This window comes from Pseudomonas guariconensis (genome assembly GCF_900102675.1).
GTDB lineage: Bacteria > Pseudomonadota > Gammaproteobacteria > Pseudomonadales > Pseudomonadaceae > Aquipseudomonas > Aquipseudomonas guariconensis.
Genome location: NZ_FMYX01000002.1, coordinates 1 through 114405, shown reverse-complemented (window position 1 = coordinate 114405; position 114405 = coordinate 1). Strand labels below are relative to the sequence as shown.

Annotated in this window: 98 protein-coding genes and 3 pseudogenes (1 of these 101 only partly in view); 44 read left to right on the top strand and 57 right to left on the bottom strand. The window is 64.0% G+C overall.

Annotated elements, in window-relative coordinates; translation table 11 throughout:
* Positions 1 to 48, top strand: the final stretch of a protein-coding gene (gene dnaB / locus BLS27_RS03430) for a replicative DNA helicase (protein WP_043212012.1). The gene continues 1350 nt to the left of window position 1, outside the view; the window shows 48 of its 1398 coding nt (coding positions 1351-1398); its start codon lies beyond the left edge, outside the window; its stop codon occupies positions 46 to 48.
* Positions 49 to 261: 213 nt separating this feature from the next.
* Entirely contained in the window at positions 262 to 2562 is a 2301-nt protein-coding gene (locus tag BLS27_RS03425; RefSeq protein ID WP_043211952.1) for a YgiQ family radical SAM protein, read from the top strand.
* A gap of 120 nt (positions 2563 to 2682) precedes the next feature.
* Here the strand turns inward: BLS27_RS03425 and BLS27_RS03420 are convergent, their stop codons facing one another.
* On the bottom strand, positions 2683 to 3270 hold the full coding sequence (locus BLS27_RS03420; RefSeq protein ID WP_090343170.1) for an LOG family protein: 588 nt from the start codon (positions 3268 to 3270) through the stop codon (positions 2683 to 2685).
* Between the two features lie 347 nt (positions 3271 to 3617).
* Between BLS27_RS03420 and azu the strand changes: the two genes are divergently transcribed.
* Positions 3618 to 4067, top strand: a complete 450-nt coding sequence (gene azu / locus BLS27_RS03415; RefSeq protein ID WP_043211949.1) for an azurin — start codon at positions 3618 to 3620, stop codon at positions 4065 to 4067.
* A 110-nt stretch (positions 4068 to 4177) separates the two neighbouring features.
* On the opposite strand, the gene nadE is transcribed toward azu, so the two are convergent.
* Together nadE and pncB are read right to left on the bottom strand one after the other, a co-directional pair.
* Entirely contained in the window at positions 4178 to 5005 is an 828-nt protein-coding gene (nadE, locus tag BLS27_RS03410) for an ammonia-dependent NAD(+) synthetase (RefSeq protein WP_043211947.1), read from the bottom strand.
* A gap of 3 nt (positions 5006 to 5008) precedes the next feature.
* Positions 5009 to 6214: a nicotinate phosphoribosyltransferase gene (gene pncB / locus BLS27_RS03405; RefSeq protein WP_043211943.1), complete on the bottom strand. Its 1206-nt coding sequence runs from the start codon at positions 6212 to 6214 to the stop codon at positions 5009 to 5011.
* A 529-nt stretch (positions 6215 to 6743) separates the two neighbouring features.
* Between pncB and BLS27_RS03400 the strand changes: the two genes are divergently transcribed.
* From BLS27_RS03400 to BLS27_RS03375, 6 genes are all read left to right on the top strand, one after another.
* Entirely contained in the window at positions 6744 to 7880 is a 1137-nt protein-coding gene (locus BLS27_RS03400; protein WP_043211941.1) for a branched-chain amino acid ABC transporter substrate-binding protein, read from the top strand.
* A 157-nt stretch (positions 7881 to 8037) separates the two neighbouring features.
* Positions 8038 to 8952 carry an ABC transporter permease subunit gene (locus BLS27_RS03395; protein WP_043211939.1) on the top strand — a complete coding sequence of 305 codons (915 nt, stop codon included), beginning with the start codon at positions 8038 to 8040 and terminating at the stop codon, positions 8950 to 8952.
* A gap of 2 nt (positions 8953 to 8954) precedes the next feature.
* Positions 8955 to 10244, top strand: coding sequence for a high-affinity branched-chain amino acid ABC transporter permease LivM (gene livM / locus BLS27_RS03390; RefSeq protein ID WP_043211937.1), 1290 nt, complete (start codon positions 8955 to 8957; stop codon positions 10242 to 10244).
* Positions 10241 to 11116 carry an ABC transporter ATP-binding protein gene (locus BLS27_RS03385; RefSeq protein ID WP_043211934.1) on the top strand — a complete coding sequence of 292 codons (876 nt, stop codon included), beginning with the start codon at positions 10241 to 10243 and terminating at the stop codon, positions 11114 to 11116. The genes livM and BLS27_RS03385 overlap by 4 nt, the downstream gene beginning before the upstream one ends.
* Entirely contained in the window at positions 11113 to 11829 is a 717-nt protein-coding gene (locus BLS27_RS03380) for an ABC transporter ATP-binding protein (protein WP_043211932.1), read from the top strand. Before BLS27_RS03385 ends, BLS27_RS03380 begins: the two co-directional genes overlap by 4 nt.
* A gap of 600 nt (positions 11830 to 12429) precedes the next feature.
* Entirely contained in the window at positions 12430 to 13197 is a 768-nt protein-coding gene (locus tag BLS27_RS03375; RefSeq protein ID WP_043212011.1) for an SDR family oxidoreductase, read from the top strand.
* A gap of 47 nt (positions 13198 to 13244) precedes the next feature.
* On the opposite strand, the gene BLS27_RS03370 is transcribed toward BLS27_RS03375, so the two are convergent.
* From BLS27_RS03370 to BLS27_RS03355, 4 genes are all read right to left on the bottom strand, one after another.
* Positions 13245 to 13496: a hypothetical protein gene (locus tag BLS27_RS03370; protein WP_043211929.1), complete on the bottom strand. Its 252-nt coding sequence runs from the start codon at positions 13494 to 13496 to the stop codon at positions 13245 to 13247.
* 53 nt (positions 13497 to 13549) lie between these two features.
* Positions 13550 to 14668 carry an AGE family epimerase/isomerase gene (locus BLS27_RS03365; RefSeq protein WP_043211925.1) on the bottom strand — a complete coding sequence of 373 codons (1119 nt, stop codon included), beginning with the start codon at positions 14666 to 14668 and terminating at the stop codon, positions 13550 to 13552.
* A 91-nt stretch (positions 14669 to 14759) separates the two neighbouring features.
* Entirely contained in the window at positions 14760 to 15392 is a 633-nt protein-coding gene (locus tag BLS27_RS03360; RefSeq protein ID WP_043211922.1) for a TetR family transcriptional regulator, read from the bottom strand.
* A gap of 121 nt (positions 15393 to 15513) precedes the next feature.
* On the bottom strand, positions 15514 to 16014 hold the full coding sequence (locus BLS27_RS03355; RefSeq protein WP_090343167.1) for a phage infection protein: 501 nt from the start codon (positions 16012 to 16014) through the stop codon (positions 15514 to 15516).
* A gap of 309 nt (positions 16015 to 16323) precedes the next feature.
* Here BLS27_RS03355 and BLS27_RS03350 point away from each other — a divergent pair, with 309 nt between their 5' ends.
* Entirely contained in the window at positions 16324 to 18390 is a 2067-nt protein-coding gene (locus BLS27_RS03350; RefSeq protein WP_090343166.1) for an AsmA family protein, read from the top strand.
* 135 nt (positions 18391 to 18525) lie between these two features.
* Here BLS27_RS03350 and BLS27_RS03345 read toward each other — a convergent pair whose 3' ends face one another.
* Positions 18526 to 19056, bottom strand: a complete 531-nt coding sequence (locus BLS27_RS03345; protein WP_043207973.1) for a ferritin-like domain-containing protein — start codon at positions 19054 to 19056, stop codon at positions 18526 to 18528.
* A gap of 47 nt (positions 19057 to 19103) precedes the next feature.
* Positions 19104 to 19445 (bottom strand): osmotically-inducible lipoprotein OsmE, encoded by a 342-nt coding sequence (osmE, locus tag BLS27_RS03340; RefSeq protein ID WP_043207971.1) that lies wholly within the window; start codon positions 19443 to 19445, stop codon positions 19104 to 19106.
* 119 nt (positions 19446 to 19564) lie between these two features.
* Between osmE and BLS27_RS03335 the strand changes: the two genes are divergently transcribed.
* Positions 19565 to 20455 (top strand): esterase/lipase family protein, encoded by an 891-nt coding sequence (locus BLS27_RS03335; protein ID WP_090343163.1) that lies wholly within the window; start codon positions 19565 to 19567, stop codon positions 20453 to 20455.
* On the opposite strand, the gene BLS27_RS03330 is transcribed toward BLS27_RS03335, so the two are convergent.
* The gene (locus BLS27_RS03330; RefSeq protein WP_090343161.1) at positions 20436 to 21329 is read right to left on the bottom strand and encodes a DMT family transporter; all 894 of its coding nucleotides are present in this window, start codon (positions 21327 to 21329) and stop codon (positions 20436 to 20438) included. The genes BLS27_RS03335 and BLS27_RS03330 overlap by 20 nt on opposite strands.
* A 207-nt stretch (positions 21330 to 21536) precedes the next feature.
* On the opposite strand from BLS27_RS03330, the gene BLS27_RS03325 reads away from it, so the two are divergent.
* The 3 genes from BLS27_RS03325 (at position 21537) to BLS27_RS03315 (ending at position 23757) form a co-directional block, all read left to right on the top strand.
* Entirely contained in the window at positions 21537 to 22322 is a 786-nt protein-coding gene (locus BLS27_RS03325; RefSeq protein WP_043207965.1) for an AraC family transcriptional regulator, read from the top strand.
* Between the two features lie 74 nt (positions 22323 to 22396).
* Positions 22397 to 22678 (top strand): PsiF family protein, encoded by a 282-nt coding sequence (locus BLS27_RS03320; protein ID WP_043207962.1) that lies wholly within the window; start codon positions 22397 to 22399, stop codon positions 22676 to 22678.
* Positions 22679 to 22749: 71 nt separating this feature from the next.
* Positions 22750 to 23757, top strand: a complete 1008-nt coding sequence (locus tag BLS27_RS03315) for an AI-2E family transporter (protein WP_043207960.1) — start codon at positions 22750 to 22752, stop codon at positions 23755 to 23757.
* A gap of 90 nt (positions 23758 to 23847) precedes the next feature.
* Here the strand turns inward: BLS27_RS03315 and BLS27_RS03310 are convergent, their stop codons facing one another.
* Positions 23848 to 25119, bottom strand: a complete 1272-nt coding sequence (locus tag BLS27_RS03310; protein ID WP_090343158.1) for an Hsp70 family protein — start codon at positions 25117 to 25119, stop codon at positions 23848 to 23850.
* A 164-nt stretch (positions 25120 to 25283) separates the two neighbouring features.
* On the opposite strand from BLS27_RS03310, the gene cbpA reads away from it, so the two are divergent.
* Complete coding sequence (gene cbpA, locus BLS27_RS03305; protein ID WP_043207955.1) at positions 25284 to 26234, top strand: curved DNA-binding protein; 951 nt, start codon at positions 25284 to 25286, stop codon at positions 26232 to 26234.
* Positions 26235 to 26236: 2 nt separating this feature from the next.
* Positions 26237 to 26542 carry a chaperone modulator CbpM gene (locus BLS27_RS03300; RefSeq protein ID WP_043207952.1) on the top strand — a complete coding sequence of 102 codons (306 nt, stop codon included), beginning with the start codon at positions 26237 to 26239 and terminating at the stop codon, positions 26540 to 26542.
* A gap of 86 nt (positions 26543 to 26628) precedes the next feature.
* Here BLS27_RS03300 and BLS27_RS03295 read toward each other — a convergent pair whose 3' ends face one another.
* The 10 genes from BLS27_RS03295 to cbiE all read right to left on the bottom strand — a co-directional run bounded on the left by BLS27_RS03295 (position 26629) and on the right by cbiE (position 36971).
* Positions 26629 to 27147 (bottom strand): GNAT family N-acetyltransferase, encoded by a 519-nt coding sequence (locus BLS27_RS03295; RefSeq protein ID WP_043207949.1) that lies wholly within the window; start codon positions 27145 to 27147, stop codon positions 26629 to 26631.
* 40 nt (positions 27148 to 27187) lie between these two features.
* Entirely contained in the window at positions 27188 to 28603 is a 1416-nt protein-coding gene (cycA, locus tag BLS27_RS03290; protein WP_043207947.1) for a D-serine/D-alanine/glycine transporter, read from the bottom strand.
* Between the two features lie 216 nt (positions 28604 to 28819).
* The gene (locus BLS27_RS03285) at positions 28820 to 30184 is read right to left on the bottom strand and encodes a PepSY-associated TM helix domain-containing protein (protein WP_090343155.1); all 1365 of its coding nucleotides are present in this window, start codon (positions 30182 to 30184) and stop codon (positions 28820 to 28822) included.
* Positions 30185 to 30241: 57 nt separating this feature from the next.
* A complete protein-coding gene (locus tag BLS27_RS03280; RefSeq protein ID WP_090343152.1) occupies positions 30242 to 32293 on the bottom strand; it encodes a TonB-dependent copper receptor in 2052 nt (683 codons plus the stop codon).
* Positions 32294 to 32359: 66 nt separating this feature from the next.
* Positions 32360 to 32791, bottom strand: coding sequence for a DUF2946 domain-containing protein (locus BLS27_RS03275; protein ID WP_090343150.1), 432 nt, complete (start codon positions 32789 to 32791; stop codon positions 32360 to 32362).
* Between the two features lie 19 nt (positions 32792 to 32810).
* Positions 32811 to 33293 (bottom strand): copper chaperone PCu(A)C, encoded by a 483-nt coding sequence (locus BLS27_RS03270; protein ID WP_043207941.1) that lies wholly within the window; start codon positions 33291 to 33293, stop codon positions 32811 to 32813.
* A 46-nt stretch (positions 33294 to 33339) separates the two neighbouring features.
* Positions 33340 to 33729, bottom strand: coding sequence for a DUF2946 domain-containing protein (locus BLS27_RS03265; protein ID WP_090343148.1), 390 nt, complete (start codon positions 33727 to 33729; stop codon positions 33340 to 33342).
* Between the two features lie 227 nt (positions 33730 to 33956).
* On the bottom strand, positions 33957 to 34676 hold the full coding sequence (locus BLS27_RS03260; RefSeq protein WP_043207938.1) for a cobalt-precorrin-6A reductase: 720 nt from the start codon (positions 34674 to 34676) through the stop codon (positions 33957 to 33959).
* A complete protein-coding gene (locus BLS27_RS03255; protein ID WP_090343145.1) occupies positions 34673 to 35767 on the bottom strand; it encodes a cobalt-precorrin-5B (C(1))-methyltransferase in 1095 nt (364 codons plus the stop codon). Before BLS27_RS03255 ends, BLS27_RS03260 begins: the two co-directional genes overlap by 4 nt.
* Complete coding sequence (gene cbiE / locus BLS27_RS03250) at positions 35760 to 36971, bottom strand: precorrin-6y C5,15-methyltransferase (decarboxylating) subunit CbiE (RefSeq protein WP_090343142.1); 1212 nt, start codon at positions 36969 to 36971, stop codon at positions 35760 to 35762. Before cbiE ends, BLS27_RS03255 begins: the two co-directional genes overlap by 8 nt.
* A 240-nt stretch (positions 36972 to 37211) precedes the next feature.
* Here cbiE and cobG point away from each other — a divergent pair, with 240 nt between their 5' ends.
* From cobG to BLS27_RS03220, 6 genes are all read left to right on the top strand, one after another.
* Positions 37212 to 38537 carry a precorrin-3B synthase gene (gene cobG / locus BLS27_RS03245; RefSeq protein WP_244155203.1) on the top strand — a complete coding sequence of 442 codons (1326 nt, stop codon included), beginning with the start codon at positions 37212 to 37214 and terminating at the stop codon, positions 38535 to 38537.
* A complete protein-coding gene (locus BLS27_RS03240) occupies positions 38530 to 39156 on the top strand; it encodes a precorrin-8X methylmutase (RefSeq protein ID WP_043207930.1) in 627 nt (208 codons plus the stop codon). Before cobG ends, BLS27_RS03240 begins: the two co-directional genes overlap by 8 nt.
* Positions 39156 to 39887 (top strand): precorrin-2 C(20)-methyltransferase, encoded by a 732-nt coding sequence (locus tag BLS27_RS03235; protein ID WP_043207927.1) that lies wholly within the window; start codon positions 39156 to 39158, stop codon positions 39885 to 39887. Before BLS27_RS03240 ends, BLS27_RS03235 begins: the two co-directional genes overlap by 1 nt.
* Complete coding sequence (gene cobJ, locus BLS27_RS03230) at positions 39875 to 41596, top strand: precorrin-3B C(17)-methyltransferase (RefSeq protein WP_043207924.1); 1722 nt, start codon at positions 39875 to 39877, stop codon at positions 41594 to 41596. The genes BLS27_RS03235 and cobJ overlap by 13 nt, the downstream gene beginning before the upstream one ends.
* An 82-nt stretch (positions 41597 to 41678) precedes the next feature.
* Positions 41679 to 42365, top strand: a complete 687-nt coding sequence (locus BLS27_RS03225; RefSeq protein ID WP_052352398.1) for a hypothetical protein — start codon at positions 41679 to 41681, stop codon at positions 42363 to 42365.
* An 82-nt stretch (positions 42366 to 42447) separates the two neighbouring features.
* A complete protein-coding gene (locus tag BLS27_RS03220; protein WP_090343140.1) occupies positions 42448 to 43071 on the top strand; it encodes a hypothetical protein in 624 nt (207 codons plus the stop codon).
* Between the two features lie 19 nt (positions 43072 to 43090).
* Here the strand turns inward: BLS27_RS03220 and BLS27_RS03215 are convergent, their stop codons facing one another.
* The 8 genes from BLS27_RS03215 to prmA all read right to left on the bottom strand — a co-directional run bounded on the left by BLS27_RS03215 (position 43091) and on the right by prmA (position 53734).
* Entirely contained in the window at positions 43091 to 43687 is a 597-nt protein-coding gene (locus tag BLS27_RS03215) for a MarC family protein (protein WP_043207917.1), read from the bottom strand.
* Positions 43688 to 43831: 144 nt separating this feature from the next.
* Positions 43832 to 46603, bottom strand: coding sequence for a hybrid sensor histidine kinase/response regulator (locus BLS27_RS03210; RefSeq protein ID WP_043207916.1), 2772 nt, complete (start codon positions 46601 to 46603; stop codon positions 43832 to 43834).
* 132 nt (positions 46604 to 46735) lie between these two features.
* Positions 46736 to 48028 (bottom strand): phosphoribosylamine--glycine ligase, encoded by a 1293-nt coding sequence (gene purD, locus BLS27_RS03205; RefSeq protein WP_090343139.1) that lies wholly within the window; start codon positions 48026 to 48028, stop codon positions 46736 to 46738.
* A gap of 182 nt (positions 48029 to 48210) precedes the next feature.
* On the bottom strand, positions 48211 to 49818 hold the full coding sequence (gene purH / locus BLS27_RS03200; protein WP_090343136.1) for a bifunctional phosphoribosylaminoimidazolecarboxamide formyltransferase/IMP cyclohydrolase: 1608 nt from the start codon (positions 49816 to 49818) through the stop codon (positions 48211 to 48213).
* A 77-nt stretch (positions 49819 to 49895) separates the two neighbouring features.
* On the bottom strand, positions 49896 to 50216 hold the full coding sequence (gene fis, locus BLS27_RS03195; protein WP_008093076.1) for a DNA-binding transcriptional regulator Fis: 321 nt from the start codon (positions 50214 to 50216) through the stop codon (positions 49896 to 49898).
* Positions 50213 to 51226, bottom strand: coding sequence for a tRNA dihydrouridine synthase DusB (gene dusB / locus BLS27_RS03190; protein WP_043207912.1), 1014 nt, complete (start codon positions 51224 to 51226; stop codon positions 50213 to 50215). Before dusB ends, fis begins: the two co-directional genes overlap by 4 nt.
* A 223-nt stretch (positions 51227 to 51449) precedes the next feature.
* Complete coding sequence (locus tag BLS27_RS03185; protein WP_090343133.1) at positions 51450 to 52814, bottom strand: DUF3426 domain-containing protein; 1365 nt, start codon at positions 52812 to 52814, stop codon at positions 51450 to 51452.
* A gap of 41 nt (positions 52815 to 52855) precedes the next feature.
* Entirely contained in the window at positions 52856 to 53734 is an 879-nt protein-coding gene (prmA, locus tag BLS27_RS03180) for a 50S ribosomal protein L11 methyltransferase (RefSeq protein WP_043207910.1), read from the bottom strand.
* A gap of 186 nt (positions 53735 to 53920) precedes the next feature.
* Between prmA and BLS27_RS03175 the strand changes: the two genes are divergently transcribed.
* A complete protein-coding gene (locus BLS27_RS03175) occupies positions 53921 to 57823 on the top strand; it encodes a hypothetical protein (RefSeq protein WP_090343129.1) in 3903 nt (1300 codons plus the stop codon).
* 56 nt (positions 57824 to 57879) lie between these two features.
* Here the strand turns inward: BLS27_RS03175 and accC are convergent, their stop codons facing one another.
* From accC to BLS27_RS03145, 6 genes and pseudogenes are all read right to left on the bottom strand, one after another.
* Positions 57880 to 59235 carry an acetyl-CoA carboxylase biotin carboxylase subunit gene (gene accC, locus BLS27_RS03170; protein WP_043207909.1) on the bottom strand — a complete coding sequence of 452 codons (1356 nt, stop codon included), beginning with the start codon at positions 59233 to 59235 and terminating at the stop codon, positions 57880 to 57882.
* 17 nt (positions 59236 to 59252) lie between these two features.
* Positions 59253 to 59720, bottom strand: a complete 468-nt coding sequence (gene accB, locus BLS27_RS03165; protein WP_043207908.1) for an acetyl-CoA carboxylase biotin carboxyl carrier protein — start codon at positions 59718 to 59720, stop codon at positions 59253 to 59255.
* A gap of 101 nt (positions 59721 to 59821) precedes the next feature.
* Positions 59822 to 60274 (bottom strand): type II 3-dehydroquinate dehydratase, encoded by a 453-nt coding sequence (gene aroQ / locus BLS27_RS03160; protein ID WP_070090423.1) that lies wholly within the window; start codon positions 60272 to 60274, stop codon positions 59822 to 59824.
* Positions 60275 to 60453: 179 nt separating this feature from the next.
* Entirely contained in the window at positions 60454 to 62232 is a 1779-nt protein-coding gene (locus BLS27_RS03155; RefSeq protein ID WP_090343127.1) for a protein-disulfide reductase DsbD, read from the bottom strand.
* 138 nt (positions 62233 to 62370) lie between these two features.
* Positions 62371 to 62886: pseudogene (locus BLS27_RS24145) on the bottom strand (methyl-accepting chemotaxis protein); the annotation flags it as partial.
* Positions 62887 to 64444: 1558 nt separating this feature from the next.
* Positions 64445 to 66082 carry a diguanylate cyclase gene (locus BLS27_RS03145; RefSeq protein WP_090343121.1) on the bottom strand — a complete coding sequence of 546 codons (1638 nt, stop codon included), beginning with the start codon at positions 66080 to 66082 and terminating at the stop codon, positions 64445 to 64447.
* 251 nt (positions 66083 to 66333) lie between these two features.
* Here BLS27_RS03145 and BLS27_RS03140 point away from each other — a divergent pair, with 251 nt between their 5' ends.
* From BLS27_RS03140 to speA, 4 genes are all read left to right on the top strand, one after another.
* The gene (locus BLS27_RS03140; protein ID WP_070572707.1) at positions 66334 to 67401 is read left to right on the top strand and encodes a DUF2333 family protein; all 1068 of its coding nucleotides are present in this window, start codon (positions 66334 to 66336) and stop codon (positions 67399 to 67401) included.
* Between the two features lie 2 nt (positions 67402 to 67403).
* On the top strand, positions 67404 to 67940 hold the full coding sequence (locus BLS27_RS03135) for an NUDIX hydrolase (RefSeq protein ID WP_043207901.1): 537 nt from the start codon (positions 67404 to 67406) through the stop codon (positions 67938 to 67940).
* A 286-nt stretch (positions 67941 to 68226) separates the two neighbouring features.
* Entirely contained in the window at positions 68227 to 68598 is a 372-nt protein-coding gene (locus BLS27_RS03130) for a translation initiation factor Sui1 (RefSeq protein ID WP_043207898.1), read from the top strand.
* Positions 68599 to 68752: 154 nt separating this feature from the next.
* A complete protein-coding gene (gene speA, locus BLS27_RS03125) occupies positions 68753 to 70666 on the top strand; it encodes an arginine decarboxylase (RefSeq protein WP_043207896.1) in 1914 nt (637 codons plus the stop codon).
* Between the two features lie 40 nt (positions 70667 to 70706).
* Here the strand turns inward: speA and bla are convergent, their stop codons facing one another.
* Entirely contained in the window at positions 70707 to 71579 is an 873-nt protein-coding gene (gene bla, locus BLS27_RS03120) for a class A beta-lactamase (protein ID WP_090343118.1), read from the bottom strand.
* A 176-nt stretch (positions 71580 to 71755) separates the two neighbouring features.
* On the bottom strand, positions 71756 to 73093 hold the full coding sequence (locus BLS27_RS03115) for an MATE family efflux transporter (RefSeq protein ID WP_043207892.1): 1338 nt from the start codon (positions 73091 to 73093) through the stop codon (positions 71756 to 71758).
* A 166-nt stretch (positions 73094 to 73259) separates the two neighbouring features.
* Between BLS27_RS03115 and BLS27_RS03110 the strand changes: the two genes are divergently transcribed.
* Positions 73260 to 78161 carry an alpha-2-macroglobulin family protein gene (locus tag BLS27_RS03110; protein WP_090343115.1) on the top strand — a complete coding sequence of 1634 codons (4902 nt, stop codon included), beginning with the start codon at positions 73260 to 73262 and terminating at the stop codon, positions 78159 to 78161.
* A gap of 77 nt (positions 78162 to 78238) precedes the next feature.
* On the opposite strand, the gene BLS27_RS03105 is transcribed toward BLS27_RS03110, so the two are convergent.
* Positions 78239 to 78532 (bottom strand): hypothetical protein, encoded by a 294-nt coding sequence (locus BLS27_RS03105; RefSeq protein ID WP_043207888.1) that lies wholly within the window; start codon positions 78530 to 78532, stop codon positions 78239 to 78241.
* A 77-nt stretch (positions 78533 to 78609) separates the two neighbouring features.
* Here BLS27_RS03105 and pbpC point away from each other — a divergent pair, with 77 nt between their 5' ends.
* Entirely contained in the window at positions 78610 to 80964 is a 2355-nt protein-coding gene (gene pbpC, locus BLS27_RS03100; protein WP_090343112.1) for a peptidoglycan glycosyltransferase PbpC, read from the top strand.
* 112 nt (positions 80965 to 81076) lie between these two features.
* Positions 81077 to 82744 (top strand): ShlB/FhaC/HecB family hemolysin secretion/activation protein, encoded by a 1668-nt coding sequence (locus tag BLS27_RS03095; RefSeq protein ID WP_090343109.1) that lies wholly within the window; start codon positions 81077 to 81079, stop codon positions 82742 to 82744.
* A 92-nt stretch (positions 82745 to 82836) separates the two neighbouring features.
* Here BLS27_RS03095 and BLS27_RS03090 read toward each other — a convergent pair whose 3' ends face one another.
* Both BLS27_RS03090 and BLS27_RS03085 read right to left on the bottom strand, forming a co-directional pair.
* A complete protein-coding gene (locus BLS27_RS03090) occupies positions 82837 to 83244 on the bottom strand; it encodes a response regulator (RefSeq protein ID WP_043207882.1) in 408 nt (135 codons plus the stop codon).
* Between the two features lie 50 nt (positions 83245 to 83294).
* Complete coding sequence (locus BLS27_RS03085) at positions 83295 to 83534, bottom strand: Flp family type IVb pilin (protein ID WP_090343104.1); 240 nt, start codon at positions 83532 to 83534, stop codon at positions 83295 to 83297.
* Positions 83535 to 83831: 297 nt separating this feature from the next.
* On the opposite strand from BLS27_RS03085, the gene cpaB reads away from it, so the two are divergent.
* The 8 genes from cpaB to BLS27_RS03045 are packed head-to-tail and all read left to right on the top strand — an operon-like array spanning position 83832 to position 91208.
* Complete coding sequence (cpaB, locus tag BLS27_RS03080) at positions 83832 to 84767, top strand: Flp pilus assembly protein CpaB (protein ID WP_090343101.1); 936 nt, start codon at positions 83832 to 83834, stop codon at positions 84765 to 84767.
* Positions 84768 to 84785: 18 nt separating this feature from the next.
* Positions 84786 to 86030 carry a type II and III secretion system protein family protein gene (locus tag BLS27_RS03075; protein ID WP_043207876.1) on the top strand — a complete coding sequence of 415 codons (1245 nt, stop codon included), beginning with the start codon at positions 84786 to 84788 and terminating at the stop codon, positions 86028 to 86030.
* A complete protein-coding gene (locus BLS27_RS03070; RefSeq protein WP_043207875.1) occupies positions 86027 to 87220 on the top strand; it encodes a CpaE/TadZ family protein in 1194 nt (397 codons plus the stop codon). The genes BLS27_RS03075 and BLS27_RS03070 overlap by 4 nt, the downstream gene beginning before the upstream one ends.
* Positions 87217 to 88473, top strand: coding sequence for a TadA family conjugal transfer-associated ATPase (locus BLS27_RS03065; RefSeq protein ID WP_043207873.1), 1257 nt, complete (start codon positions 87217 to 87219; stop codon positions 88471 to 88473). The genes BLS27_RS03070 and BLS27_RS03065 overlap by 4 nt, the downstream gene beginning before the upstream one ends.
* On the top strand, positions 88470 to 89351 hold the full coding sequence (locus BLS27_RS03060; protein WP_043207872.1) for a type II secretion system F family protein: 882 nt from the start codon (positions 88470 to 88472) through the stop codon (positions 89349 to 89351). Before BLS27_RS03065 ends, BLS27_RS03060 begins: the two co-directional genes overlap by 4 nt.
* A 2-nt stretch (positions 89352 to 89353) precedes the next feature.
* Positions 89354 to 90241, top strand: coding sequence for a type II secretion system F family protein (locus tag BLS27_RS03055; protein WP_090343098.1), 888 nt, complete (start codon positions 89354 to 89356; stop codon positions 90239 to 90241).
* A gap of 15 nt (positions 90242 to 90256) precedes the next feature.
* Positions 90257 to 90928 (top strand): tetratricopeptide repeat protein, encoded by a 672-nt coding sequence (locus BLS27_RS03050; RefSeq protein WP_090343096.1) that lies wholly within the window; start codon positions 90257 to 90259, stop codon positions 90926 to 90928.
* A 19-nt stretch (positions 90929 to 90947) separates the two neighbouring features.
* Complete coding sequence (locus BLS27_RS03045) at positions 90948 to 91208, top strand: DUF3613 domain-containing protein (protein ID WP_090343093.1); 261 nt, start codon at positions 90948 to 90950, stop codon at positions 91206 to 91208.
* Positions 91209 to 91313: 105 nt separating this feature from the next.
* Here the strand turns inward: BLS27_RS03045 and BLS27_RS03040 are convergent, their stop codons facing one another.
* Together BLS27_RS03040 and BLS27_RS03035 are read right to left on the bottom strand one after the other, a co-directional pair.
* On the bottom strand, positions 91314 to 92090 hold the full coding sequence (locus tag BLS27_RS03040) for a response regulator transcription factor (RefSeq protein WP_090343534.1): 777 nt from the start codon (positions 92088 to 92090) through the stop codon (positions 91314 to 91316).
* Positions 92091 to 92195: 105 nt separating this feature from the next.
* On the bottom strand, positions 92196 to 92666 hold the full coding sequence (locus BLS27_RS03035) for an A24 family peptidase (protein ID WP_070572676.1): 471 nt from the start codon (positions 92664 to 92666) through the stop codon (positions 92196 to 92198).
* Positions 92667 to 92741: 75 nt separating this feature from the next.
* On the opposite strand from BLS27_RS03035, the gene BLS27_RS03030 reads away from it, so the two are divergent.
* Both BLS27_RS03030 and BLS27_RS03025 read left to right on the top strand, forming a co-directional pair.
* Entirely contained in the window at positions 92742 to 93176 is a 435-nt protein-coding gene (locus BLS27_RS03030) for a TadE/TadG family type IV pilus assembly protein (RefSeq protein ID WP_043207861.1), read from the top strand.
* Positions 93173 to 95815: a PAS domain-containing sensor histidine kinase gene (locus BLS27_RS03025; protein WP_043207859.1), complete on the top strand. Its 2643-nt coding sequence runs from the start codon at positions 93173 to 93175 to the stop codon at positions 95813 to 95815. Before BLS27_RS03030 ends, BLS27_RS03025 begins: the two co-directional genes overlap by 4 nt.
* On the opposite strand, the gene BLS27_RS03020 is transcribed toward BLS27_RS03025, so the two are convergent.
* The 7 genes from BLS27_RS03020 to BLS27_RS02990 all read right to left on the bottom strand — a co-directional run bounded on the left by BLS27_RS03020 (position 95800) and on the right by BLS27_RS02990 (position 102507).
* Positions 95800 to 97752 carry a pilus assembly protein TadG-related protein gene (locus BLS27_RS03020; protein ID WP_232092066.1) on the bottom strand — a complete coding sequence of 651 codons (1953 nt, stop codon included), beginning with the start codon at positions 97750 to 97752 and terminating at the stop codon, positions 95800 to 95802. The two genes, BLS27_RS03025 and BLS27_RS03020, sit on opposite strands and share 16 nt — an antisense overlap.
* Positions 97753 to 97926: 174 nt before the next feature.
* Positions 97927 to 98493 (bottom strand): DUF4136 domain-containing protein, encoded by a 567-nt coding sequence (locus BLS27_RS03015; RefSeq protein ID WP_090343091.1) that lies wholly within the window; start codon positions 98491 to 98493, stop codon positions 97927 to 97929.
* 19 nt (positions 98494 to 98512) lie between these two features.
* A complete protein-coding gene (locus BLS27_RS03010) occupies positions 98513 to 99148 on the bottom strand; it encodes a DUF4136 domain-containing protein (RefSeq protein ID WP_043207854.1) in 636 nt (211 codons plus the stop codon).
* Positions 99149 to 99169: 21 nt separating this feature from the next.
* Positions 99170 to 99919: a methyltransferase domain-containing protein gene (locus BLS27_RS03005; protein WP_090343088.1), complete on the bottom strand. Its 750-nt coding sequence runs from the start codon at positions 99917 to 99919 to the stop codon at positions 99170 to 99172.
* Positions 99916 to 100221 carry a MazG-like family protein gene (locus BLS27_RS03000; protein ID WP_090343085.1) on the bottom strand — a complete coding sequence of 102 codons (306 nt, stop codon included), beginning with the start codon at positions 100219 to 100221 and terminating at the stop codon, positions 99916 to 99918. Before BLS27_RS03000 ends, BLS27_RS03005 begins: the two co-directional genes overlap by 4 nt.
* Before the next feature lie 79 nt (positions 100222 to 100300).
* Positions 100301 to 101152: a MaoC family dehydratase gene (locus BLS27_RS02995; RefSeq protein WP_043207846.1), complete on the bottom strand. Its 852-nt coding sequence runs from the start codon at positions 101150 to 101152 to the stop codon at positions 100301 to 100303.
* Between the two features lie 2 nt (positions 101153 to 101154).
* On the bottom strand, positions 101155 to 102507 hold the full coding sequence (locus BLS27_RS02990; protein ID WP_090343083.1) for a 3-oxoacyl-ACP reductase: 1353 nt from the start codon (positions 102505 to 102507) through the stop codon (positions 101155 to 101157).
* Between the two features lie 119 nt (positions 102508 to 102626).
* On the opposite strand from BLS27_RS02990, the gene BLS27_RS02985 reads away from it, so the two are divergent.
* Positions 102627 to 103904 (top strand): acetyl-CoA C-acetyltransferase, encoded by a 1278-nt coding sequence (locus BLS27_RS02985; RefSeq protein WP_043207842.1) that lies wholly within the window; start codon positions 102627 to 102629, stop codon positions 103902 to 103904.
* A 198-nt stretch (positions 103905 to 104102) separates the two neighbouring features.
* Here BLS27_RS02985 and BLS27_RS24140 read toward each other — a convergent pair.
* The 5 genes and pseudogenes from BLS27_RS24140 to BLS27_RS02965 form a co-directional block, all read right to left on the bottom strand.
* Positions 104103 to 104699: pseudogene (locus tag BLS27_RS24140) on the bottom strand (methyl-accepting chemotaxis protein); the annotation flags it as partial.
* A 261-nt stretch (positions 104700 to 104960) separates the two neighbouring features.
* Positions 104961 to 105890, bottom strand: a pseudogene (locus BLS27_RS24135) (cache domain-containing sensor histidine kinase); the annotation flags it as partial.
* Positions 105891 to 106225: 335 nt separating this feature from the next.
* Positions 106226 to 106630, bottom strand: coding sequence for a Cu(I)-responsive transcriptional regulator (gene cueR / locus BLS27_RS02975; protein WP_043207839.1), 405 nt, complete (start codon positions 106628 to 106630; stop codon positions 106226 to 106228).
* On the bottom strand, positions 106627 to 109026 hold the full coding sequence (locus tag BLS27_RS02970; protein WP_090343080.1) for a heavy metal translocating P-type ATPase: 2400 nt from the start codon (positions 109024 to 109026) through the stop codon (positions 106627 to 106629). The genes cueR and BLS27_RS02970 overlap by 4 nt, the downstream gene beginning before the upstream one ends.
* 52 nt (positions 109027 to 109078) lie before the next feature.
* Positions 109079 to 109465, bottom strand: coding sequence for a hypothetical protein (locus BLS27_RS02965; protein ID WP_043207833.1), 387 nt, complete (start codon positions 109463 to 109465; stop codon positions 109079 to 109081).
* 144 nt (positions 109466 to 109609) lie between these two features.
* Between BLS27_RS02965 and BLS27_RS02960 the strand changes: the two genes are divergently transcribed.
* Together BLS27_RS02960 and BLS27_RS02955 are read left to right on the top strand one after the other, a co-directional pair.
* Positions 109610 to 109807, top strand: a complete 198-nt coding sequence (locus BLS27_RS02960) for a heavy-metal-associated domain-containing protein (RefSeq protein WP_070572655.1) — start codon at positions 109610 to 109612, stop codon at positions 109805 to 109807.
* Positions 109808 to 109912: 105 nt separating this feature from the next.
* Entirely contained in the window at positions 109913 to 111094 is a 1182-nt protein-coding gene (locus tag BLS27_RS02955; RefSeq protein WP_043207828.1) for a multidrug effflux MFS transporter, read from the top strand.
* Here the strand turns inward: BLS27_RS02955 and BLS27_RS23950 are convergent.
* Complete coding sequence (locus tag BLS27_RS23950) at positions 111045 to 111242, bottom strand: hypothetical protein (protein WP_080642059.1); 198 nt, start codon at positions 111240 to 111242, stop codon at positions 111045 to 111047. The genes BLS27_RS02955 and BLS27_RS23950 overlap by 50 nt on opposite strands.
* Positions 111243 to 111828: 586 nt before the next feature.
* Here BLS27_RS23950 and BLS27_RS02945 point away from each other — a divergent pair.
* Positions 111829 to 112542 carry an ArsR/SmtB family transcription factor gene (locus BLS27_RS02945; protein WP_043207826.1) on the top strand — a complete coding sequence of 238 codons (714 nt, stop codon included), beginning with the start codon at positions 111829 to 111831 and terminating at the stop codon, positions 112540 to 112542.
* 34 nt (positions 112543 to 112576) lie between these two features.
* On the opposite strand, the gene BLS27_RS02940 is transcribed toward BLS27_RS02945, so the two are convergent.
* Together BLS27_RS02940 and BLS27_RS02935 are read right to left on the bottom strand one after the other, a co-directional pair.
* The gene (locus BLS27_RS02940) at positions 112577 to 113527 is read right to left on the bottom strand and encodes an adenosine deaminase (protein WP_090343078.1); all 951 of its coding nucleotides are present in this window, start codon (positions 113525 to 113527) and stop codon (positions 112577 to 112579) included.
* A 160-nt stretch (positions 113528 to 113687) separates the two neighbouring features.
* Positions 113688 to 114405, bottom strand: a 718-nt coding sequence (locus BLS27_RS02935; RefSeq protein ID WP_139205733.1) for an amidohydrolase family protein, incomplete at its 5' end; no start/stop codon positions are given.

The following is a 114405-nucleotide window of genomic DNA, read 5'->3' as shown; positions in this document are numbered from 1 at the left end:
TTCGAGAACCTCGCTCCGGGCATGTACAACTTCGACGACGACGAATAACCCTTCCAGCGGTACGTCTGTCCCATGTGACGACGGGTTTGCCTGCGAATACAGTGGACTCTGCGCCATCGCATTCGCGGGTGAACCCGCTCCCACAGGGCGGAAGTCTCTTTTTTTGAGCACACGAATCCGACCACTATCGTCGGATTTGATCAAATTTTGTGCTATATTCCGCGCCCGCGATTTCCCTGCACACCAGAACCGGTCACTGACATGCAAGCAGCCAAACCACTCTACGACTATCCCAAGTACTGGGCCGAATGCTTCGGGCCGGCACCGTTCCTGCCCATGAGCAGGGAGGAGATGGATCAGCTCGGCTGGGATTCCTGCGACATCATCATCGTGACCGGAGACGCCTACGTCGACCATCCGTCCTTCGGCATGGCCATCATTGGCCGGCTGCTGGAAGCCCAGGGCTTTCGCGTCGGCATCATTGCACAGCCGAACTGGCAGTCGAAGGACGACTTCATGAAGCTTGGCGAGCCGAATCTGTTCTTCGGCGTCGCGGCAGGCAACATGGACTCGATGATCAACCGCTATACCGCGGACAAGAAGATCCGTTCCGACGATGCCTATACCCCGGGTGGCCTGGCGGGCAAGCGCCCTGACCGCGCAAGCCTGGTGTACAGCCAGCGCTGCAAGGAGGCCTACAAGCATGTGCCGATCGTCCTCGGTGGCATCGAAGCCTCCCTGCGTCGCATCGCCCACTACGACTACTGGCAGGACAAGGTCCGTCATTCGATCCTGATCGATGCCAGTGCCGACATCCTGCTGTACGGCAACGCCGAGCGCGCCATCGTTGAAGTCGCCCAGCGCCTGTCCCAGGGCGAGCGCATCGAAAGCATTACCGATGTACGCGGCACCGCCTTCGTGCGCCGTGACACACCAGAGGGCTGGTACGAGATCGACTCGACCCGCATCGACCGGCCAGGACGTGTCGACAAGATCATCAACCCCTACGTCAACACCCAGGACACCCAGGCCTGCGCCATCGAGCAGGCCAAGGGTGAAGTCGAGGACCCGAACGAAGCCAAGGTTGTGCAGATTCTCGACAGCCCGCGCATGACCCGTGAGAAGTCGGTGATCCGCCTGCCATCGTTCGAGAAGGTGCGCAACGACCCGGTCCTCTACGCCCACGCCAACCGTGTGCTGCACCTGGAGACCAACCCCGGGAACGCCCGCGCTTTGGTGCAGAAGCATGGTGAGGTGGACGTGTGGTTCAACCCACCACCCATCCCGATGAGCACCGAGGAAATGGACTACGTGTTCGGCATGCCTTACGCGCGCGTCCCGCATCCGGCCTATGGCAAGGAGCGCATCCCGGCCTACGAGATGATTCGCTTCTCGGTGAACATCATGCGTGGCTGCTTCGGCGGCTGCACCTTCTGCTCGATCACCGAGCACGAAGGCCGAATCATCCAGAACCGCTCCCACGACTCGATCATCCGCGAAATCGAGGAAATGCGTGACAAGGTGCCAGGCTTCACCGGCGTGGTCTCCGACCTCGGCGGCCCGACCGCCAACATGTACCGCATCGCCTGCAAGAGCCACGAGATCGAGAAGCACTGCCGCAAGCCGTCCTGCGTGTTCCCCGGCATCTGCGAGAACCTCAACACCGACCATAGTTCGCTGATTGAGCTGTACCGCAAGGCGCGTGCCCTCCCGGGGGTGAAGAAGATCCTTATCGCTTCCGGCCTGCGCTACGACCTGGCCGTGGAGTCCCCGGAGTACGTCAAAGAGCTGGTGACCCACCACGTCGGCGGTTACCTGAAGATCGCTCCGGAACACACCGAGCGGGGGCCGCTGGACAAGATGATGAAGCCGGGGATCGGCACCTACGACCGCTTCAAGCGCATGTTCGAGAAGTTCTCGAAGGAAGCGGGCAAAGAGCAATACCTGATCCCGTACTTCATCGCCGCGCACCCAGGCACCACCGACGAGGACATGATGAACCTCGCCCTGTGGCTCAAGAGCAATGGTTTCCGCGCCGACCAGGTGCAGGCGTTCTACCCTTCGCCGATGGCCTCGGCCACGGCCATGTACCACTCGGGCAAGAATCCGCTGCGTAAGGTGACCTACAAGAGCGAAGGGGTGGAGATCGTCAAGAGCGAAGAACAGCGTCGCCTGCACAAGGCCTTCCTGCGCTATCACGATCCGAAGGGCTGGCCAATGCTGCGTGAAGCGCTGCAACGCATGGGGCGCGCTGACCTGATCGGTCCGGGCAAGCACCAGTTGATCCCGCTGCATCAGCCGCAGACCGACAGCTACCAGAGCGCTCGCCGTAAGAACTCGACTCCTGCCGGCAGCCACAAGGTGGGCAAAGACCAGAAGATCCTGACCCAGCACACCGGCCTGCCGCCGCGCGCCAGCGATGGCAGCAAGCCGTGGGACAAACGGGAGAAGGCCAAGGCCGAAGCGTTCGCTCGCAACCAACAAGCGGCCAAAGAGCGCAGGGAAGCGGCCAAGGGCGGCAAAGGCAAGAAGAAGCCTCGTCAGCCAGTCATTCCGCGCTGATCGATAGCCTGGGCACTGGACCCTGTGGAAGCGGGCTTATCCGCGAATGCTGAGGTGTCTACCGACGCATTGGCGGTAAAACCCGTTCCACAGGTCAGATGCGGGGCCCATCGATCGAGATCAATCAGGTTTCTTGTCGACCCACTTGGGTAGCACGGGCGGCACGAATTCCTCCATCGCATTCAGCAGCTCATCCGGCTGCTTGCCAAGCAACAGCATCGCCCGGTGCTGCGGTCTTACGAAGCCTTCTTCGACGATATGGTCGAGGAACCCGCCCAGTTTTTCATAGAACCCGTTCACATCCAGTAAGCCCAATGGCTTGGCTTGGTAGCCCAGCTGGCCCCAGGTCCAGACCTCGAACAGTTCCTCTAGCGTTCCCAGGCCCCCCGGAAGGGCGATGAAGGCATCGCTCAGCTCGGCCATGCGCGCCTTGCGGGCGTGCATGCCGTCGACCACTTCCAGCCGTGGCAGGCCTTTATGGCCGATTTCCGCATCGATGAGGCTTTGTGGCATGACGCCGATCACTTCCCCGCCAGCCGCCATGGCGGCATCGGCCACAGCGCCCATCAGGCCCACGGAGCTCCCGCCGTACACCAGGGTCAGGCCGCGCCGGGCGATGGCCTGGCCCAGAGCTACCGCGGCTTCACGATAAGCGGGGTGGGTGCCGATGCTGGCACCGCAAAAGACACAAACGGAACGTACAGGCATTGCTAATCTCCCATCACATGCGCGCACAGGGTAAGGCGCATGCCTGCCGCTTCCAAGCGCCGATTCACTCGGGGCGGGAGAACTCGCAAACTGCCGCGCCACTGGCGCCACAGGCGTAGGCAGCCAGCAGGCTGCGCATCATGCTGCTCAATGTCATGGTACTTGCTCCTGAATGAGAGGTTGTCCCATCGTCCATTAAGAGGGCATGATGTGCACTTAGATTGGTTGTATACAATCCATTGAACAAATCTACTGGCTGAGGCCTTTCCTCCTTGACCCATATCAGCGGGGAGGCGAGCGGCTTCAGGCAGTCTCGCAATGATTAAACCCTGCCAAGGAGATTCATGATGTTTGCGAAAGCTGTAGCGGTATCCCTGCTGACCCTCGCCAGCGCTTCTGTCTTTGCAGCCGAGTGCTCGGTGACTGTCGAGTCCACCGACCAGATGTCCTACACCACCAAGGAATTCACCGTCGACAAGAGCTGCAAAGAGTTCACCGTCAAGCTGACCCATTCCGGCAGCCTGCCGAAGAACGTCATGGGCCACAACCTGGTGATCAGCAAGACTGCCGACATGCAGGGCATCGCCACCGAAGGCATGAGCAAGGGTCTGGAAAACGACTACCTCAATGCCGCCAATGCCGGGATCATCGCCCATACCAAGATGATCGGTGCGCCAGAGAAGGAAACCGAAGTTAAGTTCGACACCTCCAAGCTCGAAGCCGGTGGTGACTACAGCTTCTTCTGCACCTTCCCAGGCCATATCTCGATGATGAAGGGCAAGGTCATCGTCAAGTAAGCGAAACCTGAGCGTATAACCTGTGGGAGCGGGTTTGCCCGCGAATGCCTCGGTGGTCTGCCACTGCATTCGCGGGTGAGCCCGCTCCCACAGGCGTTTCTAGGGGCTGATCAAGGCGCGAACGGCAGCTCGCGTTTGTGCTGGCTCTTGCGGTAGGTGGCGACGATGATGTCGAACGCCTCCTGGCTGACCGGCTCGCCGTGCAGGAACGCGTCGATCTGCTTGTAGGTCACGCCGTGGGAGGCTTCGTCCGGCTTGCCCGGCGCCAAGTCTTCCAGGTCCGCGGTCGGGACTTTTTCCACCAGTGCTTCCGGCGCGCCGAAACTGCGAGCGATGTCTCGCACTTGGTTCTTCACCAGGCCGCTCAGTGGTGCCAGGTCGCAGGCACCATCACCGAATTTGGTGAAAAAGCCCATCACCGCCTCGGCAGCATGATCTGTTCCGATCACCAGGCCGCCCCGGGCGCCGGCAATGGCGTACTGGGCCACCATGCGCATGCGCGCCTTGACGTTACCCACGACGAAATCCACCAGGGTCGGCGAGCCGCCTTCCAAGGCTTTGGTCTCGGCTGCCAGGGCGCGGACGGCCGGGGCGATATCCACGGTGTGCACTTCATCGGCTTTGATCACATCCAGACACGCCTGGGCGTCGTGTTCGTCGTGCTGTACCTGATAGGGCAGGCGCACGGCGATGAAGCGGTAGCTGTCGTCTCCGGTCTCGGCACGCAACTCATTGATCGCGCGCTGGGCGAGCAGGGCGGCGGTCAGCGAGTCGACCCCGCCGCTGATGCCCAGGACCAGGGTCTTGAGCCGAGCATTGGCCAGGCATCCCTTGATGAAGGTCACGCGCCGGGTGACTTCGGCCTGGAGCGCGGCGGCGTCGGCAAACGGGGGCTGCACCTTGAGCTGCTGCGCAATCTCTCGCTGAACGGCTTGCATGGGTTACTCCTTGCTGGGGACTTTGAATACGTGGCGCAGGTAATTGACGAAATTCTCGTCACGGCACTGTGTCTTGGCGGCCTCGTCGGAGATCTTGGCCACCGGCGAGCCGTTGCAGTCGGTCATTTTAAGCACGATGCTCATCGGCGCTACACCAGGAATGTCACAGGTAAGGTTGGTGCCGATACCGAAGCTGACATTGATGCGACCGCGCAAGGCGCGGAAGATTTCCAGCGAACGGGTCAGATTCAGGCCGTCGGAGAACACCAGCGTCTTGGTCATCGGATCGATGCCCAGTTTACGGTAATGGGCGATGGCCTTCTCCGCCCAGGCTACCGGATCTCCGGAATCATGGCGCAGCCCGTCGAAGAGCTTGGCGAAGTACAGGTCGAAATCGGTCAGGAAGGCATCCATGGTGATGCAGTCGGTCAAGGCGATGCCCAAAAGCCCGCGGTATTCGCGGACCCAGCAGTCCAGCGCGGCGATCTGGCTGTCGATCAGCCGAGGGCCCAGTTGCTGGTGGGCCATGATCCACTCATGGGCCATGGTGCCCAGGGGCCTGACATCCAGCTTCCAGGCCAGGTCCACGTTGCTGGTGCCGACGAAGCGCGCTGGGAAGTCATCACGCAACACCCGTACCACTTCTTCCTGCACTCGACCGGAAAAGCGCCGCCGGGTACCGAAGTCGGCCACTTGCAGTTCGGCCAGCTCCTCGTCGCTGGCATGGGCACGCAGCCAGTCGAACTTACGGTACAACTGATCACGCGCCTCGCTAAGGCGCATGCGTGGGTGCAGATGACGATTGCGCACTTCGCTGATGATGGCCAGCAACGGCACTTCGAACAGGATCACGTGCAGCCATGGGCCACGCAGGCGCAAGAACAGCTGATCGTTCTCGATGCCAATACGCAAGTAACGCAGGTTGAAACGAAACAGCCCAAGAAAACGCAGGAAGTCGGGCTTGAGGAAGCTGATGCGCTCGAGGAAGGCCAGCTGACCTTCGTCCAAGCTAAGGTCGCTGAGGTGTTCGATTTCTTTGCGGATTTCGTCGAGGTACGGGCGCAGGTCCTCGCCGTTGCGACAGCGGAACTCCCATTCCACGTCTGCATCCGGGTAGTTGTGCAGGACAGCCTGCATCATGGTCAGTTTGTAGAAGTCGGTGTCGAGCAGGTTGTGCACGATGCGCTCGGCAAATGCGCTCTCGCTCATTGAGGGGCTCCAAGTGGCGGCGCTCGCGTCACAAAGCAGGCGCGCGGAATCCGCGCCATTGTGCCAGCGTTTGCGCCGTCGTGAGCACATTGGCTTCGGTAACGGCCCGTGCGGTTCGGCCCGGGCAGCCCCTGTCGGAGCGGGCTTGTCCCGCGATTTGGCGCTTTTGTCGCCTGTGATCCGGGCACTTTCCTACACACTGCGCCGCCTCGTAACGGTGCCCCCTGTAGCAGTTGTGCACTTGCAGTGTGCAGTTCGGTGACGTCGCCCTGTTACAGGGCGGTTGCACGTAAACACTTGCCAGGGTTGCAATGATGGCGCCGAGCGGTTGCACAGAATGGCCAGCAGGGTTGCGACTTGTCTAGGTTAGACGGTTGCACGCTCAATAAAGAAAAGGCCGTCGGTCGCCTTTAGTCCGCTCTCTCACTGCGTTTTGCGACGAAGACAAATCTGCTGGCACGGCGCTTGCTCTGAGCTCAGTGCTGAAAGTTGTAGTGCCAACCAAAAAAACTCTAAGGAGCACCACCTCATGTCGCAGACGTTTTACAAGAAAGGTTTCCTGGCTCTCGCCGTAGCTTCGGCACTGGGTGTTTCCTCGTTTGTTCAGGCCGATGTGAAGATCGGCGTCGCAGGCCCGATGACCGGTGCCAACGCAGCGTTTGGCGAGCAGTACATGAAAGGTGCCCAGGCGGCAGCCGACAAGATCAACGCCGCAGGTGGGGTCAACGGCGAGAAGATCATCCTGGTCAAGGGCGATGACGCCTGCGAACCCAAGCAAGCCGTGGCCGTGGCCAACCGTCTGGTCGACCAGGACAAAGTCATCGGCGTGGTCGGTCACTTCTGCTCCTCCAACACCATCCCGGCCTCTGAGGTCTACGACGAAGCTGGCGTGATCGCCATCACCCCAGGCTCGACCAACCCTCAGGTGACCGAGCGAGGGCTCTCGGCCATGTTCCGCATGTGCGGTCGCGACGACCAGCAGGGCATCGTGGCCGGCGACTACATCGTCGATGTACTCAAGGGCAAGAAAGTCGCTGTCCTGCACGACAAGGACACCTACGGTCAGGGCCTGGCCGATGCGACCAAGGCGCAGCTTGAAAAACGTGGCGTGAAACCTGTGCTGTACGAAGGCCTGACCCGAGGCGAGAAAGACTTCAGCGCGGTGGTCACCAAGATTCGTTCCACCGGTGCCGACGTGGTCTACTTCGGTGGTCTGCACCCAGAAGCCGGCCCACTGGTACGCCAACTGCGCGAACAAGGTCTGAAAGATGTGAAGTTCATGTCCGACGACGGCATCGTGACCGACGAACTGGTAGCCACCGCTGGCGGTGCCCAGTACGTCAATGGCGTGTACATGACCTTCGGTGCCGACCCGCGCCTGCTGCCTGACAGCAAGGCGGTGGTGGAGGAGTTCCGCAAGGCCGGTACCGAACCTGAGGGCTACACCCTGTACGCCTACGCTTCCCTCCAGGCCCTGGCTGCCGCGTTCAACGGCGCTAAGTCGAACAAGGGCGAAGACGCTGCCAAGTGGCTCAAGGCCAACCCGGTCCAGACCGTCATGGGCGAGAAGAAGTGGGACAACAAGGGCGACCTGACCGTCTCCGACTACGTGGTCTACCAGTGGGATGCCAACGGCAAGTACCACCAGCTGGAAAAACAAAAATAACAATGGCGACCGGCCCGGATGCGCAGTGCTCCGGGCCGCAGCCCCGCGGTACCTGTCTTTATCCGTAGATCTGCACAGTTCTGCGCTGCGAGGGCCGCTTCAGCGGTGGTCCGCCGTGGTCGGCGCTCGTGCAATCTCAATCAGGTGAGATTGCGTTATGGATGGTATTTTCCTGCAGCAACTGATCAATGGACTGACCCTCGGGTCTGTCTATGGTCTGATCGCCATCGGCTACACAATGGTCTATGGCATCATCGGCATGATCAACTTCGCGCACGGCGAGGTGTATATGATCTCCGCGTACCTCGCGGCGATCAGCCTGGCATTGCTGGCCTACTTCGGTATCGAGTCGTTTCCGCTGCTGATGTTGGGAACCTTGTTGTTCACCATCGTCGTCACGGGCATCTATGGCTTCACCATCGAGCGCATCGCCTACAAGCCCCTGCGTAACTCCACCCGCCTGGCACCGCTGATCAGTGCCATCGGCATCTCGCTGATCCTGCAGAACTACGCGCAGATCAGCCAGGGCGCCCGCCAGCAAGGCGTGCCCACCCTGCTCGAAGGCGCCTGGCGCGTCGAAGTGGGGACCGGCTTCGTGCAACTGACCTACACCAAGATCTTCATCCTGGTGGCGGCCTTCGTCGGCATGGCCCTGCTCACCTATGTGATCAAGTACACCAAGCTCGGCCGCATGTGCCGCGCGACCCAGCAAGACCGCAAGATGGCCTCGATCCTGGGGATCAACACCGACCGGGTGATCTCCTACGTGTTCGTCATCGGTGCGGTGATGGCTGCCCTCGCAGGCGTGCTGATCACCATGAACTACGGCACCTTCGACTTCTATGCCGGCTTCATCATCGGCATCAAGGCGTTCACCGCCGCGGTGCTCGGCGGCATTGGCTCGCTCCCAGGCGCCATGCTTGGCGGGATCATCCTGGGGATCTCCGAGTCGTTGTTCTCCGGCCTGATCAACTCCGACTACAAGGACGTGTTCAGTTTCTCACTGCTGGTGATGATTCTGATCTTCCGTCCCCAAGGCCTGTTGGGTCGCCCGCTCGTGGCTAAGGTGTGAACATGTCTGCTGCCAATACTGTTTCTTCCGGTTTCGATATCAAGCGCAGCCTGCTGGAGACCATCGTCGCTGGCCTGCTCGCCCTGATCGTGTTTGGCCCTGTCGTCGGCGTGGTGCTCGACGGCTACAGCTTCAATGCCGAACCCCGTCGCGTGGCCTGGCTGGTCGGAGGGGTGATGCTGGGGCGCTTCCTGCTCAGCCTGTTTTTGCAGACCGCCTCGGGGCAGCGCATGCTCCAGGGCTTCGAAAGTGGCGGCTCGGGCGTGCACGTGCTGGCGCCTGACTACAAATCACGGCTGCGTTACATCATTCCGGCGCTGATCGTCATCGCCATCGTGTTTCCGGTCTTTGCCAACAAGTATCTGCTCACCGTGGTCATCCTCGGCCTGATCTACGTGCTGCTGGGCTTGGGCCTGAACATCGTGGTAGGTCTGGCGGGCCTGCTCGACTTGGGCTACGTGGCGTTCTACGCCATTGGTGCCTACGGTCTGGCCCTGGGCTACCAGTACCTTGGCCTGGGCTTCTGGAGTGTGCTGCCACTGGCGGCCATCGCCGCAGCACTGGCCGGGTGCATACTTGGATTCCCCGTGTTGCGCATGCATGGCGACTACCTGGCGATCGTGACCTTGGGCTTTGGTGAGATCATCCGCCTGGTGCTGAACAACTGGCTGTCGTTCACCGGTGGCCCCAACGGCATGCCGGCACCGGCGCCGACCTTCATGGGCCTTGAGTTCGGCCGTAGGGCCAAGGATGGCGGAGTGCCCATCCACGAGTTCTTCGGTTTCGAATACAACGCCAACCTTAAGTTCGTGTTCATCTATGCAGTGCTGTTCATCGTGGTGCTGGCCGTCCTGTACATCAAGCACCGTCTGACCCGCATGCCGGTCGGCCGGGCCTGGGAGGCGCTGCGCGAGGACGAGATCGCCTGCCGCTCGATGGGCCTGAACCATGTACTGGTCAAGCTATCGGCGTTTACCCTGGGCGCTTCCACCGCAGGCCTGGCTGGAGTGTTCTTCGCCACCTATCAAGGCTTCGTCAACCCGTCTTCGTTCACCTTCTTCGAATCGGCGTTGATTCTCGCGATCGTGGTGCTCGGCGGCATGGGCTCGACGGTAGGCGTGGTGATTGCCGCGTTCGTGCTGACCGTGGCACCTGAGTTGCTGCGCAGCTTCTCTGAATACCGGGTACTGCTGTTTGGTGTGCTGATGGTGCTGATGATGATCTGGCGACCGCGAGGGCTGATCCGCATCAGCCGTGCCGGTGTGACCCCGCGTAAAGGAGTGGCGCCATGAGCGACGATATCATTCTCTCGGTCGACAACCTGATGATGCAGTTCGGCGGCATCAAAGCGCTCAGCGATGTCAGCCTGAAGGTCCGGCGCAACCAGATCTTCGCCCTGATCGGCCCCAACGGCGCCGGCAAGACCACCGTGTTCAACTGCCTGACCGGCTTCTACAAGGCCAGTGGCGGGCGCATCGAACTGAACGTGCGCGGTGGCCGCACCAATGTGATCCAGTTGCTCGGCGAGCGTTTCCAGGCGGCGGATTTCGTGTCCCCGGCGCGTTTTGCCAATCGCTTGTACTACAAGATGTTCGGCGGTACCCACCTGGTCAACCGCGCAGGCCTGGCCCGGACATTCCAGAACATTCGCCTGTTCAAGGAAATGTCGGTGGTGGAGAACCTGCTGGTGGCCCAGCACATGTGGGTCAACCGCAACCTGCTGGCTGGCGTGCTCAACACCAAGGCCTACCGCAAGGCCGAAAGCGATGCCCTGGACCATGCGTTCTACTGGCTGGAAGTGGTCGATCTGGTCGATTGCGCCAATCGCCTGGCCGGCGAGCTGTCCTACGGACAGCAGCGTCGCCTGGAGATCGCCCGGGCCATGTGCACGCGGCCGAAGATCATCTGCCTGGACGAACCGGCTGCCGGTCTCAACCCCCAGGAAACCGAAGCCCTGAGCCGCATGATCCGCGTGCTCCGCGATGAACACGACATCACCGTGGTGCTCATCGAGCACGACATGGGCATGGTCATGAGCATCTCGGACCATATCGTGGTGCTCGACCACGGCAACGTGATTGCCGAAGGTGCGCCGCAGGACATCCGCAACAACCCGACGGTAATCGCCGCCTACCTGGGTGCCGACGAAGAGGAACTGGTATGAGTGCACCCATTCTCGAGCTCAAGGACCTGGATGTGTTCTACGGGCCCATCCAGGCGCTGAAGAAAGTCAGCATGCACATCAACGAAGGCGAGACGGTCAGCCTGATCGGGGCCAACGGCGCCGGCAAGTCGACCTTGCTGATGTCGATTTTCGGCCAGCCCCGGGCCGCGTCCGGGCAGATCGTCTACCGGGGCACCGACATCACCCGCAAGTCCTCGCACTACATCGCCTCCAACGGCATTGCCCAGTCGCCGGAAGGACGCCGGGTGTTCCCCGACATGACTGTCGAGGAAAACCTGATGATGGGGACCATCCCGATTGGCGACAAGCATGCCGATGAGGACATGCAGCGCATGTACGAACTGTTCCCGCGGCTCAAGGAGCGTCGTAACCAGCGGGCCATGACCATGTCCGGCGGCGAGCAGCAGATGCTCGCCATCGCCCGGGCATTGATGAGCCGTCCCAAGTTGCTGCTGCTTGACGAGCCGTCACTGGGGCTGGCGCCGATCGTGGTCAAGCAGATCTTTTCGACCTTGCGCGAGCTGGCCAAGACAGGGATGACCATCTTCCTGGTGGAGCAGAACGCCAACCATGCGCTGAAGCTCTCCGATAGGGCTTATGTGATGGTCAACGGCCAGATCCGCATGAGCGGTACGGGGCAGGAGCTGCTGGTCAACGAGGAAGTGCGCAACGCCTACCTCGGCGGACACTGACCCAGTAACCGGGCCGCAGCGCGGCCCGGTTGTTCACGCCAATGTGGACAACTTGTCGCATACCCTGCACGAGGGCCCGCAGAATCCCTTCGCAAGTCATTGTTTCCACAGGCTTCGCTTTGTCCACGGATCGTGTGGAACCGCCTGTGGAAAACATGGTGGCAGGTGTCTCTACGCCTTTACCGGCGCGCCTTACAGGCATCTGTATGTTTTTTGACCAGGTCAGGCTTGAGGACGTTTTTACTGCAGCCGCGCAGTCCGCAAACAGCGTGTCGATGTTTGGCGAAGGCTGTGGATAACTCTGTGAAAAAGCCTTGGACAGACCGCTGCAAGCGGCACCGTTGAAAGCGTTGGGCCATCACCGAAAAGCGCTCCACAGACCCGCTGGACAACGTTGCGTTCATTCAGGATGACGAGTTGCCCCCAATCCGTGGGGAAAGCCTTGTGGATAAGGTGCGTATAGGTGCGTTGAGCCTGTCTATTACAAGGGTTTCAAGGTGTTGGCTATTTATTGACCAGCATGGGGTGCGCTTGCTGGAGACGATGCAGCAGACCATGCTGAGCATCTGTCGACGACAACCCACCGTGAAGGAGATGCGCATGACATCCACCGTATTCATCACCGGCGCGACGTCCGGCTTTGGTGAAGCCACCGCCCGCCGTTTCGCTGAGGCAGGTTGGAAGCTGGTGCTCACCGGTCGGCGCAAGGAGCGCTTGGACGCCCTGTGTGCCGAGCTGTCGGCCAAGACCCTAGTGCATGGTCTTGCGGTCGATGTACGTGATCGCCAGGCCATGGAACAGGCGATCGCCAGCCTGCCGCCGACTTTCGACAAGCTGCAGGGCCTGGTCAACAACGCAGGCCTGGCACTGGGCGCGTCACCTGCCCAGGACTGCGACCTGGACGACTGGGAAACCATGGTCGACACCAACATCAAGGGCTTGATGTACACCACCCGGCTGCTGTTGCCGCGCCTGATTGCCCATGGCCGTGGGGCCAGTATCCTCAACGTAGGTTCGGTGGCGGGCAACTATCCCTATCCGGGCAGCCATGTCTATGGCGGCACCAAGGCGTTCGTCGGGCAGTTTTCATTGAGCCTGCGCTGCGATCTTCGCGGCACCGGCGTGCGTGTCAGCAACATCGAGCCAGGACTGTGCGAGAGCGAGTTTTCGCTGGTGCGCTTCGGCGGGGACCAGGCGCGGTACGATGCCACTTACGCGGGCGCCGAAGCGATCCAGCCCCAGGACATTGCAGAAACCATCTTCTGGATGCTTACCCAACCGGCGCACATCAATATCAACAGTCTCGAATTGATGCCGGTGAGCCAGGACTGGGCTGGTTTTTCGGTCCACCGCTCGAGCAAGGACTGAACGGACGCGAACCGGCTTTGGCCGGTTCTCGCAGTGCCGTCGATACTTTATTTGATCAGTGACAAGTAGGTTTTGTTGGGCTCGATGATGTTCAGGGCTTGAAGCACATCGTTGATGGCGTCCTGTCGGCCGAGATCCTCGGCGGTGGCTTTTTGGCTCATCACGCGGCGCAAGCTCAGCAGGTAGCTCAGTTTCCCATGGGCGTGTTCATCGTAGCGTTGATTGCTGCTGTCGATGATCTTCTGGGCCGCCCTGTCGATCTGCGTTTCCACGAATGCTGCAAAATCGTTGTTTTTCATGTCCATTGTTCCTCCGAGATGGAAGAACAATGGTGAGGGGGCATGGCGGTCGATCAGCAGAGGGAAGTGTTGTCCGCACAGGCAGCCTGCAGGCCTTCCAGACACGTCGCCAAATGGTAGGGCGTGGTGGACGGCATGTCGTGCCGGCTGACCTCGCCTTGGCCATCGCGGCATTCATACCAGCCTCCGGCATGCAGGAACCGACCCTCGAGCGCCTGCAACTGCGCCAGTAACTTCGCCGCGCTCCCCGGCCGCAACGCCAGCGCTCGCAGGTATTCCGCCTGCGCCCAAATGCGTTGGGTGGGGTCGATCACCTTACCCGCGACATCCAGCATGGCCAACACTGCCGAATCCTTAACGCCGGACTGTTCGGCATAGATGAATGCACGATCGATGGAGGCATGCAGCGGGGTGCCACGCAGCAGCGGCGAGGTGTCGAGCAGATAGAACCATTCGAACTGATGCCCCGGCTCGAACCAGTTATCCACAGCCCCGTTCGGTTTCTCCAGCATCAAGCCGTGGACGGGATCGACGAAGCGCGCTTGCAGCGCTTCGCACAGCGACAACAAAGCGTGCTCGACAGCGTCGTCCTCGCGCACCGCCAGGGTCTGCAGGAAGGCTTCGGTCAGGTGCATCTGAGGATTTTGCAGGGGACCGCTACCCAGGTCCGACCAGTCTTCGCCCAGGCTGGCCTCATACAGCCCGTCATCCCGGGCGAAGCGCTCGGCGACGATATCCAGGGCGGCGTTGAGCGCGGACTCCACCAGACCCTCGCGCACCTTGCCCCAGTAATGGGCGCATGCGAAGACGATGAAGGCATGGGTATAGAGGTCCTTGCGCCGGTCCAGTGGCCGACCTTCGGCATCGATGCTGTAGAACCAGCCGCCATGTTCGGCATCGTGGAAATGCCGTTGCAGCGAGCGGAACAGCGCCGCCGCCCGCTCGGCCGCGCCCGGTTGCTCGATCCGGCTGCTGAACAGGTACAGCTGCCGGGCACAGGCCATGGCGCGGTAGCGCTGCACGGGCATGGGCCGGTGTTCGCCATCGAGGGCTTCAAAGGGCAGGGCCAGTTCGGCATTCCAGCCCGGACCTTGCCACAGTGGCACGATGCAGTCGGCGAAGTGCTGGTTGAAGCGAGCCAGTTCGGGCAGGGTGGGGCGGGGGTCGGACATGAAGGCGCTCGTCGCAATCGGGCAGTGCGCCATGGTAGCAGAATGGGGTTGCAGGGCGCTCGCGCCGGTACTTTACCGTTGTTGGCAACGATCAGCCTGGATTTCCCAACCCTTGCCAGTGGCGCGCACCCACGAAAATGAAGCGCAGTTGCTGGGTGATCTTTTCCTGCGGGGTGAGGGCCTGTGGATTCGCGGCGTCAGGGCTGTCGATCAGTTCGGGCAACGTGGCGAACACGGTCTTGACCACAAGGTCTGCCATCACTGCCAGTGCGGCGCCGTCCAGATGCTGCCAACGCGGCATGCGCGCCAGGTCGGTGGCGAGGTCTGCGCTGATGCCCTGGCGCAGTTGAGCAATGGCTTGGCGCACGGCCTGGGAGCCACCGTACTGTTCGCGGGCCAGGAACAGGAATTGCGCGCGGTGGGCAGCCACCACGTCCAGGAATATCCGCACCGAAGCGTCGGTGATGCCTCCGAGTTCGAACTCGTTGTGCCGCACGATCCGGATGGTCTGGCGGAACGTCGCATCGACCTCGGCCACCAGGGCCAGGCCCAGGGCGTCCATGTCGGTGAAATGCCGATAGAAACCGGTGGGGACGATACCCGCGGCCTTGGCTACTTCGCGCAGGCTGATGCTGCCGAAACCCCGGCCACTCTCCATGAGCTGGCAGGCGGCATCGAGCAGGGCCTGGCGTGTCTGTAGCTTCTGTTCGGCGCGCGGCAGCATGGGACGTATTCTGTGACTGTACGGCTGGGCACTCTAGATAAAAAAACGAAGCCCGGTCAATGGACCGGGCTTGGAGGGGAGCAGGTATTGCTTGGCGGGTTGTTGTTCTTGGCCATGGTGATCAGCCCATGCGGCCAAGTTCTACCAGGCGATCGGAACCGCCTTCGGCGACGCGGTTGTTACGCTCGATCAGGCGATCGGAGCCACCCTCGGCGACGCGGTTGTTACGCTCGATCAGGCGATCGGAACCACCCTCGGCGACGCGGTTGTTGCGCTCGATCAGGCGATCGGAACCACCCTCGGCGACGCGGTTGTTGCGTTCGATCAGGCGATCGGAGCCGCCTTCGGCGACGCGGTTGTTACGCTCGATCAGGCGATCGGAGCCACCCTCGGCGACGCGGTTGTTACGCTCGATCAGGCGATCGGAGCCACCCTCGGCGACGCGGTTGTTGCGCTCGATCAGGCGATCGGAACCGCCTTCTGCCAGGGTATTGAGTGGCTGGCTGACGGTGGCAGCGCTGGACCGGGATTCAGCCGTAAGATGTTGTTCGGCAGCCGGCAAAGCGAAGGCGTTGGCGGCAAGGGCTGTCAGGGTCAGGCTCAGCAGCAGATGGCGTTTCATGATCTCGTTGCTCCTCTAGGGGGCTGGGAAAAGTGGGTACGAGGCCAATGCTACGCTCGGTAACGCCAGAGAAAAGTTCATCCGGGTAATGGTAACAATCGATGCCATTGATACACCGCTTGAGCGGCTCTGGCTCAGTGTTTTCAGAGAAGTCCAACTGGAGTGTCACCGGTGGTTGAGGCCCGCGCACCGACCGCTCGGGCCGGTTTATGATCGCCATCGATTAAACCCGGCGCGCTTTCGTCAGTCCGACATAATGAGTGCCATCGCGGTGCCCGTTTTGTGCCATGCAGTCAGGAGAATTACGCAATGACGCGTCCCTTGCGCATCCTTACCTGGATCCTCACCAGCCTGTTGACCCTGCTGGCGATACTGGTGGTAGCGATCGCCACGTTCGACTGGAACCGCGTGAAGCCGCTGCTCAACGAGAAGGTCTCCGAAGCCCTGCACCGCCCTTTTGCGATCAACGGCAATCTGGCCGTGCAATGGCACCGTGAACCTTCAGAGGGCGGTTGGCGCGCCTGGATCCCCTGGCCGCACTTCGTGGCCGAGGACTTGACCCTCGGCAACCCCGACTGGCTCGAAGCGCCGCGCATGGTCGGCCTTGAGCGTGTAACGTTTCGTCTGTCGCCGGTGCCGCTGGTATTCCAGCAGATCGTCATTCCACGCATCGACCTCACCAAGCCTACCGCCAGCCTGACGCGCTTGGCCGATGGCCGGGCCAACTGGACTTTCGATCTCGGCCCCAAGGATGAGAACGCCCAACCCTCTCCCTGGGTGCTGGACATCGGCGCCATCGGCTTCGATCAAGGCAACGTCAGTTTCGATGACCAGACGCTGAAAACCCGAATGAAGGTCCAGATCGATCCGTTGGGCAAGCCGATCCCCTTCAGCGAGATCGTCGGCAAGGCCCGTGCCGAGAAGACCGGCGTTGCCCAGGATTACGCCTTTGGCCTCAAGGCCCAAGGCACCTACAAAGGCCAGCCGGTCTCCGGCACGGGCAAGATCGGCGGTCTGCTGGCCTTGCAGGACGCCAGCCAGCCCTTTCCGCTGCAGGCCGACGCGCGGATCGGCGATACCCGGGTGGCGCTCGCTGGCACCCTGACCGACCCGCGCAACCTAGGGGCGCTCGATCTGCGCCTGCGCTTGTCCGGCAGCAGCCTGGGCAATCTTTACCCCCTCACGGGTGTGACCCTGCCAGACACCCCGGCCTACGCAACCGACGGTCACCTCACCGCCAACCTGCACGATGCCCAGGGGGCGCGGTTTCGCTATGAAGGCTTCAACGGCAAGATTGGCGACAGCGATATCCACGGCGACCTGACGTTCGTCGCCAGCCAGCCACGACCGAAGCTCTCTGGCAACCTGGTGTCCGAGCAGTTGCTGTTCAAGGACCTGGCGCCGCTGATCGGCGCCGACTCCAACGCCGAGCAGAAGGCCCGGGGCGGCGCCAGCAAGCAGCCGACCGGAAAGGTACTGCCGGTAGAGGAGTTCCGTACCGAGCGCTGGCGCGCGATGGATGCGGACGTCACCTTCAGCGGCAAACGCATCGTGCACAGCGAGCAATTGCCGTTCAAGGACCTCTCCGCCCACGTATTGCTGGAGGACGGCCTGTTGCGTCTGGAGCCTCTGCGTTTTGGCGTGGCGGGCGGCAACTTGAACGCGAACATACGCCTGGACGGGCGCAGCGTGCCGATGCAGGGGCGGGCGCGCCTGAGCGCCCGGGGCTTCAAACTCAAGCAGTTGTTCCCAAGCTTTGCGCCCATGCAGACCAGTTTCGGCGAACTCAATGGCGATGCCGACCTCAGCGGACGTGGCAATTCGGTGGCGGCCTTGCTGGGCACTTCCAATGGTGATCTGAGCCTGTTGATCAACGACGGCGCCATCAGCCGCAGCCTGATGGAAATCGCCGGGCTCAACGTGGGCAACTATGTGATTGGCAAGCTGTTCGGCGACGAGGAGGTGAAGATCAACTGTGCGGCGGCCAACGTGGGTATCAAGGACGGGTTGGCGACCACGCGCCTGTTCGTCTTCGACACCGAAAACGCGATCATCTACATCAATGGCACGGCGAATTTTGCCACCGAGCAACTGGACCTGAAGATCACGCCTGAATCCAAAGGGCTGCGCCTGTTCTCCCTGCGATCCCCGCTCTACGTGCGGGGGCCGTTCGCCAAGCCCAGCGCTGGGGTGCAGGCGGTTCCGCTGGCGCTTCGCGGGGCAGGGATGGTCGCCCTGGGCGTGGCCATGGGACCTGCGGCCGGGCTGCTGGCGCTGATCGCACCGGGAGATGATGTGCCCAACCAGTGCACACCGCTGCTGGAGCAAATGAAGGCAGGCAAGGCGCCGAGTGCGGTGAAGGGCAAGAAAAAGTGATCGGTGACGAGTGCGGGCGCCGAGACAGGCTTCACGGGTAAGCCCGCTCCACAGATAGCGGTGTGATTGACGGCACTGCAGAGCTTGCGGGAGCGGGTTTCTTCGCGAGGGCTGCAGAGCAGCCCCCAAACTGGCTTACAACCCTTTCAAGAGGTCCGCCATGTCATCGGCATGTTCTTCTTCCTGGGCCAGAATATCCTCGAAGATACGCCGAGTGGTCGGGTCCTTCTCACCGATGTACTGGATGATTTCACGGTAGCTGTCGATGGCGATGCGCTCGGCCACCAAGTCTTCCAGCACCATCTCCTTGAGCGTGCTGCCGGCCACGTACTGGGCGTGGGAGCGCTTGCTCAGGTTGTCGGGGTTGAAATCCGGCTCGCCGCCCAACTGGACGATCCGCTCGGCCAGCCTGTCGGCATGCTCGGCCTCCTGGGTGGCATGCTCGAGGAACTCGTCGGCAGCGACGCTGGCCTTGATCCCGCTGGCCATGAAGTAATGGCGCTTGTAGCGCAAGTTGCAGACCAGCTCTGTGGCCAGCGCCTCGTTGAGGAGGGTAAGGATCTTGTCCCGGTCGGCGTTGTAACCCTCGGTCACGGCGCCTTGTTCGACATGTTGTCGGGCACGCTCGCGCAGGGTCCGGACATCGGTCAGTTCAATAGCGTTCATGTTCGTCTCCGAAAGGATCAGGGTATTCACGGTGCGTCAGGGAGGGCTCACGCGCCGGGTACGGCCTCGCGGTCCTCTTCTCGTTGCTTGCAGGTCTTGAAGCCCTTGGCGTCGACATGACCGGTGGCGTCGAAGCGCACGTAGTAGGGCTGCTGGTGGCCGTCGCGGTTGAGGATGTAGTCATTGCAGGTACCGCCATTGGGCAGGTCGGTAGCGTTCGACGGGCTGCCGCCGATGGCGATGACTTTCTGCATGGTCATGCCGTTTTCCACTTGCTTGACCAGCGGCTCGTCACGGTAGGTCACGTAATCCACCGGGTTTTCCGGATGGCTGCCGCAGGCGGCCAGCGCCGCGCTTGCCAACAGGATGGCCAGGGTCTTTCTGTACATGGTCCGGCTCCTTGCTCAGGGGTGTTCTGGTTGGAACCGCAGGGCGCCTCAGGAGTTCGATTGCATCGCGCCGGCACGGCCTTGTAGTGTTGGCCTACGATCCAGGCAGAGGGCAGGGAATGAGCCAGGAACTTGCCACGCGTTACCCGTTGGTGCTGGTGCCGGGCATGCTCGGCTTCGTGCGGCTGCTGCTCTATCCCTACTGGTTCGGCATCGTCCCGGCATTGCGCCGGGGCGGGGCGCAGGTCTTTGCGGTGCAGGTCTCGCCGCTGCATTCCAGTGAGCTGCGCGGCGAGCAATTGCTGGCGATCATCGAGGACATCTGCGGGCGCACCGGCGCTGCGCGCGTCAACCTGATCGGCCACAGCCAGGGAGCCCTCAGCGCCCGCTACGCCGCGGCGAAACGGCCCGACCGGGTCGCCTCGGTGACCTCGGTGGCAGGGCCCAACCAAGGCTCGGAACTGGCCGACTACCTGGAACGCAAGGCCCCGGGAGACTCAGCCCAAGGGCGGATGCTCAAAGCCGTGCTGCATGGCACGGCGGTGCTGTTGGTCTGGCTGGAAACCGGCTGGCGCCGTGACCCGCTGCCGATCGATGTGCATGCCTCGCACCAGTCCTTCACCACTGCCGGTGTGGCCCGCTTCAACCAGGCTTATCCACAGGGCCTGCCTGTCACTTGGGGCGGGCAGGGCGATGCCGAGGTCAATGGCGTGCGCTATTACTCCTGGTCCGGCACCTTGCAGCCGGGGCGTACCGATCAGGGGCGCAATCGCTTCGACGCCAGCAACCGCTTCTGTCGTCTGTTCGCCCGAACGTTCGAGCGTGAGAAAGGCCAGTGCGACGGCATGGTCGGGCGTTTCAGCTCGCATCTTGGCCAGGTGATCGGCGATGACTACCCGCTCGATCATCTGGACATCGTCAATCAATCCCTCGGCGCGGTGGGCAGGGGCGCCGACCCGGTGCGCCTGTTCACCGAACACGCTGCCCGGCTCAAGGCTGCGGGGCTGTAACAGGCCGGCGTACAGGTGTGGTCCAGCGTTCGGCCAACAGCACGCCCGCCAATGTCAGCAGGCCGCCATACAGGTGATAGCTGGCCAGCTGCTCGTCCAGCACCACGGCGGCGATCACTGCCGTCACCACCGGCAGCAGGTTGAAGAACAGCGTGGTGCGGCTGGGCCCCAGGCGATGCACGGCCTGCATCCATACCCGTGGCGCCACCATGGAGGCGAGCACGCAGGCGTACAGCACCAGGCCGATGTTCTGGGCATTCAGCCCGGTTTTCGGTGACAGCAAAAACAACGGCAGCAGCACGAGGATCGCCACCACCACTTGCAAGTACAGCAATTGCATCGCCGGCAGGCGCAGTTGCCATTTCTTCAGAAGGAAGCTGTACAGCGCGTAGGCAAAGGTGGCCACCAGCATCAATAGGTCGCCGCTGTTGAGGCCTTGCTGCAGCAAGGCACTGGGTTTGCCGGCCGAGACCACTTCCAGCACGCCGATGAACGATAACAACGCGCCGCACAGTGCACCGAAGGTCAGGTGTTGGCCGAGCCAGGCGATGGCCAGGGCCAGGGACATCAGCGGCATCAGCGAGAGGATGATGCCCATGTTGGTGGCGCTGGTGATGCCTGCGGCGAAGTAGGCCAGGCTCTGGTACATGGCCATGCCCAGCACACCAAGGACGAAGATCTTGCCAAGGTGTGGGGCGATCGCGGCGCGGTTGCGCAAGACCTGGGGCAGCAGGAACGGCGTGAACAACAGGCCTGCCAGCAACCAGCGGTAGAAGCCGATCTCGGCAGGGAAGATCGCCCCGGCCGAAAGCTTGGTGACCACGGTATTGCCGGCCCAGATGAGGATGGCCAGCAGGGGAAATGCGTAATTCATGGAACTGTGAGTCTCTGAGGGTGTTGCAAAAATTCGGGACTGCCTTGAAGCCCTTCGCGGGTAAAGCCGCTCCCACAGGTCCGGCGTATTCCTGTAGGCGCGGATGAGCCGCGAAGTGCAGGCAGGCCCAAGCTGGCAGTCATTATCCTTTGTCTGTTCACAAGCCTATACTCGCATCCAGACAACCCACCCTTCGAAGCAGCCAACATGGCCCGCAAATATCTCGACATCCCTGCCTTCGAGCGACTCCCGGCGCCGGTGTACTTTCGCTACGACGAATTCGGCGCTGATACCCACAGCGCCCCGCATCGTCATCCTTGGGGGCAACTCAACTACGCAGCCCATGGCGTCATGCACCTGGACGTCGATGGCCAGCGCTTCGTCTCGCCGCCCCATTACGCCGTGTGGGTGCCTCCAGGGACCGAGCATGGCTGCTATAACCCCCAGGCGATCGTCTACCGTTCGGTGTACTTGGCCAGCGAGCTGTGCCAGGACCTGCCCCAGCAGGCCTGCACCCTGGTGATCAGCGATATTCTCAAGGCCATCCTCGGCGACTTCGCCCAACGCGATCTCAAGGTGGCCCAGGACGAACGCGACCAGCGCCTGGTCCAGGTGCTGCTGGACCAGTTGCACCTTGCGCCGACGCAGGCCTGCTACCTGCCATTCGCCCGCAGTGAAGGCCTGCGCCAGGTGCTCGAAGCCTTGCATGCCGAGCCTGGCGACAATCGCCCGTTGTCCGAGTGGGCCGGCCTTGTGCATGTGAGCGAACGCACCTTGGCGCGCCAGTTCCTGCGTGAGCTGGGGATCAGTTTCGGTGAATGGCGCCTGCGCCTGCGCTTTCTGCGCGCCATCGAGGCGCTGGAGGCGGGTCTGTCGATCCAGTCCATCGCCTTCGACCTCGGCTATAGCACCGCCTCGGCGTTCATCGCCATGTTCCAGCGCCAGGCCCGCTGCACGCCCGAGCAGTATCGTCGCCGGGCGCGTACGGCCTGAGCGGACGGCGAAAAATCTTGGCTACACTCTGCTCGACGACCACGCATGCAGCGTGGAGACAAGGAGATCGCTTCATGAAAATGCTGCACGTGCCTTTGCTGGTGTTGGGTGTGTTGATCAGTGCCCAGAGCTTCGCAGCCACCGCCCAACAGGAGAAAATGACCACCTGCAATGCCCAGGCCTCGGAGAAGGCCCTCAAGGGCGACGAGCGCAAGGCCTTCATGAGTACCTGTCTCAAAGCCAAGCCCGCCACCCAGCAGGAAAAGATGAAAACCTGCAACGCCGATGCCAGCGCCAAGGCGCTCAAGGGAGACGAGCGCAAAGCCTTCATGAGCGATTGCCTGAAGAAGAAATGACCTGCGCCTATGTTTGTCTGGCGAAGGCTGGCAGACTGCGGCTCTTTCCCGTTGTCCGCCGTTGAGGCTGTATGACCTTCACCCCCCGCCAGATTACCCTGGCCAGCTGGATCATCGTGTTTGCCGGCCTGCTGCTGGTGCTGCCCCTGAAGTTGTTGCCCAGCCTGCTGGCAGGCTTGCTGGTGTTCGAGTTGGTCAACATGCTCACGCCGCGCCTGCAGCCGGTGATCGCTGGGCAACGCGCGCGCTGGTTGGCCGTGGCGCTGCTTGGCACCCTGGTGGTCAGTACGCTGACGCTGCTGATCGCCGGGGCCTTCAGTTTCCTGCTTCACGAGGCGGAGAACCCTGGCGCCTCGCTGGATAAATTCATGGCCCTGGTGGAGCGCGCCCGCAGCCAGTTACCACCGTTCATCGAAGGGTACCTGCCGGCCAGCGCCGCCGAGTTCAAAGTGGCCATCGGCGACTGGCTCAAGAGCCACCTGGGTGAGCTGCAACTGGTGGGCAAGGGTATGGCGCACATGTTCGTCACCTTGCTGATCGGCATGATCCTCGGCGCGATCGTGGCCCTGCAGCGCATCCCCGACATTTCCCGACGCAAACCCCTGGCTGCGGCGCTGTTCGAGCGCCTGAGCCTGCTGGTGCAGGCGTTTCGCAACATCGTCTTCGCGCAGATCAAGATTTCCCTGCTCAACACCGCATTCACCGGCGTCTTCCTGGCCGTGGTGATGCCGCTGTTCGGGGTGCACCTGCCGTTGACCAAGACCTTGATCGTGCTGACCTTCCTGCTGGGGCTGCTGCCGGTGATCGGCAACCTGATGTCCAACACCCTGATCACCATCGTGGGGCTTTCGTTGTCGATCTGGGTGGCGGTGGCAGCGTTGGGCTATCTGATCGTCATCCACAAGGTCGAGTACTTCCTCAACGCGCGGATCGTGGGCGGTCAGATCAGTGCCAAGTCGTGGGAATTGCTGCTGGCGATGCTGGTGTTCGAGGCGGCGTTCGGGCTGCCGGGCGTCGTGGCGGGGCCGATCTACTACGCGTACCTGAAAAGCGAGCTCAAGCGGGCTGAGCTGGTTTGAAGCTTCAAGCTTCAAGCTTCAAGCTGCAAGTAAAAGCGAGTCGGTGGAGACACCCACTTCTTGCAGCTTGCAGCTTATAGCTTGCAGCTTTTAGACGGCGCCGTAGCGCTTGCGTGCTTCGATCGCCAACCCGCTGCCGATACTGCCGAAGATGTTGCCTTCCACATGCCGCGCGTTGGGCAACATGGCCGCTACGCTGTTGCGCAGCGCCGGAATGCCGCTGGAGCCGCCGGTGAAGAACACGGTGTCCACTTGGCTTTCGCTCACGCCGGCCTTGTTCAGCAGTTCGGTGACGCTTCCGCGCACGCGGGCGAGCAGACCTTCGATGGCATCTTCGAATAGTGGTCGGGTCAACTCCACGGCCAGCTCCGGCTCGATGCGGCCCAGGTCGAGGCGGCGACTGTCCTGGTGGGTCAGCTCGATCTTGCTGGCTTCCACTTCCATCGCCAGCCAGTGCCCGGCGCGCTCTTCGATCAGCTTGAACAAGCGGTCGATGCCCAAGGTGTCTTCGATGTCGTAGCGCATGCTGCCCAAGGCCAGTTGGGATTTCTGCGAGTACAGCGCGTTGATGGTGTGCCAGGTGGCCAGGTTCAGGTGATAACTGGTGGGCATCAGCGCCTGGCTTTTCATCCGGCTGCCATAGCCGAACAGCGGCATCACGCCCTGCAGGCTCAACTGCTTGTCGAAATCGGTCCCGCCGATATGCACGCCGCCGGTGGCGAGGATGTCGCTCTGGCGCTCGGCTACCAGGTGGCGCTCCGGCGACAGGCGGATCAAGGTGAAGTCCGAGGTACCGCCGCCGATATCGACGATCAGCACGAGTTCCTCGCGGCTGATGCCCGACTCGTAGTCGAACGCCGCGGCGATCGGCTCGTACTGGAACGACACCTCCTTGAAGCCGATCTTGCGTGCCACCTCGGCCAAGGTGTCTTCTGCTTCTTGGTCGGCGGCCGGATCCTCATCCACGAAGAACACCGGACGGCCCAACACGACTTCGTCGAAGCTGCGTCCGGCATTGGCTTCGGCGCGCTTTTTCAGCTCGCCGATGAACATGCCCAGCAGGTCTTTGAACGGCAAGGCGCTGCCCAGCACGCTGGTGTCGTGCTTGATCAGCTTGGAACCGAGCAGGCTCTTGAGTGAGCGCATCAGGCGGCCTTCGTAGCCTTCCAGGTACTCGTGCAGCGCCAGACGACCGTAGACCGGACGACGCTCCTCGATATTGAAGAACACCACCGAAGGCAGGGTGATCTTGCCGTCTTCCAGGGCGATCAGCGTTTCCACGCCGGGGCGGTGCCAGCCGACCGTGGAATTGGAGGTGCCGAAGTCGATGCCACAGGCACGGGCCGGGGATACGTCAGACATGGGGAGGAGCTTCCGGAGGCAAAACGGCCGCGCAGTTTATGCCAGTGGCCGACTAAATCAAGACCGGTCGTCTGCTCTGGAACAACCCCAGGCGAACCTTGAAAGGCTATGCTTGACCCCAATCTTCAGAAACATCGTAAAAATTCCCAACGGTGATCCCTTAGATGGACTTCAAAGACTATTACAAGATACTCGGCGTCGAGCCCACCGCGGATGAAAAGGCGATCAAGGCCGCCTACCGCAAGCTCGCCCGCAAGTATCACCCCGATGTCAGCAAAGAGCGTGACGCCGAGGACAAATTCAAGGAGGCCAACGAGGCCTACGAGGTGCTGGGCGACGCCCAGAAACGCGCCGAGTACGACGAGATCCGCAAGTACGGCGGCCAGCATGGCCGGCCGTTCCAGGCGCCTCCAGGCTGGGAAAGCCGTGGCGGTGGTGGTGGTTTCGAGGGCGGAGACTTCTCCGATTTCTTCAGCTCGATCTTCGGCGGCCGGGGCGGCAATCCCTTTGGCCGGGGTCAGCAGCAGCGCAGCGCGGGCAGGCGAGGACAGGACGTGGAGCTGGAACTGGCGATCTTCCTCGAAGAAACCTTGAGCAAGGAATCCAAGCAGATCAGCTTCCAGGTGCCGCAGACCAACGCCATGGGCCAGCGCACCGGGTTCACCACCAAGACCCTCAACGTCAAGATCCCGGCCGGGGTGACGGACGGCGAGCGTATCCGCCTCAAGGGTCAAGGCGCGCCCGGTGTCGGGGGCGGTGCTAATGGCGACCTGTTCCTGACCATCCGCATGGCACCGCACCCGCTGTTCGATGTCGAAGGCCATGACCTGATCATCACCGTGCCCCTGGCCCCCTGGGAGGCGGCATTGGGCGCGAAGGTGGCGGTGCCGACCCTGACCGGCAAGATCAACCTGACCATCCGCCCCGACAGCCAGAGTGGCCAGCGTCTGCGGGTCAAGGGCATGGGCCTTGCCAACAAGCAAGGCGAGCGCGGCGATCTTTACGCCCAGCTCAAGATCGTCATGCCTAGCCAGTCGGATGCGGCCACGCGCGAACTCTGGACCAAGCTTTCCGAGAAAGCTGCGTTCAACCCGAGGACACAATGGAGTAGTTGATCATGAGCAGCACCCTGATCGTTCAACTGGACATGCGAACCCTCTGCCAGGAAGCCGACATCACGGCCGACTGCGTGATCGAAATCGTCGAGCACGGCATCGTTGAACCTTCGGGGCGAACGCCGGAGGATTGGTTGTTCGATGATCAGGCACCGCTGCTGGCCAGGCGGGCGGTGAAGCTGCACCGGGACCTGGAGCTGGAATGGGAAGGGGTGGCCCTGGCGCTGGAGTTGCTCGATGAGGTGCAACAGTTGCGCAGTGAGAACAGCATGCTGCGCCAGCGTTTGGGCAGGTTCATACACCTCTGAACGCAGAATAGGTCGCGGGTAAACCCGCTTCGCGCGAACCCTGCGGATGCTGGTTTAGCCGCGAACAGACCGCATCGACTGGACCGTCAGGCGCTTGGCTTGGCGCCTGGGTTGAGCATCAACTGCATGAACGTCAGGTCCAGCCAGCGGCCGAACTTCACCCCTACCTGCGGCATCTGCCCGGTCACCACGAACCCCAGCCGCTCGTGCAGGCGGACCGACGCCGCATTGCCGCTCTCGATGGCGGCGACCATCACATGTTTTCCGCACGCCCGCGCCCGATCGATCAACGCGCTCATCAATAATGGCCCCAGGCCCTTGCCACGCTGGTCGCCCCGGATATAAACCGAGTGCTCGACCGTGTGGCGAAAGCCTTCGAAGGGGCGCCAGTCGCCGAACGAGGCATACCCCAACACGCCACTGTCATCCACCGCCACCAGGATCGGATAGCCCTGCTGTGCACGCGCCTCGAACCACGCCTGGCGGTTGGCCAGGTCGACTGGCGTCTCGTTCCAGATCGCCGTGGTGTTGCGCACGGCGTCGTTGTAGATCTCGAGGATGCCGGGTACGTCATTGGGCAGGGCATCGCGGATTTCAGCGGTCATGACAGCGGCTCGCAAGGATCGGTACTTGGGCCAGGACAGCTCAGCTGTCCTGGGTGTCCCGCACGGCGGTGCGCGGGTGTCGTTTGCTGCGCACCAACTGGTAGGTGGCGGTGAGGATGACGAACCACAGCGGCGTGAAGATCAGGGCCTTGCGGGTATCGTCCTCCAGGCTCAACAGCACCAGGATGAAGGCAAAGAACGTCAGGCATACATAGCACATCAGGCGTCCGCCGGGCATCTTGTACTTCGAGGCCTGGTGCAATGCGGGGCGGTGCTTGCGGTAGTTCAGGTACGACAGCAGGATCAGCGTCCAGACGAACATGAACAGCAATGCCGAGACCGTGGTGACCAGCGTGAACGCCTCGACCAGGTCGGGAATCACGTAGATCAGCGCAGCGCCCAGCAACAGGCAGGTGCAGGAGAAGTACAGGCCGTTGGCCGGCACGGCGCGGCGCGACAGCTTTTCGAATGCCTTGGGCGCATCGCCTTCCTGGGACAAACCATAGAGCATGCGGCTGGTGGAGAACACGCCGCTGTTGGCCGAGGAGGCTGCCGAGGTGAGCACCACGAAGTTGATGATGCTTGCCGCAGCAGGCAGGCCAGCCAGGACGAACAGCTCGACGAACGGGCTCTTGCCTGGCACCACGTCGCGCCACGGGGTGACGGCCATGATCGCGATCAGCGCCAGCACGTAGAACACGATGATCCGCACCGGAATCGAGTTGATCGCCCGTGGCAGAGTGCGCTCGGGGTTCTTCGCCTCTGCGGCGGTGGTGCCCACCAATTCGATGCCGACGAAGGCGAACACGGCGATCTGGAATCCGGCGAAGAAGCCCATCAGGCCATGGGGGAACATCCCGCCATCGTTCCACAGGTTGGCCAGTTGCGCGGTACGCCCGGCCGGCGATTCGAAGCCGGTGACGACCATGTACAGGCCGGTGGCGACCAGGCCGACAATGGCGACGATCTTGATCATGGCGAACCAGAATTCGACCTCGCCGAACATCTTCACTGTGATCAGGTTCAGCGACAGCAGCACGGCTACGCAGATCAGCGCGGGTATCCACTGGGGTAGGTCGGGGAACCAGAACTGCGAGTAGGCGGCGATGGCGATCACATCGGCGATGCCGGTGATCACCCAGCAGAACCAGTAGGTCCAGCCGGTGAAGTAGCCCGCCCACGGGCCGAGCAGGTCGGCGGAGAAGTCGATGAACGACTTGTAGTTGAGGTTCGACAGCAGCAATTCGCCCATGGCACGCATGACGAAGAACAGCATGAAGCCGATGATCATGTACACGAAGATGATCGACGGCCCCGCCAGGCTGATGGTCTTGCCCGAGCCCATGAACAGGCCCGTGCCGATGGCGCCACCGATGGCGATCAACTGAATGTGGCGGTTGGTCAGGTTGCGTTGCAGATGTGAATCGTCTGCGGAGGTTGATGAGGTCCGGGTCATGGGCTGCATTCCGTTGTGGGTCAGTCTTCTTGTGCAGAGCCAAGTAGGCTAACACGCGCGTTCCAGTCCAGGGGCGCGGCAGATCGCCTCGATTTTTGTGTAGCAGCGTGGTGCCTGTGCCGCCCCTTTTCGCGGGTAAACCCGCGCGCACAGAGGATCACTGAAATCTGTCGGAGCGGGTTTTCCCGCGAAAGAGGCGGCACAGACAAGCAGTCTTCAAGCCCCGGCCAGGATCCGTCGGCGCACCACCAGGCTGTCGACCACCCACATCACCAGCATCGAGGCGCCCACCAGCGGGAAGGCCACGCCCAGCACCAGCATGACCACCGTGGCGGTTTTCCAGCGGGGCAAGTCATGGCGCAGTGGCGGAACACCCAGCCCGCCTGCTGGCCGGCGCTTCCACCACATCACCAGCCCGCTCACCGAACCCAGCAGGATCATCAGGCACACCACCAGGATGATCGCCTGGTTCAGCGGCCCGAACATCTTGCCTTCATGCAGCATCACGCCCAGCTCGGTAGCACGGGCGACCGGGCTGTAGTCCTGCCAGCGCACGTCGGCCAGTACCTGGCCGGTGTACTGGTCCACATGCAGGGTGGCGTCGTTGCGCGGGTCATCAGCGAACACTGCGACGGTGAACACACCGCTTGCCGAGCTCGGCAGGGTGATGCTGTAGCCGGGCTCGACCTGGCGCGTGGTGGCCAGGTCCTCGACCTGCTGCAGGCTCACCTGCGGCGCCGCCGGTGCGTTGGACATGCCGTGGTGGGCGCCATGTTCGGCATGGGCGCCGGAAACCGGCATCGGTGTGTTCTCCAGCGCCCAGGGCACGGTCTGGCGGTGGGCGTTGTTCAGCGCGCCGGCCCGTTGATCGGATGTGGGCACATCGTTCCACATGGCCGCCGGGAAGCGGTTCCACAGATCGGCATACTGCTTGCCCCACAGGCCGGTCCAGGTCATGCCGCTGAGCAGCATCAGCAACAACAGCAGCGAGCCCCAGAAGCCGCTGACTGCGTGCAGGTCGCGCCAGAACACCCGGCCACGGGCGGACAGGCGCGGCCACAGCACGCCTGCGCTGCTGCGCCCACGTGGCCACCACAAGTACAGGCCGGACACCACCAGCACGATGCCCCAGCCGGCGGCCAGTTCCACCAGACGATCGCCCACGGTGCCGACCATCAACTCACCGTGCAGGGCGCGGGCCACGGCTTGCAGGTTGTCCTTGGCGTCCTGCTCGCCCAGCATCTTGGCGCTGTAGGGGTCGATGAACACGTTCAGCTCGCGCCCGCCGTCGTGCACCACGAACTGGGCGCTGCGCTCGGCATTGGCCGGCGGCAGGTACTGGCCCACGTGGCCCTGTGGATAAGCCTGGCGCACCTGGGCCAGGAGGGTGTCGGCATCCTGGCGTTGGTGACCGGCCTCGACCACCATCAGGTCGCGGTACAGCACTGGGTCGAGCTGCGGCTTGAACAGGTAAATGATCCCGGTGATCGCCAGCAGGATCATGAAAGGCGCGACGAACAGCCCGGCATAAAAATGCCAGCGCCACGCCAGGTTGTAGAAGGAAATGCGTTGTCCGCTCATGGAACCTCCAGATGACCCGGTTTGGGCGCGGTGATCGCCGCGCCCTGTTTGTTGTTGTCAGAAGCTGATGTCGACCTTGGTCCAGAAGGTCCTACCTGGCTCGTTCACCGGCTGTGGGTCCGTGGCCGGATAGCCGAACCCGGCATTGCCGGCCAGGTTCAGGTGCTCGGCGTAGGTTTTGTCGAACAGGTTGTCGACGCCTGCACTGAGCTTGAGGTTGCGGTTGACCTTGTAGGCACCGTTGAGCGAGAACACACCGAAACCTGCGCTCTTCTCGTAGTCCTTGCCGACCACATTGCCCTGGTTCTCGGCGATGCGATTTTGCTCCGCGACCAGGCGCCACAAGGCCCCGACGCTCCACAGATCGCGGCTGTAGGTCAGCCCCAGACGGCTTTCCAGCGGCGGCATCTGCGGTAGCGCCTTGTCGTCGCTGCTGTTCTTGCCCCACGCATAGGCCAAAGTGGCGTCGGCCTTCCAGTTCTCGGTCAGCCTGTAGGCGGCGCCGAGCTCGCCGCCCATGATGCGGGCGTCGATGTTCTGGGCTTGGGAGCTCATGCCTTGGTAGTCGAACAGAATGTAGTCGCGGATCTGCCCGACATAGCCAGAGGCCCAGGCTTCCAGGCGCTCGTCCTGGTATTGGATGCCGAAATCCACCTGGGTGGTTTTTTCCGGCTTGATGCCATCGAAGGCATTGGCCGCGCCGGCTGGCGCCCGCTTGGGCGAGAACAGCTCCCAATAGTCGGGGAAGCGCTGGGCATGACCCAGGCCGACATACGTGGTTGCCGGAATCACCGCCAGGTCGTGCTCGTAGCGCACGAAGCCGCTGGGCAGGGTATCGGCGCGGGTATCGCCCTCGGTGGGGCTGCCTTGGCGAAAATCGCGGGCCGAGGCGCGATCGAGGCGGGCGCCGGTGACCAGGCGGTCGTTTCCGGTGGCGTACCAGGTCAGCTCGCTGAACACGCCATAGTTGTGGAAGTCGGCGTCCTTGGTCCAGGGCTGGCCTTTGTGTGCGTCGATGCCCATGCCACCGCGTTTGCGGTGTTCGTTGGTTTGCGCGTCGAGGCCGCTGACCAGTTGTACATCGGCCCAGCGCCAGGTGGCTTTGACGCGAGCGCCAAGGGTGCGGCGATCGACGTTGCTGACCATGGGCATGCCCATCATGCCGCTGCCGGAAGGCGTGCGTAGGCTGTAGTTGTCCATCACATGGTCGGCATAGTTGTAATAGACCTGGGCTTCGACCTTGTCGAGCACCTCGCCGAGGTTGGATTTTTCGAAGCGCAGGCCCAGGCTCTCGCGCTTGAACTGCGAGCCGTCCATGCCGCGTCCGGCATAGCGGGCTTCGCCGTCACCCTTGCCTGCGGTGAGCTCCAGCAGGGTATCGGCGTCCGGCGTCCAGCCCAGGGCTACATCGCCGTTCCATTTGTCCCAGCGCGACGGCACGGTATCGCCGTGACCGTCGTCGTAGTCATCCGAGCGCGACTGGTTGCCGACAAAGCGGGCATAGCCCTGGCTGTTGCCGGCGGCGGCATCGAGCACCTTGTCGAAGCGGCCGTTGGAGCCTCCCAGCAGACTGGCATTGACCCGGCTGCCGAGTGTCCCGAAGGACTCGGGTTCACGGTCGAAGAGGATGGTGCCGGCGGAACCGCCAGGGCCCCAGATGACGCTTTGCGGGCCCTTGATCACGGTGAGGCGGTCGTAGGTTTCCGGCGAGATGTACGAGGTGGGCGCATCCATGCGGTTGGGGCAGGCGCCCAGCATCACGCCGCCGTTGGTGAGGATATTCAGGCGCGAGCCGAACATCCCACGCAGCACCGGATCGCCGTTGGTACCGCCGGAGCGGATCGCCGAAAAGCCGGGAATGGTTTTCAGATAGTCGGCGCCATCGCTGGCCGGCACCGGCTGGCGTGGGTCTTTGGGATTGGTGACCACGGTCAGCGGCGAGCTGGGGGCAATGGCGGTGATGACCGTCGGGCTCAGCTCGGCCATCTCGTGCGCATGGCCGTCATGGCCGGTTTCGGCGGCCAGGGCCAGGGGCGCGAGCACAGAGCCGCAGAGCACGGCGATCGTTCCCCGCAGGGAAAGAGCAAAAACAGGGGTACAGCCAGACATAGTGATTCCAGTCGATCAGTCAGGAAAGAGCGCGAAGCCTCCAGGCTTCGTGCGATAGCGTTGTGTTCAGGCGCTGATCGAGGCGGGTGGCGCGCGGCTGCGCGCACCAGGGAAGACGGCCTGCCGGGCGTGGCCCTGGTGGGGCGGTACGGGGAGTAGGGCGGGGGGAAGTACGACGCCGGCACTGAGCGGGCTGAGGGCCTGGGGCAGGGCCGGGCAATTGAACAGCAGCGTGCAGTAGCCGCATTTTTCCCAGACCACATGCAACTGGCCGTCGTCGTGGCCATGGTGGTCGGCGCCGTGGTCATGCCCGGCTGCCATGGGCATGTCCATCGGCGTGGACATGTTCATGCCGGCGTGGTGATCCATCGGCATCGACTGGGAAACCAGTGGGCCGATGAAGATCATCCACATGGCGAACAGGCTCAGCCAGCCACCACCCAGGCGCCTGCGATCAGGGCGGGTTAAGCGGGTGAACCGGTCGCGCGGCAGGCTCATGGCGAGCGTCTGTCAGCGGTCAGTGCGTATGGGCCTGGCCTTGCTGGTCGGCGGGCGGCTGCTTTTGCACGGCCACCTCGACGGTGATGTCGCCGGCCTTCTCGAAGTGCAGGGTCAGCGGGAAGCGCTTGCCGTCGATGAGCAGGCTGCGGTCCTTGGGCTGCATCAGCATCACGTGATAGGCGCTGGGGGCGAATGTCAGGTTTTGGCCGGCCGGGACGGCCACGCTGGAGACCTGCTGCATTTTCATCAGGCCGTCAGCGGTCTTGGCGTGCTCGTGCAACTGGGCGTCGTCGGTGATGGGGCTGTCGACCGAGAGCAGGCGGTCGTCCTGCTGGCCGTTGTTGTGAACAACGAAGTAGGCCGCGACGTTGGGGGCATTGGGCGGCAGCTCCAACGACCAGGGATGGGCGATGTGCAGGTCGCCGACGGTGTATTCGTGGGCGTTGGCGAAAGCGCCGGGCAGCAACAGGGCGGCCAGGACGAGGGCTTGCTTGAGCATGGTGAGTCTCCGATCTGTTCAGGTGCGGGCAGACAGCGTGGTCAACTCAGACGATCGGAGAGGCTCGGGGATTGAGCGCCGGCCATAGCTGGCGCGGCGTGGGAGTGTAGGCGGCAGGTGGCGCCAGGTGGCTGCCGAGCAGCAACGGTGGGTTGTGCAGCTGCGGCGGGTAGCCGGGCAGTGCCAGCAGCGGCGCGGCGCCTGAGCAGCACCAGCAGTTCATCAGGCTGGCGGAGTCGTTGCTTTGCGGCCCCAGGTCGATCTTGGCCAGTGCCTGGACATCGACCTTGCCTTTGTTCGCCATGCTCGAACAGAAAGCCCCCCACAGCAGCTGCTCGGCCGGACCTTTGGGCGCGGCGGAAGACAGCGGCATGGCCAGCAGGTTGAACAGCACTGCAAGGCAGGCTATCCAGGCAATGTGCCGACGTGGGGGCATGGGAGAGATCCGGTCAGGAATCAGGTGGCTATTGTAAGGGCGAGTATAGGTAAAAGTGCCGGGGTGCGGTGAAGTGCCGCAGGGGCAGCCCCCTGGAGACGGTACTGCGTGTCGCGCGGCAGAGCCCGCCCGACAAGGGGCACCGCTAAATTTGTGTGAGAGGGGATACCAGCAAGGACGTCAGGCCGCGCTTTCACGTGCCATGCTGGGACCCGATTTTCATTGGACTAAGGCCTGATCGCAGCCATCAGATCAGCCACCTGATCGAAGACGCGATCCACCGCCGGCAACACCGGGCGCTTGAGCACCAGTACCGGTATGCCCTGTTCCCTGGCCACTTCCAGCTTGGGCTCGGTGGCTGTGCTGCCGCTGTTCTTGCTCACCAGCACATCGATCCGGCGCCGTTGGAACAAGGCGCGTTCGTCCATCAGGTTGAACGGTCCACGGGCGCCGATCACTTCGCAGCGCTCGTTGCCTGGGTAGGTTTCGAGGGCGCGTAGGGTCCAGAACTGGTGCGCGGGGATCTCATCGAGGTGTTGCAGGGGCTCGCGCCCCAGGGTGAACAGAGGGCGTTCGAAGGGGGTCAGGGCTTCGATCAGTCCGGCCCAGTCAGCGACTTCGCGCCAGTCATCGCCAGGCTGCGCCTGCCAGGCCGGGCGGCGCAGAGCCCAGCAGGGGATGCCCGCGTAGCGTGCGGCCTGGGCTGCGTTGTGGCTGATTTGCGCGGCGTAGGGGTGGGTCGCGTCGATCAACAGGCTGATCTGCGCCTCGCGCAGATAGACCGCCAGGCCGTCGGCGCCGCCATAACCGCCGACGCGCACCTGGCACGTCAGATCCTGCGGGACGCGGCCGATGCCGGCCAGGCTATAGATATGCTCGGGCCCCAGCTGGCGGGCGATGGCCAAGGCTTCGGTGATGCCGCCGAGCAGCAGGATGCGCGGGCTCATTGCACACCCGCCTTGCCGACGATGCCGCCTTGGCGGTCGATGGCGAACACCTCGACTTGCACCTGCGCGGGCACCACGCTGCGCGCGAAGGCCAGGGCGTGGGCGCACACCGCATCGCCGAGCGGGACGCCAGCCGCGTGGGCCAAGGCCAAGGCCTGCTGACTGGTGTTGGCCGCGATGATTGCCGCTTGCAGGGTGGCGTCGGCGCCGATGTCTGCCGCCCAGGCCGCCAATTGCGGCAGGTCGATGCTCGAACTGCGGCTGTGCAGGTCCATGTGCCCGGCGGCCAGCTTGCTGATCTTGCCGAAGCCGCCGCACAGGGTCAGGCGGGCGACCGGGACCTTGCGCAAATGCTTGAGCACCGCGCCGACAAAGTCGCCCATTTCGATCAGGGCGATTTCCGGCAGGCCGTAGACCTGGCGCATGGTGTCTTCGCTGGCATTGCCGGTACAGGCGGCGATGTGGGTATAGCCATTGGTGTGGGCGACGTCGATGCCTTGTTGGATCGAGGCGATGTAGGCCGAGCAGGAGAAAGGCCGGACGATGCCGCTGGTGCCGAGAATCGACAACCCCCCGAGGATGCCCAGGCGTGGGTTCATGGTCTTGAGGGCGAGCTGTTCGCCGTCGCGCACGTTGACCGTCACTTCGAAGCCACCACCATGGCCGCAGGCGTCGGCGAGCTGTTGCAGGTGCTCGCTGATCATCCGCCGTGGTACCGGGTTGATGGCAGGCTCGCCCACCGCCAGCACCAGGCCGGGACGGGTGACGGTGCCGACGCCCTGACCGGCGACGAAGCGCACGCCAGGCTGCTCGAGCAGCCGCACCTGGGTGTAGAGCAATGCGCCGTGGGTCACGTCCGGATCGTCGCCGGCATCCTTGATCGTGCCGGCCTCGGCACCGTTGTCGGTGCGGCGGCAGAACGCCAGGCGCAGGGTCACCTGCTTGCCCTTGGGCAGCGTGATACGCACGGCATCGTCGCATTCGCCGGTGAGCAGCAGGCGAGCCGCCGCCAGGCTGGTGGCGGTGGCGCAGCTGCCAGTGGTGAGGCCGCTGCGCAGGGGCGCGGCTTTTTCGCGGGTTTCTTCACGCATCGAGGGGCTTCACCACGTCGAGCAGGGTGATCGGCAGAGCCTGGCGCCAGGTATCGAAATTGCCCAACGGCTGGGCATGGGCCACGTGGATGCGGGTCAGTTCGCCGCCATGGGCTTCGCGGAAGTTGGCCAGCGCCAGCTCGCTTTGCAGGGTCACGGCGTTGGCGACCAGGCGCCCGCCGGGGCGCAGGCGCTCCCAGCAAAAGGGCAGCACGCCCTCGCGGGTCACGCCGCCGCCGATGAAGATCGCATCGGGCCGCTCGAGATCGGCCAGGGCCTGGGGCGCTTTGCCACGGACCAGTTGCAGGCCCGGTACGCCCAGGGCGTCGCGGTTGTATTCGATATGGCCTTGGCGGCCTTCATCGGCCTCGATGGCCAGCGTGCGGCAGCTGGGATGGGCGCGCATCCACTCGATGCCGATCGAGCCACAGCCGGCACCGACATCCCACAGCAGCTCGCCCGGTTGTGGCGCGAGGCGTGCGAGGGTGATGGCGCGCACATCGCGCTTGGTCAGTTGGCCGTCGTGACGAAAGGCGCTGTCGGGCAAACCGGTGACAGGCGATAGTCGTGGGGTGTCGATGGCGGCCTGGCAGTCGATGGCGATCACGTTGAGGTCGGCTGTACGCGCATGCGGCCAATCCTCGGCGGTGCCGCGCAGATGGCGCTCCTCGGCGCCGCCCAGATGCTCCAGTACATGCAGGCGGCTCGGGCCGAAGCCGCGTTCGCACAGTTGTCGGGCGACGGCTGCCGGGCTTTGGCCATCATTGCTCAATACCAAAAGGCGCATGCCGCTGTAGAGATGCGCGTTGAGCGCGGCCAGGGGGCGGGCGACGACCGACACCACCTGCACCTCCTGCAGCGGCCAACCCAGGCGCGCAGCAGCCAGTGCGCAGGAGGACGGCATCGACAGCACATGCAGCTCTTCGGCCGGCACCTGGCGGGCAAGGCTTGCGCCCACGCCATAGAACATCGGATCGCCGCTGGCCAATACACACACGGGCTCGCCGCGCAGAGCCAGGACCGGCGCCAGTGAGAAGGGGCTTGGCCAGTGCGAGCGTTCGCCGACCACGCAGCGTGGCAACAGGGCCAATTGGCGCGGACTGCCGAAGATCCGCGAAGCGCTCAGCAGCGCACGCCGGGCTTGCTTGCCCAGGCCGCTGAAACCGTCTTCGCCGATGCCCACTACTGTCAGCCAGGGAGTCATGTGTCTCGTTCCGCCATCTTTGGGGCCGCTTGGCGCCCTTCGCGAGTGAGCCCGCACTCACAGAAGCCGCACAGCCCAAGGGGGGCGGATGATCCTGTGGGAGCGGGCTCACCCGCGAAGAGGGCGACGCGGTCCGGAATTTCTGCTCAATCGCAGTCAATGCTCGACCGTCGGCTTTTCATGCCGCCGGACAAAGCAGGCATAATACCGCGCCTTCTACACTCAAGCGCATTTTCAAGATTGCCGGACGCCCCCTTGAATCAGCCTCTCGTCCCTGCCGTGTCACCCCGCCCCTCGGCTTGCCCGGGGTTGTGGCGCATCGTCGCGGCCCGTGACGGTGGCATCTGCCGGATCAAACTCCCCGGAGGCGTGCTGCTGGCCGACCAGGCCGAGGCTGTGGCGACGGCGGCAGAGCGTTTCGCGGGCGGCGTGATCGAGGCGACCAATCGCGGCAATCTGCAAATCCGCGGCATCGGCGCGGACCACGCTGGCCTGATCGAGCATCTGTTGGCCGCCGGCCTCGGCCCGCGCGAAGCAGCAGGCGACGATGTGCGCAATGTGATGCAAAGCCCGCTGGCCGGGCTCGACCCTGACATGCTCATCGACACGCGCCCCTTGTCCGAGCAATTGCTGCACCTGCTGGAGACCACCCCGCGCTTGCATGGACTGTCGGCCAAGTTCGCTGTGCAGCTCGATGGCGGCGAGCATCTGGCAATGCTCGAACACCCTCACGACCTGTGGCTTTCGGCAATGATGCTCGACGGCCGCGCCTGGTATGCCTTCGGCTTGGCCGGCTGTCCGGCCAGTGGCCAGGTCCTGGGCGCCGTGCCGGCCGAGCACGGGCTAACGCTGGTTCATGCCGTGCTGGAGCGCTTCCTGGACCTGGCCGAGCCAGCGCAGTCGCGAATGCGCCAGTTGCTCGAGGACTGCCCCGCTGAACGTTTCGTCGACAGCCTGGGCCTGGAGATTCGGCGCGATGGCGCAGTGCTGGGTTGGCGGCGTGCGCCGGCCACTGGCGACTGGCTGGGGCCGCTGCCTCAACGCCAAGGCATGGCCTGGGGTGTCGCCCCGCCATTGGGCCGGCTGACTCCGGTCATGTTGCGCAGCCTCGCCAGGCTGGCCCGTGATGCCGGTGACGGCAGTCTGCGCGTGAGCCCCTGGCAGAGTCTCGTTTTGCCCAATGTCGACCTGGCGATGATCGACCGGGCCGAGTTGAACCGTCTTGGGCTGATCTGGGATGCCGGCCAGCCCTTGGCCCGCCTGACCGCCTGCACCGGCGCCGCCGGCTGTGCCAAGGCCCTGGCCGATACCAAGGCCGATGCCCTGATCATCGCTTCCTTGCTGCAAAAAGGTGGCCCCGGCAGTGTGCATGTTTCCGGCTGCCTGCGTTCCTGTGCCGTGGCTCATGTCGCCCCGGCCACCTTGCTGGCCCGCTCTGCGGGCCGTTATGACCTGTATTTGCGCGACGCGAACCAGCCAGGCTTCGGCAGGCTGCGTGCGCGCGACCTTTCCCCAGAAGAAGCAGGCGCCATGCTCGACCTGCCGACGGAGCACCTTGATGATTGACTACATCCGCGATGGTCAGGAGATCTATCGCAATTCCTTCCGGATCATCCGCGAGGAAGCCCGGCTCGAGCGGATCCCCGCCGACCTGGAGAAACTCGCCGTGCGGGTGATCCATGCCTGCGGCATGGTCGATGCCATCGATGGGTTGCAATTTTCCGAAGGCGCCGGCACTGCAGGTCGACAGGCGCTGGCCAACGGTGCGCCGATCCTGTGCGACGCGCACATGGTCGCCGAAGGCGTGACCCGTGCGCGCCTGCCGGCCAACAACCAGGTGATCTGCACCCTGCGCGACCCCAGCGTGCCCGACTTGGCCAAGAAGTTGGGCAACACCCGCTCGGCGGTGGCGCTGGAACTGTGGCGTCCGCATCTGGAAGGCAGCGTGGTGGTGATCGGCAATGCGCCGACCGCGTTGTTCTACCTGCTGGAAATGCTCGATGCCGGTGCGCCCAAGCCTGCGCTGATCCTTGGTTTCCCGGTCGGTTTCGTGGGCGCGGCGGAGTCCAAGGCGATGCTGGCCGCCGACAGCCGTGGTGTGCCGTTCGTGATCATGCAGGGCCGTCTGGGCGGCAGCGCGATGGCCGCCGCCGCGGTCAACGCCCTGGCCACGGAGGTGGAATGATGCAGCCACGCGGACGTCTGTTCGGCCTGGGCGTGGGCCCCGGTGACCCCGAGCTGATCACGGTCAAGGCCCTGCGCCTGCTGCGCGAGTCGCCTGTGGTGGCCTACTTCGTGGCCAAGGGCAAGCGCGGCAATGCCTTTGGCATCATCGAAGCGCACCTGCAGCCTGAGCAGACCTTGATGCCACTGGTGTACCCGGTGACCACCGAGGTGCTGCCCGAGCCACTGTCCTATGAGCAGGTGATCAGCGACTTCTATGACGAAGCCGGCGTGCAGGTTGCCGAACATCTGGATGCCGGTCGCGACGTGGCGGTGATCTGCGAGGGCGACCCGTTCTTCTACGGTTCCTACATGTACCTGCACGACCGCCTGGCCCAGCGCTACGAGACCCAGGTGATCCCAGGCGTATGCTCGATGCTCGGTGGCGCCTCGGTGTTGGGCGCGCCACTGGTGTATCGCAACCAGAGCCTTTCGGTGCTTTCCGGCGTGCTGCCCCATGAGGAGCTCAAGCGTCGCTTGGCCGATGCCGATGCGGCGGTGATCATGAAACTGGGGCGCAACTTCCCCAAGGTGCGCCAAGTGCTCGGCGAATTGGGCCTGGCTCAACGTGCGCTGTATGTCGAGCGCGCGACCATGGCCAACCAGAAGATCGTGCCGCTCGATGACGTGGACCCGCAGTCCTCGCCGTACTTTTCCTTGATCGTCGTACCGGGTGAGAAATGGCAGGGATGAACATCGGCAAGGCACCCGCAATCGTCATCCTTGGCCCCGGCAGCCTGGCGACGGCGCAGCGCATCCAGCTGTGTTATCCACAGGCGAAGATCCTGGGCCTGGCGGGTCGGGTGGAGGGCGTGGACGCTCACTATGAACATTTCGGTGACACCCTGCGCCAGCTCTACCAGCAGGACACCCCGATCATCGCCCTGTGCGCTGCCGGCATCGTGATCCGCACCCTGGCCAGCCTGCTCACCGAAAAAGGCGCCGAGCCGCCGGTATTGGCCGTGGCCGAGGACGGCAGCGCTGTGGTGCCGCTGCTCGGCGGCCTGTCGGGGGTCAATGTCATGGCCCGGGCGATCGCCCAGGCGCTGGACGTGGCTGCGGCCATCACTACCAGCGGCGAGCTGCGCTTCGGCACTTGCCTGCTCAATCCCCCCGAGGGCTACGCCCTGGCGGACCTGGAGCAGGGCAAGCGTTTCGTCTCCGACCTGTTGGCGGGCGAGTCGGTGCGGGTCGAAGGCGATGCGCCCTGGCTCGACCAGGCGCAATTGCCGCAGCACGACCAGGCCCGGCGCATCATCCGTGTGGGATGCGAAGCGCGTCCGGCCTGCCGTGACGAGCTGCTTATCCATGCCCGCTCGGTGTTGGTGGCGGTCGACGGCGCGGCGCCTGATCTGGCAGAGCGCGTGCCTCAGGCGTTGGCCGAGGCAGGTATCGCCCAGGCCGCGTTGGCCTGCCTGTTGGCCGATGAGCACTACATGGCCGAGCCAGCCTTGCACGAGGCGGCCCAGGTGTTGGGTGTCGCCCTGCGTTTCGCGCCAGCGGCTGGGCGCCTGTCCGAGCAGGTCGAGCAGGCCGTGCCAGGGGCGCGCCTGATCGAGCAGGGCGATGTGGTGATCGCCGTGGCACCAGCGCCGATCGAGCCGGCCCAGGTCGGTCGCGGCCGTGGCCGCCTGGCAGTGATCGGCCTCGGCCCCGGCGCGGCCGACCTGATGGTGCCTGCGGTCAAGGCAGAGCTGGCGCGGGCACAGGATGTGCTCGGCTATGAAACATACGTGCGCATGGCCGGCCCGTTCCGCGCCGACCAGGTGTTGCATTGCACCGACAACCGCGAAGAGATGCAGCGTGCCCGACACGCCTTCGAGCTGGCAGCCGAAGGGCGTTCGGTGGTCGTGGTGTCCTCGGGTGATCCGGGCGTGTTCGCCATGGCGGCTGCCGTGCTCGAAGCCTTGCACGAATCCAGCGACCCCGCCTGGCACCGGGTGGACCTGCAGATCCTGCCCGGCGTCTCGGCATCGCTGGCCACCGCTGCCCAGGCCGGTGCGCCGCTGGGGCATGACTTCTGCGTCATGTCCCTGTCGGACAACCTCAAGCCCTGGTCGATCATCGAAAAGCGCCTGGACCTGGCCGCCCAGGCCGATCTGGTGCTGGCTTTCTACAACCCTATCTCCAAAGCTCGCCCCCACCAGTTGGGGCTGGCGCTGAGCGTCGTTCGCAAGCACCGCGAGGCGAGTACGCCCGTCGTGCTGGGCCGTGACATCGGGCGCCCGGGGCAGTCGCTGCGGGTGGTCACCCTGGGCGAGCTGGTGCCGGCGATGGTGGACATGCGCACGATGGTACTGATCGGCTCCTCGACCACCTGTACCTTCCCACGCGCAAACGGCGGCGAATGGGTCTATACCCCGCGTTGGTACCCGCTTAAGCCCAACCTCCTGGAAGCATGACCTGCTGAACTACTCATCCCTACATGCATAGTCTTCGAGTCCTACCCGGTATCCGCCGGGTTCCGACTCAAGGATTTGCATGATGAACGACAAACTGATTACCGATACAAACTCCGCCGCTGTGGTGGAGCAATCGCTGATGACATTCGCTGCTGGGATGAGCCTGCAGAATCGCATCGATGTCATGAGCTCCTACCAGTTCGCATCGCTGGTCGCCTCCAAACTTTATGACAGCGAAGACCAGAGCGAGCAGTGGTACAAGCAGAACCTCAAGGTCATGGAAGACCTGGGCTGGCTGACAGTGCGCCGAACCTACGAGCGTGAACACTCCGGCGAGCAATCGCTCGTTCTGGGCGCCATCGCCTTCAAGGCGATGAAGGTTGTGGGCCAGGCTGTCTTCGGCGGCCCCGTCACTGAGGCGATTAGCAAGATCGCCGAGTCGGCGCTTGATGGGCTGGGAAAGTTCACCGAAGCCCAAGAACTCTTCAAGCGCAACTTCAAGGATAAAATGGCGGGCACTGTTGGCTTGACGGCTTGTCTCGAGACGGATGACGGGCGGCTGATGATGGTGCAAACCGCAGTCAGTACCAAAGGCATGGTACGGGATCTGGACACGATCGCGTTCGAGTGGAAAAACAACGCTGCCTACCACTACTCGGGTACCGCGTTTCTGACGTTCAACACCCAACACTACGCCCGCGTGCGCGAGCATGTGGAAAAGCGGCTGGGTGATCGCCGATTCGACAATGTACTGCAATACGATTTCTGACGCCCGGTACCTGCTTTGCGCGTAGCGTCTGTAGGTACTACGTGGGAAGCATGCCTTGTACGGCCCAACGAGGATATGCATCGTGAACAAGCATCGAGCTGCAGTGGCAGGTAGCAGCCTGGTCGCTTTCCTGCCAGGCATCACCTTGGCGCAGCGCCAAGCGGTTTTGTCGGCAGCGCTGATGGCGGAGCGGGTGACGCGTACCGACCATGACGAGGGGCTGGTGACCGACTGGTTCAGCCATTACCGCAGGCAACTGCAGTTTTATGGTTGGGACGCGGTATCGGCGCAGCAGGTTCATTGGCCTGAGCTCGAGCGCCCCGGCATAGTCAATGCCGCGCTGCGCCGTATAGAAGCCACGGCCGGTGAACGTTATTCGACCGCCGTGAAGCTGGCGATGAACGGTTTGGCCTTGAACGACTGGCCGCTGTTGAATTTTGAGCAGCGCACTCGTGAGCGCGGAGTATTCCAACTACTACCCTGTGCTCCCGGGAAACCCGGATATGTTGATCTGGTGCTTTACCACGAGCGTTGTGAGACCGATACGCTGGGTACTGGATTTCTGTTTCGCAACCGGCAGGAAACCCGGGTTCAGGCCGAGCTCGTCCGTTTCAACACGCGCCTGTTCGATCAGCAGTTTCGTGAGTTGGTGGAAAGGCGCCTGGAGAAGATCGCCCGGCAGCAGATCCTTTCCTTCGAAATTTGAGACCATGGGCTCATTCCGGTCAGGGCACCAGATAACCTTTGATCCCAGTGAAGATGATCTGTGCGGCCAGGGCGCAGACGAACAGCCCCATCAGGCGGCTGACGATCTGCAGGCCTTGGTCGCCCAGGATCCGCTCGATGCGGTTCGACAGATACAGCACCAAGCCAACCGTGAAGCTCGCCAGCGCGATACTGACGATGGCCAGCAGCTTGTCGTCCCAGTGCGGTTGGCCAACGCCCATCACCAGCAACGCACCGATGGTGCCGGGGCCGACGGTGAGCGGGATGGTCAGCGGAACGATGGTCACGTCCTGTTGCACGTTGTCAGCCTGGACCGCTGCCTTGCCCTGGGCCATGCCCAGCGCCGAGATGAACAGCACGCTGCCGGCGCCGATACGGAAGGCGTCGGGGGTTATGCCGAATACGCCGAAGATGGCACGTCCGAACAGGTAGAGCACCACGCTGGCCACCAGTGCCGCGATGGCCACACGCCAGGCAAGCTGCTTGCGCTCCTTGCTGGAGTAGCCGCGGGTCAGGCTGATGAAGCAGGACAGCACGAAGAATGGGCTGTAGAGCACGAGCATTTTCAGGTAGACGCTGAACAACTCATGGAGCATGGCGCAAATCCATGGCGGTGAGGGTGTGGGCAAGTGTATCAGGCGCAATGGCGGCGCGGCTTGCGAGGCTCTCGTGCACGAAGCAGGCGGCGCGGTGAATGGCTGCGGCGCAGGCGACACAGCAGCGTTGTTCCTTCAGGGATCTCACGGAGTCTGCAAACGGTCCGAGGCCGCGGCCCGCTTGCTGGCCCAGAACTGGATCAGCTCGCGCAATTGCGACAGCTCCACCGGCTTGGCCATGTGCCCATCCATGCCGGCCTGGCGCGCGCGATCCTTGTGTTCGGTGAGGATATGCGCGGTCAATGCAACCACTGGGGTGCGCTCGCGTTGGTTGGCGGCTTCCCAGGCGCGTAGCTGCTCGGTGGCTGAGAAGCCATCGAGCACTGGCATCTCGCAGTCCATCAGCACCAGATCATAACGCTGCGCTTTCATGGCGCGCAGGGCTTCCTCGCCATTGCTGGCGGTATCTGGCTCGAGGTTGAGCTTGCCGAGCATGCCGCGGATGACCTTGGTGGAAATGCTGTTGTCCTCGGCGACCAGCACACGGAAGTCGCTGGGCAGGTCCAATGGCGGAGGTGGGCCGGGCAGTGTAGGGGCAGGCGGCTGCTCGCGACCGCGCAGGGCGAGCTCTTCGGCCAGCGTGGTCTTGAGGGTATAGCCGGCCACAGGCTTGGCCAGGATGCGCTTGACCCCGGCATTGCGGGCGATGATCTTGCTCGGCGCATTGCTGATGCCGGTGAGCATCACCACCAGGATGTCGTGGTTCAGGCTCGGATCTTCCTTGATCTTGGCCGCCAGCTGCATGCCGGTCATGCCGGGCATGTTCTGGTCAAGCAGCACGGCGTCGAAGTAGTCGCGCAGGTGTGCCTTGGTGCGCAGCAGGGCGAGCGCTTCCTTGCCCGAAGGCACGGCGCTGACGTTCATGCCCCAGGCACTGCACTGCTGCACCAGGACTTTGCGGCAGGTGTCGTTGTCGTCCACCACCAGCACGCGAGCGTCGCGCAGCGGGCCATCGAGGTCGGCCGGAGGCTGCTCCAGGCGCGAGGGGTCCAGCGGCAAGGTCAGCCAGAGGGTGTTGCCCATGCTGGTGCTGCTCTTGATGCCGAATTCGCCCTGCATCAGGCCGATCAGCTGTTTGGCGATGACCAGCCCCAGATGGCCGCCGAGCTTGTTGCTGGAAAGGAACTGATGGCTGTGCAACTGGGCTTGCAGCAAGGCTTCACGCTCGGCGGCGGGCATCGACTCGCCGCTATCCTGCACGGCGATGCGCAGGCGTGGCAGGTCGCCGCGCTGGTCCAGGGCCACCACCAGCAGGATCTCGCCTTGCTCGGTGTTCTTCAGGGCATTTTCCAGCAGGCTCGACAGCGCCTGGCGCAGTCGGGTCGGGTCTCCGCTGATGACTCGTGGCACCTGGGGCTGGGTGAAGCTGATCAGCTCGATGTTCTGCTGTTCGGCCTTGGCCCGGAAAATGTTCAGGCAATCCTCGATCAGGGCATTGAGGTCGAACTGCACATCATCCAGCTCGATCTGTCGGGATTCGAGCTTGGAGATGTCGAGGATTTCATTGATCAGCGTGAGCAGTTCGTTGCCGGCGCTGTGGATGGTCTGCACATAGTCGCGCTGCTTGACCGACAACGGCGTGCCCAGCAGCAATTCGGTCATTCCCAGCACCCCATTCATGGGGGTGCGGATCTCGTGGCTGATCTTGGCCAGGAACTCGGCCTTGGCGTTGATCTCGGCATCGCTGGCAGCCAATGCGCGGCTGGCGCGGAAGCGCTCCTCGCTGATGCGGCGCAGCCGTTCGCTGACCGACAGGTTCAGCAGCAAGCCGCTGGCCACGGTCAGCCCCATCAGGATGAACAGCAGCCATGGGGTCGAGGTGCGCGTCAGGCCCAGCAAGGCCGGCAGCAGCACCAGACCGCCCAGGTTGAATATCAGCATGGCCACGGCGAACAGTCGCGCAGGGCCGTAGCCCTTGTACCAGTGGTAGGCACTGACCAGCAGCATGGTCACGCTGCCGAGCGCGAGCAGGGCGTAGGTCATCAGGTTCAGTGGCAGGGTGTCCACGAACAGCAGCACCAGGCCGCTGACCGCGACGATCAGCATTTCTGCATGCAGCAGCCGGTTGCAGCGGATCGAGCTGCAGGGGGTGAAGAAATGCTGGGTGAAATACAGCCCGGCCAGCCCGGCCAAGACCAAGGTCAGATAGGCGGCGGGGGTCTGAGCGCTGTGCCACAGCTGCCACCAGGGGCCGCTGAGGTTCAGCAGGATCAAGGCGCTGAGCAGCATCAGGCCGTGGTAAAGGGCCAGGATCAGCGTGGTGCTCGAGCGGGTGTAGAGGAAGCGGATCAGGTTGTGCAGGATCAGCATCACCAGACCGCCGAACAGCAGGCCGAACAGCAATGGGCGCGTCTGGTCGGCCGCGGCCCAAGCCGCAGGCTCAAGGCTGATGGCCGGACGCAACTGGTGTTCGGATACCAGTCGCAGGTAGATGTCCAGCGCGCGCGGGCTGTTGGGCAGCGGCAGCAGGTGGTCGCTGCTGCGCAGCGTCGGGCTGGCATTGCCGCCTTGACGACCATGGTGCAGCTGGCGAACGAGCTTGTCGCCATCCAGCGCGTAGAGGTCCAGGCGTGAAAGGTCGGGTGCGAAGACCCGCAGCAATTGCTCCTGCTCACCTGGCTCGAGCCGGTAGTGCAGCCACAGCGCCTGGTCGGCGGGGGCGGCATCGAGTTCGAACAGTTGCAGAGGACTGAACTGGTTGCGGTAGCGGTCCGAGCGGATATCGCTCAGTTGCAGGTTGGCCTGTTCGTCGAGCAGAACGCTCCAGCCTCCACCTTGTTCGGCCGAGGCCGGGGGAAGGCAGAGCAGCGTCAGCAGGCTGACGATCAGGGCAATGGCAATCCGAAGCCGACGCAAGACGAGATCCCTTCCTAGCCGTTGTGCAGGATAACTATGCGCGGGGCGCCAAGACGAAGGCAAGGCCCCGTCGGGGCCTTGTCGACGAGCCGGAGGCCGTGAGCCAGGGGCGTCACGGCGATCCGTTGCAGCTTACTGGTGCTCGCCACGCTCGCGGGCGATCGCACGGTAGCCGATGTCGGTGCGGTAGAAGCTACCGTCCCAGTCGATTTGCTCGGCCAGGCGATAAGCCTGTTGCTGGGCGGCCTCGACGGTGGCACCCATGGCAGTGGCGCAGAGCACACGGCCACCGGCGGTCACGACCTTGCCGTCCTTGAGCGCGGTGCCGGCGTGGAAAACCTTGCCCTTGAGCTTGGCGGCAGCGTCCAGGCCGTTGATCACGGCGCCTTTGGCGTAGTCGCCCGGATAGCCGCCGGCGGCCAGTACCACGCCCAGGCTCGGCTGCGGGTTCCACTGGGCCTCGACCTTGTCCAGGGCCTTGGCGAAAGCCGCCTCGACCAGCAGCACCAGGCTCGACTCCAGGCGCAGCATGACCGGCTGGGTTTCCGGGTCGCCGAAGCGGCAGTTGAACTCGATGACCTTGGGGTTGCCCGCCTTGTCGATCATCAGGCCCGCATAGAGGAAGCCGGTGTAGACGTTGCCTTCCTCGGCCATGCCGCGCACGGTCGGCCAGATTACTTGGTCCATCACGCGCTGGTGCACATCGGCGGTGACGACCGGAGCCGGGGAGTAGGCGCCCATGCCGCCAGTGTTCGGGCCAGTGTCCTTGTCGCCGACGCGCTTGTGGTCCTGGCTGGTGGCCATCGGCAGCACGTTGTGGCCATCGACCATGACGATGAAGCTGGCTTCCTCGCCGTCGAGGAACTCCTCGATGACCACACGCGAACCGGCATCGCCAAAGGCATTGCCGGCGAGCATGTCACGCACGGCGGCTTCGGCTTCCTCGAGGGTCATGGCGACGATCACGCCCTTGCCCGCAGCCAGGCCGTCGGCCTTGATGACGATCGGCGCGCCCTTTTCCTTGAGGTAGGCCAAGGCCGGCTCGATCTCGGTGAAGTTCTGGTAGTCGGCGGTCGGAATCTTGTGACGGGCCAGGAAGTCCTTGGTGAAGGCCTTGGAGCCTTCCAGCTGGGCTGCGCCCTTGGTCGGGCCGAAGCAGTCCAGGCCACGACTGCGGAACAGATCGACCACGCCGGCCACCAGCGGGGCCTCGGGGCCGACGATGGTCATCTGCACGTTCTGCTCGGCGAAGTCGGCCAGTTGCTCCAGGGCAGTGACGTCGATGGCGACGTTCTCGCACTTGGCCTCGATAGCGGTGCCGGCGTTGCCCGGGGCAACATAGACTTTCTCGACGCGTGGGTCCTGGGCGACTTTCCAGGCCAGGGCGTGCTCACGGCCGCCGCTGCCGATGATCAAAACTTTCATGTCAAAACCTCGAATTCTTTCGGACGGGAGGCAAAGCCTCACGCTGTACGAGGTCGCAATGAAGCAGGTAGATGCAAGGCAGGGTCGGTTCCGATGAGCGGAGTTGCCTTCTGGCAATGAGCATCAGCGGAACCGGCCCCAATGCAGCAGATGCCTGCCTCAGTGCGGCCGATTGCCGTAAATCAGTGGCGGAAGTGGCGCATGCCGGTGAATACCATCGCAATGCCAGCTTCATCGGCGGCAGCGATAACCTCGGCATCACGCATCGAACCACCTGGCTGGATCACGGCGGTGATACCCACTTTAGCCGCATTGTCGATGCCGTCACGGAACGGGAAGAAGGCGTCCGAGGCCATGACCGCGCCCTGAACCTGCAGGCCGGCGTGCTCGGCCTTGATGGCCGCGATGCGGGCGGAGTTGACGCGGCTCATCTGGCCGGCGCCCACGCCGATGGTCTGACGCTGCTTGGCGTAGACGATGGCGTTGGACTTGACGAACTTGGCCACTTTCCAGGCGAAGACCAGGTCGTGGATTTCCTGCTCGGTCGGGGCGCGCTTGGTCACGATCTTCAGGTCGTCGGCACCGATCATGCCGATGTCGCGGCTCTGTACCAGCAGGCCACCGTTGACGCGTTTGAAGTCCCAACCAGCGGCGCGCTCGGCTGGCCACTCGCCGCACTCCAGCAGTCGCACGTTCTGCTTGGCAGCCACGACTTCGCGGGCAGCCTGGGAGATTTTCGGCGCGATGATCACTTCGACGAACTGGCGATCGACGATGGCCTTGGCGGTTTCGCCGTCCAGTTCGCGGTTGAAGGCGATGATGCCGCCGAACGCCGACTCGGTGTCGGTGGCGTAGGCCAGGTCATAGGCCTTGCGGATGCCGCCTTCGTCCTCCGGTACCACGGCCACGCCGCACGGGTTGGCGTGCTTGACGATGACGCAGGCCGGCTTGACGAAGCTCTTCACGCACTCGAGCGCCGCATCGGTGTCGGCCACGTTGTTGAACGACAGCTCTTTGCCCTGCAGCTGGATAGCGGTGGAGACGCTGGCTTCGCCCTTCTTGGCCTCGACGTAGAACGCCGCGCTCTGGTGCGGGTTCTCGCCGTAGCGCATTTCCTGGGCCTTGACGAACTGGCTGTTGAAGGTGCGCGGGAACTCGCTGCGGCCTTCGGTGGACAGGGTGTCCTTGGCCTGGTCGATGGTGCCCATGTAGTTGGCGATCATGCCGTCGTAGGCGGCAGTGTGCTCGAAGGCCTTGAGCATCAGGTCGAAGCGCTGGGCGTAGGTCAGGCCACCGGCCTTGAGGTTTTCCAGGACGCTGGCGTAGTCGCTTGCGTTGACCACGATGGCGACGTCCTTGTGGTTCTTCGCCGCGGAACGGACCATGGTCGGGCCGCCGATGTCGATGTTCTCGATGGCGGTCGGCAGGTCGCAGCCTGGCTTGGCGATGGTCGCCTCGAACGGGTACAGGTTGACGGCGACCAGGTCGATCGGCTTGATGCCGTGCTCGTTCATGATGGCGTCGTCGATGCCGCGGCGGCCAAGGATGCCGCCGTGGATCTTCGGATGCAGGGTCTTGACCCGGCCATCCATCATTTCAGCGAAGCCGGTGTAGTCGGCCACTTCCACCGCGTTCACGCCGTTGTCCTTGAGCAGCTTGTAGGTGCCGCCGGTGGACAGGATCTCGACGCCCAGCTGTTGCAGTTCACGGGCGAATTCGAGGATCCCGGTCTTGTCGGAGACGCTGATCAGGGCGCGGCGGATCGGCAGGCGGGTAGTCTGGTCGGTCATTTCGGATTCCATAACGCGGTGGTTTCAGCAAAAAAGGCGCCTCTTGGGAGAGCCGCCTTTTCTGATTGGGATTCGGATTACAACAGATCGTACTGCTTGAGTTTCTTGCGCAAGGTGCCACGGTTGAGCCCGAGCATCTCGCTGGCCTTGGTCTGGTTGCCCTTGACGTAGTTCATCACGCTTTCGAGCAGCGGTGCCTCGACTTCCGACAGCACCAGGTTGTAGACGTCCGTGACGGTCGCGCCTTCCAGGTGGGCGAAGTAGTTGTGCAGCGCCTTCTCCACGCTGTCGCGAAGGGTCTGGCCCTCTTCGCTCGGCGTATTGAGGTGCTGTTTCAGGTTGGCGTTGTCGCTCACGGGCGTTGTTCCACTCACTAATGTCTCGGTCATCATCGTCATGCGGCCACCCCTTGTCCGTCCTCTGTCTCAAGGCTCTCTCGACGTTCGCAAAAGAACGCGCGAACGTTGGCGCACTGCGCTTGTGTGTCTTCCAGCGCGTTGAACCGGGCGCGAAACTCCTTGGCGCCAGGTCGTGTTGCCAGGTACCAGCCCACATGCTTGCGGGCGATACGCACGCCCATCACATCGCCATAGAAGGCATGCAGTGCAGCCAGGTGCTCCAGCAGAATGTGTTCCACTTCATCCAGCGCCGGGGCAGGCAGGTGCTCGCCCGTGCGCAGGTAATGCTCGATCTCGCGGAAAATCCACGGCCGCCCCTGGGCGGCACGGCCGATCAGCAGGCCGTCGACGCCGGTGGCGTCCAGCACCGCCCGGGCCTTTTCCGGCGACGTGATGTCGCCGTTGGCAAAAACCGGGATCGACACCGCCTGCTTGATCGCCGCGATGGTGTCGTACTCGGCTTCGCCGGTATACAGATCGGCGCGTGTACGGCCATGGACCGCAAGCGCCTGGATGCCGGCCTGTTCGGCGATCTTCGCCACGGTCAGGCCGTTCTTGTTCGCCCGGTCCCAGCCGGTGCGGATCTTCAGGGTCACCGGAACGTCCACCGCGCCGACCACGGCGTGGAGGATTTCGCTGACCAAGGCTTCATCTCTCAATAAAGCAGAGCCTGCCGCCTTGTTGCAGACTTTTTTTGCCGGACACCCCATGTTGATATCGATGATCTGCGCGCCGGCCTCGACATTGGCCTGGGCCGCCGCGGCCAGCATCTGCGCATCGCCACCGGCGATCTGCACCGAGCGAGGCTCGGGATCGCCTTCATGGATGCGGCGCAGGCGCGATTTGCGGCTGTTCCACAGGCTCATGTCGCTGGTCACCATCTCCGAAACCACCATGCCGGCGCCCAAGCGTTGGCAAAGTGTACGGAAAGGCTGGTCCGTCACCCCGGCCATGGGGGCGAGGATCAGGTTGTTTCGCAGTGTGTAAGGGCCGATGCGTACCGCCGACATAGGTGTTCCCTGTTGTGGGGCCGAATCATGGGAGTCCGAAAAAGGGTTGGCATGATACCCGCTCTCGATGACTGGATAAAGATGAATCTGGATAAAATCTGAACAGCTGCGGGCTTATAACGAGACGCTTCTAGCTGCAAGGTTCAAGCCGCAAGCTTCACGCCAATCGTTGATTGGCCTGCGTTTTTCTTGTGGCTTGAAGCTTGCTAACGAGCGCTGCTTTTCATTCCGGCGAGCGGAAGCTCAGGCTGTAATTAACGGCCTTCGGGCCGGGATCGAGGATGTCCAAGGCGATATGGATGGGGGTCTGGCTGGGCATCTCGCCGCGCCCGGCCAGCTCACCCGACAGGTACTCGCTGGGCTTGAAGCGACGGCTGGCGATCAACTGGCCGTTGAGGTCGGCAAAGCGCAGCTCCAGTAGTGGGAAAGGTTGGGCGAACGGCGCGCGGTTGTAGATGATCGCATCGACGATCAGGGCTCCCTTGAAGTCCGGGTGGCTGCGCACCACCAGGTTGCTGCTCTTGATGCGGGAGATGTCGACGCGGGTCGGCACTGTGCAGCCGAGCATCGGGCACAGCTGCTGGAACCAGGGACGGTACTGGTCCTGGCGGGCCATTTCATCGAAGTGGTAGGCGATGTACTGGAAGACCAGCAGCCCTGCGGCCAGCAGGGTCAACAGGCCCCACAGCAGGCGCTTGAACCCGTTTGGCTTGGCCTTTTGCCAGTCTAGCTGCAATGGGTCGTCCACCACATGCACCAGCGGCTCCTTGCGGGAAGGACGTTCGGCCTTGGCGGCCAGCATCGGCTCCGGCCGCTCATCATGCAGATCGTCTGGCTCGTCGTCATCACGTGCAGACAGGCGCAGGCTGCCGGGTTCGTCGTCGTCGCGGGCAGAGAGGCCTTTCTCAGGGATGTCGTCGTGGATCGAGAGTGGTGCCAGCGGCGCGTCGGCAAGGACGTCGCGCGGCGCGTCCTGGGTGAGTGGGCGAGGCTCGTCGTCGTCCAGGTCCAGGCCGCCCAAGGTCGGCTCGGTGCGTTCGCCGGGTGCCGGCTCGAGGTCCAGATCGAGGGTTTCCTGTTCGACCAGCACGGGGGCAGGCGCTTCGGCGGAAGGCGGCTCCGGCACATGATCGGTGGCGGTGCCGAAGGGCTCGTGCGCGTGCTCATCGTGGCGATGGTCATCGCGGCGGGCCTGCAAGGCCTCTTCACGTGATGGCGCCTGGCGCTCCCGGTGGGGTTCGCGACGCTCGAGACGGGCGAGTTCCTGGTCCAGGTCCAAATCATCCAGCGCTTGTGCGGTGACCGCCCAATCGTCCTGTTGCGGGCTCGGTGCCGGCTGCGCAGGCACGTCCTGAGGCGGCAGGGCCGGCTCCGGTTGCGCGACCGGGGCTGGCGCTGGTGCTGGTGGCGGGCTAGCCGCCTCAGGCGTGTCGGCGCTCCGGTTCTGCTCCAGCAACTGCTTGGCAGCGTTGAACACCTGCAGGCAGTGGCCGCAGCGCACCACACCGCGCGCCATGCTCAATTGCTGGTAGGTGACGCGAAAGCTGGTCTGGCAATGAGGGCACTGGGTGACGAAACTGTCGGTCATGCGGCAATCCGGGCTATGCAGGTGGTTAAGTCTAGGTGGGCCTAGCGGCGGCGACCACTGATGCGTACCCAGCCGTCGCGCACGACGATTGGGTCCAGATCGAAGTCGGCAGCATAGGCAGCGGCTACTTCGTCGCCCTGCTCGGCAAGGATGCCGGACAAGGCCAGCAGGCCTCCGGGGCGAACCAGGCCGGAAAGTTGCGGGGCCAGCGAGACCAGCGGGCCGGCCAGGATGTTGGCGACCAGGACGTCGGCTTGCATGGCGGGCATCTGCTCGGGCAGGTACAGGGCCAGTCGCTCGTCGGCGATGCCGTTGCGCTGGGCGTTGTCACGCGAGGCTTCGATCGCCTGCACGTCGATGTCGGTGCCGATCGCCTCGCGGGCGCCCAGCAGCAGGGCAGCGATGGCGAGAATCCCCGAACCGCAGCCAAAGTCCAGGACTTGGGTGCCTTCGAGCTGCTGGCCGTCCAGCCACTCCAGGCACAGGGCGGTGGTCGGGTGGGTGCCGGTGCCGAAGGCCAGGCCTGGGTCCAGCAGCAGGTTGACCGCGTCTTTTTCCGGGGCCTCGTGCCAGCTTGGCACGATCCACAGGCGCCGGCCGAAGCGCATGGGCTGGAAGTTGTCCATCCAGCTGCGCTCCCAGTCCTGGTCTTCGATCACTTCGGCGTGGTGCTCGGGCAACTCGGCGCCGGTCAGCAGGCGCAGGTGGGCGAACACCGCTTCGGGCTCGGCGTCAGCCTCGAACAGGGCCAGCAGGTGAGTGTGCGACCAGAGCGGAGTGGTGTTGAGGTCCGGTTCGAAGATGGGCTGGTCTTCGGCGTCCATGAAAGTCACCGAGACGGCGCCGACTTCGAGCAGGGCGTCTTCGTAGGTTTCGGCTTGGTCTGGGCTGATGGCCAGGCGAACTTGCAGCCAGGGCATGGCGGGCACCTTTGGTAAATCGACAGGGGCAGCCCAGGGCTGCGCGTAGCCTGGCAGTTTACTTGAGTGCGTGGGGTTTGTGCATTCCGTGCATTGGCGGTTTCCGGCGCGGGTAGTTGCTTGCTACCGCATGTCGGTCGGTGTCCAGACCAATCCTTGGTAGCTTCTCAATCAGGATTGATCGTCATGAGTGCATCCGTTTCGCCACCTGTCTCCACGACCAGCTCGCCTATCCTTGAGCGCCTCATTGTCTGGGCCGAGCATTTCCAGCGACGGCTGAACGATCAGTCAACCTTCTTCGAGGTCGCCGAGAACAATCTTCTGGTGGAGTTGAAAACCCATTACAGCGACGCTATCGATCCGCGTTTGCCGCACGACCTGCTCGATGCGGCGCTGCAACATCGAATCGATCAGAGGCCGCTGGTATTCGATGCGCAGTTGCACGCGCCTTATCGTCCGGATGGGCGTGTCGTTCAGGAAATACCCGAGACGCGCCGGGATGTCATGGTCCAGCTCGTGGAAAGCGCAAGCACCCGGCTTCTGGATAATTACCAGGATTACCTGACCCGTTACTGGCAGGTGGCGCCCCAGGGGCTTGTGCAGCGGCAAGCGTATCTCGTCCGTGTTGCCGAGCGAGTGGAAGCGCATTGCCAGAGCATCAAGGCCACGCTGGAGTCGGCAGCGCTTCTCGACATGTCGGTGGAGAGGCTGCGTGCGCAGCTCGGTGAGCACGAAAACCAGTGGCATGAGCAGTTGGCGTTATCAAGCTTGGCCACCGAAGCCGAGCGTGAAGCGGTCGATGGCGTGACCAAATCCCACTCTCCACATTGGTACAAATTGCTGGATGAAAGCCAGCGCGCTTGTCTGGAGAAGGCTTGGGAAGACTGGCAGGATGCGCAGGACCAAGCGGGTCGCGCACTGGGCGATGTGCGTTCGCTGCAGCGCCACGCCAGTCGCTGTGCGCAAGACTATCTGGACGAGCATTTTGACGCACCGCTGCTCGCTGACCGGATTACATTCAAGCGGCGAAGGCGAGGCGCCTCACTGCAGGACGGGAAATCGCTGAGCTTGACTGAGCTGGTGGCGGAAGGGGCGCTGAATATCGACCAGCTATATGAGCTCAGTGATATCACCAACACCTCGCTTTTGTGCCCGCCACCGAGCGCAGCGCAGATTCGCGAGTTGGCGGCCAGCGTCGATGCCAAGGCAACCTACCTGCCAGCGCTGACCAAGCGCCACGAAGCAGCCGAGGTCAAGCAGGCGCTGTTCGATGCCTATGATTTCGGCCTGAAGTACAGCGCGCAACGCGCCGTGTATGCAGGGCATCTGCAGGACGCTCATCATGCCCGGTTGTCATCCCTGCGGCAGGGCAATCAGGCTGAGTGGGAGGTCAGTGCCATCGAGCTGTTCGACGGCATGGTTTGCAGTGACCTGTTGGTGTTCTTTCGTAGCCAAGAAGGCGTCTTGGACAGCCTGTTCTTGTATGCGCCAGCAAAGCCGGACGGACAGGAGTGGATCGAGCTCAGCTCCCTTCGCATGCTCAGCGCCGAGATTGGTGGCTGGATGAAAGAGGCGGCTGGCCAAGACTACCTGCTGTCGCAATTGCCCGGGGAGCAGCGCGACAGGGCTGTCTTGGAAATCAAAAACATCCAGTCACTGCCCGCTGCATGGGATCTGACCCGCGATCTTCGCAGCGCGAGCCGGGGTTATCAGGCTTGTATCGAAGAAGGCGTTCGGGCGCGCATGACGATACGCGAGCACGAAGTGCAGGCCAGCGAGTCGCCTCGTTGGTACAGCGTGCTGGGCATTGAAGAGCGTCGGGTGATCAACCTGCTTTGCAACGAGGCCCGTGGCGCTGAGCAGGCATTCATCGAGGTGCTGAAAGACTATGAGAGTTTTCAGGACTTTGCCCGACGTACGGTGGGCGAAGCCATCAAGCCGTATCTGGTAAAGCAGGGCATCACCGATCCGGTGGCACCGGAATCGATCGTCTTCGACTTGAGCACGACATTGGCCGATGGGACGACACGTTCTGTCAATCTGCTCGACGTGGTCTGCTATGGCTATGACGACAATTCGGGTATCGACCACCCGAAGCGAGGCGTGCGCTCGCTTGTCGGTCAGGACCTATCTGCGCTGCGAAGCGCCGACCTTGCCCGATACGCGCGTGGTGCCTATGTGGGAGAAAAGTACATTGCTCATGTGCGTGAGCGCTTCCTGCTGGCCGGTTCGGTGGAGTATGCGAACTACCAGCAGCTGTTCGGCAGTGCCCTGCTGAGCGGCATGGATCGTGACTTGCGAGTTGCGCATGGTCGCGCAGAGATCGATCTTGAGACCTACGAGGCGCTGACGCGTCTGGTCACTGAACTGGGACGCACGCTAAAAAAAGAGAAGGCAAGCGGGTCTTCCGAACAAGTGGCCAATCACGATGGGATCTTTCGGCTGACCATCGAGGGGTACGTCATCCTGGGGTGCTATGTGTTCCGCCACATCCAGGAGGGGAAAGCCCAGGACTGGCTGTATGCGCCGGCGGAGCCGAACGGTCGTTTGTTCAGCCGATACAGCACACTGGGGCATGAGATGTCAGGGGTGGCAAACGATTACCTGCTTGCGCGGGCGCCTCTGGCGGGCAGGCGCAAGGTCGAACAACGCCTGATTGCCCTGGCTTCGGGCAGTGCCTCCCGAGATTCACTGCGCGGCCTTCAGCACGTCATCACCATCGCTGCTGAATACGAGGCCTATATCGAACATGCGCTGGCGGATGTCGATGAGGTGACGAGCAGCCACTTCGAGGTGATTCGCACGCAAGTCGCCAAGGGGCTGTTGTACGCGCTGGTGCCGCTTTCTCTCGTCTCGCCGCCGTTCGCAGCGTTGCTGGGCGCCTATTTTGTCGCGGCGCCGCTGCGCTCGGCGATTATCGCCCACACGCGCAAGGACACCGCGCATGCCCTGCAACAGTGGTTGCTCGCCTCTTGGGGTTTGTTGGGGCTGATGATCGTGCTGCCAGGGTTTTCGCTCAGAGCGGTCAGGTCGTTGCTGGACGAAACACGGCACATGCTGGCGATCAAGCAAGTGTCCTCTGCCAGCTGCAGGCGCGCTCCTTCGATGCGTTTGGACAAGCGGTGGGCGGTCAAGGGTGAGCCGGCGAACCTTCAGGAAGTCACCGAGGTGGGCATCTGGCAAGGCACCTACCGCATCGGCGCATCAAGCGAGGCGCCTGGGGTCCGGCACTTCGTCCGCCACCAGGGGCGGTACTTCCAGGTCGAGAGGGACGTGGAACATGGCACGCTGCGCGTGATCAAGGCCAACCGGCCCGACAGTCTTCACCGGGAGGCCATCGTCCGCAGTGCAGATGGTCGTTGGGTGGCCAATAGCACAGGCCTGCGCGGGGGCAACACCGTGCATGACTTAGGGCGGATCACCGACGTGCGGCAAGTCGCCCAGGGTACGAGCCCTGATCCGCTTCGCGGAGCGCTGCAGGGCGAAGCGGTGGTCGGGCGGTTGTCGGCCAGCAGCGCGGACAACTACCTGTTCACGCTCAATGTGCAGAGCTGCGTGGCTGTTTCGCTGTACAACCCGGCAACCAAATGGGGCGCTGTCATCCACTTCGACCATAACATCCGCGGGCTCATCGAACGCGCGATCCGGGACGTTCTGTCTCGCATCCAGAGTGCCGGAGCAGGGGAGGTGCGTGCCGTGATGGCGGGTGGGGATTGGTTGGGAGGGACGAGCATCGGCGAACCGATCCGGTCAGTGCTCAGGCGCCAGGGGATATCCGCGCAGTGGGACCATTGGTCGTACTCTTCATGCTTTGGCAAGACCTATGGCATGACATTGGACTTGGGCACCGGTGTGACCCAGGTCTATACCACCTCCGGCGACTTGGTAGCAGGCTTGTACGATCCGATTCTGCGTGGAGCACGCGCGGGTGCCGCGGGTATCAGCGGCAGGGCTGGCCGAGTGCTAGCGCGAGTCAGGGCCGAACCGTTGTACCAGTTGCGCAGCGGCCAGGTCAGCGATGGCGCGGGTCGTGTCTACAGGGCCAGCGAGTACGAGAACAACGCCATCGCGATTCATCTGGTGTCCTGACCACCCAATAAAAACCCCGGCACTGGGCCGGGGTTTCTTGCATCACGCTAACGCGATCACTCCTGGTTGGCCAGTTTGTGCTCGAGGTAGTGGATGTTGACGCCGCCTTTGCAGAAACCTTCATCACGCACCAGGTCGCGGTGCAGTGGAATGTTGGTCTTGATGCCGTCGACGACGATCTCGTCCAGGGCATTGCGCATGCGAGCCATGGCCTCGTCGCGGTCCTTGCCGTAGGTGATCAGTTTGCCGATCAGCGAGTCGTAGTTCGGCGGAACCGAGTAACCGCTGTACAGGTGCGAATCGACGCGAACGCCGTTGCCGCCCGGGGCGTGGAAGTGCTTGACCTTGCCTGGGCTCGGAATGAACTTCTTCGGATCCTCGGCGTTGATACGGCACTCCAGCGCGTGACCACGGATGACCACGTCTTCCTGGCGGATCGACAGTTTGTTGCCAGCGGCGATGCTGAGCATCTCCTTGACGATGTCGATGCCGGTGACCATTTCCGAGACCGGGTGCTCGACCTGGACGCGGGTGTTCATCTCGATGAAGTAGAAACGGCCGTTCTCGTACAGGAACTCGAAAGTACCAGCACCGCGGTAGCCGATCTCGATGCACGCGTCGACGCAACGCTTGAAGACTTCCTGACGGGCCTTCTCGTCGATGCCTGGCGCTGGCGCTTCTTCCAGGACCTTCTGGTGACGGCGCTGCAGCGAGCAGTCGCGATCGCCCAGGTGGATGGCGTTGCCCTGGCCGTCGGACAGGACCTGGACTTCCACGTGGCGTGGGTTGGTCAGGAACTTCTCCAGATAGACCATCGGGTTGCCGAAGGCGGCACCGGCTTCGGTACGGGTCAGCTTGGCCGAGGCGATCAGGTCCTCTTCCTTGTGCACCACGCGCATGCCGCGACCACCACCGCCACCGGCGGCCTTGATGATCACCGGGTAGCCGACGTCGCGGGCGATCGCCAGGGCGACCTCTTCGTCTTCCGGCAGCGGGCCGTCAGAGCCTGGCACGGTCGGTACGCCGGACTTGATCATCGCGTCCTTGGCCGAAACCTTGTCGCCCATCAGGCGAATGGTGTCGGCTTTAGGGCCGATGAAGGCGAAACCGGACTTCTCCACCTGCTCGGCGAAGTCGGCGTTTTCCGCCAGGAAGCCGTAACCCGGGTGGATGGCGGTGGCGCCTGTCACTTCGGCAGCGGCGATGATCGCCGGGATGTGCAGGTAGGAATCCTTGGACGATGCAGGACCGATGCAGACCGACTCGTCTGCCAGGCCCAGGTGCATCAGTTCGCGGTCGGCCGTGGAGTGAACAGCGACGGTCTTGATACCCAGCTCTTTGCAGGCACGCAGGATCCGCAGGGCGATTTCCCCGCGGTTGGCGATCAGGACTTTTTCGAGCTTCCCAGACATCGTTGGCTCTCCGCGGTTCAAACGATGGTGAACAGCGGCTGGTCGAACTCAACCGGCTGACCGTCTTCCACCAGGATGGCGTCGATGACACCGCCGATCTCGGCTTCGATGTGGTTCATCATCTTCATGGCTTCGACGATGCACAGGGTGTCGCCTTTCTTCACGGTCTGACCGACTTCAGCGAAGTTGGCCGAGGTCGGCGAAGGCTTGCGGTAGAAGGTACCGACCATTGGCGAGCGAATCACGGTGCCTTTGAGGGCTGGAGCGGCAGCGGCGGCTTCGGCGGCCGGGGCAGCGGCAGCGACTGGCGCGGCAGCGGCGACAGGGGCAGCGGCCGGAGCCGGGGCGGCGAAGTACTGGGCGCCGGCCGGGGTCTTGCTGTGACGGCTGATGCGAACGGACTCTTCGCCTTCCTTGATCTCCAGTTCGTCGATGCCAGACTCTTCCAGCAGTTCGATCAGCTTCTTGACTTTACGGATATCCATTAATCATCAACTCCCAAGGTTCGGTCGGGGACTTAATTTTAAAAACGTGTCTAAAACGTTTCTCTACAGCCCTGGCCCCGAAGGGCCAAAGCCTTGTGTCATCAGGGCTGTGCGTTGGCAGCCAGGTATTCCAGCGCGGATTCCAGGGCCAACCGATAACCGGTGGCACCCAGACCGCAGATCACCCCTACGGCGACATCTGAAAAGTAGGAGTGATGACGGAACGGTTCACGCTTGTGCACGTTGGAGAGGTGCACTTCGATGAATGGGATGCTCACAGCCAGCAATGCGTCACGTAATGCGACGCTGGTGTGGGTGAAAGCAGCCGGATTGATCAGGATGAAGTCCACGCCTTCGTTGCGGGCGGCATGAATACGGTCGATCAATTCGTACTCGGCATTGCTCTGCAGGTACTGCAGGTGGTGGCCAGCGGCGCGGGCGCGCTGCTCCAGGTCCTGGTTGATCTGGGCCAGGGTCACGGCACCGTAGTGGCCTGGTTCGCGGGTACCGAGCAGGTTCAGGTTGGGGCCGTGCAGCACCAGTAGGGTTGCCATCTGCGATTCCTTGGGTTTTGTAGGGCAATACGACATGAGCGCGGCGACTATGCCGCAAGAGGGCGTCGGGTGTCCAGTTCCCTGCAATAGCCAACACGTTGTCCGAGGTTCGCGCAAAGTATGTGACCAGATCATTAAGTCTGGTCACTCCTTTAGTGAAGTTGCCCGGTCCGGAGAAGTTATAGACCCAGTTTGCCGCGCACGCGCGTCAGAATAGCCGCAAATTCGCCGGCGTTTATCTCGCCAATGACCCGATCAACGGAAAGTTCGCTGCCGTTCGCTGCAAAAAACAGTAGCGCAGGTGGGCCGAACAGCTGGTAGCGGTCGAGCAGGGTGCGTTGCTCTGCGTTGCTTTCGGTGATGTCGAAACGCAACAACTTGAACGCGCCCAATTGTGATTGGACCTGTGGTGCGCTCAGTACTTCGTGTTCGATCACTTTGCAACTGATGCACCAGTCGGCGTACCAGTCCAGCAGTACCGGTTTGCCGGCGGCCTTGGCGTCGGCGAGCGCTGCATCCAGTGCGGCGGGCGTGGTGATGGTCTGCCAGGCGTCGGTCTTGCTGGCCCGGCTGGCGTCGAGGCTGGCTACTGCCGGGGGCGGCAAGGGGCGCAAGGGGTCGCCTTGACCGCTCAGGGCGCCATACCAGCAGGCCAAGGCGTAGACCAGCAGGGCCAGGCCGAGCAATTGGGCCAGGCGTTGACGCGGGGTCTTGACCACCAACTCCAGGGCGCCGAGGAACAGCGCCACGCCCGCGGCGAGCAGACCGACCAACAGCAACGTCGCAGGCCCCGGCAGCACGCGGCTGAGCAGGCCGATGGCCAGGCCCAGCAGGAGAACCCCGATGGCATTCTTGACGGTGTTCAGCCACGGGCCGCTCTTGGGCAGCCACGCTGCTCCTCCGGTGGCCACCAGCAATAGCGGCGCGCCCATTCCCAGGCCCAGGGCGAAGAGTTTCAGCGCCCCGCCCAATGCATCGCCGCTCGCGCTGATGTACAGCAGGGCTCCGGCCAGCGGCGCCGACACGCAGGGGGAGACCAGTAGGCTGGACAGCACGCCAAGCACTGCCGCACCCAGCAACGAGCCGCCTTTGGTGCGGTTGGCCATGCTGTCCAGGCGGTTGCTCAGCGCCTGCGGGAGCTTGATTTCGAACAAGCCGAACATGGCCAGGGCAAACAGCACGAAGAACAGCGCGAATGGCACCAGCACCCACGCCGACTGCAGGCGTGCCTGCAGGTTCAGGCTGGCGCCGAACATGCCCATCAGCGCCCCAAGCATGGCAAAGGACACGGCCATCGGCAGCACATAGGCCAGCGACAGGCTCAGCCCACGCCAGCCACCCACCTGCCCGCGCAGCACCACACCGGACAGGATCGGCAGCATCGGTAGCACGCAGGGGGTGAAAGTCAGGCCTATGCCGGCGAGGAAGAACAGCAGCAGTGACTGCCAGCCCCAGCCTTGCTCGGCGCCACCTGCGCCGGCCTCGGGTTTCCCGCCGGTGCCATCGATGCTCAGCCGTTCGGTTTCCGGCGGATAGCACAGGCCTTTGTCGGCGCAGCCTTGGTAGCCCACCAGCAAGGTGAAGGCACGTGGATCGGTGCGTGGCAACTGGATGTCGACCACGCCGTGGTAGACCTCGACATCGCCAAAGAACTCGTCGTGCTTGGCTTCGCCCTTGGGAATATCGGCCTGGCCCAGGGCGATGTCGGCGGGCTCCGTACGGAACTGGAAGCGGTGGCGGTAAAGGTAATAGCCGTCGGTGGCGACGAAGCGTAGCTTGACGGTCTGGGCGTCGGCCTGGACCAGGCTGAGCTTGAAGGCTTCGTGGACAGGCAAGAAGTCGGCGCTGTTGCTCAGAGAGGCGGCGCCGAGGGTGGCGCTGGGGCGGTTGTCGAGCAGGCCCGCGGCGAAGGCAGGGCTGGCCAGCAGCAGGAACAGCAGGAAAAACAGGCGGCGCATGGCGGTCTCGCTAGGTGAAACGTGGGCGCATCATAGCGGACTTGCCCACGATTGGGGCCTGGTTGGCCGGCAGCGCGACACATGGCCGCTGGATTTCATGTTGTCAGTGCCGACGCAACCGCTCAGGTGCCGAGACGCTCAGAGGCGAAACGCCCGCACCGCCGTGTTCAGCTCGCTGCCAAGCTGGAGCAACTGCTCACCTTGCTCACGCCCTTCGCCTATGCGTTGCAGGTTGTCCTCGCCCAGTGCGTGAATCCGCTCGCTGTGGTCGCGAATCTCGCTCACCGCCCCTGTCTGCTGGGCGGTTACCTCGGCGATGCGTACCGCCGTGTCGGCGATCGTGCGGATGGCACCGACGATTTCATCGAGTGCGCCATCGGCAGCCTGGGCCTGGCTGGCGGTGGCCTCGGCGTGTTCGAGCTGGGTGCGCATGCCGTTCACCGATTCCCGGGCGGCTTGTTGCAGGCGGTCGATCAAACCCTGGATTTCACCCGTAGCCCCCGTGGTGCGCTGGGCCAGCGAGCGCACCTCGTCGGCGACCACAGCGAAGCCACGGCCCATCTCGCCCGCCCGTGCAGCCTCGATGGCGGCATTGAGTGCCAGAAGGTTGGTCTGTTCGGCGATCGCACGAATCACTGTCAACACACCGCCGATGGTGGCCGACTCCTCGGCCAATTGCTCGATCGTCTGCGCGTTGCCTTGCACTTCATCGACCAATGCACGCAGGCCGGACAGGCTCTGGCCGATCACCGCCTGGCCCTGTTCCACGGCGCGCCCGGCATCACGGCTGGCTTCGGCGGCGGCGCTGGCATCGCCCGCGACCTGCTGGATGGTCGCCTCCAGTTCGCCCAAGGCATCGCGGATCTGTGCGGTGTCACCGGCCTGGCGCTCGGCGCCGTCGTGCAGGGCAGTGCTCATTCCCGCCAAGGCATGACTGCTGCCGGCAACCTGTTCGGCGTTGTGACGCAGGGTGCCGACCAGGTCCACCAGGTATTGGCGCAGGCGATTGAGCGACGCCTGGATATCGTGCAGCTCACGGTTGGTGCGCCCCAAGGTGATGGCCTGGGCGAAGTCGCCCTCGGCCCAGCGCGACAGGGCAGGGGCAAGGCCGGTCAAAGTGCGCGCCAAGCGGCGTTGAAGGGTGTCGATGAGCAGGGCGATGAGCAGGATCAGGCCAATCATCAGACCCTGGATGATACGCACTTCGCCGGCGATCTTGGCGTGCAGGCCCCGTACCTCAGGCTCCAGGGCTGCGATGGCCTGTTGCACTGCTTCCAGTCGCTCGCCTGTGCTGGCGGCCAGGGCGGTACGGCGCTCGATCTGTTCGCGGGTGCGTTGCAGTTCGGCCGGGTAGCGGGCCAGCAGGCTTTGCAGCTCGCGCTTGAGGCCCACCGCCACATCTTCGCGTTGCTCGCTGGCCTGTGTCTGCAGCCCCATCAGGGCGGCGAAATCGTCGGCGTTGGACTCGGCAGCGCGGGTCACGCCCAGCAGTGGTAGGGTGTCGATGGCCTGGGCTTGGGCGCGGATCAGTTGCAGTTCACGTTCGACTTCGTCGGCCAGCTCCGCACGGCCACTGCTGACCAGCTTGTCCCGAGCCAGGGACAGGCGCCCCAGGTGCACCGAGGCGTCCAGCACGGGCGTCAGGTACCGGCCCGCGTCTGGGCTGGCGCTGTCACGGGCGTAAGCTGCCAATTGCTCAAAATTGGCCCCCAGCTCACGTTCGGCCTGAAGCAGCAAGGCCTGCGGGTCGCCGGCGAGCTTGCCGGCGGCGAGCAACTCGTTGGCGGTAAAGGTCTGCAGGTGGTCCAGGCTGGGGCGCAGCGTGTCCGAAAGCGCCTGTGGCCAGTCGGCCAGGGAGGCCTGCAACTGCTTGGTCGCCTCCATGGCGGCGGCATGGCGCAGGGCGTCGCCACTGCCCAGGTAGGCTTGGATATTGCGCGCCGCATCACGCTGGAACTGTTGGGACAAATCCAGGTAGCGCTCCATCAATTGATAGGGGCGCTCCAGGGCGCGTTGCGACCACCACAGGGTCGCGCCCAGGGCGATACAGACGGTCACTAGCAGCAAAGTATTGAAATTGGTCAGCCACTTCAGGCGCATAGCTGCGAACTTCCGGCGGGGAGTGGAGAGGTAGGTGCCTGAAGTTATTGCGATTTTGTGACGAGGTGATGACGAGAAAGGCGTGACCTTACAAAAAAGTGGCTATTTGCCTTTATTGGCCAAGCCGGTCGGAGAAGCAGGTGGCACGCACCACGCAGTTGCGCCCGGCATGCTTGGCGCGGTACAGCGCCTCGTCCGCGGCGCTGGCCATGGTCAGGGCATCGAGGTTGTCGTCCAGTTGCACCACGCCGGCGCTGAACGTGCACGTGAGATCGTGGGGCTGGGCCGGGTAGAGGATTTCGGCGAAACGTCGGCGAATCTCGTCCAGTACCTTGTGGGCCGCGTCCAGCGCGGTGTTAGGCATGACGATGGCGAACTCCTCGCCGCCGTAGCGCCCGATGAAGTCGGTCTTGCGCAGCCGCTGCTTGAGAAACAGCGCCAGGCTCTTGATCACCCGGTCGCCCATCGGGTGGCCATGGCGATCGTTGATTTTCTTGAAATGGTCGATGTCGAGCATGGCGAAGCTCAGCGGCTGCGCTTCGCGGCGTGCGCGGAAGCTGCAATCTTCCAGCAACTGCAGGATATGGGTGTGGTTGTACAGCCCCGTGAGGCTGTCGCGCACCATGCGGGCCTTGAGGTGACGGGCGCGGGCCGCGCGGTTGCGCACGGTGGTGATCAGGTGGCGTGAGCGGATCGGCTTGGTCAGGAAGTCGTCACCGCCCTCGCTCATGGCGTCCAGTTGCTTGTCCAGATCATCCTCGGCCGACAGGTAGATGATCGGCACACTGACGTAGCGATCGTTATGGCGGATGACCTTGGCAAGCTCGGGGCCGGTGCAGTCGGGCATATAGAGGTCGAGGATGATCAAGTCGGGCTGGAAATCCGCCAGCTCGGCCATGGTGCGGATCGGCTCGGTGAGGGTGCGGGTGATCATGCCCGCGCCGTTGAGCAGGCGTTCGGTATACATGGCCTGGGCGCGGGAGTCGTCGATGATCAGCACACGGAAGGGGTCGTACTGGGTGGCGCTGGTGTAGAGCTCGACTTTCTCCAGCAGGCTCGAGGCCTCCAGCGTGCCGGTCAGGAACTCCTGGCCTCCGGCGCGTACGGCGGCCAGACGGGTGGGGGTGTCGGTCTCGTGGTGGCTGAAGAACAGCAGCGGGATGTGCTGATCCAGCCCTTGCTGGGCCAGGGCCGCGAGTTTCAGGCCTTGGCCTGGGCCAGTGAAGTCCACATCCATCACGATGGCCGAAGGCAAACGTTCACGCATCGAGGCGCAGAAGGCCTCGGCACTGTACAGCGCCTGCACGCCCAGGCCGAAGAATTCGAGCTGCTGGGCCAGGCGCTCGGCTCGGTCGTGGTCCTGAAGCAGGATGTAGACGGGCTTGCGTACGGGTGGCAGGGGCACATTGTCGAGCTGGTCGCCTTTGCGCAGGCCGGTACGTGAGAGGCGCTGCATCAGGCGGTTGAGCTCGCTGATCAGCTCCGAGTTCAGCCGCGCGCTGTTGGCCTCGATGGCCCGCAACGTCTGGCCGATCGCCGTCGAGAGCACGCTATGCTCGGGTTGTTCGAAGCGCTCGGCATAGCGTTGCAGGCGCAGGTTGGCCTCGCACAGCTCGCCCAGCTCCGCAGCCGACCACTCGCCCCGTTGCAGGCGCTGCCAGATCTCCAGGATCTGTCGGGCCTGGTGGATGACCCGCTGGGCGAAGTGCTGCTTGAGGCGCTCGTGGCTCGGGTCGGCTGGCTGGGTCATGTCCTGACTGCTTGTTGGTGTGTGGTTATGCAGGTGCAATGATGGCTCCATGCTAGCACTCATTTCTGGACTGGCCAGTGCGCCATGTCAACAAAGTCTGCCCAGGTACGAATATTCAGTTACCGACCGATTGGTCGCTTATGCGTAAGGCAGTGTCTGCTTTATAGTGCTGCCACGCGGGCTTGCCGTGGCACCCTGGCTGGGGCTGGTGGTCCAAGCCCCTGAACTGTCGGACTGATAAGGACAACGCCATGCTGGATTGGAAAAACCGCGAGGCCAAAGCCGAGCCCCGTGAGCGCGTCGACGCCCGTGGCGCCGCTGCACGTAGCTATCTGGGGGGGCTGTGGAGCCGAGCCCTGGGCACCCTGATCGGCCTGTATCTGTTGGTGTGCATCGGCCTCGGTTGGTACTGGAGCCAGGAGCCGGAGCTGTTCCCCGTTCAGCAGAACGCCCAGGCTGCTGCCGAGCGCACCGGCCAGCAAATGGTGGTGGGCTATACCACCATCGAGACCCTCAAGACCGTCGCCGGCACCCTGCTGAACAAGCCGGGCGGCTACATCTCCAACGACCGTTTCCCGCCAGGGCTGTGGATGGACAACATGCCGAGCTGGGAATACGGCGTGCTGGTCCAGGTGCGTGACCTGTCCCGCGCCCTGCGCAAGGACTTCGCCCGCTCCCAGTCGCAATCGACCGAAGATGCGGACCTGGCCAAGGCCGAGCCGCGCTTTAACTTCGACAACAAGAGCTGGATCCTGCCGTCGAGCGAATCGGAGTTCGAGGAGGGCATCAAGTCGCTCAGCCGCTACCAGCGCCGTCTGGCTGCCGGCGACCAGGGCGCCATCTTCTATACCCGCGCGGACAACCTGAACAACTGGCTAGGTGATGTGGCCACCCGCCTGGGCTCGTTGTCCCAGCGCCTGTCGGCCAGTGTCGGTCGGGTCAAGCTCAACAGCACCCTGAAGACCGAGTCGGTCGTTCCAGGCCAGGCGCCGCAGGTCGACGAGGAACTGGTGGAAACCCCATGGCTGCAGATCGACAACGTGTTCTACGAAGCCCGGGGTCAGGCTTGGGCGCTGTCGCACCTGCTGCGCGCCATCGAGGTCGACTTCGCCGATGTACTGGCCAAGAAGAACGCCACGGTCAGCGTGCGCCAGATCATCCGTGAGCTGGAGGCCTCCCAGGAGGCGCTGTGGAGCCCAATGGTGCTCAACGGCAGTGGCTTTGGCATGTGGGCCAACCATTCGCTGGTAATGGCCAACTATATTTCCCGGGCCAACGCCGCTGTCATCGATCTGCGTCAACTGCTGTCGCAGGGCTGAGGATGACCATCAGCCCACAGGAGGCTGCGCATCGCGCGGCCTCCGATCGTGAATCGGTCGCCTGGGTCGACGAGGCCGACCGACTGCTCGGCGCGCTACCCCGGGCCGAGCTGCGTGAGCGCGGCCTGATCGGGCGCTGCACCTTCATCTTGCTGTTCAACAGCGCCGGTGAGCTGTGCGTGCACCGGCGCACGTTGAGCAAGGCCTTGTATCCCGGCTATTGGGACGTGGCAGCTGGTGGCATGGTGGCAGCCGGCGAAAGTTACGAGATGTCGGCGGCGCGTGAACTGGAGGAAGAGCTGGGTATCTCGGGCGTCGAGTTGCGCTTTCACGAGCGGTTCTACTTCGATCAACCGGACAACCGCCTATGGTGCGCGGTGTTCTCGGCGGTTTCCGATGCACCGTTGAAGCTGCAGCCCGAAGAAGTCAGTGAAGCGCGGTTCATGAGTCTTGCCCAGATAGAAGCCGATCGTGGACGTTTGTCGTTCTGTCCGGACTCGCTGGCGGCGCTGGATCGTTACGCCGCCAGTCTGAAATAGCTGTGTTGGCAGGGCCGGCTCTTACGCAGGTGAACCCGCACTCACAAGGCTCATATAGCGCTTGAGCGCTGTGGGAATGGGTTTGTTCGCGAAGGGTCGCAAAACATTCGAAAAATGGCGCATTCCGGTACTTAGCAACCGGCAGATTTATCGTTACACTGCGCGCCCTTTTCGGGCTGTCGCAGGATTTTGCGGCAGTAGCGCTGCCCCTGCCAGAGTGGGGCTTCGCGGTCGGTCCTGGCCCCAGGCACCGACCAGTTTTTGTCCTCAGCAAAGAGGAACAAAAGTGGCCAAGAAAGCTTCTTCCTTCGCCGCCCTTGGCGGTCTCGTTTACTCCACCGATGCCGGTCGGCATTGCCCGGACTGTGGCAAGCCGGTGGACGCCTGCATCTGCAAGCAACAGGTCATCCCCGAAGGTGATGGTATCGCCCGCGTGCGCCGCGAAAGCAAAGGCCGTGGCGGCAAGACCGTGACCACCATCAGTGGCGTCCCGCTGCCCCTCGACCAGCTCAAGGAGCTGGCCAGCAACCTCAAGCGCCGTTGTGGCACCGGAGGCGCGCTGAAGGACGGGGTCATCGAGATCCAGGGCGACCATGTCGAGCTGCTGCTCGGTGAGTTGACCAAGCAGGGCTTCAAGGCGAAGAAATCCGGCGGCTGATCCCGGCCCGCGCGATTTTTCGCCCATTGCTTTCTAAACTCGTTCCCGTGGCAAGGGTCTATCCCCTGGCACGGACGAATCGTCATTTTCAGTTTCTACACTGCATCCGCGCCCTCGTGGTGCAGTGTCTTCGACTTATCTACAGGGGACTTGAATGTCCGTACGACGCACACGCAAAGATGATGGCAGCCAGTGGACCGTGGCCGACAGCCGCAGTGTTTATGGGATCCGCCATTGGGGCGCTGGTTATTTCGCCATCAATGAGGCCGGGCGCGTCGAAGTGCGCCCCAACGGTCCGGACAGTGCCCCGATCGACCTGTACGAGCAGGTCGACGAGTTGCGCCAGAGCGGCCTGTCGCTGCCGCTTCTGGTGCGTTTCCCCGACATCCTGCAGGACCGCGTGCGCCAGCTGACCGGCGCCTTCGATGCCAACATCGCGCGCCTGGAATACCAGAGCAAGTACACGGCCCTGTATCCGATCAAGGTCAACCAGCAGGAAGCGGTGGTGGAGAACATCATCGCCACCCAGAACGTTTCCATAGGCCTTGAAGCCGGGTCCAAGCCCGAGCTGCTGGCGGTCCTGGCGTTGGCGCCCAAGGGTGGGACCATCGTCTGCAATGGCTACAAGGACCGTGAGTTCATCCGCCTGGCGCTGATGGGCCAGAAGCTTGGCCACAACGTGTTCATCGTTATCGAGAAGGAGTCCGAGGTCGCCCTGGTGATCGAGGAAGCCGCCGATCTCAAGGTCAAGCCGCAGGTCGGCCTTCGTGTGCGCCTGTCGTCGCTGGCTTCGAGCAAGTGGGCCGACACCGGGGGCGAGAAGTCCAAGTTCGGCTTGTCCGCCGCACAGCTGATCTCGGTGGTGCAGCGCTTCCGCGATGCAGGCCTCGACCAGGGCATTCGCCTGCTGCACTTCCATATGGGCTCGCAGATCGCCAACCTGGCCGACTACCAGCACGGTTTCAAGGAGGCCATTCGTTACTACGGCGAATTGCGCGCCCTGGGCCTGCCGGTCGATCACATCGACGTCGGTGGCGGCCTGGGCGTGGACTACGACGGCACACACTCGCGCAACGCCAGCTCCATCAACTACGACATGGACGACTATGCCGGCGTGGTGGTGGGCATGCTCAAGGAGTTCTGCGACGCTCAAGGCCTGCCGCATCCGCACATCTTCTCCGAGAGCGGCCGCTCGCTGACCGCGCACCACGCCATGCTGGTGATCCAGGTGACCGACGTCGAGAAGCACAACGACGAAGTGCCGACCATCGAGAACAAGGAATCGCTGCCTGAAACCGTGCAGTGGCTGGTCGACCTGCTGGGCCCGACCGACATCGAGATGGTCACCGAGACCTACTGGCGCGCCACCCACTACATGGGCGATGTGGCCGCGCAATATGCTGACGGCAAGATCAGCCTCGCCGAGAAAGCCCTGGCCGAGCAGTGCTACTTTGCCGTGTGCCGCCGCCTGCACAACTCGCTCAAGGCCCGTCAACGCTCGCACCGCCAGGTGCTGGACGAGCTCAACGACAAGCTGGCCGACAAGTACATCTGCAACTTCTCGGTGTTCCAGAGCCTGCCGGACACCTGGGCCATCGGCCAGGTGCTGCCGATCATCCCGCTGCACCGCTTGGACGAGGAACCGATGCGCCGCGCCGTGTTGCAGGACCTGACCTGCGACTCCGACGGCAAGATCAACCAGTACGTCGACGAACAGAGCATCGAGACCAGCATGCCGGTGCACGCGGTCAAGGAAGGCGAGGACTACCTGCTGGGTGTGTTCCTGGTCGGTGCCTATCAGGAAATCCTGGGTGATATGCACAACCTGTTCGGCGACACCGACTCGGTGAACATCTACCAGAACGCCGATGGCAGCGTGTACCACGCCGGCATCGAGACCCACGACACCATCGAGGACATGCTGCGTTATGTGCACCTCTCGCCGGAGGAGTTGATGACGCACTACCGAGACAAGGTCGCCAGCGCCCGCATCACGGCGCGTGAGCGTACCCAGTTCCTGGATGCGCTGCGTCTGGGGCTGACCCGGTCGTCGTACCTGTCTTCCTGATCGCACGATGCGCTAGCGTCTGGAGCGATCGAGGCGCGGGCTAGGGTGAAACGGCCTTGACCATGGCCCTGCCGATGGCGGCGATCGCGGCGTTGCGTTCATCCAGGGAAGCTTCGGTGTCCTTGAGGTAGATGGTCGCGACGATCGCCTCGCCCCGCGGCGGCCATAGGACCGCCGCAATGCCTCGCGCCCCGAAACTTCCGCTGCCGGTCCTGTCGGCGATTTGCCAGTCGTTGGGGATTGCCGCCCGCAAAAGCGGGCCACCCACCTCGTTGTTGCTCAGCCATTCGGTCAGTTGTGCCCTGGACGGTGTGTCCAGGGCCGTTCCCAGTAACAATGCCTTTACCGTGTTTGCCATGGCCCGTGGTGTCGTGGTGTCACGCTCATCCCCAGGCATGACCTCATTCAAACTCGGTTCGTTTCGATCCGATCGGGTGGTCTGGTCGCCCAGTCCTCGGACAAAAGCGGTCACTACCTTGGGCCCTCCCAGGACCTCGAATACGGCATTGGCGGCGGTGTTGTCGCTGGTTTTGAGGGTGATGGCGCACAGTTTTGCCGCAGGTACATGCGTGCCGACCAGGTCTTTGGTCACCGGCGCGTAGGCCAGGATGTCTTGCGAATGAATAGGCACCGATCGGGTCATCAGCGCTTGCCCTTCATTGAGCAGCGTCGAACACAAAAGAAGCTTCACGGTGCTTGCCATCGGAAAGCGTTCGTCGGCCCGATACTGCCAGGAGCGACCCGTGCCGGTGTCATGAATCGAGTATCCGACTGTCGCCTTGAGCGTGCGCTCTATCTGCGGGGCTGCTTCTTGGATTGGGTCGTCGCCGGCCATGGCCGCCTGGGCTGGGAAAGTGACAGCAGTAGCGAACAGCCATGAGCCGACCAAGCGTCTGACCTGACGGGAAAGCATGAGTAAGTCCTGTCGATAAAAGAGGGAGTGGGCGACGTTAAGAGGCTTTGGTTGTTTCAGATGCAGGATATGGCCTCAAGCTACGAAGACTTGTTCTGGTTATTGGGTAGGGTGTTTCTGGGGCATTCCTTTGATTGCCTCAATGCCAGGTCGTGATGCAGACGCATCGCCGTCCCTCATGGAACCCATAGGCCTTGTTGCCGCAGCTGCCAACCCACCCATCCCAGCGTTATCGCCCGTAGCCCCATGAATACGAGAAAGGCCAACCACAGACCATGGTTGCCCAGCCCGCTCATCGCCAGCGCCAAGGGCAAGCTCAGCGCCACGCTGAGCAGCATCGCATTGCGCATCTCCCGTGCGCGTGTGGCGCCGATGAACAGGCCGTCGAGCAGGTAGCTCCATACGGCGATCAACGGCAATACCGCCAGGTAGGGTAGGAACGGGTAGGCCGCTACGCGCACGCTGTCGATATCGGTCTGCAGGTCGATGAACAGATGCCCTGCGACCAAGAACAACGCGGCAAAACCCAGGCTGACGATCAGCGACCAGCCGCAGGCCACCACCAGCGAGCGGCGTAGGGTCTGGTGGTCTCGGGCACCGATGGCGTGGCCGCACAGGGCTTCGACTGCATGGGCCAGGCCGTCCAAGGCATAGGCGGTGAGCATCAGGCCATTGAGCAGGAGGGCGTTGGCCGCCACAGTGGCTTCGCCCAGTCGCGCCCCCTGAACGGTTACCAGCAGGAACACCAACTGCAGCGCCAGGCTGCGCAGGAAGATGTCGCGGTTGACCGACAGCAGCGGCCGCCAGGACTGCCAGCGCTTGAGTGCGGCCCAGGCAATGTGCCCAGGGTAGGCGCGCAGGGCTGGACGCGTCAGGGCAAGCCCGAGCAGCGCGGCGCTCCATTCGGCCATGACCGAGGCCCGCGCCGAGCCCAGCACGCCCCAGTCGAGGCCAAGAACGAACCACAGGTTAAGGACGATGTTCAGCACGTTGGTGGTCAGCAGGATCGCCATTGGCGCCCGGGCGTTCTGCGTGCCCAGGAACCAGCCGACCAGGGCGTAGCTGGCCAGCGCCGCCGGCAGGCCTAGCAGACGGGTATGGAAGAAATCCTCGGTGGACTGGTGCAGCGCCGCGCTCGGTTGCATCGCCTGCAACGCCAATTGGCTGAAAGGAATCGCCAGCAGGCCGATCAGCAGTGCGAAGGCCAGGGCCAGCAGTAATCCTTGCACCAGTACCTGGCGTAAAGCGGCTCCATCGGAGCGTCCTGCAGCCTGGGCGGCGAACCCGGTAGAGCCCATGCGCAGGAAACCCATCAGTCCGACCATGAAGGTGAACAAGGTCGACCCCACCGCCACTGCGCCCAATTGATGGGCATGGGGCAGGTGGCCGATCACGGTGCTGTCGACCAGGGCCACCAGTGGTACCGAGATGTTGGACAGGATCATCGGCGCGGCCAGCGCCCAGACCTTGCGGTGGGTACGGCGGTCGTGCCAGTCGGTGGACAGTGCGGACATGTGAAACCTTGGGCTGAAGGGCCGCTTGGAGAGTGGCGCCATTGTAGCGGGCAGGCCAAGGCTGTGCGCGAACAGGGTCTCAGTTGCACGCTCATGGCAGGTACGTGGCCAACCATTGCGCTATAGTTGCGCCCTTATCGACACGCTGCCCAAGAGTTCTCTTTCCATGCTCAACAAAGGATTGTTGCTGGCCTGCGCGCTGGCGCTGCTCAGTGCTTGTGATTCCTCGTCGAAGGATGCTCCGGCTCCTGCCGACAAGCCGGCTGCGTCGGCGCCTGCCGCCACCCCGGCGCCCAAGCGCGAAGACCCGGCCGTCCTGGCCAAGCGCTACGCCGACCGCGAGCTGACCGTGCTGGACGTCTCGGAAGTCCAACTCGATGGTGCCAGTACCCTCTCGGTCAGCTTCTCCGCTCCCTTGGACGCCAATCAGGACTTCGCCTCCAAGGTCCACCTGGTCGATACCGTCAAAGGCAAGATCGACGGCGCCTGGGAGCTTTCGGACAACCAGATGGAACTGCGCCTGCGTCATCTGGAGCCGCAGCGAAAGCTGGTCTTGACGGTCGACAAGGGCCTGCTGGCGGTCAACGACAAGCGTCTGGAGCAGGAGTCGGTGACCCGTCTGGAAACCCGCGACATGCAGCCGACCGTGGGCTTCGCCAGTCGCGGCTCGCTGTTGCCCACCCGCCTGGCCGAAGGCCTGCCGGTGATCGCCCTGAACGTCGACAAGGTCGATGTGGAATTTTTCCGCATCAAGCCGGACATGCTCTCCAGCTTCCTGGTCAACTGGGGTCGCAACAGCAGCCTGTACTACTACCAGTCCAAGGAAACCCTGGACATGGCCGACCTGGTCTACAGCGGCCGCTTCGACCTCAACCCTGCGCGCAACACCCGCGAGACTGTGCTGCTGCCGATCGCCGGGATCAAGCCGCTGCAGGAGCCGGGCGTGTACCTGGCGGTGATGCGCGCCTCGGGCACCTATGATTATTCCCAGCCGGCGACCCTGTTCACTTTGAGCGACATCGGCGTCTCCGCCCATCGCTACCGGGATCGCCTGGACGTATTCGCCCAGGCCCTGGAAGGCGGCAAGGCGCTCAAGGGCGTCACTCTCGAGTTGCACGATGACAAGGGCAAGCTGCTGGCCCAGGCCGAAACCGACGGCGAGGGCCACGCACAACTGCCGATCACTGCCAAGGCCGACACGCTGATCGCCACCCAGGGTGTAAACACCACGCTGCTACGCCTGAACACCGCCGCCCTGGACCTGGCCGAGTTCGACATCACAGGCCCTCAGGCCAATCCGCTGCAGTTCTTCATTTTCGGTCCGCGCGACCTGTATCGCCCGGGCGAGACGGTGTTGCTCAACGGCTTGCTGCGCGATCAGGACGGCAAGCCGGTCAAGGCGCAACCGGTGACGGTCGAGGTGCGTCGGCCGGATGAGCAGGTCAGCCGCAAGTTCGTCTGGGAGGCCGACAGCAACGGTTTGTTCCAATACCAACTGCAACTGGCCACCGAAGCCCCGACCGGACGCTGGCAACTGCTGCTCGACCTGGGGGGCGGGCGTAAGCAGGTCTATGAATTCCTGGTCGAGGATTTCCTCCCAGAGCGCCTGGCCCTGGAGCTCAAGGGCAGCAGCGCGCCGCTGTCGCCTGACGAAACCGCGCGCATCCAGGTCAATGGCCGTTACCTCTACGGCGCGCCTGCCGCCGGCAACCGTCTGAGCGGCCAGGCCTATGTACGCCCTCTGCGCGAAGCCGTGCCGGCGCTGCCGGGCTATCAGTTCGGTTCGGTCACCGAGACCGAACTCAACCAAGACCTGGAGCTGGACGAGGTGACCCTCGACAACGCCGGCAAGGCCACCCTGGATATCGAAAGCCGCTGGGCCGAGGCCCGTTCGCCGTTGCAACTGACTGTCCAGGCCAGCCTCCAGGAGTCTGGCGGACGGCCGATCACCCGCCGCCTGGAGCAGCCGATCTGGCCGGCCGAACGCCTGCCGGGCCTGCGTGGCCTGTTCGAGGGCGAGGAAACCGACAGCGACGGTCCCGTGGAATTCGAAGTGCTGGTGGCCGATCGCGAAGGTCACAAGCTTGCCGCCGAAGACCTCAAGGTGCGTCTGGTGCGCGAGCGTCGCGACTATTACTGGAACTACTCCCAGAGCGACGGCTGGAGCTACAACTACAACGAGAAATTCCTCACCCAGAGCGAGGAGACCGTCAGCGTGAAGGCTGGCGGCACCGCCAAGCTGAACTTCCAGGTGGAGTGGGGCCCGTACCGGGTCGAGGTAGAAGACCCACAGACAGGGCTGGTCTCCAGCGTGCGCTTCTGGGCGGGCTACCGGGCCCAGGACAACGCCGAAGGTGGCGCGGTGCGTCCGGACCAGGTCAAGCTGGCCTTGGACAAACCGTCCTATGCCGACGGGGCCACCGCCAAGGTCACGGTCACCCCACCTGCTGCCGGCAGCGGTTATCTGATGATCGAATCCAGCGATGGCCCGCTGTGGTGGCAGGAGATCGACGTGCCCGCCGAGGGCAAGACCTTCGACGTGCAGCTGGATGAAAAGTGGGCGCGTCACGACCTGTACATCAGCGCCCTGGTGATCCGCCCCGGCGAACGCAAGGCCAACGCCACGCCAAAGCGCGCCGTGGGTGTACTGCATCTGCCGCTGGACCGTGCCGAACGCAAGCTCGCTTTGACCTTGCAGGCCCCGCAGAAGATGCGCCCCAAGCAACCGCTGACCGTGAAATTCAAGGCCGCCAACGCCGATGGCAGCGTGCCGAAACAGGTGCATGTGCTGTTGTCGGCGGTGGACGTGGGCATCCTCAACATCACCGATTTCAAGACCCCGGACCCGTTCGCCAGCCTGTTCGGCCGCAAGGCCTACGGTGCCGACCAATTGGATATCTACGGCCAGCTGATCGAGGCCGGGCAGGGCCGTCTGGCGAGCCTGGCATTCGGCGGCGACGCGGCCATGGCCAAGGGCGGCAAACGCCCCAACACCACGGTCACCATCGTTGCCCAGCAAAGCCTTCCGGTAACGCTCAATGAACAAGGCGAGGGCGAGGCGACTGTCGAGATTCCGGACTTCAACGGTGAGCTGCGCCTGATGGCCCAGGCCTGGACCGACGAGCACTTCGGCATGGCCGAAGGCAAGACGGTCGTCGCCGCACCGCTGATCGCCGAACTCTCGGCGCCGCGCTTTTTGGCCGGTGGCGATCGCACCAGCCTGGCGCTGGACCTGGCCAACCTGTCCGGCCGCGCCCAGCAACTGAACGTGCAGGTGAGCGCCGAGGGCCAGTTGGCTCTGGCCGGCGAAGGCCAGCAGAGCGTCAGCCTGGCCGAGGGCCAGCGCAAGACCTTGATGATCCCGGTGCAGGCCCAGGGTGGCCTGGGCCAAGGCAAAGTGCAGGTGCGGGTCAACGGCCTGCAGTTGCCTGGCGAGCCGACCCCAGCCTTCGAGCGCCAGTGGACGCTTGGCGTGCGCCCCGCCTATCCGGCGATGCTCAAGCACTACCGCGTGGCGCTCAAGGACCAGCCCTGGACCTTGCCTGAAGGCGACCTCGCGGCCTTCGAGACCGCGGGCCTGGAAGCCAGCCTGGCGCTGTCCAGCCGCCCACCGCTGAACCTGGCCGAACAGATTCGCGCCCTGGAGGCCTACCCCTACGGCTGCCTGGAGCAGACCACCAGCGGCCTGTACCCTTCGCTCTACGCCGATGCCGAAAGCCTCAAGCGCCTGGGTATCAAGGGCGAGCCGGCCGACGTGCGCAAGCGCAAGATCGAGATGGGCATCGAGCACCTGCTGGGCATGCAGCGCTACAACGGCAGCTTCGGCCTGTGGAGCTCGGACAGCGAAGAGGAATATTGGCTCACCGCCTACGTCACCGACTTCCTGCTGCGCGCCCGCGAGCAAGGCTTCGGTGTACCGGCCGAGGCCCTGAAGAAAGCCAATGAACGCCTGCTGCGCTATGTGCAGGAGCGCAACCTGATCGAGGTGGACTACAGCCAGAACGCCGACCACACCCGCTTTGCCGTGCAGGCCTATGCCGCGCTGGTGCTCGCGCGCAACCAGCAGGCGCCGCTCGGTGCCCTGCGTGGCCTGTTCGAGCGCCGCAGCGATGCGCGCTCCGGCTTGCCACTGGTGCAGTTGGCGGTGGCGCTGGACAAGATGGGTGACAAGCCGCGTGCCCAGCAAGCCTTGCAGGCGGGCCTTGGCGTGAAGCGCAGCGATGGCTGGATGGCCGATTACGGCAGCACCCTTCGAGACCAGGCACTGATCCTGGCCTTGCTGCAGGAGAACAACCTGGCCGCCAACCAGGTCGACCAGCGCCTGTTCGCGCTGTCCGATGAGCTGGCGGCCAACCGCTGGCTGTCGACCCAGGAGCGCAACGCCTTGTACCTGGCCGGTCGTGGCCTGCTGGGCAAGCCGGAAGGCCAGTGGCAGGCACGCCTGGACAGCGCCGGAGAGATCCGCGAGTTCAACAACGCTGAATCGGGCATGAAGCTCGAAGGCCCCTTGCTGATGTCGCCGCTGACCGTGCAGAACCAGGGCAGCGAGACCCTCTACCAGCAGCTGACCCTCTCCGGCTACCCGCGCCAGGCCCCGCCTGCCGGGGGCAACGGTATGGAAATCCGCCGTGAGTACCTGGGCATGAACGGCCAGCCGCTGGATGTGCGCAGCCTACGCAGCGGCGAGTTGGTGCTGGTGCACCTGGCGCTCAAGGCCTCCACCGCGGTGCCGGACGCCTTGGTGGTGGACCTGCTGCCGGCGGGCCTGGAGCTGGAGAACCAGAACCTGGCCCAGAGCGCCGCCAGCCTGGACAACGCCAGCAGCGCGGTGAAGCAGTGGCGCGAGTCGATGCAGAATGCCAGCCTGGTGCACCAGGAGTATCGCGACGACCGCTATGTGGCCGCGCTCAAGCTCGATGGCTACGGCACCAGCCATCTGCTGTACCTGGCCCGGGCAGTGACGCCGGGGACCTATCGCATTCCGCCACCGCAGGTGGAGTCGATGTACCGGCCTAACCTGCAGGCGGTTGGGGAAGGGCAGGGAGAGATGATCGTGAGAGGGCGCTGAGGGCTCTTGGAGCTTCGAGCGGCAAGCGGCAAGTAAAAGCAGGTGGTGTGAGCCACGCTTGCTTGCAGCTTGCAGCTCTAATGAACGATCCAGCTCAACACCCACAGGCCCAGCAACGCCCAGATGATCCCGAGGATGATCGAGGCGCGCATGAAGGCGCGGACGGCCGAGTACAGCAGCATCAGGCCGACGATGAGCGCCAGGATGCTGACCAGCGAGGTGTCCATGCCCAGGTTGCGCGCCAAGCCGTCGATGAAACTGCTGCCGGCGTTGGCCAGCAGGTTGAACAACCCGCTAAGGCCGTCGACGATGAAACGGATCAACGAACCCAGTGCTTGGCCCAGCCACTCGAAAAAACCTTCTACATGCATAGTTGCTTCCTGATGAACGAATCGGCGCGGGTGCCGTTCCCTAGCCTTTGGCCATCACTTGGGCAGGTCGGTTCCCGATGCCAATGGTAGCGTGCCTGCGCACCCGCACCGCAAGGGTCGTGCGTGGTATCGGCATCGCCAGTGTGCTGGTCGTGGCGCTGTTGTGGCTGGCCGATCGCTTGTGGCCGTTGCCCATGCCGGGCGATGACCTGGCGCGGGTGGTGCTTGCCGAGGATGGCACGCCCCTGTGGCGTTTTGCCGATGCCGACGGAGTGTGGCGGTATCCGGTGAGCCCCGAGGAGGTCTCGCCGTTGTACCTGGAAGCGCTGCTGACCTATGAGGACCGTTGGTTCTATAGCCATCCCGGGGTCAACCCGCTGGCGCTGGCGCGTGCAGCCTGGCTGAACCTGCGTGGTGGCCGGGTGGTGTCGGGCGGCAGCACGCTGTCGATGCAGGTCGCACGCCTGCTCGACCCTCACGAACGCACCCTGTCGGGCAAGCTGCGTCAGCTGTGGCGTACGGCGCAGTTGGAGTGGCACCTGTCCAAGCGTGAGATCCTTCAGCTCTACCTCAACCGCGCCCCGTTCGGCGGCACCCTGCAAGGGGTGGCCGCCGCCAGCTGGGCTTACCTTGGCAAGTCGCCGATGCACCTCACGCCTGCCGAGGCAGCGCTGCTGGCGGTGCTGCCCCAGGCGCCCAGCCGGCTGCGCCCGGATCGCCACCCCGAGCGTGCCCAGCGGGCCCGCGACAAGGTGCTGGAGCGCTTGGCCGAGTACCAGGTATGGCCGGCGCAGCGGGTGAGCGAGGCGCAGGAAGAACCCTTGCTGCTGGCGCCTCGCCAGGAGCCGGCCCTGGCCCCCTTGCTGGCCCGGCGTCTGAACAGCGCCAACAGCCCACCGCTGATTCGCACTACCCTCGATGCGGCCTTGCAACGTCGCCTGGAGGACCTGCTGTTGGGCTGGCGTGCACGGCTGCCCGAGCGCACCTCAGCGGCGCTGCTGGTGGTGGAGGCGCAAACCATGGCCGTGCGCGCCTACCTCGGCTCCATCGACCTAGCCGATGAGCGCCGCTTCGGTCATGTCGACATGGTCCAGGCCTTGCGATCACCCGGCTCGACGCTCAAACCGTTCCTCTACGCCATGGCCATGGACGATGGGCTTATCCACTCAGAATCCTTGTTGCAGGACGTGCCACGTCGTTATGGCGACTACCGGCCTGGTAATTTCTCCATGGGCTTCACGGGCCCGGTTTCGGCCAGTTCCGCCCTGGCCCTGTCGCTGAATCTGCCGGCAGTGCAGTTGCTCGAGGCTTACGGACCAAAGCGTTTCGCCGCGCAGATGCGCATGGGTGGCATGCCGCTGGTACTGCCGCCGCTCGCCGAACCGAACCTGTCGCTGATCCTCGGCGGAGCGGGCAGCCGTCTGGAGGACCTGGTGGGTGGCTACGCGGCCCTGGCCCGTGAAGGGAAGAGCGCGCGGGTACGCCTGCAGCCTCAGGATCCGCTGGTCGAGCGGCAGCTGCTGTCGCCTGGTTCGGCCTGGATCGTCCGGCGTATCTTGAGCGGCCAGGCCCGGCCGGACCGTGATCTTCACGCTGAGCTGGTACAGCGCCCGCAGTTGGCCTGGAAGACCGGCACCAGCTACGGTTTTCGTGACGCCTGGTCGGTGGGCGTGGGGCCGCGCTACCTGATCGGTGTGTGGATCGGCCGACCCGACGGCACGCCGGTGCCGGGACAGTTCGGCTTGGCTTCGGCGGCGCCGCTGATGCTGCAAGTCCACGACCTGCTCAGCAACCGTGACAGCCAGCGGGGGATCAATGTGCCGGCCGAGCGGGTGCCGGCGAGCGTCGGTGTGGCCGCCATCTGTTGGCCATTGGGCCAGCCCATGAACCGCCTGGACCCCAACTGCCGTCGCCAGCGCTTCGCCTGGACATTGGACGGCACTACGCCGCCGACCCTGCAAGCGGCCGATCAGCCGCTGGGGCTTGGGTTGCGCGAGACGGTTTGGGTCAATGGGCGTGGTTTGCGCGTCGATGCCAGTTGCAGCGGCGCCAAGGCGCAGGAGGTGGCGTTGTGGCCGGCGCCGCTGGAGCCGTGGCTGCCCCGCATCGAGCGCCGCGCCGCGCGCCTGCCGGCGGTGGACCCTAGCTGTCCGCCCCAAGTGCCGGTGAGCGCGCCGCCGCTGTCGATCGTCGGTGTGCGCCCCGGCGACACCCTGCGACGCCCGGCAACCAGTCGCGAACCGCTGCAGGTGCCGGTTTCGGCCTTGGGCGGCAGCGGTCAGCGCTGGTGGTTCCTCAATGGACAGCCCTTGGGCGAGACCCGCGACCAGGACAGTCTGCTGGTGCGCTTCGAAAAGACCGGGCGCATCGAACTCAGCGCGCTGGACGAAAGTGGCGAGACCGCGCGGGTAGAGTTTCAGGTCAGCCAATAGCGACCACCGCGCCGCTCGCTTCGGCCGTTCGACGATCGTGAGGCCAGCACCTACGCTTGAACCACAGGGCGGTCCTGTTGCGCCCGGTCTTCGCGGGGTCATGGAGCGTCCTATGCGTCCTCTGGTCGTTACGCTGCTGATGGTGTCCGGGGCCTGTGTTTGCCATGCCGGGTCGCTGCCGAGCGTGCTCGACGGCAATGAGGTCGAACGACGCCTGCCCACCGCCAACCTGCCGATCGATACCTATCGTCCTCTTCCGGCGGGGGTGCGCATGCCGGCCGCGGAGAAAACAGCGCCTGCATGGCCGCTGAACACGTCTGTGGCAGTCCGCAAGGTGCGCTTCGAAGGCGGTACGGTGTACCTGCTGAGCGAATTGCGCGAGCATTACCAGCACGTGGTCGGCCATCAGGTGACCCTGGCTGAACTCATCGCAGTGACCGACCGCCTGACCGAGCGTTATCGGCGCGATGGCTACCTGCTATCGCGGGCTTACCTGCCGCCTCAGGACTTTGCTGATGGCCGTGTCCACGTGGTGTTGGAGGAGGGCTATATCGGCGAAACCCAGGTGCACGGGGAGATCGGGCCCGCGGTCGGCTACCTGGAGCAAATCCTCGACAAGCTCAAGGCCGAGCGGCCACTGACGCGAGAATCCTTCGAGCGCTATACCGGCCTGATCGGTCGCATGCCTGGTGTGAGCGTCGAGGCCGAACTGCAGCCCGCCGGGTGGCGCGATGGCGCCATGCGCCTGATCGTCCATGTCGGGCGCAAACCCTTTGGCGCCTGGTTGACCCTGGCCGAGGGTAGTCGCACGTCCGCGCAAGCGCTGATGGCGTTCGACAGCCAGGCCCAGACCCGTTTCGCCGAGCAGTTGAGCGCCCGCGTCCTGCTGCCGCCTGGTGACGACGAGGCCCATTACTACCGACTCGACTACAGCCAATACCTGGACGCCGAGGGCAGCCGGCTGCTGCTTTCGGCGTCCCGCTTTCGCAGCGAGCCGCGCACCTTTGTGCCCTTGGATGACGGTGAGAACCTGCGCCAGCGTTGGGATAGCGAGCGCCTTGCCATCGGCGTCAGCCAAGCCCTGATCGTCAAACCCGACGAGTGGCTGGATGTGGTCGGGCAGTTCTACACCACGGCCGATCACGTCGACTGGCGCACGGCCGACCCAGCGCGCCAGGACGACAGTGACACCTATGCTCGGGCGGTGTCCTTCGAAGGGGACTGGCGCAAGGTCGAGGACGGTCGGTTGCGTAGAGTCAGTGCCGGCGTGCACCAAGGCCTGGATCTGTTCGGCGCTCGCAGTGACAGCGCCCGCGATGTGGATTTCTTGCGCCTGCGCCTGTCTGGTTTGCAGCGCGATGCGTTGGCGCGTGACTGGCAGGGTGTGGTGTCCGGCGCGGTGTACTGGAGCGGCAACGACCTGCCCGACAGCGAACGCCTGCTGTTCGGTGGCCAGCACTTCGGCCGCGGCTACCCGGCCGACCAGGCCTCGGGTGACAAGGGGTGGGGATTGGCCTACGAGCTGGACTACAGCGTCTACCGCGACGGCGCTTGGGTACGGTTGCTGCAGCCCTATCTGGCGCTCGATGCCGCCCGGGCGTGGTCGAACGGGCGCGACCTGGAGCGGGCACGACTGGCCTCGGCGGCGTTGGGAGTACGCATAGGGGATAGGCGCTTTTACAACCTGGCCGTGGAACTGGCCAAGCCCCTGGCGGATGTGGCGCAGGACAGCCTGGATCGCAGTCCGAGGATCATGGTGAATCTAAGTGTTTCCCTGTGAGGGTGAGTGGCGCTTAGCAGAGCGAGCCCTACCACTGCGTGGTCTCTTGGGCGCTGGCGAGGCCTGCGATGGGGCGCGAGCGTCCCCAGGGGTCAGCACACGACCTGCATCCGCGGCTTGGGGAACAAATTCTCCAGCGTCTCCAGCAGGCGTGCGTGATAGATGGGCTTGCGGAACAGGTCCAGTACCTGAAGGCGTAGCAGGTCGCTGATGTCTTCCATGTCGGCGTGACCGGACATGACGATCACCGGCAGATGCTGGCGGGCCGTGTGGTCGCGCAGGCGTTTGATCAGGCCGATGCCGCTTTCTTCGGGCATACGCAGGTCGGTGATGACCAGGGCCACGTCCGGGTGGCGGGTGAGCTGGAGCAAGGCGCCTTTGACCGAGGTGGCGGTCAGGCAGATGAAACCTTCGTTCTCCAACAGTTCGGCGAGTTCGAGCAGGGCCTCTTCCTCGTCGTCTACCAGCAGGATCTGTTGACGCAAGGAAGAGAGTGACATGGCCGGCTCCTTTCGAATGGGTTCCAAAATCGTTGCTGCCATCTTGATCGTTAAGTACCACCAGTCGTAGAGCTTCCTCCACTGCTGCCGCCAGTCGTGCCACTGGTTCCTGTAGTGATGGCAGCCTGGATCTTATCCATGACCGATTTGACATTGTTGGACACGCCCGGGACGAACCCCGCCAGCACGACTGCCACCATGGCGGCGATCACCGCGTATTCGATACCGGAGGCGCCGTCCTTGCGTTGGATGAACTGTTTGCAGTGAAGAAGGATGCGTTTGAGCGACATGGTGCAACTCCTCGCGCGTTCGAGCGCTGATGGCGGGGAATCCCCTCGGTGATACCCCTTTGCCATCACAGAATTCGCCAAGCGATTGGAAGCTGCAAATGTAACAACGGATTAATCCAAAAGTATGAGTTTCGAATAGCCGCGCTAAGTTTCTGTTTTGCCGAGGTGTCAATTTAGTGGCATCAAAAAGCACCTGTTTCTCATGGCAATTTGTGGCATTTGGACTACGTTGCAATAGCGAAATAGTTTCTTTTTGCCATCAGCTAAATGCGCAAACGGCGTAAGGGGATAGCGGATATGAGTAGTCGCTTGACCATGATGCTCGCCGGTTTTTTCCTGGTCGCCGCGTTGGTGGCTGGGTACTGGGGGCTGGTTCTTAGTCGCCCCTCGGTGCCCGTCGAGCAACCGGCCCCGGTGGTGGCTCCCGTCGCTGCGCCTGCCGCGCCGACCCCGGCCAAGGCAGAGGAGCCTGTGCGCTCACAGATTGTCGTGCTGCGCCGCGACGTTGCTGCCAATACCCCCTTGACCCCAGACGATCTGTTGCTCGAGCGCCTGCAGGTAGTGCCGGCAGGGGCATTCCAGCGAATCGAGCAGGTTGTCGGGCGTAGCAGCATGCGCCCTTTGGCGGCAGGCAGCTGGCTTGCCGAAGACAGTTTCCAAGCAGGTGGTCCGCTGGCGCGGATGATCCGCCCACACGAGCGGGCCGTGGCCGTGGCGGTGGACGATGTGATCGGTGCCGCCGGGCAGCTTCGTCCGGGCGACTACGTGGATGTGCTGTTGTTTCTGCGAGAGGAAAACAACAATCCCCAGTCTTCCGCGCAGGTGGTGTTGCCTGCACTGCGCGTGCTCAGCGTCGGCGAGCAGATGGGCTTGGCCAATGATGGCCGGCCGGCACAGACCCAGGAGGAGCAGAAGGCCCGTCGCGATCAACCGGGTAGCACGGCCCGCACCGTGGCACTGGCCGTGCCTGAAGCGCTGGCCAGCCGACTGATGCTGGCGGCCCAGACAGGGACCTTGCGTCTGGCGGTGCGCAGCGCCGACGAACAACGCCTGGCCCGCTACTGGGCCGGCACCGAAGCCAGTGCCCAGGTGGAAAACGCCAACCGTGACCTCTATCGTTTCAGTCAGCTGTCGCAGGTGCCGATTGCCAAGACGGTGGCGCCTGGCAGCGGCATCTCGGGCATGCAGATCATCCGTGGCGCCCAGGCTGCCGATACCTCAAAGACTCCGTGACCTAGCAAGGACGCCGCCATGCGTAGTATCGAGCGGATACTCAGACAGTTGTGCCCTGCCCTGACGATGGTGACGTTGCTGCCGATGGCCCAGGCGGCCGACAAAGGCTGCGCTGCATTCAGCCAACTGCCGTCGGTGATCGAGATGGACCAAGGCCTGCAACAGGAGCTGCGCCTGCCGGTGGCCATCAGCCGGGTGGCGGTGGGCGAGCCCAAGGTCGCCGATGTCCAGGCCAGCGGCGAGCGCGCCGTGTTGCTGACGGCGGTCGGGGCAGGCAATACCAGCCTGATGCTGTGGACCGCCTGTGCACCGGCCCCCCACCGGGCCATGCTGTTCGTCAAAGGCCGGGCCAGCGCGGACATGGCCGAAGACACGATGCTGCCTTCCCAGGACCCTCAATTGCCCAGCCAGGTGCAGGCCGATATCCGCTTCGTCGAAGTGCAGCGCAACAAATACAAGGAAGCCGGGGCGCGGCTGTTCTTCAAAGGATCGAACAACAGCCTGATCGGCTCACCGGGTACTGTGCCTGGGACCCGCGTCACACCTGGCGCTGTGCCGATCGCCCGGCCGTTGATTCCGCTCGACGACAACGTGTTCAACATTGTCTGGGGCGGTGGCAGCAGCCGCTTTCTGGCGGCGATCAATGCGCTGGAAACCAGCGGCTTCGCCTACACCCTGGCCCGTCCGAGCCTGACCGTGCTCAGTGGCATGACCGCCAGTTTTCTCGCGGGCGGCGAAATCCCTATCCCGGTGCCGAGCACCGGCAGCGACAGCGTGTCGATCGAATACAAAGAGTTTGGCGTGCGCCTGGCCTTGACGCCGACCGTGGTCAGCCGCGACCGCATTAATCTGAAGGTCGCGCCTGAAGTCAGCGAGCTGGATTACACCAACGCGGTGAATATCGCCGGCACCCAGGTGCCGGGGCTTAAAGTCCGGCGTACCGACACCAGCATTTCGCTGGCCGATGGGGAAAGCTTCATCATCAGTGGCCTGGTCAGCAGCAGCACCCGCTCGGGTGTGGATAAGTTCCCGGGCCTTGGCAACCTGCCCATTCTCGGTGCGTTCTTCCGTCAGTCGACGGTCAATCGCGAAGACACCGAGCTACTGATGATCGTCACGCCTCACCTGGTCCAGCCGCTGGCCGCCAATGCCCGTTTGCCGGAACTGCCGGGCGAGCGTCTGCGCACCTACGACCCCAGCTGGGGGCAGCTGTTTTTCCTGGAAAACGGCAATTTCGAAGGCCGTAGCGGGTTATCACGATGAGCGAGAGCCTGAACCAGACCTACCTGGCCATCACCCGCAACGAGGAGGACCTGCGCTGGCTGCAGGGCGCGCTCGCCCCGCTCGGCCAAGTGATCGGTGCCAGTGGCGGTAGCCTCGACGAGTTGCTGGCTTTGGTCGACGTGACCTTCAGCAACCTGCTGTTCATTGGCCTGGACCGCGAGCAGTTGATCAATCAGTGCGCGCTGATCGAGGGTGTGCTGGAAGCCAAGCCGATGTTGGCCATCGTGGCCTTGGGCGATGGCATGGACAACCAACTGGTCCTGCACGCCATGCGCGCCGGTGCCCGTGACTTCGTCGCCTACGGCTCGCGCGCCAGCGAAGTGGCAGGTTTGGTGCGGCGCCTGAGCAAGCGGCTGCCGGCGGTCACCAGCAACCCAAGCCTGGGCGGGCTGACGGTGCTCTACGGGGCCCAGGCCGCAGCCGATGGCGCATTGCTGACCACCCACCTGGCGCGGGTGGTGCAGGAGAGCGGCCAGCAAGCCTTGCTGCTCGACCTTGGCCTGCCGCGGGGGGACAGCCTGACTTTGCTCGGGTTGGAGGCATCGTTCTATTTCGGCGACGCCCTGCGCCATTTGCGTCGGCTCGATGGCACCCTCATCGACAGCGCCTTCCCTCGTGACAAGGGCGGTCTGCGCATCCTGGCCTACGCCGACAGCGACGATCCGCTGCAACAGACCAGCGCGGCCGAGCTGTACATGTTGCTCAGTGCCCTGCGCCAGCACTTCCAGCACATCGTGGTCAACCTCACCGGCCAGGCCGACAACGATGCCTTGCGCACCATCGTCAGCCATTGCGACAAGCTGATCGTCTATACCGACCAGAACATCCTCGACTGCCGACGCAACCTGGAGGTGCTGGAGCAGTGGCGCGACCGGGGCATCAAGCTCGACCATGCCGTGCTGCTGGTGGACCGCTACCTGCGCAACGTGGCGCCGGATGCCGATGCTTTGGCCAAGCGCTATGGCCTGACCTTGCTCAAGGCGTTGCCCTACAGCCCTGAGGTGCGCCTGAATGCCAAGAACCAGGGGCTGAGTCTGTTCGAGCTGGCCCCCCGGGAGAGCCTGACCCAGGCCTTGCATTACCTCGGCGAGCGATTGGCGCGGCGCTCGGAGCACCTGGCCAAGCCCACCCCCACTACCTGGCTGCGCCGCCTGTGGAGCCATAAATGAGTGCCGACGAACCCTTTGGCGGCCCGCGCCACGCGGGGGCCGACCCGCAGGCACTCAAGCGTGCCCTGCACCGCTTCGTCATCGATGCCATCGAAGACAGCGGCCGCAACCTGCTCGAAGGCGCGCGGCCTGCGCTCACCCAGTTCGTCGTGGAGCAGGTCGGCGACTACGTGGCACGCCTGCACCTGGCGCTGTCGCGCTACGAGACCGAGCGCCTGGCCGAGGAGCTGGTCGATGAGCTGACCGGTTATGGCCCGCTGGAGGTGCTGCTGCGCGATGCCAGTGTCACGGAGATCCTGGTCAACGGCCCGCACCGGGTTTTCGTCGAGCGGGCCGGGATGCTCCAGCGCACCGACCTGCGCTTCATCGACGCCCATCACGTGGAGCGAGTGATGCAGCGCATTCTCGCGCCGCTCGGGCGTCGCCTGGATGAATCCTCGCCGATGGTCGACGCCCGCCTGCCCGATGGCAGCCGTGTCAATGCGATCATCCCGCCGGTGGCGCTGGACGGGCCTTGCCTGTCGATCCGCAAGTTCCGCCAGGACATGCTCAAGAGCGCCGACCTGCTGGCCACCCGTGCCATCGACCAGGCCATCTTCGACTTCTTCGAGCGGGCCGTGGCTCGGCGCTGCAATATCCTGGTCAGCGGCGGCACGGGCACGGGCAAGACCACCTTGCTCAACATCCTCAGCCAGATGATCTCTCCCCATGAGCGCCTGGTGACCATCGAAGACGTGGCGGAGTTGCAGCTGCACCACCCGCACGTGGTGCGCCTGGAAACCCGGCCACCGAACGCCGAAGGGCATGGCGAGATCAAGGCCAGCGAGCTGATCCGCAACGCCTTGCGGATGCGCCCGGACCGCATCCTGCTCGGCGAGATCCGCGGAGCCGAAGTGCTCGACGTGCTCACCGCGATGAACACCGGGCACGATGGCTCGATGAGCACGGTGCACGCCAACACCGCGCAGGATGCCTTGCTGCGCCTGGAGACCCTGGTGGGGCTGACGGGGCGCCAGGTGGCCGAGAAGACGCTGCGCCAGATGGTCTGCGCGGCGCTCGATGTGGTGATTCAGCTGACCCGCCTGGCCGATGGCCGGCGTTGCGTCAGCGAGGTGCTGGAGGTGGTCGGGGTGCGTGACGACGTGTATGTCACCAATACCTTGTTCCGCCTCGACCGGCGCGGCGGCGAGGGCTTCTTGCGCGATGCCCCCAACCCGGCGGGCGCCAAGCTGCGCCAGGACGGGGTGATGTGATGGGTCCGCTGCTGCTGGCACTGGCGCCTTTGTTGCTGGGCGTGGCCTTGCTGCTGTTTCGCCGAGGTCAGTACAAACGCCGCGAGGAGCGCATCCTGCAGCGCTTGGGACGTGCCTACCAGAGCGTGCGAACCGCCACGGTGCGGCGTGACTGGCTCGACCCGTTGTTGCAGCGTGCGGGGCTGGCCCAGGGCGAGTTCAGCCTGCGCCCTTGGTTGACAGGCTGGCTGGGCCTGGTCGCGTTGGCCTTGCTGTTGGCCGGCTGGGTCGCGGCCGTGCTGGTGCTGACCGCGCTGCCACTGCTGGCCTACCTGTACCTGAGCTGGCGCTGTCGCCGCCGTCTGGCGCTGATCGTCGAACAACTGCCTGGGCTGCTGGACTACAGCGTGCGCAGCCTCAAGGCCGGCCGCACGCTCAGCGATGCGGTGCTCGGTGGGATCGAAGGCACGCGCGAGCCGTTGCGTTCGGCCATGGGCCGTGTGCAGCGCAACGTGCGCATGGGTGTGCCTCTGGAGGAGGCCGTGCATGAGCTGGCTGAACTGTACGAGCAGGACGAGCTGCGGCTGTTCGCCTTGGGGCTGCGCATCAACCAGCACTATGGCGGCAACGCCAGCGAGCTGATGGAGAACCTGATCAAGCTGATCCGCGAACGTGAGCAAGGGGCTCGCCAGCTCAGGGCCATGACCGGTGAGACACGGATCACCGCCTGGATTCTCGGCGCTTTGCCGCTGACCATGGTTGGCTACTTCTTGCTGGGTAACCCCGGCTACCTGATGGCCATGTGGCGCGACAGCCAGGGGCAGATGATGTTGCTGTTCGCCTTCGCCCTGCAGGCGGTGGGGTGTCTGATGCTGTGGCGCATGATGAGGAGCCTGTGACCATGGCCTGGCTGATCTGTGCCCTTTGCCTGTTCGCAGGCTTTGTCCTGTTGAGCTTGCAGGCGCTGCGCCAGGTCCGCGCCCGGCAGATGATCGCACGGCGTTTGCAAGGCCAGCTGGCCCGTGAGGAGCGGCTGGGAGACTGGCTGCATTGGCTGGGCAACTCGGCCTTGGGCCGACGTCTGCAGACCCTGGACAGCGAAACCCAGACCCTGCTGGAGCGAGTGGGTTGGCGTCGTAGCCGTCACCGGGCGTTGTTCGCGGCCGTGCAACTGGGGCTGCCGGTGTTGGCGGCGGGCCTGACGCTGTTGCTACAGCAGGGCCTGGTGTCGGGCGGCTTTGGCCATGGGGTGGTGTTGCCCCTGTGTGCCCTGGGGGTGGGCTACCTGCTGCCCAAGCGCCTGCTGGCGATGGCCGCATTGCGCCGCCAGCAGCGCATCGCCCAGGAGGTGAGCCTGGTGATCCCGCTGCTGCGCATTTTGTTCGAGAGCGGCTTGGCGGTCGAACAGGCCCTGCGGGTGCTGAGCCACGAGAGCCGCACGTTGGTGCCGCATGTGAGTGAAGAGCTGCGGCTGGTCCTGCAACGCGTGGACTCCGGGCTTGCGTTGGGGCCGGAGTTGGAAAAGACCGCACGCCTGCTGGCGGTGGACGAATTCATCGACACCTGCGTGATCCTGCGCCAGTTGCTGGTGCAGGGCAGCGGTGCGATGAAGTCGCTGCTGGGCCTTAAGACCTTGCTCGATGATCGGCGCCTGACGCGTCTGCAGGAGCGGGTCTCGAAGATGTCGGCAAAGATGTCGGCGGTGATGATGATGTTCTTGTTCCCGGCCTTGATCATCGTCCTGGCCGGACCGGGTTTCACCGCACTGACGCGGGCCCTGGCGTTCTGAGGAAGGAAGAGTCGGATGAAAGCGATCCTGTTGTTCACCGGTCTGTTTTTGCTGGCAGGCTGTGCGGGCCAGCCACCCGAGGGGTTTGCCAGGTTGCTGGGCACCTCGTCCTGCGGCAAGCCCACCGCCGACCAGCAACTGGCACTGAACCTGGCGGACGAGATGCTCAACGACGGGCGCCCGCACGCCAGCTATGCGCACCTGCAGCAACTGCCGGACGACCTCGATCAGGTGCGCTTGCGCAAAGCCAAGGTACTGCGCCTGCTTGGGCGCAGCGAAGCCGAACCGCTTTACCGCAGCCTGCTCGGCGGCTGCCTGGCGGCCGAAGCCGAGCATGGCCTGGGCCAGCTTGCCTCGGCGCGGGGGGACGATGTACAGGCGCTGCGCAACTTGCAGCGGGCGGTGCGTCTGGCGCCAACCGACGAGAAGGTGCGCAATGACCTGGGAGTGGTGCTGATGAACCTGGGCGATCATGAACAGGCGCGCTTCGAGTTCCTGACCGCCATCGAGCTCAAGGACGACAACCCGCTGCCGGCAGTCAACCTGGTGACCCTGTCGCTGGTCGAGGACAATTGGCAGCAGGCCGCCGACCTGGTGACCCGGCTAGGGCTCAAGCCGGAGCAGTTCGCCGAGGCCCAGGCGCGGGCCAAGCAGTTGAAGGAGACCGGGCGTGGCTCGGTGGGTTGAAGACAAAGGAGGCGTTGCCATGTTCAAGCCAATGATGGTTGTGCTCTGCCTTTCCTGCCCACTGCTCGCTCAGGCCGAGGACCCACCTCGCCGGCCGCCGCCGGACACTGGCGCCGAAGCCTGGTTGCGGGTGCAGGCGAGCAACCAGCAGGCCTCGCCGAAACCCCAGAGGCAGAGCGCGAAGGAGCGGGAGTTGTCCCTACAGCGCTGGCTGGACAGCTACAAGTATCCGATCCCCGATGCCTTCCGCTATCAGTCGATGAGCACCACCGGTAACTGACGCAGCCAACGCCTGCCGGTCCTGCGCAGACCATGAGCGCGGCACGCTACTTGTGGGAACGGGCATCGGCGAGCGAGCCGGCAACAGGCTACAAGCCTGTGCCGTTCAGTGGGTGGAGAAGCGCTGGCTCAGCGGCGAAGCGCCTGGCATCAGCGCCAAGGCCAGTTGGGTGCGGTTGTGCATGTGGGTCAGACGCAGCACCTGCGACACGTAGAGCTTGACGGTGTTCTCGGTAATCCCGAGCTCACAGGCGATCTGGTAGTTGGTCTTGCCCTTGCCCACGAGCCTGGCCACTTCCAGCTGACGCGGCGAGAGCTTGTCGAAGATCGGGGGCAGCTCGGCCTCGGGCTCTTCGAGGTCCGTGGCGCGGCGATGCATGCCTTGGCCGCGGGCTTTCTCCAGGTCTTGGTAAAGGATATCGATGGACTCGGCCAGCTCCTGCAAGCGTTGGTTCAGGTGCCCCAGTTCATGAATGTTGCGTTGGCGTTCGAGCAGCGCTTGCTCCTGGCGTCGCACGCCTTCGAGCAGCTCCTGCAGGTCGACGGGCTTCTGGTAGTAATCGGCGAACCCTTCCCGCAGGGCGCGGATGATGTCCTGCTTCTCGGCTTGTCCGGTCAGCATGATCGCTTCGAACACGCGCTGGCGACCGGTGAGTTTCTTGAGCGCATGGACCATCTCGATGCCATCGATCTGGGGGAGGTGTAGATCGCACAGAACCAAGCCGATCTGCTCGTCGGCCTGGTAGCGCTCAATGCCTTGCATGGCGCTGTTGGCCGGGGTGCAGGCGTAGCCGTGAAGTTCGAGATATTCACACAGCTGTTCGACCACCTCTGGCTGGTCATCGACGACCAGAATCTTCACCGTGCTGGGCTGTTTGTTCACGATCAACTCCCTGTTCGTTCTGGGCCCTTGTTCCTGCGCATGAACGCTAAAGACGGTAGCTGGTGTTGGTGGTTTTGTACAAGGTTTGTATAGTTTTTGGTGTCGTTACTGAATCCATACGGCTGTCAGCAGAAAACCCACCAGCACATAGGGCGCGAAGGGTTGTTTGTCGCCGACTTCCTCGGCCAGTTTCTGCAGGCGCTTTTTCACCTTGGGATTGAGCAGGATCCACAGCCTGCGGCGGCCAAGCAGCCAGGCCAGCACGGTGATGCCGGCGCCGATGAAAGTGCCAAGCACGTACTGGGGGCTGGTGGCCAGGGCCAGGGCGCCCATCAGCTTGACGTCGCCAGCGCCGAAGCGGCCAAGCATGTAGCCGGGAAGGGTGAGCAACATGACGATGGCCAGTGCCCAACCGGCATCGCTGGGTTCGGCGCCGATCCAGCTGCGCCCGGTGGCGAACAACCAGACCAAGGCACAAGCCGCAACGCCCAGGGTCAGAGCGTTGGAGAGCTGCCGTTCGCGGATATCTTGTTCGGTGCACAAGGCAAGCCACATCAGGAGAACAATGCTTTGCATTGGCAAAATGCCATCCCTATTCGTTGAACGGTTCTATGCTGTGTTTCAGGTGTCATAGTCAGGGTAGACGCGAACATGAAAGCAAGCCTGGCAAGACGGCAAAAAGGTGCGGCTGCCATCGAGTTCGTCGCAGTCTTCATGGTTTTTTTCGCGGTGTTCTACGGGTTGGTCAGCTATGCGTTGCCGATGCTGATGGTGCAGTCGTTCAACCAGGCGGCCAGCGAGGCGGTGCGCCGCTGCGTGGCGCTCGAGCCCGGCAGCGCCTTGGCCAGCTACAGCGCCGTGGCACAGCAGGCGATCGACCAGCAGCTGTCCTGGATGCCCGCGGCCTTGGGCTTCAGCGCGGTCAAGGATGCCAAGGTCGAGTTGAGCGGGAAGCTGTTGACCGTAACCATTCAATACCCGCGTGAGCGCCTGACCCGCGTGTTGCCATTGCTGGTGCTGCCTGTGATCGGTGAAGTACCACGCTTGCCCGAGCAGTTGCAGGCCAAAGCGAGTCTGCAACTGTGACCGGGCTGTTCGACCGTTGGCGCGGCGGCACGCAGCCAGCTGTTTCCGAGCCTGAGGCGCCTGCCGCCGTTGGCCTGCAACTGTGGCTCGATGGGCAAGGCAGCGTGCAGCGCTTGTCTGGGCCGTTGCGCACCTTGTTGGCGTTGCCCTTCAAAGGTGGTGGCCGGGTCCAGGACTACCTGGAGCGGCACAGCTGGCTGGTGCTGGAAGGGCAGCCTGCCGATTGGCAGGGGCAACCCTTAGATCTGGATTTTCGCACTGCCACGGGCAATCCCCTGTGTACCCGTGGCTGGGTGATGCGCCAGGGCGATGGCTGGTTGTTGCAGCTGTTCGATATCGGCGACCTGCTGCTCGAGCGGACCCACGCCTGGCAGCATCAAGGCGAGTGGCAGTTGGCAAAGGACATCGACCGCGCCTTGCGCGAGTGCAGCGCGGAGCGTTTGACCCAATGTGTGGCGGTGCAATTGCAGCATCTGGCCGAGCACTGGCATGTGCCCGCCGTGCGCCTGATGCTGCCGCAGGCTTCGGGTTGGCGCACCTTCGCCGGTAACGAGACACCTTGGCCGTGGCCGGGCGACGCCCGCCTGCAATCCTGGCTGGACGGTCTGTCGGCGCAACCTCAGACAGCCGCCACGCTGCCTGCAGAACTGCTGACGCTGTGTGGCGGCGTTTCGCTGTTCGTGCTGCCGTACCTTGAAGGCTCGCAGGTCCAGGCCTGGCTGCTGTGTGCCGGCGGGCAGCAGATGCCCGCCGATGCGCACCTGTTGTGGCAGGCCTTGATCGAACCTGTGCTCAGCCGTTATCGGCATGCCCGGCTGCAACAGCAGAGCGGTTACCTGGCGCAGTTGCAGCAACAACTGGGCGCAGGTTGGTGGGCCTGGTCCCGCGAGGACGGCCTGCACCTGGACCCGACCCTGGCCGCGCGTCTTGATCTGCCCCACCACCCCAGCCTGGAGCAGTGGCTTGCGCGGCTTCACCCTGCCGACCGGGAGCCGGCGCGCCTGGCCCTGGAGCAGGCCTGCATGGGCGATGACTTGAGCCTGAGCGTGCGTGTGCCGGCGCTCCAAGGGCATGGCGATCCGGCCTGGCTGCATTGGGTGGGCCGGTTGCAGGGCAGCGAGCTGCGCGGTTTTCTGCTCGACATCAGCGCGCTCAAGGCGCAGGAGCTGCAGACGAGCGCGGCGCGCACACGCCTGGAAAGCCTGATCGCCAGTTCACCGGCGGTGATCTACATACAGCGCTACGCCGAAGGTGCGTTGCACAGCGAATTCTTCAGCGCCAGCTTGATGCCGCTGCTGGGCTGGACGCCGGACAGCGAACAGGCCCGCCAGCCGGGCCTGGCCGTGCATCCGGACGACCGCGCATTGTGGCTGGAGCGTACCCGCACCTTGCTGCGCGAGGGCCAGGCCCGTAGCCGCTACCGTCTGCGAGATAGCCGGGGTGGCTACCACTGGATACTCGATGAGGCGCGACTGCTGCGCAACGATATTGGCCAGCCGCTGGAGGTGGTCGGCTTGTGGCTGGATGTCAGCGAGGCCACCGAGGCCGCCGACCGGGTACGCCAGAGCGAGGAGCGCTACCGGGTGCTGGTAGAGGACTCTCCGGCGATGATCTGCCGTTATCGTCCAGACCTGGCCCTGGTGTTCGGCAACCGACCCTTGGCCGACTACCTGCACTGCGCGCCGGAGCAACTGGAGGGTATGAACCTCGGCCAGTGGCTCTCGCAGGAGCAGCGCGAAGCGTTCCTGGCGCGGCTGCAACTGCTGACCCCCGAGCAACCGATGAGCAGCGCGGAGATCTGCCTGCAGTTGCCTGGTCGCGAGCACGCCTGGTGGGTCTGGGCCGACCGCGGGCTGTTCGATGAGCAGGGGCGGCTGCTGGAGATCCAGGCAGTGGGCCGTGACAACACCGAAGTGCGACGCAGCCAGCGGCAGCTGCTGCAAGGCGCCAAGATGGCGACGCTCGGCGAGTTGACCACCGGCCTGCTGCATGAAATCAACCAGCCACTGAACGTCATGCGCATGGCGGCGGCCAATGCCCTGAAACGCCTGGAGAACGGCACGGCCGAGCCTGCCTATCTGGAGGATAAGTTGCACCGCATCGAAGCGCAGATCGAGCGTACCGCACGGCTGGTGGACCACATGCGCGTGTTCGGGCGCCGCTCCGAGGTCGAGCGTCAGCGCTTCGCAGCCTGGAGCGCGGTGCAGGAGGCGACGGCGATGCTCGAGGAAAGCCTGCGCGGCAAGGGCGTCTCCCTGCGGATCGAGACGCCCGAGGACCAACCGCAGGTGCTGGGGCACAAGGATCAACTGGAGCAGGTGATGATCAACCTCATGATCAATGCCCGCGATGCCCTGCTCGAACAACGTTGCGCCGAGCCCTGGATCAGCATCCGCCAGACCTTGCAGCCTGGGCAGCTGTGCCTGTGGGTGGAGGACAACGGCGGCGGCATCGACCCGCAGGTCCAGGCGCGTATTTTCGAGCCGTTCTTTACCACCAAACCGGCGGGTGTCGGCACCGGGCTAGGACTGTCGGTGAGCCATGGCATCATCGAAGCCATGGAAGGCAGCCTGAGCGTGGCCAACGGAGCCGAGGGCGCGTGCTTCAGGGTGTGTCTGCCGGTTTACAGCACCAACTGAGCGCGGCCGCTGGAACAACTGAGGTTGGCCCCGACTTCTGCGTTGACCAGGTCGATGCCGAGCATCTTGAGGAGCATTTCCACCAACGGATCGATGATCGGGCTGAGCAGGTTCTTGATCAGCGGTTCGAGGATGCTCTTCACACCGTCGAGCAGGCCTGCGGTCAACACCAAGATCTTGCCCAGGCCACTGTTCGCAGTGGGTTCGTAGGCCTCCAGGTGAATCCCCAGCAAGGTGTCGCTGAGGCTGCCCACCACATTGCTGTTGGCGGTCGCCATCGCCTGATAGCGCGGATCGAGACCAATATCGGGCGGCTCGCTCGCGCCTTGGAAGACCAAGTCATGTTCGCCCTGGCCGTACCCCAGTACCTTGCTGTCGACACGCACGCCGATGCCGCCACCGGCGAAGGGCACGCGGGTGCCGCAGACTGGCGGTAGGATCAACACGCGGCTGCAGACATTGGTGCCGATGTCGATCAAAGGCAGGGCCTTGTTCGCAGCGGTGCCCTGGGCGAAAAACGTGTCGGGCGAGTCGAACCTGCCCACCGAGATCTTCACGGCGGAGCGGTCGGTGAGGGTAGTGAGGCGCTTGGGGGAGCAACTGTAACTGCTCGTCAACGGCGGCTTGAGGCGGCTGGTGGCTTCGCCTATCTCCAGGCCGATATCCAGGTGAAGCTTGTCCGGCATCAGCTTGATGTCGCTGACCTTGCACGGAATGCCCAGGCTACAGGTCAGCGATTGCACGGTGCCGAACAGGTTCAGGCTGAGCAGATTGTTCAGCACGTTGGTCAAGGGGGCCGCCAGGTCGAGCACGGCGTTTACCAGGCCGACGACGCTGTCCAGCAACGGCAGATCGACCGACACCAGGACTTTGACCTGGGCGGTATGCACCCTGAGCTCATCTTTTGATGGGTCACCCACCGAGGAAATCTGTTGTGGCTCTATGACTTTCACCCGTATTCGACCATTGGCCAGGCCAAGCACGCTGGGCGAGAGGTCGATGCCTGCGGCGCTGTCGCTGGCTGCGACCATGAGCATGCCATGGACCAACTGAAGCAACTGAAGGCTAGCATCGAGCCCGGCCTTGGCGGTGCCGTTCTGGATATCGACCAGCTCCCCCAGATGCAATGAACTGCCGCTGCCGGCCAGTGCCACCTTGCCCAGGTTCGATACCACGTCAACCGCGGTGCCACTTTGCTGCAGGACTTTCACGGCGGCTTGCAGCAGTTGGGTTGCGCTGGCGTTCGTGTCGAGCAGGGTCTGGTAGTCGCCGGCTTTGATGTTCAGGTCCACTGCCAACTGATCCAGGTACTTGAGTAGATTGAGTTGGGTGTCGGCCAGGCCCTGCCAGCCGGCAACGTCGAGCTGCAGGTTGCCACCCAGGGGGGCGAGCAGAGCATTGAGCAGCGCCGCCTGGCGGGTGTCGATCTTCACCAGTGTGCTGCGGATTCGCAGCATCGCCTGCGGTTGCGTGGGCACTGAGGCCACGGCGCTGGCAGTCAAAGTGCTGGTCAAGGGCAAACCATCGCCTTTGACCAAGGCAAAGACACCGGCGGCAACGCTGGTGGGGACGGTGTTGCTGACCTGCACCCTGATTGCCTCATTGCGCGAGGCATCGACGGTGAAGGTGCGCAGGTGGTCGGCCCCGGTTTGCACATGGCCACAACTGGCCACCAGCGGGTTGCTCGGATCATGGCCATTGCGGGTGGCGGCGGTGCGCGCAAGGGTGGGGGCCTGGGGACCGGTGCCGGTGCACACGGCGTGCTGGCCAGCCGCCTCCAATGCTGCCATGTCGGCGATGCGCTGAAGTTTACGCTGCTCCAGATAAAGCCGGCCGCTGTCGACCACCAGCAGCATGAACAGCAGGGCAAGGCCCAGCGTGAGCGCGGCCATCAGGCCGATCGCGCCGCGTTGGCGTGCGGGATAACGAAGAACCACGGGCACTCCTTTGCAGGCCTCTGGCCAAGCAGCGCGGCGGCGGTGAAAGGAGTGTAGTAAAGGTGATGGCTAATTGCCGTGTTTGCTTGGTCGATCGTGACGACCTTGCCGGCCCGTGTTCGCGGCTTATCCCGCGAACACGGGCGAAGCCCGTGCCATCACTGCATCGTCTGTTTACTGCCGGCGCGGTGGATAGTGCGACATCACCTGGGTGACGGTCTTCTGGATCGCAGTGTTGCGTTCTTCCGGGCCGGGCGGGTAGTTGTTCATGATCTGTTCGGCGCTGGCACGCCAGACCAGCTTGCCGTCACGGCCGTCGAACATGTCCACCTGGATGGTCGCGACCTTGTAGTCGACGCTACGGGTCTCGTTGTACATCGGCCCGCCCCAATAACCTCCCCAGTACCCACCCCAGGCGCCGCCGTAGTTGGTGGTGATCTGCTGCTGGCGTTCCTCGACGATGAGGTAGGCGCGTACCTTCACATCGGCCTGGGCATTGCCCTGCACCGGTCTCAGGCCGCGTTGGTCGAGCTGGTCGGCCACGGCCTGGCGGATGCGCTGCTCGGTCAGGTCGCTCTTGATCCGTGGGTCGTCCGGGCGGTACTGCAACGCCGGTTCCTGCCAGGCCCAGCTGCGGTAGGCAGCGAAGTCACGGCTGGCGTCGAAATCCTGGGTGACGTTGTTGTTGGCGCAGGCGGTGAGCAACAACGCGAATGACAACATAACGAGGCGGCGCAACATGATGGTTCTCCGTTGGACACTAACTGGGAGGATAGCCGCTCAGCGCCTTGCCCACTGACTCGCGCAAAGCGTTTTCGCGGTCCCGAGGCGAGTCCTTGCCGCTGCCACTCTCGGCGCTGGCGCTCCATACCGGTTGGCCGTCGCGCGCGTCGAACAGGTCGATGCGCACCACCATGACTTCGACTTCATAGGTGCGCACGATCGGCACGCTGCCATAGGCGCCATAGCCATTGCGATAACCGCCATAGCCGATGCTGCCGTAGGGGTACGGGCCGTAGTAGGGGTCGTAATAGTCATAGTCACGCACCTGGCGCAGGCGACGCTCCAGACGGATATCGGCGCTTACCAGAAGGTCCGCGGCATTGCCGCGTGCAGGACGCAAACCATGCTGGTCGAGGGCGCTGCTGACCGCCTCGGCCAGTTGCGCAGGGTCGGCGTTGGCATTGGCACTTGGCGGCTGGCCGTCGCGCCAGCGCCAGCTGCGATAGCGGCCATAGTCGCGCGGCGGTGCAGGATAAGCGCTGGCATCGAAGGTGTTGGCTGCCTGGGCCGGTGCCGGCGGCAATGGCCGGCTACTGGCGACATAAGGGTTGCTGCCCTGGCAGGCAGCCAGGGTCAGGGTGAGCAATGCCAGGCAGAGTTGCGGGTACGGCATGGGGTCCTCCCGGCAAGCGGGTCAATGCGGTCGGCAGATCCAGTGCAGATAGCGGCCAAGCCCAGCGAAGCTGGGGTGGCGGCGGTGTGCGAGCTCCATCTCCAGTAGGTCGAGCAGCTCGGCCTTGGCCTGGAAGTCCTTGGGCATGTAGTCATGGAACACCCGCACGCCACTTTCACTTTCGACTTGCCACATGGGTTCAAGTTGCGCCTTGAGCTCCCTTGGATCAAGCGGTTTCTGCGGAGTCAGGCTCTGGCTTTCACCCGCTAGGCGGTTGCTGCGCAACTTGCGGAAATGGCCTTTGAGCAGGTTGCGGTAGACCAGCGCGTCGCGGTTGTAGAACGCCAGGGACAACCAGCCGGCAGGTGCGGTCAACTGGTGCAGCACCGGCAGGATGCTCTCGGGTTCGGCCAGCCATTCCAGCACGGCGTGGCACAGCACCAGGTCGAACGGCTCGGTCAGCTGGCCGAGCAGGTCCTGCCAGGGCGCCTGGATGAAGGTGGCTGCCTGGCCGGCCTCGGCAAAGCGGGCGCGGGCACCGTCGAGCATGGGCGCGGCGGGTTCGGCGAGGGTCAGGTGGTGGCCGCGTTCGGCCAGCCACAGGGCCATGTGGCCCAAGCCTGCGCCGATGTCCAGCACGCGCAAGGGACGGTCGGGTAGGGCTTCGGCGAGGTCGGCCTGAAGGACCGCGAGGCGGATCGCGCCTTTGGCGCCGCCATAGATCTTCTCGGCGAAACGGGTGGCCAATTCATCGAAATGACGGTCGTTCATTTGGCGAAGCGCCTCTCGCTGTCAGCCAGCTTGGCACACACCACTTCGTTCATGTCCAGCCCCAGTTCGCTGCACAGCAGCAACAGGTAGAGGACGATATCGCCCACTTCCTGGCCGGCGTGGGCGAGTTTTTCAGGGGGAAGCTGGCGCGACTGATCCTCGGTCAGCCATTGGAAGATCTCCACCAGTTCAGCCATTTCGACACTGGCCGCCATGGCCAGGTTCTTGGGGCTGTGGAAGCCGCGCCAGTCGTTGGTGTCGCGGATCCGGTGCAGGCGTTCAGTCAGTTCTTGCAGGTTCATTGGGCTCTCCTAATGGCGCATAGCTTCGGATGAGCCTGGCTGCAAAGCAAGCGCCTCGGGCTGCATGGCAGCCCCAGGGCTAGAGCGGGGACCAGCGCCCGAGCATGTGCACCAGCGCCCCATGCCCCTCCAGGCGCAACACGCCTTCCGGCCCGGCTTCGCTGGCACTGAGCACCACCTCCGAAGGCAAGCGCACGGGTTTGTGGAAATCTACCGCGAAGGCATAGCCGCTGGCCGGCAGATGGCCGCGCAAGGCGGCCATCGCCATGGCCTTGGTCCACATGCCATGGGCGATGGCGGTGGGGAAGCCGAACAGGCGGGCGCTGGAGGCGCTCAGGTGGATCGGATTGTAGTCGCCGCACACCTTGGCGTAGCGCCGGCCAATATCACTGTCGGCGTACCACCGGGTGACCTCCGGCAGGTTGCCGGGTTCGACGGTCTGCACCTCGTCCCCCTGGCCTTCCAAACGCAGGCCGCGCACCAGCATCCGGCTGGTTTCCCGCCAGAGCAGACCCAGCCCATCCTCGGCCTCGGTGACCAGATCGAAGGTGCCGCCTTTGGCGTGGGGCTGCAGGTTGTCGGCGTAGACCGCAAAGCGCAGGCCATCGATACCGCCCAGCGGACGATGGACCTGGATTTCGTTGTGCAGGTGGACCAAACCGAGCAGCGGGAAAGGGAAGCGATGGGCCGTGAGCAACTGGAGCTGCAGGGTGAAGGCCATGATGTGGGGATAGGTCGGCGGCAGGCGGCCGTGGTCGGCGAAATGGCACAGTCGGCGATAGGCCGCCAGGTTGTCGGGCTGAACCCGCAGGAAACAGCGCAGGCCGGCCTCGGGCAATCGGTCGCCGCTGATACCGCGTTTGCGCAACGCCCGCAGGTAAAGGCTGGCGCGTGCGTCGGGGTTGTGCAGGTCGTGCCATGAACGGGTCATTGTCATGCCCCCATCAGTGCCTGGCCGCAGACCCGCAGGACTTGGCCATTGACCGCGCCCGTGCCGGGCTGGCTGAGCCAGGCGATGGCCTCGGCGACGTCCTGTGGCACGCCGCCCTGGCCCAGCGAACTCAGGCGTCGTCCGGCTTCGCGCAGGCCCATGGGCATGGCGGCGGTCATGTGGGTTTCGATAAAGCCTGGGGCCACGGCATTGATGCTGGCGCCCTGCTTGGCCAGCTTGGGTGCCCAGGCTTGGGCGAAGCCGATCAGGCCGGCCTTGCTCGCTGCGTAATTGGACTGCCCGCGATTGCCGCCGATGCCGCTGACCGAGGCGAGCAGGGTGATGCGCGCCCCGTCGTGAAGCTTGCCGGCGTCGAACAACGCTTGGGTCAGGACTTGCGGGGCCTTAAGGTTCACGGCCAGCACCGCGTCCCAATATTCGGGCGTCATGTTGGCCAGGGTCTTGTCGCGGGTGATGCCGGCGTTGTGCACCAGGATGTCGAGGCCGTCGGGCAGGGCTTCGACCAGCTTGGCTGGGGCATCGCTGGCGCAGATGTCCAGGGCCAGGGCCTCGCCACCCAGGCGGGCGGCAAGGGCGTCGAGGTCTTTTTGTGCCTGTGGAACATCCAGCAGGATGACGTCCGCGCCATCGCGGGCCAGGGTCTCGGCGATGGCTGCGCCAATCCCTCGGGCGGCACCGGTCACCAGGGCGCGGCGGCCGGCCAGCGGGCGGGTCCAGTCCTCGACGTGGTTGGCGCAAGGGCCCAGGCGCAGAACTTGGCCGCTGATGAAGGCACTGCGGGGCGACAGGAAGAAGCGCAAGGCGCCTTCGAGCTGGTCTTCGGCGGCCTTGTCGACATACAGCAACTGCACGGTGGCACCGTCGCGCAGTTCCTTGCCCAGTGAACGGCTGAAGCCTTCCAGGGCGCGCTGGGCCACGCTGGCCTGCGGGTCGTCGAGGCTTTCGGGCGCGCGCCCGAGGATCACCACATGGGCGCAGCGGGCCAAGCTGCGCAGCAGCGGCTGGAAGAACTCACGCAATTGGCGCAAATCGTCGCTGTCGGCCAGATGGCTGGCATCGAACACCACGGCCTTGAGCTTCGGCCCCATGCCGGCGACCCAGGTCTGCGCCTGCAGCCCTTCGCCGTTGAAGCTGTAGAGGGTGTCGGTCAGGCGTGGAGCGATGGCCTCCACCTGGACTGCCAGGGGCCCACCTCCGAGCACCAGGGCACCCTCCACGGGACGCAGGCGCCCTGCCTGCCATCGCTCCAGCGGCGCCGGACGGGGCAGGCCCAAGGCATCGACGAGGCGTCGGCCAAGGTTGGAGTTGGCAAAGCCGAGATAGCGGTCGCTCATGTGCGGGTCTCCCAGGGGACAAGCTTGCAAGTGTGGACCAAGTTTGTGTCGAGGTCGTTCGACTGCGGTAAAAACACCTAGTCTGTACGGATCAAATTGTTTCAGAAGGAACATGCGCCATGGTTTCACCCCGCCGCGTCGCGATCCTGGGCGCCAACCGAATACCGTTTGCCCGCTCCAACGGCGTCTATGCCAAGGCCAGCAACCAGGCGATGCTCACCGCCGCGCTAGAGGGCCTTATTGAGCGCTGCCATCTGCATGGCTTGCGCCTGGGCGAGGTGGCCGCGGGCGCGGTGGTCAAACATGCCCGCGACATGAGCCTGACCCGCGAGAGCGTGCTGGGCTCACGGCTTTCGGCACAGACACCGGCCTATGACCTTCAGCTGGCCTGTGGCACGGGCCTGGAGGTGGCGCTGCTGTCGGCCAACAAGATTGCCCTCGGGCAGATCGACTGTGCCATCGCCGGCGGCGTGGACACCGCCTCGGACGCCCCGATCGCCGTCAGCCCGGGCCTGCGGCGCATCCTGTTGCAGGCCAACAGCGCCAGAACCTGGCCCGAGCGGCTCAAGCCGTTCCTCAAGCTGCGTCCCAGGCACTTTCTACCTGAACTGCCGCGTATCGAAGAGGCGCGCACGGGGCTGTCGATGGGCGAGCATTGCGAGCGCATGGCGCAGACCTGGCAGATTGGTCGTGCCGAGCAGGACGAGCTGGCCCTGCTCAGTCATCAACGTCTGCTGGCCTCGTTCGATGAGGGCTGGCATGAGGACTTGCTCACGCCTTACCTGGGCCTGGCCCGGGACAACAACCTGCGTGCGGACCTGACCTTGGAGCAGTTGGCCAAGCTCAAGCCCGCGTTCGACCGCAGCGGGCAGGGCACCCTGACGGCCGGCAACTCCACACCGCTGACCGATGGCGCCTCACTGGTATTGCTGGGCACCGAAGAATGGGCCAGGGAGCACGACTTGCCTGTGCTGGCGTATGTGGTGGATGGCGAGACCGCTGCAGTGGATTTCGTCACCGGTCACGAAGGGCTGTTGATGGCGCCTGTCTACGCGGTACCTCGGTTGTTGGCGCGTAATGGGCTGACCCTGCAGGATTTCGACTACTACGAGATTCACGAGGCCTTCGCCGCCCAGGTGCTGTGCACGCTCAAGGCCTGGGAGGATGAGGAGTACTGCCGCACGCGCCTGGGCCTTGCGCAGCCGTTGGGCGCCATCGATCGCAGCAAGCTTAATGTCAAAGGCAGCTCCCTGGCGACAGGGCATCCGTTCGCGGCTACCGGCGGGCGCATCCTGGCGAACATGGCCAAGTTGCTGGCCACGGCCGGTAAGGGCCGAGGACTGATCTCCATTTGCGCGGCGGGAGGGCAGGGGGTGACGATGATCGTCGAGCGGTGAGGGGCGGCTGGGGCTGCCGTGCAGCCCATCGCAGGCTGTCGCCAGCTCCCACTGGCGCAGTAGCCGATGAACCCTGGCTGTTAGGCTCCGTTGGGCTCCACGCCTGGGCGTTGCAGTTCTAGCGCCCGCAGGTCGTGGCCCGTTCGCGGGCAATCGGAGGTGAAACCGCTGCTCCGATTGACCCGCTAAGGGCATGACTCAGGTACGGAACCTGCGCACCAGTGCATCCAGCTCATTGGACAGCCCCGCCAGGCTCTCGGAGTCCTGACGTGCGGCCTGGGCCAGCTCGGCCACCAACTGTGCATCGCCGTGGATCTGGCTGATGTGGCGGTTGATGTCCTCGGCCACCTGATGTTGCTCTTCGGCGGCAGTGGCGATCTGGGTGTTCATGTCGCGAATGATGTCCACCGACTCGCGGATCTGCCCGAAACTGTCACGCGCCAGGCCAATGCGGCTGACCGACTGCTGCGAGACCTCGAGGCTTGCGTGCATCTGCTCTGCGACCTCGGCGGTGCGCGAGGCGAGGTTGCCCAGCAGGCCGTCGATCTCGGCAGTGGAATCGGCGGTGCGCTTAGCCAAGGCGCGGACTTCGTCGGCGACCACGGCAAAGCCACGGCCTTGCTCGCCGGCGCGGGCGGCTTCGATGGCGGCGTTCAGGGCCAGCAGGTTGGTCTGTTCGGCGATTGAACGGATGGTGCCGAGAATCGACTGGATGGCATTGCTGTCGCGTTCCAGTTGCTGGATCGACTGGGCCGACTGCTCGATCTCCTGGCTCAGGCGGTCCACGCTTTGCACCGCCGCGTCGATCTGCTGCTGGCCTTCGCGGGCCTGCTGCTGGCCGCTGTCGGCCGACTGCGCCGCCTGGCTGCAGGAGCGGGCCACTTCGTTGGCGGTGGCGACCATTTCGTGGAAGGCGGTGGAAACCATGTCCACCGACTCGCGTTGGCGGCTGGCCGCTTCGCTCATGTCGCTGGAGACGCGGGTCGAGCTGCTGGAGGTATGCAGGATCTGCCCGGCGGCGGCGCCGATGTGCTGGATCAAACTGCGGATGGCGCCGAGGAACTGGTTGAACCAGTTGGCCAGTTGCGCGGTTTCGTCGCGGCCGTGGATCTCCAGGCTGCGGGTCAGGTCGCCTTCGCCCTGGGCGATGTCTTCCAGGCCGCTGCTGACGCTATTGATCGGCCGCACGATGAGTTTGGCGAAGGCCGCGCCGACACCTGCGAACAGCAAGGCCAGGACCAGGGCGATGGTGCCGATCACCCAGGTCAGGCGGGTGGTGGTCTGCATGACTTCGTCGTGGCGGATCAGGCCGATGAAGGTCCAGCCCGTCTGGGCGTCGGGATAGATGTTGGCCATGTAGCGTTCGCCGCCCAGCTCTACTTCGACCAGGCCCTTGTCGGCCTTGGCCAGGGTGGCATAGCCGTCGCCGAAGCTGTCCAGTTGCTTGAAGTTGTGGTTGGGGTCGCGCGGGTCGACGATCACGTTGCCGTTTTTCTCGACCAACATCAGGTAGCCGGTTTCGCCCAGCTTGATCTGCTTGAGCAGATCAGTCAGTCCATTGAGCGACACATCGATACTCACGACGCCGCCCAGGCTGCCCAGTGCGTTGCCCACCGCGCGTACCACACTGATCTGCACCACGTCGCCGGATGCCCAGTAGTAAGGTGCAGTGCGCAAGGTCTTGCCGGGGTTGGCCAGGGCCAGCTGGTACCAGGGGCGCTGGCGGGGGTCGTAGTTGGCGAAGGTGTCGTCGTTCGGCCAGCCGACGTAGCCGCCGTCGCTCACGCCGTAGGAGATGTAGGCATAGCTGGGATGGGCCTCGGCCAGGCGGGTCATGAACTCGAAGACTTGTTTGTCCTGCTCGCCCAGCTCCCGGGTCGGGTTGGCGGTCAGGTACTTGTTCAGGTTGTTGCCGGTCGCTGCGACCACCGGTTGTGCCGCAATGTAGTTCACGTTCTGCTCGATGCCCTGGAAGAACAGGTTCATCGCATTGCCGACTTGGCGGATTTCCCGGCTGCTGTTGCCGAGGAAGTCTTCACGGGCTTCACTGCGCAGGTTGAGCACCACCAAGGTGGCCACGAGGACGATGGGCAGGCCCGCGATAATGGCGAAGGCCCAGGTCAGTTTTTGCTTGATGTTCATCCACGATCCCCGATTGTTTTTATCGATACCTGAGGCAGGTGTCTTAGACATCGGCAGCATTCGGCTTTTTTGTAGGGGAGTGCCCAGATTTATTAGCCAAAATCGTGTTTTGTGACCGATCGGTCATGATTTGCGCCCAGCCTGCAGCAGCGACCTAGGGCCGCTCCTGCAGAGCAGGATCAGGCGCAGCAGCTCTTGCCGTTGGCCAGGTCCTTGAGGATCGGGCAGTCCGGACGGTCATTGCCCTGACAGTGGGCAGCCAGGTCGCTGAGCGTGTCACGCAGACTGACCAGTTCCTCGATCCGCTTGTTCAGCGCCTCGATGTGTTGCATCGCCAGGGCTTTGACGTCTGCGCTGGCGCGCTGGCGGTCCTGCCAGAGGGTCAGCAGCTTGGCCACCTCCTCCAGGGAAAACCCCAGGTCACGCGAGCGCTTGATGAACGCCAGGGTGTGCAGATCGTCCTGTTGGTACAGGCGATAGCCACTGTCGCTGCGCACGGCCGGCTTGAGCAGGCCGATGGACTCGTAGTAACGGATCATCTTGGTGCTGAGCCCGCTGCTGCGGGCGGCCTGGCCGATGTTCATGGATGCTCCTGCGCGTTGTCGGTGGGCTTCCAGGTCTTGAGCCACAGAGCGTTGCTCACCACGCTGACACTCGACAAGGCCATGGCGGCGCCGGCCAGCACGGGGTTGAGCAGGCCGAACGCGGCCAGTGGAATGCCGATCAGGTTGTAGATGAAAGCCCAGAACAGGTTCTGGCGGATCTTGGCGTAGGTCTTGCGGCTGATCTCCAGCGCCGCAGGCACCAGGCGCGGATCGCCGCGCATGAGGGTGATGCCGGCGGCTTGCATGGCCACGTCGGTGCCGCCACCCATGGCGATACCGATGTCGGCAGCCGCCAGGGCCGGAGCGTCGTTGATGCCATCGCCGACCATCGCCACCACCCCGTCGCGCTTGAGCGCGGCCACGGTGGCGGCTTTGTCTGCGGGCAGCACTTCGGCATGGACATCATCGATCCCAAGAGCATCGGCCACGACCTTGGCGCTGCCCCGATTGTCGCCGGTCAGCAGGTGGCTGCTGATGTGTTGCGCATGCAAGGCTTCGATAGCGTGTCCGGCACCGGGCTTGAGGCTGTCACCGAAGGCGAACAGGCCCAGCACCCGCTGTTGCGGTTGGCGTTCGATCAGCCACGACAGCGTGCGGCCCTCGGCCTCCCAGGCTTGGGCCTGGGTGGCGAGTTCGCCAGGCGACAGGGTGCTTTCATCGAGCAGGCGGCGGTTGCCCAGGGCCAGTTCGCGCTCGCCGACACGCCCGGCGATGCCACGGCCGGTGAGCGATTGGCTGTCGGCCACTTGCGGCACGTCCAGGCCCTGTTCGGCACAGGCATCGAGCACGGCCTTGGCCAAGGGATGTTCGCTGCCGCGTTGCAAGGCACCGGCCAGCTGGAACAGTTCGCCGGTGTCGCCGTGGAGGGCTTGGCTATGGACCACGCGAGGGCTTCCTGAGGTCAGAGTGCCGGTCTTGTCGAACACCACGCGATTGACCGCGTGGGCGCGCTCCAGTGCCTCGGCATCCTTGATGAGGATGCCATGGCGGGCGGCGACACCGGTGCCTGCCATGATCGCCGCAGGCGTGGCCAGGCCCAGGGCACAGGGGCAAGCGATGACCAGCACGGCGACGGCATTGATCAGCGCGGTTTCCAGCGGCGCACCGGCCAGCCACCAGCCAATCAAGGTGATCAAGGCGATCACCAGCACCGCCGGAACGAACACCTGGCTGACCCGATCCACCAGCTTCTGGATCGGCGCTTTGGCCGCCTGGGCATCTTCGACCAGACGGATGATCCGGGCCAGCACGGTTTCGGTGCCCAGCGCCTGGGTACGGATCAACAGGCGGCCTTCGCCGTTGATCGCGCCGCCGGTGACGGCGTCGCCCGGCTGCTTGGGCACCGGCAGGCTCTCGCCGCTGATCAGGGCTTCATCGGCATGGCTGCTACCTTCGAGCACCTCGCCGTCGACCGGGAATCGCTCGCCAGGTTTGACCAGCACCAGATCACCCAGGCGCAACTGGTTGATGGGCACGTCTTCCTCTCGGCCGTCGACCACCCGCACGGCCCGGTCCGGGCGCAGGGCTTCCAGGGCTCGGATGGCGCTGGCAGTCTGGCGTTTGGCGCGGCTTTCCAGGTACTTACCCAGCAACACCAGGGCGATCACCACCGCCGAGGCCTCGAAATACAGGTGCGGCTGCATGCCTGACGGGGCCTGGGCCCACTGGTACAGGCTCAGGCCATAGCCCGCGCTGGTACCCAGGGCCACCAGCAGGTCCATGTTGCCGGCACCAGCGCGCACGGCTTTCCAGGCAGCCACATAGAAGCGCGCGCCGAGGATGAACTGGACAGGCGTGGCCAGCAGGAACTGCACCCAGGCCGGGAGCATCCAGTGCAGACCGAAGGGTTGCACAATCATGGGCAGTACCAAGGGCAGCGCCAGCAACAGTGCGGCACCGACGGCCAGGCGCTCGTTGCGTAGGCGACGCTGGGCGTCGGCCTGGTCGTCACGTGCGGCCTGGGGCAGGCTGGCGCTATAGCCTGCCTTTTGCACGGCATCGATCAGTAGGGTGTCGTCGAGCCCCTGGAGGACTTCGAGGTGGGCGCGTTCGCTGGCTAGGTTGACGTTGACCTGCTCGACCCCCGGCACTTTGGCGAGGGCGCGTTCGACCCGGCCCACGCAACTGGCGCAGGTCATGCCGACGATCTGCAGTTCGAGAGTGCGGGTGGGAACGCCATAACCGGCCTCTCGAACTGCGTCGACGAGGGCGGGAAGGCTGTCGGCCGGGGCCTGGACCCTGGCCTGTTCGGTGGCGAGATTGACGCTGACCTGTTCAGCGCCGGTGACCTTGCGCAGTGCGCGCTCTACCCGGCCAGCACAGCTGGCGCAGGTCATGCCGGAGATCGGCAGGTCGAACGTGGTGGATGCGGACATGGCTCTCCTCCTTGGACAGGCCTTCAGCATCAACCTTGCCACACGGGGAAGGTCAATACCCCAAGCCGGCCCTCTTCAACTGCAGCCCATTGGCACCCATGGCGATGCGGTATTTGCTGATCTGTCCGGCCTGTAGGCTCAGGCGTGTGCTGCGTTGGTCTTCGATACCGGGCGCGCAGCCGGGCACCTGTCCTGGCAACAGGCGCAGGCGGACGTCCACCGGGCCGGGTGGCAAATTGAAGGAGGTGGACTGCTCCTGGAACAGGCGCCCGGAGAGCTGGTCGTTGAGGTAGATGCCGATCTCGCAACTGGTGGCCACTTCCAGGCGTTCCCGGGAAATGATCAGCACGCTGTAGTCCGAGTTGCCTTCGGCGCTGGCTGGCGGCACCGCGGCCAGTGTGCCCAGCAATCCAACCAGGCCCAATGCTGCCCTGAACATGAAGAATCTCCTGCTTGCCAAATCGTCAAAGGCGCAGCTTGGCCGAGCCGCGCGCGGATTTCCAGCCCGGCCGGTCAACGCAATACTTGACCTTGCCATGATGGTAAGGACGAGACTGCGAAAAACCCCTGAAGGAGACACCCGATGCAAGTGTTCAATGTTCAAGGCATGACCTGCGGCCATTGCGTGAAGGCGGTAACCCGAGCGGTGCAGGCACAGGATGCGGCTGCCCAGGTGCAGGTCGATCTGCCGAGCCAGCAAGTGCGCGTACAGAGCCAGTTGGCTGCCGAGCAGATCCTGGCGGCGATTCGTGAGGAAGGTTACCAGGCTGAGCAAGCCTGATCGTCCGGGGGTGCATGGCGCCCCCATTTATTACAAAGGTTTTCAAGCTGATCGGGCCCAGTGCAGGTAGACTGACGCACTTGCTTAGCCAGCTATGGATTCCCGATGAACCTGCGAATAGTGTTGATCCTGGGCGCCCTCAGTGCGTTCGGGCCCCTGGCGATCGACTTCTACCTGCCCGCTTTCCCCGCCATGGCGCAAGCCTTCGGCACCGACGAAAAGCACGTCCAGACCACACTGGCGGCCTACTTCCTCGGCCTGTCGCTCGGCCAGTTGGCCTATGGCCCGGTGGCCGATCGCTTCGGCCGACGTACGCCGCTGCTGTTCGGCATCACTCTGTTCACCCTGGCTTCCCTGGCTTGTGCCTATGCACCGAACCTCCAGACGCTGGTGCTGGCGCGTTTCGTCCAGGCCCTGGGCGGTTGCGCGGGGATGGTACTGTCGCGGGCCATTGTCAGCGACAAGTGCGACCCGGTGGCCTCGGCCAAGGTGTTCTCGCAGTTGATGCTGGTGATGGGGCTGGCGCCGATCCTGGCACCGATGCTAGGCGGGGTGCTGGTCAATGTGTCGGGCTGGCAGTCGATTTTCCTGGCCTTGAGCCTGTTCAGTGCGGCTTGTCTGCTCGCGGTGAGCCTGGGGCTGCCGGAAAGCCTGCCGCCGGACATGCCTCGCCAACCGCTGTCCGGTGCCTTGCGCCAGTACCTGCGTTTGCTCGGTGATCGGGTGTTCCTGGGGCACGCTCTGACCGGTGGAATCGCCATTGCCGGTATGTTCGCCTACATCGCCGGCTCCCCCTTTGTGTTCATCAAGCTGTATGGCGTTCCCGCCGAGCACTATGGCTGGCTGTTCGGCACCAATGCCGCAGGCTTCATCCTCATGGCCCAGGTCAATGCGCGTCTGCTGGCCAAGCGCGGCCCGGCATTCCTGTTGGCGCGGGCGGTGTGGTTGTACCTGCTGGCGGGCTTGGCGCTGCTGTGCGTCGCGGCGTTGCGGCCGGAGTCGTTGTGGCCACTGCTGGTGCCGTTGTTCCTGTGCATCGCAAGCCTGGGCTGCATCATCCCCAACGCATCGGCGTGCGCCATGAGCGGTCAAGGCGCCAGGGCCGGTAGTGCCTCGGCCTTGATGGGCTGCGCGCAGTTCAGCGTCGCTGCCGGCGCGGCAGCGCTCGTGGGCGTGCTGCACGATGGCAGTGCGGTGCCCATGGCCTTGGTGATCAGCTTGTGTGGCGTGCTGGTCGTCAGTGTCGCGATGTTGACTCGGCGCTTGCAGGCCAGGCGTCCCGCATGAGGGGGTGAGGCGCCTGCAGGCGACTTTCCAGCGTGGCAACGAACGAGCGAGCTTCGGCTTCGCTGCGGAAACTCACCACATGCTGATCGAGCCGGACTTGCCACGGGCAGTTGGGGTTGCGGTTCGAAGCACTGACGACAATCTTCATCGCGGCATACCTCCAATGGGCGGGAGCCGATGCAGTTTAGCGCTGCCACTTGCGGGTGCCATGGCTTGGTACAGGCCTTCGGACTGACGGTCGTGCCTCTGGTCGGGGGGACGCCCGGTCGGTTCGGGCAATGTTCAGTAGCATGTGGAAGCTTCGCTTTGGCCTGCCGTACATGAGGAAGGTTTGCGTCGGTATTGTTTCCTGCATTGAGCTGAGACTGTCGGCCTCTGTGGGACCGCGTGCTCGCTGTCATGGGGCCACCGGTTACATGGCGCTCTGGCCGAAGCCTGGCGCAACGCCGCAAGCCTGGCCGAGGGTGATACCCCCCAATGCTGTTCTGCTCTGTGGACGCCGGCTGCCGGCGCAGGCGCAAGGCCTGTAGCGACTTATACTGGCTAGCCCGGCCAGTACCAGCGAGAGAGATTTCCCTGCCAGGGAACGGCAAGAGACTGCGTCGATTCGAGCGCGACCGGAGCGCCTTGCGTCGTTTGCGGGCTCCGGCGTATCCGTTCTTGCCAGTTCCGGCAGAGGTGCCACGCTGGCGGTTGGCCGATAGGAACCGACGTGATCATGCAGGGAGTTGGAAATGAAAGCAGTCAGCAGTATCGCCCAGATCGCCGGCCTGATGGCCGACCCCAAGCGCAGCGCCATGTTATGGGCATTGATCGACGGGGTCCCTCGCCCTGCCGATGAGTTGGCCCTGATGACCGGCCTGACCTCGTCGTCCGCCTGTGCGCACCTGTCGCTGTTGTCGTCGGCGGGCCTGCTCAGGCTGGAGTCACGTGGCCGCAAGCGGTATTTCCGTCTCGCCACGCCGCAGGTGGGAGCGGCGGTGGAAGCCTTGGCCAGTGTGCATCTCGAAAGCCGCGGGCAAGGAAACACACAAGCCACACCTTTGCAGGTGCCCATGTCCATGCGTCGGGCGCGCCGCTGTGGCGACCATCTCGGGGGAGAGCTGGCGGCCGATCTGCTGCATCGGCTGATCGTAGCCGGGTGGCTGGAAGGCACCCAGCAGCAGCCGAGGGTCAGCCTCGAAGGCCGGGCCCAATTGGCCGCTGTCGGGGTCTACACCGAGGCGTTGGCATCCGGTCAGAAGAACGGCTGCATGATTTGTCACTGCAATGAATGGAGCGATCAGGGGCCGCACCTGGGAGGCAGCCTGGGCCACGCTTTGTTCAGGCTGTTCCTGCAATCGGGTTGGCTGTGCGAACAGGAAGGCTCGCGGGCGTTGCAGATCTCTCCACTGGGCGTCCAGCAGATCAACCGTATCGCCCGCATGCCAGCCTTGCAGGTTGGCTAGGGGCTAGCCCGGGCGGGCCAGCCAGAGGGGCAAGCTATCGAACCAGGCGGGCGTCCAGGCTGTTTTGCGCCAGGCGTCGGGCTTGATCCTGGGTCATGCCCAGGTGGGTGTGCAAGGCATGGAAGTTCTCGGTGATATAGCCACCAAAGTAGGCCGGATCATCGGAGTTCACCGTCACCTTCACGCCACGCTCGAGCATGTCGAGAATGTTGTGCTGACCCATGTGCTCGAACACACATAACTTGGTATTCGACAGCGGGCACACTGTCAGCGGGATCTGCTCGTCTATGATGCGCTGCATCAGCCGTTCGTCTTCGATGGCGCGTACACCATGATCGATGCGTTGGACCTGCAGCAGGTCGAGGGCTTCCCAGATGTACTCGGGCGGGCCTTCCTCACCGGCATGGGCGACGGTCAGGAAGCCTTCGCTGCGGGCGCGGTCGAAGACGCGCTGGAACTTGCTCGGCGGATGGCCTTTTTCCGAACTGTCCAGGCCCACGGCGATGAACGCATCACGCCAGGGCAGCGCCTGGTCGAGGGTCTGTTGTGCTTGCTCTTCGCTGAGGTGGCGCAGGAAGCTCAGGATCAGGCCGCTGCCGATGCCCAGCTGTTCGCGGCCATCCTTGAGGGCCTGGCTGATGCCATTGAGCACCACTTCGAAGGGGATGCCCCGATCGGTGTGGGTCTGCGGGTCGAAAAAGGGTTCGGTATGCACCACGTTCTGGGCTTTGCAACGTTGCAGGTAGGCCCAGGTCAGGTCGTAGAAGTCCTGCTCGGTTCGCAGTACATCGGCACCTTGGTAATAAAGGTCGAGAAATTCCTGCAGGTTGTTGAAGGCATAGGCGCTGCGCAGGGTTTCCACATCGGCCCAGGGCAGGGCGATCCTGTTGCGTTCGGCCAGGGCGAACAGCAGTTCCGGCTCCAGCGAGCCCTCCAGGTGCATGTGCAGTTCGGCCTTGGGCAAGGCGTTGAGCCAGTCATACATAGGTGTAGTCTCGATCAGGTACGGTTCGCGCCATTCTACAGGGCGTGCGCGGCAACTGCGCAGCCCGCTCATGACACAAGGCCGCCCCAAGGATCCCGTGTGGGCCCGTGGGGCTGCCTTGTGTCATGACGAGGCTGAGGGCTTCTGCCTCCGTGCAGGATCAGCCGGCGATCAGCTGGGCGGCAGCTTGGCGGTGGTCAGCAATCAGGCCTTGTACATCTAGGCCCTCGATCTGCCCGTCGATGACGCGCCATTGGCCTGCGACCATGACCCGGTCGGCGCGGTCGGCACCACACAGCAGCAGCGCCGAGAGTGGATCGTGGCTACCGGAGAAGCGCAGCTCGTCGAGCTTGAACAGCGCCAGATCTGCCTGCTTGCCGACGGCCAGCTCGCCAATGTCGCTACGTCCCAGCAGACGTGCCGAGCCTCGGGTCGCCCAGCCCAGGGCTCGCTCGGGGGTGATCTGCTCGGCGCCATAGCGCAGGCGCTGCAGGTACAGGGCCTGACGGGCTTCGAGGATCATGTTCGAAGCATCGTTGGAGGCCGAACCGTCGACGCCTAGGCCAACCGGTGCGCCGGCGGCTTCCAGTTCCACGGTCGGGCAGATGCCGGAAGCCAGGCGCATGTTCGAGCTCGGGCAATGGCAGATGCCGGTGCCGGCCTCGCCCAGGCGGGCAATTTCCTCGTTGTTGAAGTGAATGCCATGGGCGAGCCAAGTACGCGGGCCGAGCCAGCCAACGCTGTCCAGGTAATCGACGGTACGCAGGCCGAAGCGCTGCAGGCAGAAGTCCTCTTCATCGAGGGTTTCGGCCAGGTGGGTGTGCAGGCGCACGTCCAGCTCGTCGGCCAGGGCAGCGCTGGCGCGCATGATCTCGGGG

Excerpts from the sequence above, each read along its gene's own strand:
- BLS27_RS03425 (WP_043211952.1), top strand. The coding sequence starts at position 262 with ATGCAAGCAGCCAAACCACTCTACGACTATCCCAAGTACTGGGCCGAA.
- BLS27_RS03420 (WP_090343170.1), bottom strand. The coding sequence starts at position 3,270 with ATGCCTGTACGTTCCGTTTGTGTCTTTTGCGGTGCCAGCATCGGCACC.
- azu (WP_043211949.1), top strand. The coding sequence starts at position 3,618 with ATGTTTGCGAAAGCTGTAGCGGTATCCCTGCTGACCCTCGCCAGCGCT.
- nadE (WP_043211947.1), bottom strand. The coding sequence starts at position 5,005 with ATGCAAGCCGTTCAGCGAGAGATTGCGCAGCAGCTCAAGGTGCAGCCC.
- pncB (WP_043211943.1), bottom strand. The coding sequence starts at position 6,214 with ATGAGCGAGAGCGCATTTGCCGAGCGCATCGTGCACAACCTGCTCGAC.
- BLS27_RS03400 (WP_043211941.1), top strand. The coding sequence starts at position 6,744 with ATGTCGCAGACGTTTTACAAGAAAGGTTTCCTGGCTCTCGCCGTAGCT.
- BLS27_RS03395 (WP_043211939.1), top strand. The coding sequence starts at position 8,038 with ATGGATGGTATTTTCCTGCAGCAACTGATCAATGGACTGACCCTCGGG.
- livM (WP_043211937.1), top strand. The coding sequence starts at position 8,955 with ATGTCTGCTGCCAATACTGTTTCTTCCGGTTTCGATATCAAGCGCAGC.
- BLS27_RS03385 (WP_043211934.1), top strand. The coding sequence starts at position 10,241 with ATGAGCGACGATATCATTCTCTCGGTCGACAACCTGATGATGCAGTTC.
- BLS27_RS03380 (WP_043211932.1), top strand. The coding sequence starts at position 11,113 with ATGAGTGCACCCATTCTCGAGCTCAAGGACCTGGATGTGTTCTACGGG.
- BLS27_RS03375 (WP_043212011.1), top strand. The coding sequence starts at position 12,430 with ATGACATCCACCGTATTCATCACCGGCGCGACGTCCGGCTTTGGTGAA.
- BLS27_RS03370 (WP_043211929.1), bottom strand. The coding sequence starts at position 13,496 with ATGAAAAACAACGATTTTGCAGCATTCGTGGAAACGCAGATCGACAGG.
- BLS27_RS03365 (WP_043211925.1), bottom strand. The coding sequence starts at position 14,668 with ATGTCCGACCCCCGCCCCACCCTGCCCGAACTGGCTCGCTTCAACCAG.
- BLS27_RS03360 (WP_043211922.1), bottom strand. The coding sequence starts at position 15,392 with ATGCTGCCGCGCGCCGAACAGAAGCTACAGACACGCCAGGCCCTGCTC.
- BLS27_RS03355 (WP_090343167.1), bottom strand. The coding sequence starts at position 16,014 with ATGAAACGCCATCTGCTGCTGAGCCTGACCCTGACAGCCCTTGCCGCC.
- BLS27_RS03350 (WP_090343166.1), top strand. The coding sequence starts at position 16,324 with ATGACGCGTCCCTTGCGCATCCTTACCTGGATCCTCACCAGCCTGTTG.
- BLS27_RS03345 (WP_043207973.1), bottom strand. The coding sequence starts at position 19,056 with ATGAACGCTATTGAACTGACCGATGTCCGGACCCTGCGCGAGCGTGCC.
- osmE (WP_043207971.1), bottom strand. The coding sequence starts at position 19,445 with ATGTACAGAAAGACCCTGGCCATCCTGTTGGCAAGCGCGGCGCTGGCC.
- BLS27_RS03335 (WP_090343163.1), top strand. The coding sequence starts at position 19,565 with ATGAGCCAGGAACTTGCCACGCGTTACCCGTTGGTGCTGGTGCCGGGC.
- BLS27_RS03330 (WP_090343161.1), bottom strand. The coding sequence starts at position 21,329 with ATGAATTACGCATTTCCCCTGCTGGCCATCCTCATCTGGGCCGGCAAT.
- BLS27_RS03325 (WP_043207965.1), top strand. The coding sequence starts at position 21,537 with ATGGCCCGCAAATATCTCGACATCCCTGCCTTCGAGCGACTCCCGGCG.
- BLS27_RS03320 (WP_043207962.1), top strand. The coding sequence starts at position 22,397 with ATGAAAATGCTGCACGTGCCTTTGCTGGTGTTGGGTGTGTTGATCAGT.
- BLS27_RS03315 (WP_043207960.1), top strand. The coding sequence starts at position 22,750 with ATGACCTTCACCCCCCGCCAGATTACCCTGGCCAGCTGGATCATCGTG.
- BLS27_RS03310 (WP_090343158.1), bottom strand. The coding sequence starts at position 25,119 with ATGTCTGACGTATCCCCGGCCCGTGCCTGTGGCATCGACTTCGGCACC.
- cbpA (WP_043207955.1), top strand. The coding sequence starts at position 25,284 with ATGGACTTCAAAGACTATTACAAGATACTCGGCGTCGAGCCCACCGCG.
- BLS27_RS03300 (WP_043207952.1), top strand. The coding sequence starts at position 26,237 with ATGAGCAGCACCCTGATCGTTCAACTGGACATGCGAACCCTCTGCCAG.
- BLS27_RS03295 (WP_043207949.1), bottom strand. The coding sequence starts at position 27,147 with ATGACCGCTGAAATCCGCGATGCCCTGCCCAATGACGTACCCGGCATC.
- cycA (WP_043207947.1), bottom strand. The coding sequence starts at position 28,603 with ATGACCCGGACCTCATCAACCTCCGCAGACGATTCACATCTGCAACGC.
- BLS27_RS03285 (WP_090343155.1), bottom strand. The coding sequence starts at position 30,184 with ATGAGCGGACAACGCATTTCCTTCTACAACCTGGCGTGGCGCTGGCAT.
- BLS27_RS03280 (WP_090343152.1), bottom strand. The coding sequence starts at position 32,293 with ATGTCTGGCTGTACCCCTGTTTTTGCTCTTTCCCTGCGGGGAACGATC.
- BLS27_RS03275 (WP_090343150.1), bottom strand. The coding sequence starts at position 32,791 with ATGAGCCTGCCGCGCGACCGGTTCACCCGCTTAACCCGCCCTGATCGC.
- BLS27_RS03270 (WP_043207941.1), bottom strand. The coding sequence starts at position 33,293 with ATGCTCAAGCAAGCCCTCGTCCTGGCCGCCCTGTTGCTGCCCGGCGCT.
- BLS27_RS03265 (WP_090343148.1), bottom strand. The coding sequence starts at position 33,729 with ATGCCCCCACGTCGGCACATTGCCTGGATAGCCTGCCTTGCAGTGCTG.
- BLS27_RS03260 (WP_043207938.1), bottom strand. The coding sequence starts at position 34,676 with ATGAGCCCGCGCATCCTGCTGCTCGGCGGCATCACCGAAGCCTTGGCC.
- BLS27_RS03255 (WP_090343145.1), bottom strand. The coding sequence starts at position 35,767 with ATGCGTGAAGAAACCCGCGAAAAAGCCGCGCCCCTGCGCAGCGGCCTC.
- cbiE (WP_090343142.1), bottom strand. The coding sequence starts at position 36,971 with ATGACTCCCTGGCTGACAGTAGTGGGCATCGGCGAAGACGGTTTCAGC.
- BLS27_RS03240 (WP_043207930.1), top strand. The coding sequence starts at position 38,530 with ATGATTGACTACATCCGCGATGGTCAGGAGATCTATCGCAATTCCTTC.
- BLS27_RS03235 (WP_043207927.1), top strand. The coding sequence starts at position 39,156 with ATGCAGCCACGCGGACGTCTGTTCGGCCTGGGCGTGGGCCCCGGTGAC.
- cobJ (WP_043207924.1), top strand. The coding sequence starts at position 39,875 with ATGGCAGGGATGAACATCGGCAAGGCACCCGCAATCGTCATCCTTGGC.
- BLS27_RS03225 (WP_052352398.1), top strand. The coding sequence starts at position 41,679 with ATGAACGACAAACTGATTACCGATACAAACTCCGCCGCTGTGGTGGAG.
- BLS27_RS03215 (WP_043207917.1), bottom strand. The coding sequence starts at position 43,687 with ATGCTCCATGAGTTGTTCAGCGTCTACCTGAAAATGCTCGTGCTCTAC.
- purD (WP_090343139.1), bottom strand. The coding sequence starts at position 48,028 with ATGAAAGTTTTGATCATCGGCAGCGGCGGCCGTGAGCACGCCCTGGCC.
- purH (WP_090343136.1), bottom strand. The coding sequence starts at position 49,818 with ATGACCGACCAGACTACCCGCCTGCCGATCCGCCGCGCCCTGATCAGC.
- fis (WP_008093076.1), bottom strand. The coding sequence starts at position 50,216 with ATGACGATGATGACCGAGACATTAGTGAGTGGAACAACGCCCGTGAGC.
- dusB (WP_043207912.1), bottom strand. The coding sequence starts at position 51,226 with ATGTCGGCGGTACGCATCGGCCCTTACACACTGCGAAACAACCTGATC.
- BLS27_RS03185 (WP_090343133.1), bottom strand. The coding sequence starts at position 52,814 with ATGACCGACAGTTTCGTCACCCAGTGCCCTCATTGCCAGACCAGCTTT.
- prmA (WP_043207910.1), bottom strand. The coding sequence starts at position 53,734 with ATGCCCTGGCTGCAAGTTCGCCTGGCCATCAGCCCAGACCAAGCCGAA.
- BLS27_RS03175 (WP_090343129.1), top strand. The coding sequence starts at position 53,921 with ATGAGTGCATCCGTTTCGCCACCTGTCTCCACGACCAGCTCGCCTATC.
- accC (WP_043207909.1), bottom strand. The coding sequence starts at position 59,235 with ATGTCTGGGAAGCTCGAAAAAGTCCTGATCGCCAACCGCGGGGAAATC.
- accB (WP_043207908.1), bottom strand. The coding sequence starts at position 59,720 with ATGGATATCCGTAAAGTCAAGAAGCTGATCGAACTGCTGGAAGAGTCT.
- aroQ (WP_070090423.1), bottom strand. The coding sequence starts at position 60,274 with ATGGCAACCCTACTGGTGCTGCACGGCCCCAACCTGAACCTGCTCGGT.
- BLS27_RS03155 (WP_090343127.1), bottom strand. The coding sequence starts at position 62,232 with ATGCGCCGCCTGTTTTTCCTGCTGTTCCTGCTGCTGGCCAGCCCTGCC.
- BLS27_RS03145 (WP_090343121.1), bottom strand. The coding sequence starts at position 66,082 with ATGACCCAGCCAGCCGACCCGAGCCACGAGCGCCTCAAGCAGCACTTC.
- BLS27_RS03140 (WP_070572707.1), top strand. The coding sequence starts at position 66,334 with ATGCTGGATTGGAAAAACCGCGAGGCCAAAGCCGAGCCCCGTGAGCGC.
- BLS27_RS03135 (WP_043207901.1), top strand. The coding sequence starts at position 67,404 with ATGACCATCAGCCCACAGGAGGCTGCGCATCGCGCGGCCTCCGATCGT.
- speA (WP_043207896.1), top strand. The coding sequence starts at position 68,753 with ATGTCCGTACGACGCACACGCAAAGATGATGGCAGCCAGTGGACCGTG.
- bla (WP_090343118.1), bottom strand. The coding sequence starts at position 71,579 with ATGCTTTCCCGTCAGGTCAGACGCTTGGTCGGCTCATGGCTGTTCGCT.
- BLS27_RS03115 (WP_043207892.1), bottom strand. The coding sequence starts at position 73,093 with ATGTCCGCACTGTCCACCGACTGGCACGACCGCCGTACCCACCGCAAG.
- BLS27_RS03110 (WP_090343115.1), top strand. The coding sequence starts at position 73,260 with ATGCTCAACAAAGGATTGTTGCTGGCCTGCGCGCTGGCGCTGCTCAGT.
- BLS27_RS03105 (WP_043207888.1), bottom strand. The coding sequence starts at position 78,532 with ATGCATGTAGAAGGTTTTTTCGAGTGGCTGGGCCAAGCACTGGGTTCG.
- pbpC (WP_090343112.1), top strand. The coding sequence starts at position 78,610 with ATGCCAATGGTAGCGTGCCTGCGCACCCGCACCGCAAGGGTCGTGCGT.
- BLS27_RS03095 (WP_090343109.1), top strand. The coding sequence starts at position 81,077 with ATGCGTCCTCTGGTCGTTACGCTGCTGATGGTGTCCGGGGCCTGTGTT.
- BLS27_RS03090 (WP_043207882.1), bottom strand. The coding sequence starts at position 83,244 with ATGTCACTCTCTTCCTTGCGTCAACAGATCCTGCTGGTAGACGACGAG.
- BLS27_RS03085 (WP_090343104.1), bottom strand. The coding sequence starts at position 83,534 with ATGTCGCTCAAACGCATCCTTCTTCACTGCAAACAGTTCATCCAACGC.
- cpaB (WP_090343101.1), top strand. The coding sequence starts at position 83,832 with ATGAGTAGTCGCTTGACCATGATGCTCGCCGGTTTTTTCCTGGTCGCC.
- BLS27_RS03075 (WP_043207876.1), top strand. The coding sequence starts at position 84,786 with ATGCGTAGTATCGAGCGGATACTCAGACAGTTGTGCCCTGCCCTGACG.
- BLS27_RS03070 (WP_043207875.1), top strand. The coding sequence starts at position 86,027 with ATGAGCGAGAGCCTGAACCAGACCTACCTGGCCATCACCCGCAACGAG.
- BLS27_RS03065 (WP_043207873.1), top strand. The coding sequence starts at position 87,217 with ATGAGTGCCGACGAACCCTTTGGCGGCCCGCGCCACGCGGGGGCCGAC.
- BLS27_RS03055 (WP_090343098.1), top strand. The coding sequence starts at position 89,354 with ATGGCCTGGCTGATCTGTGCCCTTTGCCTGTTCGCAGGCTTTGTCCTG.
- BLS27_RS03050 (WP_090343096.1), top strand. The coding sequence starts at position 90,257 with ATGAAAGCGATCCTGTTGTTCACCGGTCTGTTTTTGCTGGCAGGCTGT.
- BLS27_RS03045 (WP_090343093.1), top strand. The coding sequence starts at position 90,948 with ATGTTCAAGCCAATGATGGTTGTGCTCTGCCTTTCCTGCCCACTGCTC.
- BLS27_RS03035 (WP_070572676.1), bottom strand. The coding sequence starts at position 92,666 with ATGCAAAGCATTGTTCTCCTGATGTGGCTTGCCTTGTGCACCGAACAA.
- BLS27_RS03030 (WP_043207861.1), top strand. The coding sequence starts at position 92,742 with ATGAAAGCAAGCCTGGCAAGACGGCAAAAAGGTGCGGCTGCCATCGAG.
- BLS27_RS03015 (WP_090343091.1), bottom strand. The coding sequence starts at position 98,493 with ATGTTGCGCCGCCTCGTTATGTTGTCATTCGCGTTGTTGCTCACCGCC.
- BLS27_RS03010 (WP_043207854.1), bottom strand. The coding sequence starts at position 99,148 with ATGCCGTACCCGCAACTCTGCCTGGCATTGCTCACCCTGACCCTGGCT.
- BLS27_RS03005 (WP_090343088.1), bottom strand. The coding sequence starts at position 99,919 with ATGAACGACCGTCATTTCGATGAATTGGCCACCCGTTTCGCCGAGAAG.
- BLS27_RS03000 (WP_090343085.1), bottom strand. The coding sequence starts at position 100,221 with ATGAACCTGCAAGAACTGACTGAACGCCTGCACCGGATCCGCGACACC.
- BLS27_RS02995 (WP_043207846.1), bottom strand. The coding sequence starts at position 101,152 with ATGACCCGTTCATGGCACGACCTGCACAACCCCGACGCACGCGCCAGC.
- BLS27_RS02990 (WP_090343083.1), bottom strand. The coding sequence starts at position 102,507 with ATGAGCGACCGCTATCTCGGCTTTGCCAACTCCAACCTTGGCCGACGC.
- BLS27_RS02985 (WP_043207842.1), top strand. The coding sequence starts at position 102,627 with ATGGTTTCACCCCGCCGCGTCGCGATCCTGGGCGCCAACCGAATACCG.
- cueR (WP_043207839.1), bottom strand. The coding sequence starts at position 106,630 with ATGAACATCGGCCAGGCCGCCCGCAGCAGCGGGCTCAGCACCAAGATG.
- BLS27_RS02970 (WP_090343080.1), bottom strand. The coding sequence starts at position 109,026 with ATGTCCGCATCCACCACGTTCGACCTGCCGATCTCCGGCATGACCTGC.
- BLS27_RS02965 (WP_043207833.1), bottom strand. The coding sequence starts at position 109,465 with ATGTTCAGGGCAGCATTGGGCCTGGTTGGATTGCTGGGCACACTGGCC.
- BLS27_RS02960 (WP_070572655.1), top strand. The coding sequence starts at position 109,610 with ATGCAAGTGTTCAATGTTCAAGGCATGACCTGCGGCCATTGCGTGAAG.
- BLS27_RS02955 (WP_043207828.1), top strand. The coding sequence starts at position 109,913 with ATGAACCTGCGAATAGTGTTGATCCTGGGCGCCCTCAGTGCGTTCGGG.
- BLS27_RS23950 (WP_080642059.1), bottom strand. The coding sequence starts at position 111,242 with ATGAAGATTGTCGTCAGTGCTTCGAACCGCAACCCCAACTGCCCGTGG.
- BLS27_RS02945 (WP_043207826.1), top strand. The coding sequence starts at position 111,829 with ATGAAAGCAGTCAGCAGTATCGCCCAGATCGCCGGCCTGATGGCCGAC.
- BLS27_RS02940 (WP_090343078.1), bottom strand. The coding sequence starts at position 113,527 with ATGTATGACTGGCTCAACGCCTTGCCCAAGGCCGAACTGCACATGCAC.